The organism is Providencia sp. PROV255, from assembly GCF_028478065.1.
Taxonomy (GTDB): domain Bacteria; phylum Pseudomonadota; class Gammaproteobacteria; order Enterobacterales; family Enterobacteriaceae; genus Providencia; species Providencia rettgeri.
In genome coordinates this window covers 288356-403698 of sequence record NZ_JAMPMI010000009.1, presented here as the reverse complement: position 1 = coordinate 403698, position 115343 = coordinate 288356, and the positions used below count along the sequence as shown (strand labels likewise).

Below are 115343 nucleotides of genomic sequence, written 5' to 3'. Positions count from 1 at the left end.
CTGAAGCTATCCATGTCACTATTACTGCACTTTGTATTCCTATCTTAGCGGTTGGGCTTGGATTAATGAATACTGGGGAAGCGCTTAAATCATTCGCAAACCCAATTATTTTCCTATTCTTCGGTGGCTTTGCTTTAGCGACGGCTTTGCATATTCAAGGCTTAGACCGTCTAATTGCTAACCGCTTACTAATGGCTGCACGTGGTCGTTTATCAGTCGCAGTATTACTGTTGTTTGGTGTTACCGCGCTGCTATCAATGTGGATTAGTAACACAGCAACTGCTGCAATGATGTTACCCCTTGTATTAGGTATTTTATCTAATCTCGATGTACGTCATGAACGTAATACGTTTGTGTTTGTTTTATTAGGTGTTGCTTATAGTGCCAGTATTGGTGGTCTAGGAACTATTGTGGGTAGCCCACCAAACGCAATTGCCGCTGCTGCATTAGGTTTAGATTTCTTATCGTGGATGAAATACGGCATTCCAATCATGGTAGTTTTACTACCGATGATGTTTGTATTGATGTACATGATGTTACGCCCAAATCTGAAACACCGCTTTGAAATTGAATTAGAGCATGTTAAATGGAATGGCAAACGTATTACAGCAATGGGGATCTTCCTATTTGCGGTAGTTTGTTGGATCACCAGTACATTTATTAGTGAAGCACTTGGTGGTGTGAAGGATCTCGACACCATTATTGCTATGATTGCTGCAATTTTGATTGGTATAACAGGGGTTGCTAGTTGGTCACAAATCCAAAAAAATACCGAGTGGGGCGTATTGATGCTGTTCGGTGGGGGGTTGACTCTCAGTGCAATTTTAAGTTCTTCAGGCGCTAGTAAAATTATGGCTGACTGGATGCAGATGACATTTGGGACAAGTCATTGGTTTGTGATTATCTTAGCGGTGACAACCTTTATTATCATCCTGACTGAATTTACGAGTAATACTGCAAGTGCCGCCCTGTTAGTTCCTATTTTTGCTACTGTTGCGGAAGCATTAGGTATGCCAGTTATTGTATTAACTATGATTATTGGTATTGGTGCCTCTTGTGCGTTTATGTTGCCTGTTGCGACTCCGCCAAATGCGATTGTATTTGGTTCTGGTTATATCAGGCAAATTGAAATGGTACGGGTCGGTGCAGTTCTGAACGTAGCATGTATTATTGTTATCTCTCTATTTGCTTGGTTCTTTTGGCTATAAAGCAAACAAGAAAAATCACTAAATTGATTTTAGCTAAAAGTATAAAGTGAGAGAAACACATTTTTATTTCACTTTCCCAACGACCTACGGGCTCATTAAAAATGAGCCCGTTTTTCATTACTGTGCGACAAGCACTTGCTGATTTTTCCCTATTTGTATTTTACCTGTGCCGTGCATTACAAAATCACTGTCGCCACGTAATGAAAAATTCATTGTTTGTATCAAACCTTTGATATCAATTGTATTTTGAGGACAAAGGAAGCTGTCTTTACACTGATATTGATGGCTTTCAAATGAAATAAGCCGGCCTAATAGCTTGGTATTTTCTCCCAGTTCTAGGTGGCTGCCTTGGCTATAAGGTGTATCCGTTTTAAATTTAGAGCCTGAGTGAATGACTGCTTCTCGTGGGGAAATTGAAGCACTTCCGGATGTACTCAGATAATTTTGAACCGCAGCCGTAATATTTAGTGCATTTTGTAGTTTTATTCGATCGGCGAACACATTCAGTTTAGAAAGCTGTAACGGGCTGGCATGCTGTTGGCTGATGTTGATTTGGCTTGCGGGGCTAACTGAGAATTTCAATTGACTGTATTCATCTAGTGCTTTTGCTTCAAGCTGCTTCGTTTCTTTATTTTTAACATATTGTTTTTCTAACTTACCTGCAATTAAAGATAAGCTATTAATATTACTTATGGAGCCATCAGCCCATGAGATCCCATTGGGATTAGCAATAATTAGGTTCGCGGCTTGTCCTTTAATACCGAGGACACCTTTAATTTTACTTTCTTCTGTTCCTGTCACTTCAGCCAATATTAGTTTTGCAGCTTTGTTTGCAAGTTGATTATTATCATTAATATCATTATTAAAAATGAGGCCATGATCATTAGAAGATAAACTCTCAAAAGAGTTAAATGAAATATGATTTTTTAGAGGAGCTTCGATATTAATTAATTTTGCTTTAGATACATCGGCTTGAGAAAAGGAAGAAAAACTCAAACATGATAAAAAAGAGTTTGTTAGAAAGATAAATTGCATTTTTTTATTCATTACGTTTCCTTGTAATAATAACCCTAATAGGTGTAATTAAATATAATCTATTTTATTTTTCATTAGTATATTAAAATTTAACATGGATGCTATAAAAATAATTATTTTAAATTTTAATGATGCAAAATTAAAATCAACAACGATTAGTTGGGTAAGTGTAACAAATAGAGTTGCAAGTGTAGATATTAAATCATTTAAGTCACATTCCTACAATTTATAATAAAGTTGATGTTCAATTCGTTTTACTAGGATATAACGGCAATCATCAGGTAAAAAATCGCTCGTTTATATCGATATACCCAAGTACTCATCTAAAGCAAAATTTTTATTTACACGTACACTTTCTGATAGTTTTGTGATCGTTACTGAACTAAATGAAACAACTTATCGGGTCTATCATGATGGGAGAATTAATAGTTCGATTCCTTTTGATAATGTAGTGATGGCGTAGATTACAAAGATTACCAAATAAAAAATGCTAGTCTAATGACCGGTATCAGACTGATACCTAACATATTATGTTTGGTAGTAAATCTAATAGGCTATTGAGAATAAACTAGAAATATCACTAAATTGATTTTCCCCTATCTGTATTTTATCTGTGCTACATATTACAAAATAACCGTCGCCACGTAATGAAAAATTCATTGTTTGTACCAGCACCTTGATATCAATGGTATTTTGAAGCTAAAGAAAACTGTCTTGACACTGATATTGATAGCTCTCAAATGAAATGAACCGGCCTAATAGCTTGGTATTTTCCCCCAGTTCTATCGGCTAAGATATTAAGTTTAGAAAGTTGTATTCTTATTGCTTATATAATCCCTGTAAAAGATAATGATAGCTATTATATTTATTTTATTATTTGTTTAATGATTGTTAATGGAATTATTTTTTATAAAATGTAATTCTTGATATGTGGAGATGCTCTTATATAACATAGGTAAATAAAAGGATTTAATTATATGTTTAATAATAGTTGTTTATTAAAAAATTCCATTTATAAAATGGATGAAATTAAAAAAAATAATAATTTTCTAATTATTAATACAGAATCATTATTAATAATTCGCCAAATAAAACAAATTTTACTGAGAACAGTGCAAGAGATGGGCTATGATACAGTTAACTCTAATTTAGTTGCACAAGTACTGCGTGATAGTCGTTTAAAATCTGGATTATTTGGCAGTATGCCACTTAAAAATAGTCCAGCAAGTCCTGATGTTAAGAACTTTCTTGCAGACACATTATCGTTTACCCGCTTGCATGCGATTAGTGGGGATAGCATGACAACAATGGGTAAAATACCACCTTATGGACGTGCACACTTAGTTAAAATTGGTCCGAATAGTTATGCGGTTGAATATAGATATGAGCCTTCAAGCATCTCGCCTTCATTAGCATTCCATGCTTATTTTTTAGGTTATAACGGGGCTAATCAGTCCAGTGCAACGCCTGCTTATGTTGATATACCTATTCAGGCTGCTGAGGATAGTTTTTTATTCACGGGCTCTTTAACAGGGTGCTCCGTTATTGTTACTAAGCTGAATGAAACAACCTATCGTGTTTATCATGATGGCCGTGTGAATAGTTCTATATTGTATGATAATGTTGTAATGGCATTTGATTATATGGACTACCAAGTTCCAGGCTCTGATAAAGGCCTTGCGATGGCGTATATGTATTTTAAGGATGGCCATTGGCGGTTATTATTACAAAAGCAAGAATATGAATTGATCAATGGAACACCTATTCCTAAGCTACGTAACAACGAAAGTTCTATGATAGGTTATTATGTTGATAATCAATTTTCCGAGAAACAATTAGAAAAATTCAATCGATATCGCCATGCATCACAAAATAAATTAAAAGAAATAGCAAAGGAATTTGGTATAAATACGGACCAGGTTTCAGAAGGTGAATATATTGATGGGGGGTTTTCGCTGGAGAACTCAGCAATAAAATCATGGGTTGATTTAAATGGCAAGGTTAAAAAGAAAATTTATGATAAAATCAATCAATTAATTAAACAAATTGATGATTTTAAAGTTGAATTAAACAATCTAAAGAGTAAGTCAATACGAAGTAATGACGAAAATATAAGGATCGATAAATTAATATCAATTCTGGAAATAAAAAAAATTATTAAAAATTACTATTCTCAAAAACATTTATCGATATTAACTGAGTCATTATCTGTAGAAAGAAGCTGGTTATGGCTACAAATAAAAAATAAGACTGGAATTGACTCTGTTGTTCAAGTCGTAAATGAAGAACTTGGTAACGGTGTTACGAATATAGCGCTAAATAAAGAATATAAATTGGCGGTGATGCGAGATCGTAATATTGCTAATGATAAATTTAATGAAGGTTATGATAACTATAATAAAACTGATATTCGAGGCTTTAATCAAGAAATGACTTCATCAGAGATGATGGCTCTATATTTAAATCCTGAATTGAGTGTGACAGAACGTGGCGCATTGTATAGGCATATTCAAAATACGATAGATAACGAAGGTCGTCATCAAATTTTAGAAAATACGAGGGAAATAAATGAATTATTTAAGAGAGAGGGCAGTATAAATTCTAGGCTATCCCCCCAAGATTTTTATTTACCTTTAATGGGAGATATGTCAGATGGTCGCTGTTATCCGCTTGTTAGAGCTATGGCTGTTGCATTAGAGGAGAATGGGCCAAATGGTAGTAATGTACTACTCGACAAACTCTTTTTAGCTGCCGCATCACCAACAGATAACAGCTCAATTCTATTAAAAAAATCATTAATAAGGCTTCATTCAAATATTGAAGCGGTACAGTCTTCGAGTTCTCAAGGTAACCTAGATTTAAATGCTATTGAGGCTAGATTAACTGAGGGGAATGCAACGAAAATGTATGCCTTAAATAGCCAGAAGCATGCGATGATGTTGGGGAAAATTGTATATGAAGATAGTGTAACCTATTATTTTTACGATCCTAATTTCGGTATATTCACATTTGAAAGTAGTCATAAACTTTTTTCAGCTCTAAATAAGTTTATGATAAATAAAAAAATGGCTAAATTATATGTTGCTTTAGGCTCTGATTCGAAACCTATTTTTGAATTAATTTCTATTGATGTTGACGGGATGAGAAATGTGGCAGTGGGCGGGGGATTAGTCGTATCAGATTTATCTAATACAGATGATTTGAATCTTGTTGCTGAAAGGCGTAAAAATACGATTAAATTTATTGAAAATCAAATACGAATCACTAAAGAGTTAAATATAAAAGCATCGTTAACAATTTTGACCGCTGAACGATGGGGGGACAAAATTGAGAGAGTATTTAATGAGATATCTGAACAGTATCAATTAGATGAAACATGGTTACCTAATTTTTCTAGTATAGAAATGACTGAGGAGGGAAAATACCGCATTCAATTTATTAATAAAGACATCGCATTTCGAGAGCGCTGGATTGAAACAACAGATAGTACTTTGATGGAATTTAAAGAGTACTTTAATGAAAATATAAATACATTTGAACAAAGCTACGAATTTCACCATTCTGAATTACGGCGCCGAGGTGGCATAGGTAATGCGGAACATGTTGATGGAATGAACATGGGAATGGCCGTTCACGCATTAATTCAGTGGGCTGCGAATAAAAATAGACAAAACATAAGCAGTGGCATGTCATCAAATTTAGCGGAAGCATTAAAAATTCATGCTTATGTCACTTATAGTATGATGGCGCATGGTGCAGTAAATGATGTGACAAAGGTTGTAAAGTTAGTTAAAACGCTTTGGTGTGAGGAGGCGGGAATTACCCACTCTGCGATGAAGACTTTTTCATCATCATTTGCCCGGGTAGCTAATGAAGGGATCGGTACTGTTTTTCAAGGCGCAATGGTTGGGTTTGATATTTATGAATTAACACATGCAGAAAATGATCCACAAAAGGCTGTATTTGGAACTCAGCTGGCATTCGATTCAGCAAGTTTACTATTAAGTGGTGCAACAATTGGTGCAGGTATTGTCGGAGCTACAGAGGCAGCTGCTGTATTTGGTGGTGTGGGTGTGATTGTTGGTGGCCTCGGAATTGGAATTGTGGGACTAGCACGTGCATATGCTGAAATTGGCGAGCATGCGAAAGAAGTTGGGGTCTACTTCCAACATTTAGATGATGCGTATAGTGGGAATGGATTTGATTATCAAATAGATAATAAAAGTGGTAAACGGATCTTAGTTCCACGTCCTTTGGCTGTATTTGATCGTATTGACTTACGCTCAAAAAAAATTAACTTTGATAGCCAGTATCTCTACCGTACACAGCCCCATCGCAGTGGAAATGGTAGTGGGCGCAAAGATTATATTGCTTGGGCAGCGTATCTTCCCTATTCGGTGGTTGATAAAAAACAAGCCATTAATATTCGAGAAGGACTTGGTTATCAGAGCAAGCATGACATTCCATTTCAAGAGACAGATACCGTTATTTTACCAGGGGTGCCAAAGTCATATATTAATTATTCTTTTAATCTATTTCCAGGTGCATTGACTCGTTATGATTATGGTTTTAATGTTTTGCGGAGATTAGAAGAAACAGATAAATTTGATTATGATTTTTATTCTTTTCCTGGTGAGTATATTATAACTAGAATTTATCATGAATATGTCAGTACCAAAACAAATATTATTTTACCCATAAATAAAGCACATATTGCCGTGCCTAAAATATCCAGTGAATGGTATGGGAAACTATCTTATAACCTTAGCGGAGCGGGTGGTGAATATATTATTAGTATTAACCATGGTGTTAATATTACATTAATAAATGATTCAAATTTTAAGCATAATTCAAAATGGGTTATTGATACAAGTTTGATTGATGGCGGTGATCCTACAGTAGAAGTTAATGATGGTTATCTAAGAATTGGCAGTTTAAATATAAATATTGATCCAAGTGCCTTATCTGATCAAGTTATTTTAGTTAATTCAGAGCATGAAGTTCGTGAGGTAGATTTTAAAAATAAACTCATTCAAGTTATCAGAGAGGATGGTCGACAGTGGAGTAATAAAGGCCAGTCAATTGAACAGCACCTAAATGAATTGGCTGATAAACACCAATTGCACGGTAACTTTATTGTAGTTGATGATTATATATATGGTAAGAAAAATGTTGGGAGAGCTTTTTATGAGGTCGCAACAAAAAGAATGCTTTTTACTAATTCAATAAATAAAATCTATCATTCGCCTACACTCGGAACTATTGATGCAGAGTATGCCTATTTCTTTTCTCAGGAAGAAAATATTATTTGGCGGAGCAATATTAATAATGGTGGTCAACTCGATAATAATTATTATTTAGCTGATGAGAAATCATCACCGTTTAAAGTACATAAGCTATGGAGGGAGCATGAAAATATTTATTTTAGTTTAACTCATCATGATAATAATGACGAAATTTTCACTAAATATAAAATAGATGGAAAAAAATCTGAACTCGTTAATATTTTTAATAGTAGTAAGCTGTTAGAATATTTAGCGAATTCACCAACAAAAATAAATAGTTCGGGATACCATATTTTAAAAATGTATTATAATGTACCTAATGATCGTTACAGTCAAAATCTTAGCGAAGTAGAATCTGATAAGTTAGATTTTTCTACGTTAAATCTTGCAAAGATAGTAACTATTGATGGTAAAGATGAAAATGGTATCAATCGTCGTTATTGGCTACGTCGTGACACAAATACTTTAATTAAGGTTAACCTTGGTGTAAATAAATATACAAAGGTTGTTGAAAACCCTGCTGATTTAACACTTGTTGGTAGTTTAATTGACGACAGTGAAACGGAAGTGTTCTTTTTCTATAGTAAAGAAAAAGATAGATTATATCGTCAAGAAGGCTTGGGGCAAGATGTATTTGATATCAACAATCCAACAACAAAGGTTATCACACAAGAAATATACGGACACTCAATCCCGATTACACAAATAAACACTGTTTTTAATTGGAATGGAAATATTATTGTTATAAGAAAGTCAGGAAAGATACAGCAAGTTAATGCGGATGGTAGTATAGATATAGTCGCATTTAATGAGCATTGGTTAAAAACATTAGATTCATCTAATTGGTTATCAAAGCTTGACGACAACTATAATGGAACAAAACAGGCAATTGCTTTATTGGGATTAAGGCGCTCAGATGAGAGTATCATTCCTGCATGGTACTTTGATCGCAAATTTATTATTGCTCACTCTTTGTTATCAGAACATGAGCTACAATTTTTAGGATTTGATTCAGATAATCAAAACGGGTTTATATTTGATAGAAATACCGGTAAATTATATAGTCAGCAAGTTGTTAATATTGATACTATGCGACATTCATTCGGTGTTATTAATACCTATATGAGTTCAAATAATAATATAGCTGATAGCATTAAAATATACCCAGAGTTAGTATTTAAAAATATTAAGAAAATTGATAATGGCTTCATGATGCTAACGGATAAGAACGAAATACTTTATCAGCCTGACAATGGAACAAAAGAATCGAACAAGATAGGCGCTTCATTTGTAATTAAAGGAACGCATGAGGCAGATATCATTAATCCATCTAAAATAGCTCATGTTGATACATTAATATTAAGTGGTGGAGAAGGGGGGGATACATATGAATTTAGTGTAGATGCTTGGAAAGCTTATCGTGCCATTATTATTGATAATAACGCAAAAGATAATGCTGTAGATGATATTATTATACCGTCAGTTGACAATTGGAGAAAGATGTTCATTAACCGGCAAGGTAATGATCTCATTATTACAGATATCCATAATGACACATCGTTAATATTACGTGAAGTCTATGGTTCAAAATCTGAGTCTTATCGCCACTTGATGATTAAAATAGCGCAGGAGCATGATTATATAGTACTCGATAATCTAGTTAACAAGCTAAAGGAAAATTACGGATTAATGTATTTATCGACATATTTTAATGAAAGAGCAAAACGACAGTCAGACTCTACCGATATTATAGATTTATTAACGGACAGAATAAATTTTATGCGTCACATAGAACAATTAAATGTAGATATTATGCTAGACGGAAAAAATGAACGAACTGAACTTATGCCAATTGGCTTATCAAGCCAAATTAATTTGGCTTGATTTTTTATTTTTGTCCACTGGGATGATGTATTAGAGCGCATTATAGGAATCAGCATTTAGATAAAAAAAGAGCCACATTTAGTGGCTCTTTTTGTCATTCATCAGCGTTTATTGAGCTGTTGGTGGGTGACTGTGTTCAATGTCCTCTGATTTCTTCGAGAAACGGCGACGGATCACCACGAAGAATACAGGAACGAAGAAGATAGCCAGCGAGGTTGCTGCGAACATACCCCCAAGAACACCAGTACCTACTGAGTTCTGGGATGCAGAACCTGCACCATTACTAAATACCAGTGGGATAACACCTAACATAAATGCTAGAGATGTCATCAGAATTGGTCGTAAACGCATTTTAACTGCATTCAGTGTTGCTTCGACTAACCCTTTGCCTTCTTTTTCCATCAAGTCTTTGGCGAATTCAACAATCAATATTGCGTTTTTCGCCGATAGCCCAATGGTGGTTAAGAGGCCCACTTTAAAGTAAACGTCGTTGTCTAAACCACGAACACTGGTGAACAATAACGCACCAATAATACCTAATGGAACCACTAACATAACTGAGAATGGAACAGACCAGCTTTCATATAGAGCAGCCAGACACAGGAATACCACTATCAAAGAAATCGCATACAGTGCAGGGGCTTGGTTACCTGCTAAACGTTCTTGATAAGACATACCCGTCCACTCGTAACCAATTCCTTCAGGCAGGTTTTCAGTGGTGAGTTTTTCCATTAACAGCATCGCATCACCCGTACTTTGTCCCGGAGCTGCTTGGCCTTGAATATTCATCGCAGGGACACCGTTATAACGTTCTAAACGTGGTGAACCATACTTCCAAGGATCTTTGGATTCGTCCATAAATGCAGAGAACGGAACCATTTTACCTTGGTTATTACGAACATACAGGTTACTGATGTCAGAAGGTAACATACGGCTTTCTGCGTCACCTTGTACGTAAACTTTCTTCACACGACCACGGTCGATAAAGTCATTCACGTAGCTTCCACCAAACATAGAACTCAATGTTGCGTTGATATCACTGATAGCGACACCTTGAGCCTGTGCTTTTTGTTGGTCAATATAAATACGGTATTGCGAGGTATCATCCTGACCATTTGGGCGAACACCTTGAAGCATTTCTGGGTGCTGAGCCGCCAATCCAAGCAACTGGTTACGGGCTTGCATTAGTTTATCATGCCCCAAGTTACCTTTATCAACTAACTCAAAGTCAAACCCGTCTGCGGTACCTAACTCAACAATTGCGGGTAGGTTAAAGGCGTAAATCAATGCTTCTTGTTTTTTTGATAGTGCGATATTCGCACGCTGTACAATCGCATCAACGTGGTTTTCATCGCCTTTACGTTCGCTCCAATTTTTCAGAACGACGAAGGCAAGACCCATATTTTGTCCTTGACCTGCGAAGCTAAAGCCCCCAACGGTAAAGACCGATTCAACGTTTTTAGCTTCTTCGGTATGGTAGTAGTTATTCACTTCATCTAGTACCGCTTGGGTTTGTTCTTGCGTTGATCCCGGTGGTAATTGGATCATTGACAAGAATACCCCCTGGTCTTCCGCCGGTAAGAAGGAAGACGGTAAGCGAACGAACATGAACGCCATACCAACCACTAACAGCAGGTAAATGACGAGATAACGACCAGTACCGTTAAGCATACGGCTTACACTGTCGGTGTAGTGGTGTGCTTGTTTTTCAAATGTACGGTTAAACCACCCAAAGAACCCTTTCTGGCTACCATGGCTGCCTTTTTCAATTGGCTTCAACATGGTGGCGCACAGTGCTGGCGTTAAGATCATCGCAACCAGTACTGATAAGATCATGGAGGATACAATGGTAATTGAGAACTGACGGTAAATTGCCCCTGTAGAACCCCCAAAGAAGGCCATAGGGATAAATACCGCAGACAGCACCATTGCAATACCGACTAACGCACCTTGGATTTGACCCATTGATTTTTTGGTCGCTTCTTTTGGTGATAAGCCTTCTTCTTGCATAACACGCTCAACGTTCTCAACAACAACGATGGCGTCATCGACGAGAAGCCCGATGGCGAGTACCATCGCAAACATGGTCAACGTGTTTATGGAATAACCAAATGCCGACAAGATAGCAAAGGTACCTAACAATACGACAGGTACTGCAATCGTTGGTATCAGTGTTGCACGGATGTTTTGTAGGAACAAATACATTACAACAACAACCAGCATGATTGCTTCTACTAACGTTTTAACCACTTCGTTAATTGAAATTTTAACGAATGGGGTTGTATCGTATGGATAAACAATCTCTAACCCTTGAGGGAAGAAAGGTTTCATTTCCTCAAGCGCGGCACGAACGTTATTAGACGTATCTAATGCGTTCGCTCCCGTTGCCAGTTTAATACCGATACCTGCTGCTGGCTTACCATTAAAGCGGGCAATCGTACTATAGTTTTCAGCACCTAATTGGACCTCAGCAACATCCTTAATACGTACTTGTGAACCATCTTGGTTTACACGTAATAAAATATTGCTAAATTCTTCAGGGCTATTTAACCGTGTCTGCGCAATGATAGAAACGTTTAAACGCTGATTTGCTACAGATGGTGAACCACCGAGTTGTCCTGCTGCGACTTGGTTATTTTGAACCTTGATCGCATTAATGACATCTGTGGTGGTCATGTTGTACTTAACAAGTTGCTCTGGTTTTAGCCAAATACGCATTGCATATTGGGTACCGAACAGTTGAGTTTCACCTACACCGTTAACTCGGCTAAGTGGGTCTTTAATATTTGACCCTACATAGTCGGCAATATCATATTGCCCCATTGAGCCATCGTTAGAAACGAAACCCGCAACCATTAAGAATGAACTAGTTGATTTATCGACACTAATACCTTGTTGCTGAACTTCTTGTGGCAACAATGGCATCGCCAGTTGCAATTTGTTTTGCACTTGTACTTGCGCGATATCACCATCAGTTCCTGCTTCAAATGTCAGCGTAATGCTAGCAGAACCTGATGAATCACTGCTCGATGACATATATACCAAGTTATCGATACCGTTCATGTTCTGTTCGATAACCTGCGTTACTGTATTTTGTACCGTCTCAGCATCCGCTCCCGGATAGTTAGCTGAAATAGAAACAGCCGGTGGCGCGATGGTCGGGTACTGCGAAACAGGTAACTGGATAATTGCCAACAGACCAGCAAGCATGGTGATAATAGCAATTACCCACGCAAAAATTGGTCTTTCTATAAAAAACTTAGGCATTAATCAGCCGCTCCCTTATTTAGACTTTTCTTCAGGTTTTGCCTGATTGTCTATGGATTGCGTTTCTAAGTTTGCTTCCTTAGGATTCACAACAATTCCTGGTTTGATTTTTTGTAAGCCGATGACAATGACACGATCACCTGCTTTTAGACCTTCAGTTACCAGCCATTTGTTGCCAACTGCTTGTCCTGCTTTAACTTTTCTGACTTCAACTTTATTCTCAGCGTCAACAACCATGACTTGAGAAGTTCCTTGAGCCGTACGAGATAAACCTTGTTGCGGAACTAGAATCGCATTATCAATAACACCATCTTCTAATACAGCACGAACAAACATACCTGGAAGTAATTCTTTGTTCGGGTTAGGGAACATGGCTCTCATCGTGATAGACCCTGTTGTTTCATCAACAGTGACATCAGAGAATTCCAGAACACCTTTTTGTGCGTATTCTTGACCGTTGTTGTTGATCAAGCTGACAGGTGCTTTTCCTGATTCCCGCTGTACAGCGCCTTTCGCTATCTCATTTTTGAGGCGTAAGAAATCGTCACTTGATTGTGTTACGTCAACATAGATAGGATCAAGTTGCTGAACACGCATTAATTCAGTGGTTTGCCCTGTTGATACTAAAGCCCCTTCAGTCACATTCGATTTGCCAGTACGGCCGCTAATCGGTGCAGTCACTTTGGTATAATTCAGGTTGATACGTGCAGTTTCAACCGCCGCTTCAGCCGCTTTGACGGCAGCGAGTGCTTGCGCATAGGTTGACGTTGCTTGGTCGTATTCCTGACGACTAATGTAATTAGTCCCTAACAATGGTTTATAACGCTTCACCGTTAATGCAGCCAGATTCGCATTAGCTTGTGCTTTTGCTAGCTCCGCTTTTGCGCTGTCATAGGTTGCTTGGAATGGTGCCGGGTCAATTTGGTATAAAGATGTCCCTGCTTCTACGTCGCTACCTTCTTTATAGTTGCGCTTCAATATGATGCCACTAACCTGAGGGCGAACCTCGGCAACACGAAATGCGGATGTTCGGCCTGGTAACTCGGTTTTGAGCGTCAGAGGTTCGGCTTTAAGCGTAACAATTCCTACTTCAGGCGCCGGGCGTTCTCCGCCACCTTGTTGTTCATCGTTACAACCGGATAGAGCCAAGCCACCTGAAAGAACTAACAGAGCCAGAGGTAACACCCCTCTGTTTTTTCGCATAAGTTAACCTCAATTAATCAATATGAGTTCAAAACAAAAATAAGAAAAATGGTAAACAATATGATTTATCACTGTGCTATAGTACAAACATACACGAATGTATGTAAATCAGCTTTCGATAGAAACGGGTCACAATGGCACGAAAAACTAAACAACAGGCTGAAGAAACCCGTCAGGAAATATTAGATGCTGCCATCAAAACATTCTCTGAACGAGGAGTTTCTGCCACATCATTAGCCGATATTGCAAAAGCAGCGGGGGTTACCCGAGGTGCAATATATTGGCATTTCAAAAACAAAGTTGATCTCTTTTATCAAGCTTGTGAATTTGGTGATAACCAAATAGTACAAGCCGAAGAATATTATCGTTCTAAATATACCAACGATCCACTTTCAATACTAAGAGAATTATTAGTTTATATTTTGACTGATTTTATTGAAAGCCCTAAAAACCGCGCTTTGATGGAAATTTTCTTTTTGAAGTGCGAATTAGTTGGCGAAATGGCAGAGTTAGTTGATTTTAAACGCGCTAATTACGTCGCAAGCCAATGCCGAATTGTGGATAACTTGACTGCCTGTATTGATGCGGGGCAGCTTCCAGCAGACCTTGATGTGGAGTGTGCCGCGATTATGATCCGTTCATTAATGTCTGGTTTGTTAGAAAACTGGCTACTCCAATCAGAAAATTTTAATATTAATCAACATACAATTACATTGGTTGATACACTATTAGAAACACTAAAATGTAATACCGCGATCCGGTTAAAATCCATTCAAACTGAATAAGTGGAGTCCGACATGACCTCTATCTTGATTATTGCCAATGGAGCACCTTACGGCAGTGAAACATTGTTCAACTCATTGCGATTAGCGATAACGTTAAAAGAGCAAGAGCCACAGTTAGATTTAAAAATTTTTCTGATGTCAGATGCAGTGACAGCAGGTTTAGCGGCTCAAAAGCCTAAAGAAGGCTACAACCTTCAACAAATGTTAGAGATTTTAACGGCACAAAATGTTCCCGTTAAATTATGCAAAACTTGTACAGATGCCCGTGGTGTGAGTGAATTAACCCTTGCTGATGGTGTTGAAGTTGGTACATTGGTCGAGCTTGCAAGCTGGACATTAACGGCTGATAAAGTATTAACTTTCTAATATTCTACGTAAAATGTGTTTGGTTAGGTAAAATTAGGTGCTGATAGGCTGTTATCGGCACTTTGTTTAATTAAGCAACGTATTATTCGTATAAAGGAATGCCATTATGATGAAACAACAATGGAAGTGGCAGCAGTTAGTATCAATCATACTGTTCTTTTTCATCGCATCTTTTTCCAGCTCAATTACGGCACTAACGTCAAATAACTTACCTGATAAGAATGAAATTAAAAGTGCACTCAATGCATTGAATAAAAAAAACTCACTCAGTGAGGAAGATAAACTTGTTCTCGCCGATCTGGAAAAAACCTCAGATTTTTATGACGAACTGGATAAACTCGAACAACGAACGGCTGATCTGCAAAAAAAACTCAGTAGCGCGAGTGAAGAATCAAAACAAGCTGCACAAGGTTTGTTGCAAATAAAAAATGAAAATGAACAACTCACCGAAAATTTCCTACGAAAAATACAATATAGCTCTCTTTCACAATTAGAAGCATTACAAACCTCTTACTTAGAAAATCTGCAAACAGAACAAAATGACCTCGCAACCTATAGTAGCCAATTAATTGGCTTACAAACGCAGCCTGAAAGGGCACAAGCGATGATGTTGGAAAATGCGAGACGATTGCAGGAAATTCGTAATGAGCTAAATAGTTCATTAAATGAATCTGTGAATTTAAGGCCGACTCAAATCACAATGCTGCAAGTTGAACAGTACTTATTACAGCAGCAAAATGAATATCAAAAACGTATTCTAGAGGCTAACACTCAATTACAAGATGTACTGCAAAAACAGCGTGATTATACCGCAGCATATATTGAACAATTGGAACATCATATTCAGCAAGTACAAAATGCTATTAGTCATCGCCGCCTAAATGACTCCCAATCAACGGTGCGTGAAGCATTAAGTACTTCTGAAACCGATATCAAAGCTCAACAAAATCCCCTTATTCAAAAAGAAATTGCGATTAATAATGCGCTGAGCGACCGGTTAATTACAGTGACAGAAAATAGCAATAAATTGGTTCAAAATGGTATCCGTGTAAAAACCTGGCTTGAAAGAGCGACACAGTCAGAACGAAATTTAAAAGAACAAATTAATGTATTACGCGGTAGCTTATTGCTTTCACGAATTTTGTTTCAACAACAAATTGACTTACCACCTGATATTCTAACGAAAAATTTACCCACAACGATCGCCGATTTGCGGCTTGAACAATTTGATGTTAACCAACAACGTGATGAACTTTACCAACCTAATGATTATATTACGAAGTTGGAACAGCAATTTGAGATAAAAACTGGGGATGAGCTTACCAATAGCACATTATTATCAACGGAAGATAAATCCACGTTATTGAAACTATTGGAAGTTCGTCGTGGGTTATTAGATGAACTTAACCAGCAGCTTGGCGGGCAAATTTCGCAAGCAATCAACCTACAACTGGATCAAAACCAATTATTGAGTGTAGTGGGGTCGCTTGAAAATACCTTGGCACAGCAAATATTTTGGGTGAATAGTAATAAACCGATTGATTTGGAATGGGTGAAAGCTTTTCCTGAAGCCGCAGCGACACAAATTAATAGCTTTGATTTTAGTTTATCAAACCGCAGCATTAAACGGGGCGTGAGTAATTCACTGTTAGTGGTTATTCCACTTGTTTTGGTCGCGCTACTGTTTATTTGGTTTAATCGTAAAATTAATAGCCGATTGCAAGATATTGACCAACGGCTTTCAAGTTTGCGCAATGATAGCGTACTAAGTACGCCATTTGCGATTCTGCTGACATTAATGCAAACATTGCCTATTTCACTGTTTTTACTCGCATTTGGTTACTGGTTTTTGAAAACAGGGAATGTACAAGGCCCATTTTTCTGGCAGTTCAGCCAACAGTTAGCGATATTTTGGGCGTTATTTGAGCTGACGTTTCGTGTGTTGAAACCCCAAGGTATTGCACAAAAACATTTTGGTATTGAAAAAGAGAAAATATCTCAAACACGACGTGGAATGATTAGGCTATCGATTCCTCTGGTGCCACTTATTTTCTTTTCCACTTATGGCGTTAGCAACCCACTGAAAGTGTCTGAGGACGTGATTGGCCAATTAATTGTGCTAGTTTCTCTTATACTGTTGTGTATTTTTACAATCCCATTTTGTAAACAGGTTTGGCAAGAGAAAGGTAGTCACTTAACGCGCAGTATTGTCATGACATTACTGACATTTTCGCCATTAATTTTAGTGGGCTTAATGATGGCGGGGTATTACTACACCACATTGCGTTTGGCCAATCGTTGGTTAGATAGCCTCTATCTTCTACTCCTGTGGTATATCACTTACAATGCTTGCTTAAGGGGACTAACACTGGTGGCTCGTAAGTTGGCATATCAACGTGCTATAGAACGTCGTGCGATGTTGAAGCAAGAAGATGTTGAAAACGAACCCATTAAAGAGCCACCCATGACCATCGAGTTGATTAGCCAGCAATCGCTACGCCTGACAACGATGGTGTTGTTTATTATCTTTGCGTTAGCGTTTTATGCAATTTGGTCTGACTTCATCACCATTTTCTCTTTCTTAGATAGCGTGAACTTGTGGAGCTACACCGCCACATCGGCAGAAGGGGGAAATATTTTACAATTCGTAACCTTAGCGAATTTAATATTGGCTCTTGTGATCATCATTGTGTCTTGGGTGATGACGCGAAATCTCCCTGGGTTACTGGAAGTATTGGTGTTATCACGGTTAAAACTCCGTCAGGGTTCTACTTATGCTATTACGACAATATTAACTTATATTATCGTGGGGATTGGCGCGATTGCCTCGTTAGGGATGATTGGCGTGACATGGAACAAATTGCAATGGTTAGCCGCTGCTTTAACCGTCGGGTTAGGGTTTGGCTTACAGGAAATTTTTGCTAACTTTGTCTCAGGGATCATTTTACTATTCGAACGGCCGATCCGTATTGGAGACACTGTTACGATTGGCACCTACTCAGGAACGGTAAGTAAAATTCGTATCCGGGCAACCACTATTGTCGATTTTGATCGTAAAGAAGTGATCATTCCGAATAAAGCTTTTGTGACTGAGCGGTTGATCAACTGGTCGCTATCAGACACCGTCACGCGCATCACGATTGCGATCGGCGTGGCTTATGGTTCAGATCTGGATAAAGTGAAGCGGGTTTTATTATCGGCAGCAACCAGCAATAACAAGGTGATGACCGAACCCGCTCCTAATGTCTATTTCACCAGTTTTGGCGCCAGTACGTTAGATCATGAATTACGTTTTTATGTGCGGCAAATTGGTGACCGTGGCGTGACAAGTGATGAAGTGAACCGCGCGATAGACAAATTATGTCGAGAAAATGACATTGATATTGCATTCAACCAGTTAGAGGTTCATTTGCATAATAATAAAGGTGATGAAGTGCAAGAAGTGAAGCGAAGACCTAAAGATAGTGATGGTGAAACGCACTAGACCCGTTAAGTTTCTTTGGTGCAGGTAGCTTGTGCTGCTTGCACTTGTTTTGACATATAATCATTTTTCACAATTTCAAGTGCTTTGAGAACCACATCGGTGTCTATCTCAGAGGTTTCTAATAAGTAGATTAAATCAACAGCAAGTTGGATTTCTTGTGGAGCATCTTTGAGTGAACTCATACTGATTCCTTCCAATATTTAATCAAAATATTGATTTTCTTGATGTTCAATGGCTTTCTCAATACGCAAAAGTGCTTGGCGGCAACGGTACAAACGCCCTGCAAGTACAGCGAGTTCTTTTTGGCACTGGTGTTGAAGACGGTGGTCAGTTAGCTCACTTAAATGAAGCTCTTTTTCACTCACCATCGCTTGTAAGCGTCGTTCATAGTCTTGGTGTTGTGATAAACGTTCATATAAATCAATCTGTTCCTTTTTCTTAGTAAAACTGGATTCTTTCTCACGTAAAGCTTGTGTAGAAATCTCCCGAGAAATGGCTTGTATTTGGTGGACTATTTTCTCCGTTAGGAAATTGACCTGCTCGCTGTGGTTTAACGTTACGCTGTGGCACAATTGCTGATACAAGGTCTGTAATTCATTTTGGCAATCCCCTAGACGGGTGGATTTGCGGCTAAACAATTGCATGTCGAAGCGTGAATGTGAAAACTCAAGGTCTTTTATGGGGTCCACTCGAGTTTTCAATTCATCAATCTGCTTTTTTAACGCATCTAAAAGAGCGGGGATTTTCATTTTTTGTTCTCATTAAGTGTCAAAAATAGCGGAATATTGATATTCAGCAACAAAACTGATGCCAAATTGACGGCTTCTTATTGCATTTTTATGGTACTTTACATAGATTCTACACTTTCGTGTTTACTACATGGCTTTTATTATGACCGCTAAAGAGCAACAACTGCAATTGATTAAAGAAAGTATCGCATCTATCCAAGATTATCCAATCGAAGGTGTGATTTTTCGTGACATTACCACTTTATTAAATAACCCTGCTGCATACCAAGCAACAATTGATATGTTAGTCGAACATTATCAAAATAAAGGCGTCACTAAAATTGTAGGAACTGAAGCACGTGGTTTTCTATTCGGTGCTCCAGTCGCATTACGTTTAGGCGTAGGTTTTGTCCCTGTACGTAAAAAAGGGAAATTACCACGTGAAGTATTAAGTATGACTTACGACCTTGAATATGGTACGGATACACTTGAAATCCATAAAGACAGCATCAACCCTGACGATAACGTCTTAGTTGTTGATGATCTACTCGCGACAGGTGGTACAGTGGAAGCAACGGTGAAAATGATCAAACAGCTTGGTGCTAATGTTGTTGAAGCTGCGTTTATCATCAGCTTACCTGATCTTGGCGGTGTTGAGCGTCTACAAAAAGAAGGTGTTTCTTCATATAGCCTTGTTGAGTTCCCAGGCCACTAATCTTTATTTTCCCTCTATTTTTATCACAGCCTCGCTGTATAGGTTGAGGCTGTGGTAGCATGGTACTATGATTATATATATTCACGTACCATGTTAAATGACAGTGGAATCCATGAGCTATCAGGTACTTGCCCGTAAGTGGCGCCCCAAAAAATTTTCAGACGTTGTTGGTCAACAGCACGTTTTGACTGCACTCGCTAATGGGCTAACGCATCAGCGGCTTCATCATGCCTATCTTTTCTCCGGTACACGTGGCGTAGGAAAAACGACGATTGCTCGCCTGTTTGCCAAAGGCCTTAATTGCGAAACAGGGATAACTGCATCGCCTTGTGGGCAATGTGCCAACTGCCTTGAAATAGAGCAAGGGCGATTTGTCGATTTAATTGAAATTGACGCAGCCTCTCGTACTAAAGTCGAAGACACTCGTGAATTATTAGACAATGTCCAATACGCGCCAGCACGTGGGCGCTTCAAAGTTTATTTAATTGACGAAGTACACATGTTGTCTCGTCATAGTTTTAATGCGTTATTAAAAACGCTTGAAGAACCACCTGAACATGTGAAGTTTTTGTTGGCGACGACTGATCCGCAAAAACTCCCTGTGACCATTTTGTCCCGCTGCTTGCAGTTCCATCTAAAAGCGTTAGATGTCACGCAAATCAGTGAGCAACTTGAACTCATCCTGAATGCAGAAAATATTGAACATGATCAACGTGCTCGTCAGTTGATAGCAAGAGCAGCGGATGGCAGTTTGCGTGATGCATTAAGCTTAACTGACCAAGCCATTGCGATGGGGCAAGGGAAAGTCACGGCTGATATCGTTAGCCAAATGCTAGGAACTCTTGATGACGAACAGCCATTAGCTATTATTGAAGCACTAGTACGTGCCGATAGCATGGCGGTAATGGAACAGGTAGAGCAAGCTGCTAGTCGCGGTGCAGATTGGGAAAACTTGCTGGTGGAAATTCTGTCGCAATTACACCGTATCGCAATGATCCAACTGCTTCCAGCTGAGCAAGAAACAGACCCATCTTCGACAGAGGGGCGGTTACGGCAGGTTGCAAGGGTAATTTCCCCTGCAGATCTCCAATTGTTTTACCAAACGTTATTAGTCGGAAGAAAAGAACTTCCCTATGCCCCTGAGCGGCGTATGGGGGTTGAAATGGCACTATTACGTGCATTAGCTTTTCATCCTAAAAATGTGATTGCTGAAATTGAAGCTCCGCCACAGGTTATCCCGCAAGCCGCTGTTCAATCAGCACCGTCTGCGGCATTAAATATGTCGCAAAGGGTGCCTCCGACACAAGTGCGAGCGGAAAATCTGCCAGACAATAGCCCAACATTACAGTTATTGAAGGCGAGGCAGGCGTTACAATCTCCCCAAAGTGAGGATCCTAGCCCAAAAAAGGCTAAACCGGTGATGCCTGAAAGGGCTAAGCCGGCGGCATCAGCACTGGAAAGGCTGGCCGCCGTGACCAGCAAACATCAACAAAATGTGGAAAATAGAGCGGCTCAGGCAGCAAAACCACAAAAACCAAAGCAGTACCAGTGGAAACCGCAAAATGAAGAGTCGATGGCTCCAAAAGAAGCGGTAACAACGCCAAGCGGAATCAAAGAGGCGTTGGAATATGAAAAAACGCCTGAATTAGCCGTTAAAATTATTGAAGAAGGGCGAATTCGGGATAGCTGGTCAGGGAAAATCGCAAAATTAAATATTCCCAAACTGGTTGAACAATTAGCTTTGAATTCATATATAGAAGAATTAAGTGATTCGCAAATTATTTTACATTTGCGCTCAGCTCAGAAGCACCTCGATAAACCATCGGCCCACAAAGTGTTGGAAGAAGCTCTGAGTGAACAATATGGTCGTACTGTTGAACTGAAAATCGTTCATGATGATAATAGCGAGGTGAAAACCCCGTTAGAATGGCGACAGGCGATTTATGAAGAAAAACTGGCACAAGCGCGCCAGTCTATTATTGCGGATAAAACGATTCAAAAACTGCGCTCAATGTTTGATGCGCAATTAGATGAAGAGAGTATTCGCCCCGTTTAACGCTACAGTCTCATTATTAAGCTGTAGCCTCAGTTGTGAGAGATAACTATGTTTGGTAAAGGTGGATTGGGTAACCTGATGAAACAGGCCCAACAAATGCAAGATAAAATGCAAAAAGTTCAGGAAGAAATCGCTCAACTAGAAGCTACAGGCGAATCTGGTGCAGGGTTAGTTAAAGTGACGATTAATGGCTCACATAACTGCCGCCGTGTTGAGATTGACCCTAGCTTGCTCGAAGACGACAAAGAAATGTTAGAAGATTTGATTGCAGCGGCATTTAATGATGCTGCACGTCGTATCGAAGAAACTCAAAAAGAAAAAATGGCGAGTGTTTCCAGTGGTATGCAATTACCACCAGGCTTTAAGATGCCATTCTAATGCAAACAAGTCCGCTTCTTGAATCGTTGATGGAAGCTCTGCGCTGTCTCCCGGGGGTTGGCCCCAAGTCAGCGCAGCGAATGGCTTTTCATCTTTTACAGCGTGACCGAAGTGGGGGAATGCGTTTAGCGCAATCGCTCACTCGAGCCATGTCTGAAATAGGTCATTGCCGTGATTGCAGAACATTTACAGAACAAGATATCTGTAATATTTGCGATAACCCACGTCGTCAACAAAATGGTTTGATTTGTATTGTTGAAAGTCCAGCAGATATCTATGCAATAGAACAAACCGGGCAATTTTCCGGGCGTTATTTTGTCCTTATGGGGCATTTGTCCCCACTTGATGGAATCGGCCCAATGGATATCGGCCTTGATAGACTCGAAGAGCGTTTGGCGTCCGAGACTATCACTGAAGTGATTTTAGCAACCAATCCAACGGTTGAAGGAGAAGCGACGGCAAACTATATTGGGCAAATGTGTGCTCAATATGGGGTGGCGGCGAGCCGAATTGCGCACGGTGTGCCAGTGGGTGGGGAGTTAGAGTTAGTCGATAGTACGACGTTGTCTCATTCGCTCTCCGGCCGCCTTAAACTTTGATATCCTCGTCATACTTTGCACTGTAGCGTTGTTGTCTTCATGCGTTAACCCTAGTCACATACTGGTGTATGCTCCTAGGGATTAACGTATTTGACGCCTAGCTACAGCACAAATTATTTAGAGGATGATATTGATTTCGTTTTTCTAAAATCCCCCTACAGAATTCAGTTACTAATTTGAGCCGTAGGGGGCTGGGCTCGGTGACTTGGTTCTCATACTAGTATGCTCCTAGGAATTAACGTATTTGACGCCTAGCTACAGCACAAATTATTTAGAGGATATGATTGGAGATGAGTAAAATTATTCCTTTCATTAACTACCTTTAAAATGATTGCGGTTGTTATTATTTTCTTTCTAATCATTGGCTTTTGAGTTTGGTCTGCTAAATTTTTTATCCCTTTCGCTTGAATTTCTGTTTTTCGCCCCCAACTAATCTGCATCGATAAGTCAAACCTATCCAATTAGATTGATGAAATAGAGGCGATTAATGAGTATGAAAGGACAGGAAACGCGTGGTTTCCAATCAGAAGTTAAACAACTCCTCCAATTAATGATCCACTCTCTTTATTCGAATAAAGAGATTTTCTTACGTGAATTGATCTCCAACGCATCAGATGCAGCAGATAAACTGCGTTTTCGAGCATTATCTAAACCAGAATTGTATGAAAACGATGGTGAGTTGCGTGTGCGTATTAGTGCCGATAAAGACCAAGGTACATTGACCATCAGTGATAACGGTATCGGTATGAGCCGTGAAGAGGTGATTGAAAACCTTGGAACTATCGCAAAATCAGGCACGAAAGCATTTTTAGAGTCATTAGGTAGCGACCAAGTCAAAGACAGCCAAATGATTGGTCAATTTGGTGTCGGCTTCTATTCCGCATTTATAGTGGCCGATAAAGTGACGGTACGTAGTCGTGCGGCGGGTGCTCCTGCCGATGAAGGTGTGTTCTGGGAATCTGCTGGTGAAGGTGAATATACCATCGCTGATATTGAAAAAGCGGAGCGCGGCACTGAAATTACCTTGCATTTACGTGATGATGAAAAAGAATATCTCGATAACTGGCGCCTACGCTCAGTGATTAGCAAATATTCTGATCATATTGCTTTACCCGTTGAAATCGAAGAAAAAAATGAAGAAGACGGTACGGTAACTTGGGAAAAAATTAACCAAGCGAAAGCATTATGGACTCGCAGTAAATCTGAAATTTCAGACGAAGAATACGCAGAATTCTATAAACATATCTCCCATGACTATGCAGACCCGCTGACATGGACACATAACCGCGTAGAAGGTAAGCAAGAATATACTAGCTTGCTGTATGTGCCGTCTAAAGCCCCGTTTGATCTATGGAATCGTGACCAACAGCATGGTTTGAAACTCTATGTTCAACGCGTATTTATTATGGATGACGCGGAACAGTTCATGCCGAATTACCTGCGCTTTATTCGTGGGGTGCTGGATTCCAATGATTTACCGTTGAACGTTTCGCGGGAAATACTGCAAGATAGCGCATTAACTCGTAGTTTACGCAGCGCATTAACCAAACGTGTTCTGCAAATGTTGGAAAAACTGGCCAAATCTGACGCAGAAAAATACCAAACTTTCTGGCAACAATTTGGTTTAGTGATGAAAGAAGGTCCTGCAGAGGATATGGCAAATAGCGAAACTATTGCTAAACTTCTGCGTTTTGCGACGACTCATACCGATAGCAGTGTACAGAACGTCTCTCTAGAAGAGTATGTTAGCCGCATGGTTGAAGGCCAAGATAAAATTTACTATATCACTGCAGACAGCTATGCAGCGGCAAAAGGTAGCCCACACCTTGAGTTATTCCGTAAAAAAGGTATTGAAGTCTTGCTGTTATCTGACCGTATTGACGAATGGATGATGAACTATCTGTCTGAATTCGACGGTAAACAATTCCAATCCGTAAGTAAAGCAGACGAGTCATTAGATAAGCTAGCGGATGAAAACAAAGCAGAACAAGAGGAAGCGGATAAGCAATTAGAGCCATTTGTTGAACGCGTTAAGTCATTCCTTGGTGAGCGCGTTAAAGACGTTAAACTCACGCATCGCTTAACGGATACGCCTGCCATTGTCACAACAGACGTGGATGAAATGAGTACACAAATGGCGAAACTGTTTGCAGCAGCTGGGCAAGCCGCACCAGAAGTAAAATATAACTTCGAATTGAACCCAACGCATCCATTGGTGAAAAAAGCTGCAGAAGTGTCAGATGAATCCGTGTTTGCTGATTGGGTGGATGTCTTGTTGGATCAAGCACTGTTAGCCGAACGTGGCACATTGGAAGATCCAAACCTATTTATACGTAAAATCAATGAATTACTTTTAAAGTAATTTAATTTGATATTTTCGATATTGAGCATAAACCACGCTTTTGCTTGTGCTTTAGCGTGGTTTTTTTCTTTTGCGAAAAAAGATAAATGCGAAATCGTTTACGTGTGTTCTTGAGTAAAGCAGCATGCTAATGGTATGGTAGCTTGTTTTCTTTTCAAATTATAAAAATCTAAATAGCAAGGGGTTTACGCAATGCGTATCATTCTGCTTGGCGCTCCAGGCGCTGGTAAGGGCACTCAAGCTCAATTTATTATGGAAAAGTTTGGGATCCCTCAAATTTCAACAGGTGACATGTTACGTGCCGCTGTTAAATCAGGGAGCGAACTCGGCTTACAAGCTAAAGAGCTGATGGATAACGGTAAATTAGTTACTGATGAATTAGTTATCGCATTAGTTAAAGAGCGTATCAAACAAGATGACTGCCGCAATGGCTTCTTGTTGGATGGGTTCCCTCGTACAATCCCACAAGCGGATGCGATGAAAGAAGCGGGCATCACTGTTGATAATGTACTGGAGTTTGATGTACCAGACGAAATCATTGTTGAGCGTATTATTGGCCGTCGTGTACATGCACCATCAGGCCGTGTTTATCACATCAACTTTAACCCACCAAAGGTTGAAGGCAAAGACGATGTAACAGGTGAAGAACTAACCATCCGTAAAGATGACCAAGAAGACACCGTGCGTAAGCGTCTGGTTGAATATCATGCATTAACTGCACCTTTAATTGCGTATTACCAAAATGAAGCTAAACAAGGGAACACCAAGTACTTCAAATTAGATGGTACACGTAAAGTGTCTGAAGTTAGTGAAGAACTGGCGAAAATTTTAGGTTAATATTTGTACTAACTATGCTTTGTGTTGCAGTAATTGTAACTGCAATTCGAATTATTTTAAGTATAAGGTATTATATGGAGGCAGCGATGATCGCTGCCTTTCTTTTTTATACCACTTGGTGACAAAAATCGTTAATTAACTGTGCTAAAGTTGGGAATAATTATCAATTAGGAGTTGTTTCATGTCAGAAAAAAAATACGGCATTTTGTTAGCAAACTTAGGAACCCCTGATGCCCCAACAACCTCAGCAGTGAAACGCTATTTAGCCGAATTTCTTAGTGATAAACGCGTTATTGATGTACCGCGCTTGATTTGGAAGCCGATTTTACATGGGGCGATTTTGCCTCTTCGCTCTTCTAAAGTGGCGAAGTTATATAAGTCTATTTGGTTAGAAGGTGGCTCACCATTACTGGTTTATTCTTTGCGTCAAAAACAAAAGTTAGCAGAGTTATTGCCTAATATTGCTGTAGAGATAGGCATGAGCTATGGTTCGCCTTCAATTAAAAGTGCGGTAGATAGTTTGCTAGACCAAGGTGTTACCGACGTAGTGGTTCTTCCACTGTATCCACAGTATTCCTGCACGACAACTGCAGCGGTTTATGATGCATTAACCCGAGCGTTTGAAAGTAGACGTACCATTCCAAGCGTGCAATTCATTCGTAGCTATGCGACACATCCTGCTTATATTCAAGCTTTAGTGGCCTCGATAGAAGCAAGCTTTGCCCTGCATGGTGAACCCGATAGGCTAATATTGTCGTTCCATGGCATTCCACAGCGTTATTGCGATACAGGTGATATTTACCAGCAAGAGTGCGAAAAAACGGCAGAGGCACTCCGTGAGGCGTTGAATTACCCAAGCGATAAAGTCATGCTCACCTATCAGTCACGTTTTGGACGTGAGCCTTGGTTGATGCCTTACATGGATAAAACTATGCATGAATTACCCTCCCAAGGCGTAAAATCCGTTCAGGTCATTTGTCCAGGGTTTTCAGTTGATTGCCTAGAAACATTAGAAGAAATTAGCGAACAAAATAAAGAATTTTTTATGAGTAGTGGCGGTGATAAATATAATTACATACCGGCTTTAAATGATAATCCAAATAGCATTCATATGATTAATTCAATAATTCAAGATGTACTAAAATAACTAATTCAGCAAATTAATGAAGAAAAGTTTGCTTATCGATATATCAATAGGCTCATTATGGACTATAATCACTTATCTGAAATTATAAATGATTGAATAAATGTTATGTCTTTTGGAATTAATATGAGCAATAAGCAGCCCCCACAAGGTAATATAGAGCAGAAGCCGTCTTCTGCTCATCAATTTCATATACAACAAAACGATGAGATTGATTTAATGGCCTTGTTTTCCATTTTGTTAAAACATAAATTTTTGATTCTTATATTTACGATTGTTTGTATTGCGGTGAGTGTTGGTGTTGTTAAACTATTACCTCAAAAATGGAGCAGTACTGCTATTGTTATTCCCCCCGCATCTGAAGAGCTCAAAGAAGTTAATGCATTTAAAGCGCAATTGGATGTATTAGATGTTCCTGTTGATCTAAGTGCTCAACGTGTTTTTACTGCGTTTATTGACCAATATCGTTCGAAAGTTAATCAAGAAAGTTATGTGAGAAGTACTGAGTATTATCATAACCTTGCAGAGAAAATTGACCCAAAAGATGATGTTATCGCTCAGCAAAGGCTAGTGAATTCAATCATTTCAAATGATATTAAAATTCAAGATCTGTCAAAAGAAAAAAACAGTACTTCAAATGATATTGTTTTAAGCTTCACTGCTCCGTTGCCAACTGAAGCCCAAGATTTACTAGAAGGCTATATTCGTTATAGTGCATCGAAAGTAAGGCAACAGCTAAAAGTTGAAATCGATAATATGATTTCAGAGAAACTTATTTATGCCAGTGAGTCACTAAAACGCGAAGTCAGCAAAATTCAAACTGAATACGATGTTAAGGTTGAAAGGCTTAAACGAGCTGTTGATATTGCAAAAGCCGCTGGAATTGAAAAACCGATCGCCAGCGAATCTGTTGCCATCAATGATGACCCTGATTACCCTATTGCGTTAGGGACTGAAGCTTTAGAGAAAAAATTACTGATTGAAACTCAAAATCGTGATTTAGCATTGATGAGCGAAAACCTACAAAACCGTAAGATTTATATTGATGATTTACAAGAGTTAACCAGTAAAGAGTTAGATTTTACGCCAGTTAAATTTATTTTAACGCCAGACTTACCATTGCATAAAGATTCGCCTAAATCAGCGTTAATTGTTGCGTTGAGCGCCATATTAGGTTTAATTTTGAGCTGTGCATTTGTGTTAAGTCGGGAGCTTTATCGCGATTATAAATATCAAAATCAGTAAAATTACCGCCAAATGACAAACAATGAAGCCAGTGCCTTCTTTGCAGGTGCTGGCTTTATTTTATCGTGTTAGAATAGGGCGATGTTCCATTGTTAATCTTCTAATTATGAAATTCCCCGGTCAGCGCAAATCAAAACACTATTTTCCTGTTAGTCTCAGAGATCCTTTATTACAGCCTTTAAAAGAAACCTTGGCAGATGATGAGAATTGTAAGTCCTATATCGTTGGTATCGACCAAACATTAGTCGATATTGAAGCGAAAGTGGATGACGACTTTATTCAGCGCTACCAGTTGAGTAAGGGGCATTCACTGGTTATTGAAGATGATGCCGCCGAAGCTTTGTATAAAGAGCTCACAGATAATGCATTGATTACTCATGAATTTGCAGGTGGAACGATTGGCAATACCTTGCACAATTATTCGGTATTAGCGGATGACAGGTCTGTTTTATTGGGCACAATGTGTAATAACATCCAAATTGGTAGCTATGCATATCGCTACCTGTGCCATACCTCAAGCCGCATGGATTTAAATTTTCTACAAGGTGTGGATGGGCCTATTGGGCGCTGTTTTACCTTGATCACTGAAAATGGCGAGCGAACTTTTGCTATCAGCCCTGGCCATATGAATCGCTTGCACCCAAATAGTATTCCAGAGGATATCATTGCGGGTGCTTCTGCGTTGGTTTTAACGGCTTATTTAGTCCGTTGTAAACCCGGAGAAACCATGCCTGATGCGACTATGCAGGCTATTGCGTATGCGAAAAAGCACAATGTTCCCGTTGTGTTGACGCTTGGAACAAAATTTGTCATCGCTCAAGACCCTCAATTCTGGCGTGATTTCTTAGCGGAACATATTTCAGTCGTTGCAATGAATGAGGACGAAGCGCAGGAACTGACAGGGCTGAGCGACCCATTACTCGCCTCTAATATGGCATTAGACTGGGTCGATTTAGTTTTATGTACAGCGGGCCCATCAGGCCTATATATGGCCGGCTACACTGAAGACGCTTATAAACGTACGACGCAGCACCCACTATTACCGGGTGCGATTGCAGAATTTAACTTATATGAATTTAGCCGAGCAATGCGCCAACAAGATTGCCAAGTTCCATTACGTATTTTCTCTCATATTGAGCCTTATATGGGCGGGCCTGAAAAAATAATGAACACGAATGGGGCGGGAGATGGGGCGTTATCGGCATTACTTCACGATATTACTGCCAATTCTTACCATCGTTCAAATGTACCGAATTCCAGTAAACATGAACGCCAATACTTAACATATTCCTCTTTAGCTCAAGTATGCAAATATGCTAACCGTGTGAGTTATCAAGTATTAACTCAGCATTCACCTCGTTTGAGTCGTGGCTTACCTGAAAAAGAAGATAGTTTAGAAGAGTCTTATTGGGAACGTTAAAGCGAAATAATTCTCATTTGAATTAATGATGTCAATTTTAAGGCACTTCAATATAATTGTTATTGAGGTGCTTTTTTTCGAACAATTATTCTGATGAATTGTTGTCACTAAATTTTATTAATTGAGGTGATTTTTTTACCTTCAAATTATATATCTATAAATAATGTAATGCTTAATGATGACTAATATAGATATCCATATGGTGAGTGTAATATTAATAATGGATGAGAGTTTGAGTTAATTTCAGACTAATAAATAAAAGCTGTATGCTACTTTAGGAGTATTCATATTTGGCATACAGCTAATTATTTTTAAATAAATAAGTATGGTTAATGCTAATTAATGTTGTTTAGCAACAGTGAGCTCACTTTCTTCTTTAACTATTTCAGCTGCTTTTGCATCTTCAGCTTCATAACGCATCGCCTGTGGTACTGAGATTTTAATCGCAATAAATACCGCTAAGAAGCCGCCTACTAGTTTGCCCAGTAAAATAGGTAAAACGAGAGTAGGTTGAAAGTTGGCCGTGAAGGCAAGATGATCACCGATGGTCGCTTGTGCGCAAACACCAAATGCCACACATAATACCTTATCCCTCGCTCGCATTTCTTTGAATAAATGATAAGTAGCGATAATGTTTGCCATAACCATAATAAAACCTAAAGAACCTGTATCACTCAGTTTTAAACGGTTACTTAATGCACGGACTAAAGGCTTGCAGTAGCGTTGGAACAGATAACAAATGGGGAATGTGCCCGCTAACATGATACCGATATAACCCGCAATTTCGATGGCACGGAATAGTTCATTTTGGTCAGCAAACAGTGGGTCAAAGCCCCATGCGCCGAAAACTTTGGTGAATACACCAGTAAAGTGTTCAACAATGGAAAATGCTAAGACTAATTTGACGAATGCATCCATAATTTTACCAAAAATCAGGAAGCCCGTTACCATTAACATCGGGCGATATTTTAGCCCTGCGGCTAATAAAAAACAGAATACAAACAACGGCATCAGGTATTGCAACATGGTAAAGAAATCTAAGGTTAATTGATGTGCCGCTGGTGAGTTCGTAGAAATAATGTCCCTTACAGGAATATTATTGAAGGTAATTAATAGCAGCGAAGCCAATACACCAAATGGTATGGAGATCAACCCTGCCATCGCACCAAGTGCAAGGTATTTATGATCTTTACGATTTAACATTGTTAACCCTACAGGGATCAGGTAAACAATAGTGGCTCCAGAGGTATAACCGATCAACATTGCGGTGATCCACATATCTCGATTAGTCGTTAGTGCATCGGCAAGTTGGTAGCCGCCCATATCAACGGCAATAATCGATAAGGCTGCAATAGAAACGTCTGAGCCGACAGAGGAAAAGACGGGGCCAAGAATGTAAGAGATTAATTGCGAGAGTAGCGGAACAGCAGCCATGATCCCGGCTTGAGCGAGAAATACGGGACCAATAGAAAAGATCCCATTAACAAACTCTTTTCCAAGCTCGCTGGCGGGTCTAACAATGGATGCGACAGCACCAATAATGGCGCCACACATAATTAAATAAATAATGTAATTTCCGAATTCAGCCATGGTAGGGTTTCCTTTTATTATTTTAGTGTCTTAATTGGCGAGAACGGGCAATGATGTCGCGATATTGTTCCATCACACCTTGCATATTCGTTCCATCAGGATGTGTCACAGTTGCATTGCGTCTTACCGCCATTTCATGAGTGATCCCGAGACCTTTGCGAGCTAACAAGGCGGCGCCTAGTGCAGTTACTTCACGGTTTGCTGGTGCTTCAATGTTTTTTTGTAATAAATTGGCTAAAAATTGCTTAAAATATTGATTTGAAGAGAGCCCTCCATCGACTGAGATTGACTGGCCTAGTGGTGAAATTTTTTCCATTGCAAAAATAACTTCAGCGGAACGTGCGGCTATGCCTTCCAAAACCGATTGCATCATGTCTTTTTTGTCGGTATCTAATGAAAGACCCGCCCAAAGGCCTGCAGCACTGCGATCCCAATATGGACATCCTAAACCGGATAATGCAGGGACAAAGGCTAGGCCGCGTTTAATAGCGGATTCAGCTCTGAAATCCCCGAGTTCATCGAATGAGTCAAATAAACCGATTTTGCGAGCCCAATTGATGGCAGATGCTGCGTTGTAGACGCCGCCATCTAAACCAAATACAGGAGGTTGATTGGGAAACTTCCAACAGAGTGTGGGCAATAAACCGCTGTCATGAGTTTGTGGAATATCAGTGCCAGTTAGTGCTTGCAAGAACGCGCCGGTACCGAAGGTGATTTTGGCATCACCTTTCTCACGGCAGCCATGGCCGAATGTGCCAGCAAATTGGTCAACGATAATGGCGGTGACTGGGGTGAGGTGCCCATCGAGGTTGATAGCGCCAAAGTCACCAATGTTATCTTTAATAGGCGGCAAGCAATGGATGGGAACACCAAAAATGTCACATAGTTCTTGATCCCACTCTAGCGTATGAATATTGAGTAATGAAGTTCGAGATGCCGAGTTATAGTCGGTGACGAATACGCCACATAACCGGTCGAGAAAAAAAGCATCCATCGTACCGATGCGTAATTTATTTTTATCCGCTAATGTTTTCGCACCGACAACATTGTTAATAATCCAGCCCATTTTGCTGGCGGAAAAATAAGGGTCGAGAGGTAAGCCTGATTTAGACTGTACCAGCGGCTCTAACCCTGCTTCCTTGAGCATTGAGATGGTTTTTTCTGTCCGTAAGTCTTGCCAAACAATTGCGTTGTATAAAGGGCGCTTGCTATCCGCATCCCATGCGACAATGCTTTCACCTTGGTGACAAAGCCCAATAGCATCAACGACTTCGCAGCTATGTAAGCATTTAATGATGTTTGCCAGTATTTCCTCTGGGTCATGTTCAACCCAACCACTATTCAGCGTGATTTGTTTATGAGGAATACTCATAGGGGAGTGGTAATGGCCGCCTTCTTCAAAGACAACGACCCGGGTTCCCGTTGTTCCCTGATCGATAGCCGCATAACGTTGATTGAGCATCACAGTATTCCCAGTGTTATAAATGTTGTAAATAGGTCTGTTTTTTTGCTTACTATCGTTTAATCGGAAATAAAATCCACAAAAAACTCACAGTAAGTTTCACTAATGTGACAAAAATCACAATAAAGTAACAATGTGAGTAAGTTTTTGGTTGTTGCTGTGCTTTGTGTTGTTTTAATTATTGTGATTGTGGGAATTATGTGGTTTTATGTGTGCAAGTTTTAAGTTAAGGATCTCAGCCATGGATATTAATAATAAAAAAATTTGGGATGTCATTGTCATCGGCGGTGGTGTCATTGGCTGTGCTGTGACACGTAAATTCACACTGATGGGTGCCAACACGTTGTTACTTGAACGTGGAGGTGACATCCTTTCGGGAGCAAGTAAGGCAAATAGTGCGCTATTACACACAGGTTTTGACGCCACACCAGGGAGTCTAGAACTTGAGTGCATGCAAGAAGGGTATCGTGAATTCATTGCAATCAGAGAAAAAATGAATTTACCTCTTCTTGAAACGGGGGCATTAGTGGTTGCATGGAATGATGAGCAACTCAGTAAATTACCGGCGATAGTAGAACAAGCACATACTAACAACGTATTAGATGTGGCAATTATTGATAAAGAAGAGCTATATCGCAGAGAACCCCATTTAGCACCCGGGGCACTTGCAGCTGTTTCTGTGCCAGGTGAAGCGGTTATTGACCCATGGAGTACGCCACTTTCGTATTTAACCCAAGCAGTGAAGCATGGGGCTGAGTACCGCTTTCATTGTGAGGTTAATGGTGGAACACTCCATGATGGACTATGGCATTTAACCACATCAAAAGGTGAGTTTTCTGCCCGTTTAGTCATTAACTGTGCAGGAATTAATGGGGATATTGTCGAATCAATTTGCCACCCATCACCGTTCCAAATAAAGCCACGTAAAGGGCAATTTCTTGTTTATGACAAAGCGGCAGCAGCGGATATCAATGCGATTATCCTACCAGTGCCGACTGCTATCACAAAAGGTGTATTGCTATCGAAAACCATCTTCGGCAACCTCTTGCTTGGCCCTACAGCGGAAGAACAAGATGACCGCTGGAAAGCAGAGGTAAAACAAGAAGTGCTTGAGGACTTAATTGCCCAAGGTTCTCGCATGTTACCTTCATTGCACAATTACAGTGTGACCGCAACCTATGCGGGGTTACGCCCTGCTACAGAAGAAAAATATTACCGCATTAATGACTATCCAGAAAAACAGTGGATATGTGCAGGGGGAATTCGTTCCACAGGTTTAACTTCGGCCTTAGGGGTGGCAAGCTATCTTGGTAAATTGTACCAAGAGAATTTCACACCGCTTTTTGAGCTATCACCACCAGAAGTACTGATTTGGCCAACTATGCCAATGATTTCTGAATATCATCAACGGGATTACCAATGTAAAAGTAATGGCGGTATTGTTTGCCATTGTGAATTAGTGACCCAGCGGGAGATTGAAGCCGCATTTGATTCGGATATTCCTCCTGAGTGTTTAGGGGCTTTACGCCGCAGAACGCGAGTGATGATGGGGCGTTGTAATGGGTTTTATTGTAGTAGTCAGGTGGCTGAAATTATTAATGGTCGCTTCGACCACACATTGGCAGTGGAGGCCGTAAAATGAGTGTAAATTATGATGTTATTATCATTGGCTCGGGCCCTACAGGTGTCGCTGCGGCACAGGCACTACGTCGTCGTGGTATACAAAATATCGCCATCATTGAGCGTGAAGCCCATGCTGGTGGCGTTCCACGTCACTGCCAGCACCCAACTTTTGGCATTTTAGCTTTTAAACGGCCGATGAAAGGCAACCAATTTGCTGAAAAAATTGTTAATCAATTGGGAGATACCCCGATTTTTACCCGTAGCACGGTGACTGCGTTACAACCTAATGGGAAATTAACCGTTTCAACACCAGAAGGTCTTGTTGAAATGCAAGCTAAACGGGTTTTGATAGCGACAGGGGTAAGAGAAACACCTCGCCATCCGCGCTTAGTTTCAGGCTTGCGGCCACAAGGAATTTTAACCGCAGGGGCATTACAGCAATTTGTTTATTTAAATGGCAAGAAGCCTTGCCGTAATCCCGTGATTGTAGGCAGTGAATTAGTGAGTTTTTCTGCGCTATGGACACTAAAAAACGCAGGCGTTAAAGCCCAAGCGATGATTGAAAGTGGTGAGCGGATTTTAGCTTTTAAACCCGCGACTTTATTTGCTAAAGCGATGGGAACCCCCGTTTATTTAAATAGTAAAATTACTGAAATTGGTGGCTTAGATCGTGTGGAATATGTGGTTGTTGAAACGAAAGGTAAAAGCCACAAAATCATGTGTGATTCGGTCATTTTTACGGGGCAATTTGTGGGTGAAAATACGCTAATCCGTAAAAGCCATTTGAGCTTTGATGCGGCGACAGGAAAACCGGTAACAGACCAATATGGGCGTTGCTCTGATACTCGCTACTATGCCGCTGGCAATATGTTGCATCCAGCCGATATGGGTGACCAATGTTACCAAGAAGGTCTTATAACTGGCGGATATATTGCAGACGATTTATTAGCAAATCATCACCAACAACATGTCAAAGTTACCCAGCGTATTCCTGTACAAGTTAATGAGAAAATTTGTTTTAGTGTTCCAGCGTGTATTGATATGGATAATTTATCAGTGCGACAAATTGATTTTAATATCAAAGTTGAACAGCCAGTGAACGGAACTATTCGTGTTATGGCAGGGGATACCCTGTTATATGAAAAACGCCATCGCTGTTTACCAACACGACGTATTTTACTGAAAAATATTGATTTAACAAAAATACAGCAGGAAGCTACTGAAATTAGTATCACTGTTGTATAGTGCTGGAAAGTTAAATGGTTAAGAAGGATTAAACTATGTGTGAGGGACGTTCCTCAAAAGTACGTCATCAAACCATCATTGAGCTGCTTTCTACTCAAGGGCAGGTTTACGTACAGGAGCTTGCTAAACATTTTAATGTCGCGCAAGAAACCATCCGTCGTGACCTTAGTAAGCTTGAAACACAGAAGTTACTGAAAAAAGTCCATGGTGGGGCTGTCAATATTCAATCAAAATTTGAGCGTAATTTTACGGAAAGAGCACAAGCCGCGGTTGATGAGAAAAAAGCGATTGCGGCGAAAGCGGCTGAGCTGATTAAACCTGGAGACACATTGTTTATTGATTTTGGCACAACCACCTTTGAATTTAGCCAAAGAATCAAATTGATTGATAACTTAACCGTTATTACAAATTCGCCGTTATTGGCAAATACGTTACAAGAAAACTCAACTATCGAAACGATTTTGATTGGAGGGCAATTTAACGCAGCGCAAAATGCGTGCTTAGGGGCTATTGCACTAAAAAATATTGCTGAGTTTTTTGCTGATTATGCAGTCATTGGGGCAGGGGCGATACACGCATTGCATGGCGTGATGGATCAGCACGTCGACGAAGCGGCAATCGCACAAAAGATGATGGAAAACAGCGATAAATTAATGGTGTTAGCGGATGGCACGAAAGCGAATAAACATGCGATTAATTTTGTGACAAGTTGGGACAATATTGATTATTTAGTGACAACCAGCAAAGAATTTAAATTACCTGAAAGTAAAAAACATCCTAAAACGAAAATTATTGTTGCGGACGTTGAATAAGTTTTAATTCTATAAATTAAACTTTAATTCTCCCTGTGAAAAATAATTAATTATTTTTCATGGGGTTGCTTTAACTAAAAAATGTTCATCGAAAATTAACAACACCTAGGAAAGATTATGAGCCTTTATTTTATTGCTTGCCCTTATTCAGACCCCGATAGCAATGTTGTAGAAATGCGCTTTGCTGAATGCACTAAATTTGCAGCAGAACTGGCGCTTAAAGGTATCGCTACCTATAGCCAAATCACAATGACTCATCCAATTAACCAATACTTAGCCTCACAAGGACAAAAAGTCGCATGGTCTTCTATTGATATGGAATTTCTAAAGCGGTGTGATGGTTTAATTGTGCTGACATTACCTGGCTGGGAAAAAAGCGGTGGTGTTGCAGCTGAAATTCAGTTTTTTAAAGACCAAGGGCTGCCAGTTTGGACTGGGGATGAGTTTATCGCTCACTATTTAGAGTGAACGATGAGGGAAAGTAAAAACCGAAGATAAACTATCTAGAGTGGATAGAAATAATAAGCGTATAAATTTCAATGTAATAAAAAAGGAAGCAATGGCTTCCTTTTTTTATTAATGGAAATAGAGGTTAATGAGCGGGTTTTAGATAATCATCTAAACTTTTGCCTTCACCTTTTTTATCATTGTCACTATCAATCATATCATCGATAGAACAACCGAACTCTTCCACATCATTGCACATGAGTGTCGCCATGGATTTTGCAATTTCATGTTCACCTATAATGATATGGTCTGCTCCTCGTTCTTTAATAAAGCTGACTTCATCATCATAATGTGCACGAACAATCACAGTGACATCTGGGTTCATTTCTTTCGCGGTTGCGACAATTTCACCGGCTTCATAACCATTAGGGATAGTTAAGAGCAATGTTTTGGCGCATTCAATACGGGCAAGGCTAATAATTTCTCTATTGGCACCATTACCTAAGATTGCGCTAAAGCCATTTTCAGCAAGTTCTTCAAACCGAGAGCGGGTATCTTCAACAACGACAACCGGAATTTCCCTTCTACGCAGTTTGTCTGCAAGCATGCCTCCTACTCGGCCGTAACCAACGATGATGGCGTGGCCGCAGATATCGACAGGAACTTGGGTTTCCTCTTCCAGAGTCTCTTCCAGCAGTTGCTCTTCGATAGTTTCGGTTTTCTCAAGATACTTATCTAATAAGCTAAATAACACAGGGTTCAGCATAATAGAGACAATTGCACCCGCTAACACCAAGTTTTGCGCGTCTTTATCCATGACACCTAGGGTTAACCCCATTCCGGCTAAGATAAAGGCAAATTCACCAATTTGCGCAAGACTAACTGAAATAGTTAATGCGGTTCGTCGTGAATGGCCAAACATCCGAACAAGTACCAAGGCAGCTGCGGATTTACCAATAATGATAATGGCGAGAACGGCTAAAATTCCCAGAGGCTGCTCAATTAATACGACTGGGTCGAACAGCATCCCAACTGATACAAAGAACAGTACGGCAAAGGCATCACGTAGTGGCAGAGTGTCTTGTGCGGCGCGATGGCTGAGTTCAGACTCATTTAATACCATTCCTGCGAAGAACGCACCAAGGGCAAATGAAGCATCAAAAATAGCCACAGCAGCATAGGCAATGCCTAATGCGAGTGCGAGAACAGCAAGAGTGAATAGCTCACGAGAACCTGTTGATGCGGTACGCGATAAAATCCATGGGATTACTTTACGGCCCACGACAATCATAATAAATATGAATAGAACAACTTTACCAATTGTCCATGCAAGGCCTAATGCGAGCTCACTGAAGCTGGCATCATCCGTGTTCATGATAGCTGCCGCCGCAGGCAGTAGAACGAGTGTTAAGACCATCGCTAAGTCTTCAACAATCAGCCAGCCTATAGCAATTTGCCCACGCTGACTTTCAATCAATTGACGTTCTTCTAATGCACGAAGTAATACGACGGTACTGGCAGTTGATAAACATAGGCCAAATACAACGCCTGTAAATATTCCCCAGCCAAATAACATCGACAGGCCAAGGCCCAGTAAGGTTGCTACTGCGATTTGAGCAATAGCTCCGGGAATGGCGATGGCTTTAACAGCAAGTAAATCTTTTAATGAGAAATGTAGGCCTACCCCAAACATCAGTAAGATAACACCGATTTCAGCAAGTTCAGGTGCCAGTGCTGCATCAGCAACAAACCCAGGGGTAAATGGGCCTGCTAGGACACCGGCTGCAAGATAGCCAACTAAAGGGGAAATTTTTAATCGCTGTGCGATCATACCTAACAAATATGCAAGGGCGAGACCACCAACAATGGTTGTGATTAAGGGCGTTGAATGCTCCATTTAGTCTCCTCTGGTTAGTATAAAAATAGAAAGGTGGGTACATGCCGTTGACTTTTAAAATGAGGCCTTCATTTTAAAATGCAAATTGCATGTTTTTATATTCTAACTTTTTTTGAGATAAATTTCCTTAAAAAAATGAAATGTTTTTAAAAAAAATGCAGGTTAAAGGAGCTAAATCGTTACAAGCTTTGTGTTTGTGAGATTTTTATCTGAAATTTATCGAAATTATGGAAGGAAAGACCCATACTTATTTTTAGGTAAGTATGGGTAAAATAAGAAAATAAATCTATTTGTTACCAATATTTGGTAGCAATACTGTAAAAATCCCAAGTAATGGTAAGAAAGCACAATAATGATAAACTTGTTCAATACTGGTCTGGTCTGCGATATGGCCTAAAACTGCCGCACCAACACCTCCCATACCGAATGCTAATCCAAAGAACAACCCTGATACCATGCCGGTTTTACCGGGGATCAGCTCTTGTGCGTAGACTAAAATAGCCGAAAATGCGGAGGCTAAAATCATACCAATGATGACGGTAAGTACCCCAGTCCAATAGAGGGATGCATAGGGTAAAATTAAGGTAAATGGTGCAACTCCAAGGATTGAGAACCAAATAACGTATTTACGCCCTATTTTGTCGCCTATTGGCCCGCCAATCATAGTACCAGCGGCTACGGCAAATAAGAAAACAAACAAATGAATTTGCGCATTTTGCACAGAAACACCGAACTTATCGATCAAATAAAAGGTGTAATAGCTGCTGATGCTCGCCAAATAAAAGTATTTTGAAAAAATCAGAATTAACAGTACCGCCAAAGAGCCAATAATTGTCTTTCGTGGTAAGACTTTAACATTCCCTGAATTGAGTGGTTTCTTACTTGCAGCGCGGTGTTGTTGTTTGTACCAGCTGCTAACTTGCAATAAAATAACAATCGCAAGCAGGGCTGCAAGCGAGAACCAACCAATGTTGCCTTTTCCGTATGGTTCAATAATCAGTGCTGCAAGTAGTGGCCCAAGGGAGGCACCTAAGTTACCACCGACTTGGAAAAAGGATTGCGCCAGACCATGACGACCGCCTGAAGCCATACGCGCCACACGAGAAGATTCAGGATGGAAGACAGAAGAACCGGTTCCAACCAATGCGGCTGCAAGTAATATGGTCGGGAAAGTTTCTGCCATCGCTAACAAGATTAGCCCCGTTAGCGTGAAGCTCATTCCTATTGGCAAGGAATAAGGTTGTGGATGTTTGTCCGTATAGTAGCCAATAATCGGTTGTAACAGTGATGCAGTAATCTGATAAGTAAGGGTTATCATCCCGATTTGGGCAAAACTCAGTGAAAAATCAGATTGTAATAAAGGATAAATCGCTAAGATTAGTGACTGGATCATATCATTAAGTAAATGAGAGACACTGATCGCGGTTAGGATACTAAAGACCGTTTTCCCTGTTTTATTTAATGGCTTTGACGGGCTTGGGTTGTTGGGTGTTGTGGTTTGCTCACTCATGTCATTATCAACTTTATGTGTTACATAATTGTTATCAATATAACTGAAATACAATTTATTTAAATAAATAAATAAATCACGTGAATAACTAGTGTTCGTAAATTATTTGATGGCGATCTCATTTTTATGAAACGAATTTCTTATTCTGCAATAGGTATCAAATCCTGCTCATATTTTTATGCTATAAGACAGCAGGTAGTGACAAACTATAATCTAATATGACTGTATAAAAATTCCTATACCAGCAGGGAGAAATGTATGAAGTTTGCATTTAAGGCATGCGCATTAACGGTATCGTTAGCGTTAATACCCGCAACTATGGCAAATGCGTGGGAAAAAGACAAAACATACAATATTACCATTTTGCATACCAATGACCATCACGGCCACTTCTGGCATAACGACCATGGTGAATATGGTTTAGCGGCGCAAAAAACGGTAGTTGATGAAATTCGTGACGAAGTCGCTAAACAAGGCGGCAGTGTTTTACTGCTCTCTGGTGGTGATATTAATACCGGTGTACCAGAGTCTGATTTACAAGATGCAGAACCCGATTTTAAAGGAATGAACTTAGTCGGTTACGATGCAATGGCATTAGGGAACCACGAGTTTGATAACCCACTTGAGACGTTGCGTCAGCAAGAAAAATGGGCAACTTTTCCGTTTTTATCTGCCAATATTTATCAAAGCAGCACAGGTAAACGCCTTTTCAAACCTTACCAAATCTTTGATAAACAAGGTGTGAAAATTGCTGTTATGGGGCTGACAACCGACGACACAGTGCGTATCGGTAACCCTGCCAATTTCCCTGATGTCGAATTCCGTGTGCCTGCGGACGAAGCCAAAAAAGTGGTTGAAGAGCTTCGCGCAACAGAAAAACCAGACATTATCATCGCAGCAACTCATATGGGGCACTATGATGATGGTAATCATGGTTCAAATGCTCCGGGCGATGTAGAAATGGCGCGCAGCTTATCTGCTGGCTATTTAGATATGATAGTGGGTGGTCACTCACAAGACCCTGTTTGTATGTCTCAAGAAAAGAAAAACTACAAACAAGAGGATTATGTACCAGGTACACCGTGTGCGCCAGATAACCAAAATGGAACTTGGATTGTGCAAGCCCATGAATGGGGTAAATATGTTGGTCGTGCAGATTTTGAATTTAAAAATGGCAAGTTTACGCTGAAACACTACCAGTTAATCCCAATTAACTTGAAGAAAAAAGTGACAAAAGAAGATGGGACTAGCGAGCGTGTTTATTATACGCAAGAAATTGCTCATAACCCTGACATGATGAAATTATTGACACCTTATCAAGAAAAAGGTGACAAGCAATTGAGTGTTAAAGTGGGCTCAGTTGAAGGTAAACTTGAAGGTGATCGCAGTAAAGTGCGTTTTGTGCAAACAAATATGGGGCACCTTCTGTTAGCCGCACAAAAAGAACGCGCAGGGGCTGATTTTGCGATTATGAGCGGCGGCGGTGTTCGTGACTCTATCGAAAGTGGCGATATCACTTATAAAGATGTGCTCAAGGTTCAGCCGTTTGCTAATGAGTTAGTTTATGTCGATTTCAAAGGGGATGAAGTTATCCCATACCTGACCGCAGTTGCGAATATGAAACCGGATGCAGGTGCGTATGGCCAGTTCTACAACGTGAACTTAACGCTGAATAAAGATGGCACGATTAGTGATGTCAAAATTGATGGTAAGCCTGTTGACCCAGCCAAAACTTATCGTATGGCAACGTTGAATTTCAATGCGATTGGTGGTGACGGTTACCCGAAAATTGACAACCATCCTAACTACGTTAATACCGGCTTTGTCGATGCGGAAGTGCTCAAAGGGTATATTGAAAAACATTCCCCGCTGAAAGCGGCAGATTATGAACCAAAAGGTGAGATTATTTATAATAATAAATAATTAAATCATTATTACCTTGAAAGCCTCACCGCTCGCGGTGGGGCTTTTTATCGTCATTATTTAGAGCAAAAAAGCATGAGCGACTAAATGAGGGCCTTCATAAATATCAAATGAATGATAATGTAATAAATATTTATGAGGCGCATGATCAACAAGAAAACGCACAGTTCCTCGGCTTACTTGTCGATTATGGCTATTGCGTAAATGAAACGCTAGCTGGAATATCACACTCCAAGATTCATCGGGTTTGAGGCTGAAACGAGCAACAGCATAATAAGTCCCAATTGCTGGCGGCTGTTGCCTACCACCTTCTTGAGACGATAACCATTCAATCGTCGCTGCGACTGTCACGGGTTTAATATCATTTACGTATTTCAGCGAAGGTTGCATTCAGTACTTTGGCGAGATCGTTAGGAGCAAGTTCAATATCTAAACCACGTTTTCCACCTGAAACGAACATACTGGCATATTGCTGAGCTTGGTCGTCAATGACTGTTGGTAAGCGCTTTTTTTGACCTAATGGGCTAATGCCCCCAAGCAAATACCCCGTTGTTTTTTGAGCGATTTGTGGGTCTGCCATTTCAACTTTTTTGACTTTAAACACTTTAGCAACCAGTTTTAAATCTAGTTGCCCTGAAACAGGTGTTACGGCCACGGCTAATGTTTTTTGATCGCCATTGAGTGCGACTAATAAGGTTTTAAACACTTGCTTGGCATCTAACCCAAGTTTTCGTACTGCTTCATCACCAAAGTTACTTTCATTTGGGTCGTGATCGTAGGGGTGTAATGTGAAGGAAATTTTTTGTTTTTCGAGTAATTTTACGGCTGGGGTCATTTTGAGCCTTCTATTTATAACTTAGTTTCGCAAATATTCTACCAGACTATTTTCACCAAACAGGTGTAACGCACCAACGGCGACCACATAGTTACCATCAGGGAGTGATCTAAGCTGCTCGTTCCAATTCGCATTTCGTTGCTTCATCAATACCTGATAAATGTCTTCGCTAAAGGTATTGGGTAAAGCGGTACGATTATTGGGTTGGTAGTCTAACCACCAGCCTATCATCGTTTGTAGCGAGCGCGCGTTTGCACGCCAGTGGTTCAGCGAGTCTTGTAATAACGCTAACCCATTATTAGGCAAAGAAAGCAGCAATTCAACTTGAGAGGCAGTGCCCTCTAGTTCAATAATTGGTTTGAGTTGTGATTGCGCATTACGGATAAGTTGGTAGTCAATGCCATAGTGGCCTCTTAGCCCGAGTTCTTGGGCTTGGGTCGCTTGCAAAATCAGGGCAATTTGCCATGAGGGTAAGGTATCAAAACGCTCGGGGGATTGGCGGAGCTCTAAACAATATTGTTGAAAAAGGTGATATTCATCGCGAGTTAGCCGTTGTTCAACAGGAAGAAGCTCAGCGATATCATCGCTAGGAAATGGAGAGTGGGTTTCAGTGATATCCGCCTCAACAATCAAGGCATCTGCGAGATTAAGTTTGTCTAATAATGTGGCAGACAAAGGAAACATCGTTTCTGTTCCCATGTGAATGCTACCCACAATGTGCAATTTCAGTTTTTTTGATAGCCGAATATCAACAGCAGGGTAAGGGTAAACCGGAGCAGTTTCTGTATGAAGCCAATTCTTTAAATTTTCAAACAAGTTACCCACGATTTCGTTCCTGCGTTATTTCTCATTTTCTTAGGGTAAACAATCTTACCGCAATTTGCGAATGCTCATCGTCGATTACGCATTTTTTAGCCGATTGGTGTCATCGTGGAGGTGAAATAATGTAAAAAAATGCCCCTATTAAGGGGCATGATAGGATTAATTATTTTTACTAATACCTTTAAATACACTGAGCAACGTGAATAAACTAAAGGAACTAAACACCATTTCGATGCCAATTAGGGTTGTCAGTAAAGTAATTGATGTAATTGGGCCATTACCGATGAGTAAATAAGCAATGAAGAAATCTAACAGCCCGATGATGATTTGTAACCAGCCGCCGGCTGAGCTAATTTGTTGGAAGCCGACATATAACCGAATAACCCCACCGATGATAAATAAAGCCGCCACTAAAATAGCCAACGCGACTAGGCTCTGCAACGGGTCTTTAATGAAAGAGTAGCCGACAATAATATAAATAAGACCAATGATAAAACCAAACAGTCGAGACCAACCGGTATAGATCACGGTACTTAGAATGCTCACAATCGCGCCAACGCCACCAATAATCAGGAGCACACCCAGTACGGTACTGACAGCGATACCCGATATCATTGGGTTGATGATACAAAAAATTCCGCCCGCTAATAATAAAATGGATAATATCACCAAAAATGTACGTTGTTTTTTAAACTCTTCACCCGCAAGTTTGGCAAGTTTTTCACGATCAATATTAAGCATTTTGCTCTCCAAATATGAAATAACTAACTATTTACTAGTATAGACTTAGCTTGATATTAATGACATATAAGATAATACAATTTTTACTTAGTATTAGTATGAAAATGAAGTGTTGTAGAGAGAAGGTTTAGAGATGAACAATATCAATCATTAAAAAGTGGGAAGAACATCAGTTCCTCCCACTTTAAGCTATTATTTTTCAGGTTTAAAGCGTAGTAAACGGTTTGCGTTACTGACTACTGTAATCGATGATAATGCCATTGCTGCACCTGCAACGACAGGGTTTAGTAATGTTCCCGTTATTGGGTACAAAATACCAGCGGCAATCGGGATACCTAACGTATTATAAATAAAGGCACCAAATAGGTTTTGCTTCATATTACGCAGTGTTCCTTTTGAAATAGACACCGCATCGGCAACACCATGTAAGCTTTGGCGCATTAGGGTAATGGATGCAGTTTCAATCGCGATATCACTGCCGCCACCCATCGCAATACCAACGTCAGCTCGGGCTAGAGCAGGGGCATCATTGATGCCATCACCCACCATTGCAACTTTGTGCCCTTTGGCTTGCAAGGCTTCAATTGCGGCGGATTTACCGTCTGGCATAACGCCTGCAATCACTTCATCAATACCCGCTTCTTTGGCTATCGCGTTAGCTGTTACTGGGTTATCCCCGGTTAACATGACTAAACGGAAACCTTGTTTGTGCAACCGCGCCAGCGCACTTATGCTGTCTTCTCGTAATGGGTCACGGATAGATAACAGCGCGGCAACTTTACCATCAACAGCCAGTAAGACGGGAGTGACACCTTGAGTGGCTTGTTGGTGTAGTGTTTCTTCAATATCACGGGTATCAACATTATTTTGTGCTAACAGTTTTTGGTTACCTAATAAAATAGTTTTTCCATCAATTATTGCACTAATACCTAACCCTGCTAAGGTTCTAAACTGCTGATTAGCGGGCAGTGTTAAGCCTTTTGCGCGATTTAAAACAGCGCGAGCCAGTGGGTGATTAGAACCATTTTCTAATGAAGCGGCAAACTGTAAGGCGGTGTCTTGTTCGAACCCATTAAATACATGGATATCCGTAACTTGTGGCATACCTTCAGTCAATGTACCTGTTTTATCAAAGACAATGGTGTCTAACTCACTTGCTTGCTGTAATGCATCCGCATCGCGCACTAATACGCCAAACTCAGCCGCTCGGCCCACGCCAGAAATAATCGACATTGGCGTTGCAAGGCCTAGCGCACAAGGACACGCAATGATTAATACCGTTGTGGTAATAACGAGTGCGTAAGTAATTTGTGGTGCAGGCCCAATAAAGTACCAAATTGCACCTGAAATTAAGGCAATAGCCACAACGACCGGTACAAACACGGCAGAAATACGGTCAGCAAGCTGGCCAATTTGTGGTTTACTACTTTGTGCTTGGCGAACAAGGTGAATAATGCGCGCTAAAGTCGTTTGGCTGCCGACAGCAGCGGCACGAAATAGTACGGTACCATCTTGTACAACAGTTCCCGCATGGACTTGATCCCCTTTGCTTTTTTGCTGAGGGATCGGTTCACCCGTTAGCATGGCTTCGTCTAACCAAACCTCGCCTTCGATAATTTCACCATCAACAGGGACACGGTCACCCGTTGCTAAGCGTAAAACCATTCCTTTTTTGACTTGCTCCAGCGGCATATCCACTTCGCCTTGTTCTGTGACAACACGGGCCGTTGGCGGCGTCAGGTCTAGCAAGCGTTCAAGGGCTTTGGATGAGCGTTGGCGAGCTCGTTGTTCTAAGGCATGACCTAGGTTAATAAGACCGATGATCATGGCACTGGCTTCATAATAAAGGTGTCTGGCTTGGTCTGGGAACCATTCAGGCCAAATATTGACTACAATAGAATAGAGCCAAGCCGCCCCTGTTCCTAGCGCGACTAAGGTGTCCATGGTCGCACTGCCATTTTTTAGGCTTTGCCATGCATTTCGATAAAAGTGCCCACCTGCAAATACCATGACCGCAAGGGTTAATACACCAATGGTGAGCCAAATGGTATGGTTTTGCTCAGTCAGCACCATGTTATCGCCCATCATCCCCCACACCATCACAGGGATACCAAGGGCAAGTGCTAATGCTGATTGCCAGCGGAAGCGGCGCATATTGGCTTGCGCGACCTCCTGTTGGCGCTCTCGGCGTTTAGCTTCATCTTGAATGATTTCCGCGCCATAACCTGCTTTAACAACCGCGGCGATTAAATCATTCGGCTCAGCAGTTCCGGTGACTAAAGCACTGCGCTCAGCTAAGTTGACACGTGCATTTTCAACGCCTGGTACGCTATTTAAGGCTTTTTGGACTTTGTTGACACAACTGGCACAGGTCATGCCATCAAGCAGTAACTGCACACTGTCATCCATTGGGCTAATTTCAGGTTGTTCACCTAAATCAGACTCTTGTGCCGGGATCTCACAGATTGCCGCTGAATCAGCTTCCGGCTGTTCAGTTGTGGTACTCAGCGGCTCAGTTTTTGGGTGAGATTCACCCACAGTTGCTTGGTAGCCAGCGGCTTGAACCGCAGCAATTAGGGATTCTGCGGATGCCGTACCTTGGACAACAGCGATTTGGGTATCGACAGTTGCACTTTCAACACCATCGACTGCTTCTAGTGCTTGCTGTGTTTTAGCGGCACATTTCATGCAACTTAGACCCGAAAGGGCTAAAGTGATCGCTTTTGTTTGAGCTAGTTCTGCGTTGTAACCCGCTTGTTGAACAGCGGCGATTAACGCTTGTGCATCAGCAGAACCGTATACTTTGGCGCTGGTGGTATCGACAACGGCAGCAGCAACGCCATCAACCTCTTCGAGTGCTTTTTGTGTTTTACCTGCACATTTCATACAATTGAGGCCAGAAAGCTGTAACTCGATATCAGGGGTTGTAGCCACTTCAGCTTCATAACCTGCGTCAACGATGGTTTTTATTAAGTCAGCCACATTGGCATCACTTTCCATTACGGCATAATCGATAGTGACTTTTAAGTTAGTGACATCACCGTGCCCTTCGAGCGCTTTAGTGACTGAGCCGACACAGTGCATGCAGCTTAGCCCCTGTAATTTTAAAATAATCATGTTACTCATTTTGCAGCCTCCAAAACCCGTTTGATGTATTGGGTCTATAACTTTATCTACAATTAGGTCTATAATTCGACAATGAACAAAGGTTACACCTTCCAGCAAGGTTAAGGTCAAGAGGAATTATGAATATTAGTGAAATTGCCAAAAAAACGGGGCTAACTGCAAAAGCTATTCGTTTTTATGAAGACAAAGGGCTAATTACACCACCTGAAAGAGGGGAAAATAGCTACCGTTATTATCAGGAGTGCCATCTAAACGAACTCGTATTGCTAAAACAGGCAAAAGATGTGGGTTTTACCTTGGATGAATGTGGCGAACTATTAGGTTTATTTCGCAACCCAACCCGACATAGTGCTGATGTAAAGACGACAACGATAGCTAAGATAAATGAAATAGAGCAGACAATCGTTAAATTGTCTGCCATTCGAGATACATTACAAGAGCTCGTGGACGTATGCCCTGGGGATGATGGCGCAGATTGCCCGATTATTGACCACTTGGCACGTGGGTGTTGTCATCATGAGAAGGTTTAACCTGCAAGGTGATACCGTCTACTGCGATGACGACCACTTCTGTATTGGCGCTTAATGGCGTGTCGCTATACACGCGCCAACTACCATCTGCAAGGCGTACTCGGCTAAAGCCTTCTTCGGTATCTGACAACAAACGGCCTTTCACACCAATCAGTTGATGACTGATTTGATTGACGTTATCTGCCTTATTTTTTTGCTTGTTCCTCAACCAGTTGCGCCATAACACAGCAGAGACAACGGTAAAAATGGCAAACAAGATCCCTTGCCACTCCCAACCGATGAATGGCAGAGCCCAAACGATAACCCCAACAAGCACCGCAGCAATACCCGACCATAAAAGATAGCCTGCGGTACCAAGAAGTTCACCAATCAGCAATAGCCCACCAAGACACAGCCAAAACCATGCGGGTTGAGCACTGATAAGCTCTATCATTCTTTTACCTGTTTTTTTATGACACCGGTTTTCTTGCTTTCACCGATTAGCTCAGTAATCCCACCAATTGCGCCCATTAAGTTACTGGCTTCTAATGGCATCATGATGACTTTGCTGTTTTCGGCAGAACCAATACTGGTCAGTGCATCGGTGTATTTTTGCGCCACAAAGTAGTTAATCGCCTGCATATCACCAGCGGCAATCGCTTCAGATACCATTTGTGTTGCTTTTGCTTCCGCTTCCGCAGCTCTTTCGCGTGCTTCGGCTTGTAAAAATGCGGATTGGCGTTCACCTTCAGCTTTGAGAATTTGTGACTGTTTTTCACCTTCAGCTTTTAAAATTGCTGCTTGGCGGATACCTTCAGCCTCAAGAATATCAGCCCGTTTGGTACGTTCAGCTTTCATCTGCGCATTCATCGCACTAATTAATTCTTTTGGTGGCTTCACATCACGAATTTCGATACGGGTAATTTTGACACCCCAAGGGTTAGTTGCCTCATCCACCACGTGTAATAAACGGCTATTAATGGAATCACGTTGCGACAACATTTCGTCTAGTTCCATGGAACCTAATACGGTACGAATATTCGTCATGGTTAAATTTAGTACGGAAAGCTCAAGGTTGCTGACTTCATAGGCCGCACGTACTGGGTCAACGACTTGAATAAAGCAGACCGCATCAATAGTGACGTTGGCATTATCGCGAGAAATAACTTCTTGGGATGGGATATCAAGGACTTGTTCCATCATATTGATACGACGGCCAATTTTGTCCATAAATGGCACAATAATATGCAAGCCTGGTTGTAACGTACGGGTATAGCGACCGAAGCGCTCAACTGTCCATTGAAAGCCTTGCGGTACTGTTTTAACACAGGTAAAAACAATAACGACAGCGACAAAAATGATAATCGGTATTGCACCAAAGGCGAACAAGTCCATATTTAACCCTTAATTAGTAAAGTAATGAATATACTTGGCGACGGTATTTACTGGCAATGGCATCACCGGTTCCCATGGCAGACATAATGTCCATCATAGTTTTTCTCACTGCGCCGTCACCTGCACCCAAGTCGGTACGTAAAAAGCCGAATAACATTTCCAGCGCTTCTTCGTTGCGGTTCACTTCATGCAGTTTTAGGGCTAATTGAACAGCTAACGTTGTATTTTGCGGATCTTGATTGAATTCATCTTGCAATTGCTGAATTTCAGGGGTGTCCGCAGCTTGTTTTAATAATTCAATTTGTGCGATTAAACCTTGGTAGCGGCTGTCTTTATCCTGTAATGGGACTGCTTCTAAGGTAGCTTGTGCGTCATCAACAAGATTTAAACCGATTTGGGTTTCTGCCAACAATAATGTGATTTCGCTATTTTTTGGGTTCAGCTGATGCGCTTCTTTTAACAATGGTAGCGCTTCTTGTGTTTTACCTTCTGCTATTAATTCAGCGGCTTGTGCTGCTTTCATTTCTTCTGGGCTTGGCAGCACGCGAGATAAAATTTCCAGTACGACCTCTTCGGGTTGTGGCCCTTCAAAGCCATCAACAGGACGACCATTTTGCAACACATACAGGGTAGGGATCGCTTTTAAGCCAAATTGACTGGCGATCATTTGTTCTTCATCACAATTAACTTTAGCTAAAATAAATGACCCTGCGTAGTCGTTGGCAATTTTTTCCAACATAGTACCGAAATCTTGGCAATGAGGGCTACGCGGTGACCAAAAGTAAAACATGACAGGTAAGTTCATTGATTGTTCAATGACTTGGTGTAGGTTGGTTTCGTTAATATCAATTATCTGAGCGTTAGCAAACATAAGAAGTCTCTTTTGAATTTGTTATCAATAGAATTTTTGGGCGATGGTAATAAAATGGGGCTGATTTTGCTTTTTTCAAGCTTTTTCCCCCTGATTTGCCAGTATTTTATCCATTATTTTGTCAGGTAAAATACGCTTTAAGATACGCACAGCGACAGTTAATAACGTGACAGAATAGCGTACTTTTGGGCGCGGGCTTTCTAACGCATGGATCAATTTTTCTACCACATGTTCCGGTGTTAAGGTAAAACGTGAGGCAATACCTGGGTTTTTAACAGGCTTATCTTTTTGAGTTTGTTCAACATTTTGAGTAAATGCTGTATGAATAGGGCCGGGCTCAATTAAGCTTACTTTTACCCCCGTTCCTGCCAACTCTAGGCGTAAGGCATCAGACCATGCTTCCAGTGCGTATTTACTGGCTGCATAAGCGCCACGGCCGGGGGTTGAAATCACCCCCATTACCGAACTGGTTTGGATAATTCGGCCTTCATGGTGCGCGCTCATGGCGGGTAATAGCAAAAAAGTTAACTGGTGAACACCAAAAAAATTAGTGGAAAATTGTGCTTCGAGTTGCTCGCGGCTGACGCTATTTAATGGCCCATACACCCCAAAACCGGCGTTGTTGAATAACCCGTAAAGGCGATGATTACAGAGTGTTAGCACCGTTTGAGCCGCTGTTTCTATGCTATCTTTATCATCGAGGTCAAGGGAGACGGTGTCATAACCCTGTTCTTTCAGGCGCAAAATATCACTTTCTTTACGGCAGGCAACAATAACATGGTAGCCACGCTGGCGAAGTGTCTGTGCAGCACAAAAGCCAATACCGCTTGAAGCACCTGTGACTAGGACTGATTTTTTGTTTCGTGCTGATGTTTGCATAACTTTACCTTGGTTTCATGCAACTGAATCTATTTCGGGTATAAAAGAGCGTTTTAATCCCCTTGTTTAACGTCTGTTTTATTGACTAGACGGTAAAATATGTTCAGAAAGTTGTTTTTCCATAAAATCAGCAATGGATGGCTGGGCTTCAACCGTCGGGTGAATACCGTCTTGTTGTATCCATTCAGGCTTAGTTATCACGGTTTCCATATAAAATGGCAGTAATGGAATTTGATTACTTTGCGCCAATTTCGGATAGACTTTTTCGAAACTTGTCGTATAACGTTTTCCATAGTTAGGTGGAATACGAATTTGCATTAAGAGCGGTTTCGCACCGGATTGCACGATTTGCTTAATAATCTGTTGTAAATTAGCTTCAAGTTGTTCTACTGGGAGACCTTGTAAGCCGTCATTTGCACCTAACTCAATCAATACCCAGTTAGGTTTGTTTTGTTCGAGTAACATGGAAAGGCGTTCTAACCCCTGCGCAGAGGTATTCCCACTAATACTACCGTTAATAATAGCAACGGGTGGGGAAAGTTTCTGCCAACGTTCGGCAAGCAAAGAGGCCCAAGCCTGCTCAGCCGGTAGACGGTAGCCTGCACTTAGGCTATCACCTAAGATTAATAGCTTAGTTGACGCAAGTGCGTGCCCACTTGCAGTCAGTAACAGGAGAAATACCAATATATGTCGGCGAATAATATTCTTGAAGTTCATCATCTCATTAAACGTGTTGGCCAAGGTGAACATGAACTGACTATATTGCAAGGTGTTGAGCTAATTGTCGAGTCCGGGCAAACAATTGCTTTAATTGGGGAGTCTGGTTCGGGGAAATCAACCTTGTTAGGGATTATCGCGGGGTTGGATGACGGCTCCAGTGGAACGGTTAATTTATTAGGCCAAGACCTCACTAAAATGGATGAAGAGCAACGGGCACGTTTACGGGCACAAAGTGTCGGTTTTGTGTTCCAATCTTTTATGTTAATCCCAACCTTAAATGCCATTGAAAATGTGCAACTTCCTTCTTTGCTACGTGGCGAATCTGAGTCTGAAAGTTATCAACACGCGGCGAGTTTACTGACTGATTTAGGCTTAAAAGATCGCTTAAAACACATGCCACCACAGTTGTCAGGGGGGGAACAACAACGCGTTGCACTTGCTCGAGCTTTTAATGGCCGCCCTCAGATTTTATTTGCTGATGAACCAACGGGTAACCTCGATCGCCATACAGGGGATAAAATTGCAGATTTATTATTTGCGATGAACAAAGAGCATGGAACAACCTTGATTTTGGTTACTCACGATAACGAGCTAGCTGCGCGTTGCCAACGTCGTTTGCGTTTGGTTGATGGGCAGTTGAGGGAAGAAGCATGATTTGGCGTTGGTTTTGGCGTGAATGGAAAACACCCTCGTTATTGATTGTTTGGCTTGCGCTTACTCTTGCAGTTGCCTGTGTATTGGCTTTAGGGCGAATTAGCGATCGCATTGAAAATAGCATGAGCTACCAAAGCCGTGAGTTGTTAGCGGGGGATTTAGTTTTACGCTCTTCTCATCCAAGCGATCCTACATGGTTACAGGAAGCCCAAAAAGAGGGCTTAGCGCTCAGCCAACAAATATCATTTTCTACCATGGCTTATGCGACAGAAGATGAAGACGCTCGGCCACAATTGGTGTTAGTGAAAGCTGCAGATAAGGCATATCCATTATATGGCGAGCTTATCACTGAACCCGCTGGGTTAACCCCGACAAAAGGGGAAATATTAGTCGCTCCGCGGCTATTAGAATTATTGAACCTCAATGTAGGGGATAACATTGATATCGGAGATGCAACGCTAAAAGTCTCGGGTAAATTAATCCAAGAGCCCGACAGCGGATTTAACCCGTTCCAGATTGCTCCAAGAGTATTAATAGCGATTGAAGATGCGCCACTAACGGGGGCTATTCAAGTAGGCAGCCGATTAACGTATCGCGACATGTTTGCCGGTGATCGTCAGCTGATTGATGCATTTCAACAAAAATATGAGCAAGATCTGCGAAATGATCAACGTTGGTATACATTAAGCGAAGATAACGGCGCAGTAGGGAAAACGTTTCAACGTGCTCAACAATTTTTATTGCTATCAGTGTTATTAACACTGTTGCTAGCCATTGCTGCGGTCGTGGTTTCAATGACGCATTATTGCCGCAGCCGTCATCAACTAATCGCAGTATTAAAAACTCTAGGAGCAGGGCGTAGCGCATTACGTCAGTGGATTATTGGGCAGTGGTTAGTGATTTTAATCGCTGCGGCTTTACTCGGCTCATTATTAGGTTTGGCTTTTGAAGGCATTTTAATGCAAATCTTAGGGGCTATGTTGCCAAAGGAGTTGCCACAAGCGAGTTTAATGCCTTGGGTTTGGGCAATCGGTACATTATTCATTATTGCTGTTATTGTTGGCAGTCGCCCTTATTACCAACTGATGGCAACCCAGCCTTCAAGGGTATTACGTGAAGATGCCAAATCACCCGTTTGGCCACTGTATTATTATCTTCCAATTGTTATTTTAATTGTGGTTGGTGGGTTATTTATTTTTGCTGGCGTAAACCCTCTGTTATGGTCAATTTTAGCGGGTATTGTCGTGGTGGCCATTCTACTTGCGCTGATTGGTTGGGTAGGCTTATGGGGGCTACGTCATATTAAGTTTCGCCAATTAAGTTTGCGTTTATCCGTTAGTCGCCTATTGCGCCAGCCGTTACAAACCATCACACAAATGAGTGCATTTTCGCTATCATTTATGTTATTGGCGCTGCTAATTTTAGTACGTGGTGATTTGCTTGATCGCTGGCAGCAACAGTTACCCGCAGATAGCCCGAACTATTTCTTAATTAATATGAACCAGTCACAGCTTGAACCTGTTACCAAGTTATTGGCTGAGTTTGATGTCAAGCCAACAGAGTTCAACCCTGTGGTGTTAGCGCGCTTAACCGATATTAATGACCAGTCAGCGATTGAATGGGCAGATCAACGTGATCCAAATAATAATACGGTGCGACGTGAATTGAGCTTAACTTGGCAATCTGATTTAGCGCCAGCTAATGTGGTTGACGAAGGGACATGGCCACCGAAAGCGGGAGAAGTTTCGATCGAACAAACGGTTGTCAAAGAGCTCGGATTGAAATTAGGCGATAAACTAACATTTAACGCAGGGGCTCAGGTCTTTAGTGCAACAGTCAGTAGTATTCGTACGGTTGATTGGGAGAGCCTGCGACCGAACTTCTATTTTATTTTCTCTGAAGAAAGTCTTTCTCAAATGCCGGCCACCTGGCTGAGCAGCTTCCACTATGACGGTGATGGGCAGCTATTGACGCAACTTAGCCGTCATTACCCGACAATTAATGTGCTCGATACTGGCGCAATTATTACCCAAATTCAGCAAATTCTTCAGCAAGTTAGCCAAGCTCTTGAAGTTATGGTGGTACTGGTTATTTTCTGTGGGTTATTGCTATTATTGGCTCAAATTCAAGTGGGGATGAGCCAGAGAGAGCGGGAGCTTGTGGTATATCGAACATTAGGCGCTAGCAAAAAATTAATGCGTAGAACGCTATGGAGCGAATTTGCATTACTTGGCTTAATGGCTGGGCTTGCCGCAGCTTTTGGAGCAGAAATTGCATTGTGGCTGTTGCAAAGTAAAGTGTTTGATTTCCCATGGCAACCTGAATGGCGTATGTGGGTATTATTGCCTTTGTGCGCGGCAATTTTATTGTCTATTTGCGGTGGGTGGTTAGGACTGCGTTTATTAGGGACGGGTAATCAGCACCGTCGTTTACCTAATAGTTAAATACTCGTCATACTTCGAGTTGCAGCGTTGTTGACTGCGTTCAGATAGCCGGATCATAGACTTATGTATGCTCATCGGTCTATCTTCGCTTGTCGCCTAGCTGTAACTCGAATTATTTAGAGTATATACTCGTTATATTTCAAGCCGTATGGGTGTTGACTGCACTAAGATAGCCGGGTCATAGACTTTTGTATGCTCATCGGTCTATCTTCACTTGTCGCCTAGCTGCAACTCGAATTATTTAGAGTATGTGGTATTAGGGGAATACCTTGATACCCCTATTTATTGAATATTCTAAAAACAACCTGTTTTTCAGTAAAATAACTGTCTCCAATCCTTCATAAAAGCTTCATTCATCAACGTTATGATTCCGCCATCAATTATTGATAGCCTTAAAATGGAAACATAATAATGCAGAATAACTATTCTATTAAACGTAAACTGGGCTCGTTATCTTTATTGGCTAGTTTAATTTCATTTAGCATCACTGGGTTTGCTCAACAAGAAGTGCCAGCTACATTAGCGGGTCACTCCATTCTTCCGGTTAATTCCACTGTCGCTACACCTGAAAATGCACCTTCAGACATGCAAGTGAGTGGTAAATTTACCACAGGCGCTCGTGTAGATAGTTTAGGGAAAGTGGAAGGTAAATCTGCAGATCGCCCAACGGGAATGCACATTCCAATTAAAGGCCAACCACGTCAAGGGCACTCGGGTATCAAACGCATGGCGGATGGTACTTACTGGGTTTTAACTGATAATGGATTTGGCAACAAAGTAAACTCTCCTGACTCTATGTTGTATGTCACTCAATATGACATTGATTTTCAAACGGGTAATACGACACCATTAAAAACGGTTTTCTTCCATGATCCCGATAAAATTATCCCTTTTCATATTACGAATGAAAGTACAAAAGAACGCTATTTAACAGGCAGTGATTTTGATCCTGAAAGCTTTCAATTTGCGGATGGTGCTTTATGGGTTGGTGATGAGTTTGGTCCTTACTTAATCAAAATGGATTTGGATGGCAAGGTATTAGCCTTGTTTGAAACGCAAGTAGATGGAAAGAAAGTCGTTTCTCCTGACCACTACCAAATCACCACACCGGGCAAACCCACAGATAAAGTGACTTTCCAAGTCAACCGTTCGAAAGGTTTTGAAGGTATGGCATCATCGCCAGACGGTTCTAAGCTCTATCCAATGCTAGAAGGGGCGATTTGGCTTGATGACAAACAAGATTATGAAAATGTTGATGGCAAACGTGCAGCACGTATTCTTGAATTTGATGTAAAAAAACAAGATTGGACTGGCAGAAGTTGGTTATATGTCTTTGAAGATAACCAAAACGCCATTGGTGATTTTAATCTTATTGATGATACTCACGGCCTAATCATTGAGCGTGATAATGGTGAAGGTACAGCAGATAAAGCCTGCACGGCGGGAAGCAGTAATACTGAAAATTGTTTTAGTAATTTAGCTAAATTCAAGCGTGTTTATCGTATTGAATTTTCAGATAACAATATAGGCAAACCAGTAAATAAGCAGGCTTATATTGATTTAATGAATATCAAAGACCCGAACAATATGGCAAGAAAACCCTTAAATGACGGGGTGTTTACTTTCCCATTCTTTACCATAGAGAACGTTGATGTGGTTGATAGCGAACACATTATTGTTGGCAATGATAATAACTACCCGTTCTCATCCAGTCGTGAACCAAATAAAGCGGATGATAACGAATTTATCTTATTAAAAGTTCCTGAGCTGTTAAAACCGTAATTGATTTTGCGCCACATTTTGATTTTTCCGGTGGCACAAATAAGCGGTATGTTTTGATCCAATATCTGGTCTTAAACTTGTTTTCCCTTTGGTTTTAATTTTTCCCGAGCTAAGCACTCGGGATTTTTTATTTGTGATTGAGTGCAGGGGGCTTCATCATCAAGGTAAGACCTAAAATCACGACAACAGGCGCAGCAATAATCAAAAATGCAGGGGTGAAACTCCCTGTGAAATCTTTTATTGCACCAGCAATAAAAGGCGCTAAACAAGCAACGGTTGAAATTAAATTCACCACAGAGAATAGTTCTAGGTATGGGCCTCGGCCAAAATAATTTGAAAGCAAAACACTTGATGCCAAAAAAGTCATGCCGTAGCCAATGCCAACGCATAACACAAACAAGATTAGCCATAGCCATGAGGTGGCAATACTGAGGAAGATAACACCTAATACCATGGTAATTAGGCTACCAATTAATAGTTTCTTTGGTTCTAGCCATTCCCCAGCGGCCCCACCAATAAGCCTTGAGAATGCATTAACAAATGCCATTGTGCTTAACAATGAAACCGCCACGGTCAAGCCAAAACCACGCTCTTCAATATGGGCAACAGCAAAGCTATTAACGGTAATACCACACCATAAAAATGAGGTATAAGTTGCAGCAATTAAGTAAAACTGCCATGTACGTAGTGCTCTGCCGACTGTCCATACTTCTGGAGTGCGATAAATGGGTTTACTCGCATCACTCACTTGTTTTTGCATCACTTTTTTTGCGTGTTCTTGTTCTTGTTTACCTTCACGCAGCATAAAAATAGTGATTAACGTGACAATGCTCAGATAAACGGCGCATAGAACCCAATGCATACGCCAAGAGCCTAACTGGTTTGAGGCGTAAAAGTAAATCCAAGGGCCTGCAACGCCTCCCAAACCCCCGATGGTGAAATATAACCCAAAGGCAAGGGATTGCTTTTCAAATAGCCGTGAAAGTACGTAAGTCCCAGGAACTGTGGCGAGTAAGGTGAAACCAATACCAATTAATGCGGTGCCTAAAAAATAGGTGCTGATGGCTTGCGTGGAATAAAGGCTATAAAAACCCGCAACAAAGACACTAGTACCTAGCAATAAAGTGGCCCGTACACCGACTTTACGGATCAGTAGAGAAGGGAGAAAACTCGCAAGCCCACAAGTTAAGCCCAGTAGCGTAAAACCAAATCCAGCCTCACTCCAACTCCATTTGAGCTCACTTATCATCTCAGGCAAAACCACACCAAGAGATGTAAAGGTGGTTGCAGTGGCTAAAAAATAAACCAGCCCTAATAGAACAAGAATGCACCACTGATAAAACGGACTAAAAGGCTGCGAGGACATATTGACTCCAGTAATGCCGCACACCTTAAATCAGGATATTTGTTTTCTGGATGACGGCGTAAATAGCATAATGCCCGAAAATAGGTTCGGGCATCGAATAGGGCTATTTTCCCTATTTATTGGTGAGAGTACCAGTCTAATTTTGCATTTGCCCACTCAATGCCACTTTTGTACTCATTTGGTAAAAGTGGAACTAAAGCAGCAAGTGTTGCAGACAATTGATTGCAGTCGCGATGAGAAAGGTTTAAATGGCCCACTTTCCGAGCAGGGCGCACCTCTTTTTCATACCAGTGAAGGTGAACTAGGGGGAAATTTAACCAGTTTATATTTACATCCGTACCAATTAAATTGACCATAACAGCAGGACTATACACTTCAGGTGATGGCATTGGCAGGTTTAAAATGGCACGTAGATGTAACTCAAATTGGCTAATGGATGCGCCATTTTGTGTCCAATGGCCGCTATTATGTACTCGAGGCGCAATTTCGTTAATCAGTAGGTTATTGCCCACGACAAAGCATTCCATTGCCATCACACCAATATAACCTAACTCATCCATGACCGCGCTGAGCATGGCTTGAGCTTGTTCCTGTTGCGGGTTAGTTGACTTAGGGAAGGCTACACTCGTTCGCAAAATACCTTCTTGGTGCAAATTATGAGTAATTGGGTAAAAAACGGATTTCCCCTCTGCATTTCGGGCCCCAATGACAGACACTTCCGCGTCAAAAGGGATGCCTTGTTCAACGATACATTCACCGTAAATTTCAGCGGGTAAGTCTTTTTCATCACCAGGGCGAACACGCCATTGACCACGCCCGTCGTAGCCGCCAGTTCTGCGTTTTACAATGAGGAAATCGCCTAAAGTTGCAAATAATTCAGGCCATTGTTCAGGGGATTCTAATAATGCCCAAGGTGCAGTGGAAAGTTGCAAACTATCAAATAAACTTTTTTGTGGGAACCTATCCGCTAAACGTGGAAAAATATCACGGTTAATAAAGGCATTATGGCGAGCTAATTCTTTTGTCAAAGGTGTTTCTGGCCAGCGTTCAATTTCAGCGGTGATGACGCTTTGCTGATAAGGAACGGCTTCCGGCTCTGCATCAAGCCCAACAGGAAAAACGGCGATACCTAATGGCTCACCCGCTTGACGCAGCATGCGACCTAGTTGGCCATTACCAAGCACACAAACGGGTTTCATTATGCTTCCCTCGGGTCTGGGTTGTTTAGCACATCATTGGTTTGTGCTTCACGCCACGCGGCAAGGCGGTTGAAAATAGCAGTATCACTTATTGCTAATACCTGAGCGGCTAACAGTGCTGCGTTTGCTGCACCTGCTTTACCGATTGCTAGTGTGCCGACAGGGATACCTTTAGGCATTTGAACGATGGAGTATAGGCTGTCGACACCACTGAGAGCAGCGCTTTGTACTGGTACACCAAAGACAGGTACTAAGGTTTTTGCAGCTAACATACCCGGTAGATGAGCGGCACCACCAGCGCCTGCAATAATCACATCAACCCCATTTTTTTTCGCATTTTCAGCAAAGGAAAATAATTTATCCGGGGTACGGTGCGCAGAGACGATTTCGACATGAAAAGGAATTTGGAGTTCATTTAATACATCAGCAGCGTGCTGCATTGTCGTCCAATCACTTTTCGAACCCATAACGATGGCGATTTTTGCCGCAGATTGAGCAGAAACTTGGGCAGTCATTTGGTGCTTTCCTGTAGTGAAAAAAAACATGACCCTAAGATGGGGAAATTGAATTAAGGTGATCATATCACGGTAATGCAGTCAGGAAAACGTTTGCGTGATTAATAATTAAGCAAACGAGTCGTGTATGCGATGAGAAATTCTGGGGCTAATTAAAATTACTCGAATGGAAAGAAAATCAGTTCAATGCCTTGCTCGCTAATGACAAAAGCAGAACCTTCATAGTGCCATGCACCTAATACACCTCGATAATGCAATTCACCACCGATATTCACCTCATGAATAGCAGGGCGGTGAGTATGACCATGGATCATCCATTGCGCTTGGTGCCTTTGTAATGCATCAATAACGGCTTGCGAATTGACGTCCATAATCGACTCGGCTTTCATGCTGCTTGCATATTGGCTATTTTGTCGCATTTTTTGCGCGATACGGCGACGCACAAAGAGGGGGAGTAGCAGAAACAGCCGTTGGACCCAAGGTGTGTGAACTTTTTTACGGTAGTTTTGATAGGCGGCATCGTCTATACATAATGTATCACCATGCAAAATTAAAATACGTTTACCATAAAGTTCGAGCAATGTTTCTTGCGGTAATAGGGTCATGCCACACTGTTTCGCATAGCGTTTACCGATTAAAAAATCCCGATTTCCATGAATGAAATAACAGGGTATTCCGCGATCTGTAAGCTGTTTTAGTTCGTTGGCAATTTGTTGATGTAGCGGGTTGTTGTCATCATCGCCCACCCAATAATTGAAAAAATCGCCGAGAATATACAGGCTTTCGGCATGGATGGCTTGCTGTTGAATAAAGTTGATAAAACCGGCGGTGATCGCCGGTTCATCTTCACTTAAATGCAAATCTGCAATGATGTAAGTGGACATGCGTCAGGTTTACTCGCTGACAGTCACTTTTTCAATGATAACGTCTTCACGTGGAACGTCTTGGTGGAAACCGCTACGGCCAGTTGAGACACCTTTGATTTTGTCAACAACGTCCATACCTTCAACCACTTCAGCAAATACACAGTAACCCCAGCCATCTGGACGTTCTGAACGGAAGTTTAAGAAGTCGTTGTCAGCAACGTTGATAAAGAACTGTGCTGTTGCTGAATGAGGGTCGTTAGTACGAGCCATTGCTAAGGTACCACGGCTGTTTTTTAAACCGTTGTTAGCTTCGTTTTTGATAGGTGCTTTAGTGTTTTTTTGTTCCATGCCTGGCTCAAAACCACCGCCTTGGATCATGAAACCATTAATAACACGATGGAAAATGGTATTATTGTAAAAACCTTCACGGCAGTAAGTTAAAAAGTTTTCGACTGTAACGGGGGCTTTATCGTCAAACGTTTTGATAACAATATCACCGTGATTGGTATGAAATGTAACCATAATAGCTATCCTGAATAATTGTTTTTTGTGCGCTAACTTGCGAAAGCGTTGAGATCAGCACGTTTATATCACAGATAAAACCTGACTTGAAGCGGAAGGAAGCTTAGCGGGTAGTTTATAGCATAATAGGTGTGTATTAAACCTAATGAATAAACTGAAAAGGAAGCGGGGTAAACCCTTGCATTCTTAAGGTGATCGGGGTTCAATAACATGATATTTTATCGGTAGAAATCGATAATCATTTTTCAAATAAATGGAAAAGTTCAGATGCTACAAATTTTTAATACACTAAGTCGTCAAAAAGAAGAGTTTAAGCCCATCCACGCAGGGAAGATTGGGATGTATGTGTGTGGCATCACTATCTACGACTTGTGTCATATCGGCCACGGCCGTACATTTGTGGCATTTGATGCAATTAGCCGCTATTTACGTTATTTGGGTTACGACTTAAATTATGTGCGCAACGTCACCGATATTGACGATAAAATCATTAAACGTGCAGCAGAAAATAATGAAAGTGTCGAAGAGCTAACAACACGTATGTTGGCTGAAATGCATAAAGATTTCGATGCATTGAATATTTTACGCCCTGATAGCGAACCACGTGCAACGCGTCATATTGGTGAAATCATTGAATTAACCCAAAGCTTGATTGAGCGTGGACATGCTTATGTTGCTGCGAATGGCGATGTCATGTTTGAGGTGAAAACTGACCCAAATTATGGCCTGTTATCCCGTCAAGATCTAGAGCAGTTGCAAGCAGGTGCTCGCGTCGAAGTGGCTGATGTAAAACGTAATCCAATGGACTTCGTCTTGTGGAAAATGTCTAAAGAAGGCGAACCAAGCTGGGAATCCCCATGGGGCTTAGGCCGTCCAGGTTGGCACATTGAATGTTCGGCAATGAACAGTAAAACATTAGGCAACCATTTTGATATTCACGGTGGCGGCTCAGATTTAATGTTTCCACACCATGAAAATGAAATCGCACAATCTACCTGTGCTCATGATGGCCCTTATGTGAATTACTGGATGCACTCCGGTATGGTCATGGTTGATAGAGAGAAAATGTCTAAGTCTCTCAATAATTTCTTCACTATTCGTGACGTACTTGAGTATTACGATGCAGAAACAGTGCGTTATTTTCTGTTATCAGGCCATTATCGTAGCCAACTTAACTACACAGAAGAAAACTTGAAACAGGCGCGCACTGCGCTTGAGCGTATGTATACGGCATTGCGCGGTACCGATAAATCGGCAGTTCCTGCTGGTGGTGATGAATTTAAAGCACGTTTCATTGAGGCGATGAATGACGACTTTAACACACCAGAAGCTTATTCCGTGTTGTTTGACATGGTACGTGAAGTTAACCGTCTGAAATCAGAAGATATATCAGCGGCCAATGCGATGGCGGCACAACTTCGTGAACTGGCTAGCGTTCTTGGTTTGTTAGAACAAGACCCAGAAAGTTTCTTAAAAGGCGGCGCACAGACTGAAGATGATGCGGAAGTGGCAAAAATCGAGGCATTAATTCAACAACGCCTAGATGCGCGTCAAAATAAAGATTGGGCGCAAGCAGATGCGGCTCGTGATGAGCTGACAGCTATGGGGGTTGTGCTTGAGGATGGGGCTACTGGTACTACGTGGCGTCGCAAATAATACGCGTCATATTTCGTGCTGTGGCGGTGTTGCCATCACTTGGCTACTTGGGTCACATACTTTTGTATGCTCCCCAAGTTATCCGCGTTCGGCGCCTAGCCACAACACGAACTATTTAGCGTATTAATAAGAGTCATATTCATACTGTGGCGGTGTTGCCATCACTTGGCTACTTGGGTCACATACTTTTGTATGCTCCCCAAGTTATCCTTTCGAGTACTGATGGACTTAAAAAATCCTGCATATTTAAACGGTTAGGTATTGATATTTAACCGTTTTTTATTTTTAGTGTGAAATAAAAGCCCCCCAGTTAAGGGGGGAATAAGACTACCAACAGGGACTAGGAATGGAACTTAAATCTGAGCGATTAAGCGATACTTGCCATTTCTTGTTGAGCTTCTTTGGGCGTTGCTTTTTTGACAATGGCATAAAGCACACCAGAAACCACCGTACCAGCTACTATCGCGAATAAATACATCAATACATGATTAATAGCTCCGGGTATTAACAGCACAAATAAACCACCGTGAGGTGCCATCAACTGAATACCAAAGTACATGGATAGCGCCCCAGTTATTGCACCACCAATGATACAAACAGGAAGAACACGGATAGGGTCTTTGGCGGCAAACGGAATAGCACCTTCTGAAATAAAACATAAACCGAGAACAAAAGAGGCTTTACCTGCTTCGCGTTCAGCGGGAACAAATTTATGTCTCGCTATTAATGTGGCAATCCCCATTGCCAGTGGCGGCACCATACCTGCAGCCATAATCGCTGCCATTGGTGCGTAGGTTTGTGAACTTAATAGGCCGACACCAAAGGCGTAAGCAGCTTTGTTGACCGGGCCTCCCATATCCGTACACATCATGGCACCCAATATTGCACCTAAGATCACTGCATTGGTGGTTCCCATGGTATTTAGCCAGTTGGTTAACCAGTCCATCAACCACGCTACAGGGTGACCAATCACATAGATCATGGCTAAACCGGTAAATAAAGTCGAAATCAATGGCACGATTAAAATCGGTTTTAACGCTTCCATTGTTTGCGGTAATTTTAATCGAGTGCTAATAAAGTGAGCACTGTAGCCCGCAAGGAAACCGGAAATGATCCCGCCTAAAAAACCTGCACCTAAGGTGGTCGCAAGTACCCCACCGACTAAACCCGGGGTTAGCCCTGTTCTGTCAGCAATGGAATAGGCGATATAACCCGATAGTACAGGCACCATTAATGCAAGGGCTGTTTGCCCACCAATTAGGCTAAGCGCCCAGGCCAGAGAGCCTTCTACATTGGATGCATCTAAACCAAAAGCAAATGAAAGTGCAGTACACAATCCTCCTGCCACAACCATCGGGAGCATATAAGACACACCTGTGAGTAAGTGCTTATAGACTCCGCGTTTTTCGTTGGATTGGCTTGATTGTGATGAGTTTTTGCTATTTTGTGGCGAAAATGTACTCGCCTCCTTTATCGCTCTATCTAATTCCTGTGCTGTTTTCTTCAATGCTGCACTGGTAGAGGTGCGGTACATTGGCTTTCCCGCAAATTTATCCACATTGACTTCGATATCAGCAGCGACAATGACTAAATCAGCTTGTGCAATTTCTTCTGGTGTAATTTCATTTCCAACCCCTACAGAACCACGGGTTTCTACTTTGATATTCCAGCCTCGTTTTTTTGCTTCAGCTTCAAGTGCTTCTGCGGACATATAAGTGTGAGCAACCCCTGTAGGGCAAGCTGTAACGGCTAATATAGAGAAAGTTTTTGTGTGCTGCGGTTCGGCAATTTGTTGTTCACAAAGTGTGGCTTCATTAATTGCTGATGTCAGGAATTCAGCAGGTTGCCTAACAGCGACATCGGGGTGGCCGAAATAGATTTTTTTGTCTGCACAATTGAAATCTTCAGGCAACTGAGTGTCAAAACAAATCACAATATCAGCATCAGTAAGCTGTTCAGTGAAGGTGATATTTTGTAAGGCAGATACATTCTTTAAGGCATCGATGGCTAGCCAGCAAATAGCAGGGCCTTGCTGGTGGCTTGGAGCGATTAATATTTTCATGTTTTTCATCCTCATTGAGCCGTAAACGGTTGTAAGTCAACCTTTGTCATCATATGTGCAAGTTGCGCTCGGTCTGTGATACCGACATTGGGTTGGGAGACTGCAAGTGCAGAAATGGCAGTAGCTAAGCGTAGTGTGTGCTCACTTGTCTGCCTCATCATTAGCCCGTAAATTAACCCACCTACCATTGAGTCCCCTGCGCCAACGGTGCTGATAACGTCACATTCAGGTGGTTTAGCAAACCAAGCGCCTGATGAATTGACCCACATGGCACCTTTTTCGCCTAAAGAAACCACCACATGGGCAATACCTTGTTGGCGAAGTTGATTTGCGGCATCAACAATATCTTGATGAGTGGGAAGAGGTTTTCCTGCCCAAATTTCAAGTTCACGATGATTCGGTTTTACTAACCAAGGAGAAGCTTTGAGTCCAGCAACAAAAGCTTCACGGCTACTATCAAAAATGACACACATGCATTGTTCTCTAAGGCGTAACATCCATTGAGTAAAATCTTTTAAATCAACGCCTTGAGGTAAACTTCCACTGACGCAAATCATATCAAACTGACCCGCCCAGCTGAGTGAGTCGGTGACGAAACGTTGCCAATCCGCTTTAGTGACACTGAAGCCTGAAAAATTAAAATCGGTAACTGCACCGGTGTGCTCTGTCAGTTTTACATTGATACGGGTGCGGCCTTCGACAACCTGAAAGCGGTTAGCAATTCCTGTTTCGCTGAACGCTTTTTGGAAACCATCTTGGTTTTCTTTACCTAAAAAACCACCAACAGTGACATCAATTCCTAAGTTTTTAAGTACTTTGGCCACATTTATGCCTTTTCCAGCGGCATGAAGCCCAGCAGTTTTGACTAAATTCACATCACCTCTATGAATATCAGGTAAAAGCCCAACTAAATCATAGGCGGGGTTTAACGTGATAGTTGCGACTCTTCTGCTCATGCGATTTCTTCTCCAAGTCCTGAGTTAATTGCCTCGCCAATGGTAACGATAGCTTCTTGTGCATCTGTACCTTCTGCGTGAATTCGTAAACGGTGCCCACATTTAGCGCCTAAACTGACGATTTTCATTAAGCTGCGACCATTTACGGGAGTCGCAGTACCATCAAGATTACTCACAGTAATAGTGCTTTCGAACTGCTTAATGGTGGTGACTAGCTGGGTGCTCGGGCGCGTATGTAGCCCATGTGGATTAAGAACGGTGAAGTCCTGAGTGATTCCGGATGTACTTGATGATTTACTTTCCGTGTGTGAATCTTCACTACGCAATAAATTAATTAGATTGTTAACGTTATCAGTGTTGTTAATTAGATTTAATTCTTTATTTTTCAATAGATTATTTATTTTAAGTAAAAAAGTTTCTATCTGATAATTAGCGTAAGAGAGAGTGATTAGGGCATTGACTGGGTTACCTTGAAAGCTAAATGTTTTTTTTACGGTCGTTATCGCAATCGCATTCTGAATATTTCCAATAGGGCTATCACTTAACCAAATACCTTGACCTAAATACGAAGGTGTTTGGGTGAGAACTTGGGTAATAAAGTCAGTACTAACAGCTTGGGCGTTTTGTAAGTTAATAATATTCTGTATTTTTAATGTGTTTATATTATCAACTTGAGCACTAACAGTGACCATTGAGTCATCAAGTTTCACTGGTTGAGTTTGGCGTTCACCCATTAGAAGTTGCTTTAAGGCTTCAGGGGTGTCAGCTTTGGCCATCGCGTCAGCTGTGTGCTCATCACTGATAATGTGGGTTAACTGGCGAAGTAATTCGAGATGTTCATTGGATTGAGCCGCAATGCCAATAACAATATAAGCAGTTTGGTTATCACCCCAGTCAATACCATTAGGGAATTGGAAAACAGCAAAACCTGTTTTCAACACTTGGTTCCGTGTCTGCGTTGTCCCGTGTGGGATTGCGATACCATTTCCCAAAAAGGTGGGAGCTTGGGTTTCTCGGTTAAGCATTCCTTGTGCGTAACCGCTTTTTGCATAACCTGCATTTTCGAGAGCCTTAGCGACTTGTTCTATTGCATTTTTTTTATCAGATGCAGCAGCTGCAAGGTGGATATCGCTTATTGGTAAGTTAAACATAATTTCTCCTGATTATTATTTATTGCCGGATCAGCCAGAAGACTTGCAAGCGGATCTGATTGTTTGTTAATCATGTTATCGTTAACAAGGTTAGCTGAATCGTTTAGTCTTGTCTATGTCGCTAAGGTACGAAATACAAAAAATGAGAGCTAAGTTAAATTTTTTAAGGGGAGGAACTGAGTGTTTTTTATCTGTCTTATGACAAAGCTGAAGTAATTGCTGAAGCTTTTTGTTTTTGTAAACCAATAAGTTAAATTATCAATATGCTTGGTTATTTGAATGTTTAATACACTAAATATGGCTAAAGAAAAAATCTTCTAAAACCTCAAAAGAGCTTTGGTCGTTTTACAATAAATCGGATTATTTTGAACAAAGGGGGAAAGGGAGGTGGTTATTTATTATGCAAAGAGAGGTAAGCTGAAATTTTTCAGCTTACCTAAATGTATTATTCTACAACTTTAATTTTTTGGCTGCCCATTGAAACGATTTTACCCGCGACAATTTTACAGCGTTTACGTGTTTCGACCACACCATCAACTTCAACTAAGCCATCTGCAATCATGGCTTTTGCCATTGCACCGCTTTCCGCCCAGCCTTCAATTTTTAGCAAATCACACAGTTCGACGTGTGGGTGCCCATTTAAATTGAATATATCCATGATTACTCCAAAATTACATTAAATATCGTGGTACTCTTCACATGCTTGAAGGGTGTTTTGAATTAAAGTCGCAACGGTCATTGGGCCAACACCACCAGGCACTGGGGTGATCCAAGCTGCGTTTTTCGCGGCTTCGTCAAAATCGACATCTCCTGTGACTTTGCCGCTATCTAAGCGGTTGATACCGACATCGACCACAATCGCGCCAGGTTTAATCCATTCACCAGGAATAAAATTGGGTTTCCCCACTGCGACAACAACTAAATCAGCATGGCGAACGTGGTGTTCTAAATCTTTGGTAAAGCGATGCGTTACTGTTGTAGTGCAACCCGCTAGCAGAAGCTCTAAGCTCATTGGACGACCAACAATATTGGATGCGCCAATAATTACAGCGTTTAAACCATAAGTGTTGATACCGCAGCGCTCAAGTAGAGTAACAATTCCTTTAGGGGTGCATGGGCGAAGGCGCGGCGCACGTTGGCACAAGCGGCCGACATTATACGGATGAAAACCATCAACATCTTTGTCTGGATGAATACGCTCAATAACTTTGACGTTATCAATCCCCGCAGGTAATGGTAGTTGAACTAAAATTCCGTCAATTTCAGTATCTTGATTTAAATCATCAATCAGTTTGAGTAATTCAGCTTCTGTTGTTGTATCTGGCAAATCATAAGAACGTGAAATAAAACCGACTTCTTCACAAGCACGGCGTTTGCTGCCGACATAGATTTGTGACGCGGGGTTAGCGCCAACTAAAATCACAGCAAGCCCAGGGGCGCGTTTTCCTTGTTCTAAACGTAATTGTACTTTTTGAGCAACTTCTTGCCTAATTGTCTGCGCAATCGTTTTCCCATCAATAATTTTTGCTAACATCTGTAACTTAATCCATATATGAGACACGGTAATGACTCTATTTTGTCAGAAGTTAAGGTCATTGTCAGTTCAAACTATTACATAAAATGAGCATATAGTTATTTTAGTAGCGAAAAGCCATTGACTCAGCGCGCAGCAACCGTATAATTCAACGCCATCAGCCAGATAGGCTGCCCGCATTATCAATGCGCCCTTAGCTCAGTTGGATAGAGCAACGGCCTTCTAAGCCGTAGGTCACAGGTTCGAATCCTGTAGGGCGTACCATTAATTTTCAATCACTTACCATCATTTAAAATTCTCCACTTTTGCTAACTGGGACGTATTTGGGACGCAAGTACCGAAAATAGTGTCTATTTGCTTCGCATGTTCAGTTAAATGATTAGGTGCTAAGTGAGCATATCTTCTCACCATATCAACGGACTCCCAGCCGCCCATTTCTTGTAAAACTGAAAGTGGGACGCCAGACTGAATTAACCAACTCGCCCATGTATGCCGTAAATCGTGAAAGCGGAAGTTTTCTATTCCTGCTCTTTTCAGTGCGGCTCTCCATGCTGTGTTAGAATCAACTCGCATTTTTCTAACGCTTGGCGTCAATGTTCCGTCTGGCCTCTTTTTGGATTCAGTGTGAACAAATACCCATTTATGATGGTTTCCAATTTGTTCCTTGAGAACCTGACAGGATGTATCATTCAATGCCACGCCAATAGCTTGGCCTGATTTGCTTTCTTCTGGATTTATCCATGCGACTTTTCTTTGCATATCAATCTGATTCCACTCTAAATTGATTATATTGGAACGTCGCAGCCCAGTAGCCAGAGCAAATATAACTACGGATTTCAGTGGCTCAGGGCATTCGCGGATCAGCCTTTGTGCTTCGTGATGTTCTAGCCACCGAACCCGTTTTTCTCTCACTGTTGGCACTTTAATAACAGGTGACTTTTCCAGCCATTTCCACTCGCGCTCAGCAGTTCGTAGTAATGACTTCATAATTGCCAAATGCTTTGCTTTTGTGGCTGTGGTTACTTGGGCTTCTGAATAAGCAGGGATTTCCTTTCCCTTACGCTTAGCTGCTTCAGCTTGCTTTTCCCATCGTTCTCTAACCTTCCTATTTCTCATCTTGCTTACAGCTGCATAAATTTTTGCCTCTGTAATATCTTTCAGTTTCACACCTTCGAAGTGATCTAACCAAAAGGAAAGCCGACCTTTATCATCATCCAGTGATTTTTTATCAGCTTTTTCCTCTATCCATCGAACAATCGCCTCCTCAAATGTGACATCAGGGAAGTCACCAAGCTTTTCTATGCGCCACAATTCAGACTTTCGTTTGTCGTGTAGCTCCTGTGCTTGCTTCTTGTTCGCTGTGCCAAGAGACTCCTTGATACGCTTGCCGCTTGGCGTCGTGTAGTCCCCGTACCAGATTTTTCCTCTTTGGAATATTGACATGGTTTCCTTTCTCCTGTCTCACCAGTGTTCACTGGCATAGTGTGAATTGATTTGTTGGCCGCTGCAATACATGCTGCTCTAGTGAATAAGTAAGGGGAGTTTTTCTTTAGAGGGTTTTTCTTTGTGAATGCGATCATTCCTTGCTTGCACCACTGTGATAGTGTGTTTTCAGTTATACCAATTATTTCTGCTGCTTCTTTTCTAGATATGGTTATTCCTGTCACCATTAATCTCCTTATCTATCGTCATGACATAGTGATTGAGCCACATGTTAGGTGTGTACTTTAGTTTCTTATCGGATGGTAAATATTTAGTGAATTCTGGTAGGTGCTTGAGTAGAGTTTTGGTTGATATTTCGTTGGTTATTTTGTCGCAATTCTTCAGTTCTTTGTGGCATTTCCTTGCCACTGCTCGCAATCCGTTTTCATGCTCCTGTGGTGTCATAGGCCACCTATGCTATTTTCCATTCATTTAATATTTGATTTCCGATATTAATTAACTCGTCTCTATCGACAGTGCTAATTATCTTTCTTGGTTTAATGTATGGTCGCCATATTAAAAGCATTGAGCCTTTATTATTTCCGTTAACTGGCTTATTTGTTCCAGCGTTAATAAATGAAATTCTTCCACCTGTAATTAATCTCACCTCATCAACTGTTTCCAGTGCGGAATTAAACCAGCCTACTGATGTGTCATTAGGAATTAACATCACGACAGGCTGTAATTGCTTTTTGCATTGTTCAGCGGCTTTATCGATCCATGGCTGAATATCTGAATAGGGCGGGTTAATCCAAATAGCGCCGTAACTTTCCCAATCACAATTTAGCGAGTTTTCTTTTTCGGTGAGGTAATGAGTACAAAGGTGATTATTTTTATCTGCGGCGGCATCTAAATAGAAACCGAATTCAGCGTCCAATGCTGTAAATAAAGGTAGTGGAGTTTGCCACCTATCACGCAATTCCTTTGGTGTGTGGCTACCTCCGTAATCAGCCTTCATCCTCGCTATCCCTTATCATAATTAGGTAGCTGATCATCAGGTATGCATGAAATACCTCCCGCATATCCTGACTTATACACGTAGCATGTCACATTTCTTTGGTCATCATGATACATGTCGATAGCTGAGCCTTCTTTTAGTTCAGTACAACCAGATAAAAATAATATTGCAACAGCAGTAATTACTAATTTATTCATTGATTAACTCCAATTCACCTTGCGCGAAATACGTTTCAATGCCATCAGGAAAATTAACTCCAATATTTAAAGTTTCACTATTATCAATCGATATTACTTCGCATTCATAACCAACAAGATTAGAGCCGAGAATATCTTTAACTACTCTAACCTTATCGCCGACTTTAAATTTCATCATCAGCCTCTACATATTTAATAACCCTGTAGTTTAATATTGTTCCCTCATCACAATATTGTACTGATGATTGACTACCTAAATAAGCATCAAGAATATAACCATCTTCTTGTTTGTTGTTTATTAACCAATCTCTGAGAACTCTCTTTTCATATGACTTAATAGGACAAATGACGCTTCTCTGCTCTGTTATTCTTTTCTTACCTACATTCTCAAGCCCGTTAACTTCCAAATCACAATCAACTTCAGAAAGTCCAGTTATACATTTAGCAAAATCAGCATAGTCAATTTCAAGACTTAAAAATCTTAATTTAGAAATGTCACATTTAACGACAATATTTATTTTCTCTCTATCATCACTGTAACTAGGTCTTGATATTGTTAGCTTACCTTTCATTTTATTTTCTCCATCTTATCCCAACCTAATAAATCAGCCCCCGCATTAAAACTATCAACGTAATCGTTGTAATCTCGATTCCAACGTGAGCCTACTATGTCGTAATAACCTTTATAGGCTTCCATAACGTGCAATTCCAGCTTGTGATTGAGCTAAACAAAGTTTGTATTTATCAATATCCGACAATCGTCTCTAGCATTCTCATGCCAGCGCCGCTTCCATGTTGACTAATAGAACAGCATTGAATATCGAACTTATTGATGATGTAGTCTCTAAAAGATAGTAAATCTTTGATCTTCTTATTGAGTTCATCTTTCGCTGCGTCTAGTGCGGCGTTAAACTCTTTACCTTTCTTCGAGTTAGCTTTGGCTCGAATAACTTTTAACTCGCTAGTTCGCTGAGATTCTTTAACTGCAAAATCGAATTCTTTATCTACTGCAAAAGCAAATGCGCGAATTGTTGTTCCATTTTCACCCCATGAATTACTAAAGCTAACTCCTTTAGCCCCAACGCTTTCAATGGCTTCATTGAGAAGCACCTGCCGTTTAGCTTGGATTTCGTCGGTTTCTTTTTTGATTTGCTCGGTAGCTTCTTTGCTAATTTTATAAAATCGATAATCCCTTGGTTCCATCTCTATCTCCTATCTATTAATCAACTCACCACAGCCCACCTTGATGGACTGTAATTAGTTAACTGTGCCTGCTTTTAACCACGTCAGGCGAGGTGGTTTCCTTCCTTTCCACAGTCAAGGAAAATTGATATATTGGTTATTCCACAGTCAAAATAAGGAATGTTTTTAATGACACAATATGCAGTTAGAGTTGAGCTATATAATGCAGATTATGACGACTATGATGATTTGCATAAAAAAATGAGTGGGATATTAATGAATAGGTATGTCACGTATGGAGATGGCAGTAAACGCGACCTACCTAACGGAACTTATGTTGGCAACAGTCACTTAACTACAGAGCAATTAAGAGATGAAGTCAGGAGAATATCCAAACCTTTATCTTTAACAAAGGATGCGTCTGTCATTGTGTTTGCTATCAGTGACTGGGCTGCATTTTTATATCAATCTAAATAGTCGTTCCTGAGCCTAATTCAGGCTCACCTGTAGGTAAGCTGGCTTGTCTGTTATTGATTAACTTCACAACCAGCTTTATTGCTTCCTGTCGTGAAATACCTTCATTTTCTGCTACTGTATTGATTAAACTTTCTAACTCTTCCATTGTAAATCTCCTATTTAACGTGCCGTAACACTTCCATCACTCATAATCGGCTTGCGTAGCCGTGGTTGCTTGCGTTGTACATCGGGTATGTCTTTTAAGGCAGCAATGCTTATTAAGATAAAATTCATTCAAGCATTTAACTGGATGGCAGAGCAAATTAATCGCTGGAAAGATTTAGGCGAAGAAGCTCAGCATCGGCATGCGTTAAAAGCGGCAAAGTCAGAATTAAAAGGTCGGCTAGGCAGCCAGTTAATGAATGGGCGAAAGAAAGAGAAGAAAGCATTGCAATTGGAATATGAGCAAATACTTTCACTCACTCAGCCCAAGTTATTATTTGTAGATGAATAGGTCGCTCAGCGGCCTTTTTTAAGCATAAGTCAAATATGTGTTATTTATTACATTTAGTTAGTGTTAGCATTCCTCCAATAGGAGGTAACTAATGATTTCATGGTTCGATGTTATGGCTCTACTTGCCATACCAATAGTGATATTGATTGTAGTTGTGAAGATGGCAATAGGGAGCCATAAGATGTTAGAAAAAAGTGAGCAAGTAAAAAATGAAGCATTAGAAGCTCACAAAAATGAAATTAAAGAGTCTAGTGATGGAGCGCAAGCAAAGAAGATAAAGAAAGAAATAACAGCAAAGATAATCTGGTACAGGATATGTTCCGTTGCATTATTGATACCAGTTCTATATTTCCTGTTTAGATAACGACCCGCCTAGCGCGGGTTTTTTATTACCTAAAGAAAGGCAATTTATGACTACTGAACTAACAGCAAAAGAGAAAATCCGCTTAGGCTTACTTAAGCTAACAGGGAATAACACAGCAGCAACCGCAAAGGCTATCAAGCTCATCAATGACGACCAACTTGAATATGAGTTATTTGTTCAACTGTGGTCTGGTAACAATGGCAACTTTGATAATGGCTCAGTCGATTTACTGACCAAGGTAGATACTATCTATCAACGAGTGCAAGAAACAAAGAAAACGTTATTCAACAATGAAGTAGCAGAATAACCAATCACAAAGCTCATCATGGTGGGCTTTTTAATTTGTTATGAGGATATGAATATGGCTAAGAGACCAGATTGGGAGGCCATCGAGTCGGCTTACCGAGCTGGCGTGATGTCACTTCGAGAAATAGCTTCACAGCATGGCATATCTGAAGGAGCTATACGCAAAAGAGCAAAGAAGGATGATTGGTCGCGAGATCTTAACGCAAAGATAAAATCCCGTGCAGATGATTTGGTACGCAAAGAGGAAGTACGCAAGCAGGTACGCAGCGAAACAGTACTTTCAGAGCGCGTACTTATTGAGGCAACCGCCGAAGTCATCGCTAGTGTTCGCATGGAACACAGGGGAGATATTCGCAGGGCAAGAGAGTTAACCAATAACTTGTTTGATGAGCTATCGGCTGAATGTGCTGATGTACCAGCGTTAAGTAAATTGGGTGAATTAATGTTTAGTCCCGACGATAACGGACGTGACAAGCTAAATGAGATTTACAACTCAATCATTTCTCTCCCTGAGCGCGTTAAGTCAGTCAAAGCATTAAGCGAAACACTTAAAAATCTAGTTGGTCTTGAACGCCAAGCATATGGGCTAGATGATGTGCAGCAAAACAAAACATCCGATTCTATCTCGTCACTGATGGACGACTTATCTAAGGAATAATCATGAAGCCAGAACATCTTGCATTATTGAGAGATAAGCTCTGGCGATTGAATCATCTCTACTGGATCACCAACAAAGAAGGTAAGCCAGTTCGATTTAAAATGACGCCTGAGCAGCTTGAATACTTTGAAGGGATGCACACGCGAAACATTATCCTTAAAGCCCGACAGCTTGGCTTCACTACTGAGGTCTGCATTATCCAGCTAGACGCAGCGTTATTTGAGGCGGCTAAATGTGCATTGATAGCCCACACACTTAACGATGCTAAGCGACTATTCAGGGAAAAGATAAAGTATGCCTATGACAAGCTACCCGATGAAATCAAAGCGGCTAACCCAGCGAGTAATGATGCGGCTGGTGAGTTGGTGTTTAGCAAAGGCGGCTCGCTTTATATCAGCACGTCATTTCGTGGCGGTACACTCCGATATTTACATGTATCTGAGTTCGGTAAGATATGCGCCAAGTATCCAGAAAAGGCTCGTGAGATTGTTACTGGTGCGTTTGAGGCAGTATCAAGCGATTGTTTCACGACAATTGAAAGCACAGCGGAAGGTCGAGCAGGTTATTTTTATGATTACTGCCAGTCTGCTGAGAAAGCGCAAATTCAGAGTAAGGCTCTCTCTAACCTAGATTGGAAATTCTTTTTCTTCTCATGGTGGAAGAATCCCGAATACGCCATTGACCCTGTTGAGCAATTACCACAGCGGCTAGTTGATTACTTCGATGAGATAGCCAGTAAGCACGGCGTTAAATTAAACGAGCGCCAGAAAGCATGGTACTACGCCAAAGAGAAAACACTTGGCGACGATATGAAGCGGGAATACCCGTCAATACCGTCTGAAGCATTTCAGCAATCTGTTGAAGGTGCTTATTACGCCAAACAATTCCGCTTTCTGTACGAAAATAAACGCATTGGAACACTCCCTGATAACTCACACTTACCTGTGCATACGTATTGGGATATCGGCGTGGGCGACTCAACGTCAATCTGGTTTATTCGTGAAGTGGGTGAGGAATTTCACGTCATCGACCACTATTCAAACAGTGGTGAAGGTCTTCGTCACTATATGAAAGTGTTGAAAGATAAAGGTTATACCTACGATAGTCACAATGGCCCGCATGATATTGAGAATAGGGAATTCGGCTCTGATGCTAAATCACGGAAAGAATTAGCCCGTGAGGGGTATGAAATTGACGGAGAGGTTTATTCAATTCGATTTAATGTCGTGCCAAGAGTGTCTGTCGATGAGGGCATCGAGGCTGTGCGTGAAATTCTTCCTCATTGTGCTTTTGATGAACATAAATGCGGCGAAGGCATTGTAACTCCCATGAGTTAGGGCTGTTTGATTCATACTGTAAGCATGTAACATGTTGATTTGTCTTATAACCCAAATCTGGGTTACGGATATAATCAGCATCCTTACCGCCTAATAATGCAACCAATATTGTACGGATATCACGGCAAACATGGTCGTGACGCTTACCTGTCAGCTTAGCAATCTCACGACTAGACATGGTGACAACTTGGTTAGTAGTTGTTAAAGTATTCATGACGTTATTTCCTATGGATGATTTGACGTTATCAGAAGCCCCGATGGTTGCAGCCGTTGGGGTTTCGTCCTTATACTGCTGCGTTACTATCATTTTTTTCATCTCCTTGTAGTGATTGTACTAGTCGCTGAATAATCGCGGCATTTATTGATAATCCTTCCTTATCTGCTTTTGACTTGATCGCCAATTTAATGTTTTCAGGCATTCTTAAAGGGAATACGTTTGGCTTTGCTTCTTTCATTTTATCTCTCCGTTAGCATCAAAATGATGTTATGACATCAATATAACATCATTGAGCGTGCTGTCAATATGATGTTATTCTCTTTTTCAAATTAATTTTGAGAATGAGTTTATGAGCGAGCAAGACGGAAAGGAATTTATTGAAAGATTCACCGTTCGAATGCCAATGGGGATGCGAGAGCGTATAGCCGATAGAGCTGAGCGAAATGGTAGATCAATGAACTCTGAAATTGTTCAGATACTTCAAGATATTCTTGATGGTAGAGTTCAATATGACCTTCCTGATGGTGTAAGAGATTCAGGTATAAGCGGAACGGTTGATATTCTTAGTGCGAACAAAGAGCTTTTGCATGAGCAAGCAAGTAACTATCAAAAGCAAATTGCTGAGCAAAGATTAATGCTAGAGCAGCTAGAGCAAATGAAGAAAATTGCACTAGAGCAGAAGCAGCTACAAGAAGAAATAAATAAATACAAAGACACTTTTGATTTGCAAAAAGAATTGATAGAGCAAAATAAAAAACTTATTGAAGAAATCACTAAGAATAAATAACGATTTGCTCCCAATTGCGGCACTAAGAAACTAGACTGATAAAAACTGAGGTGAGGGTTTGAAATGAAAGCGGCAGGAAGCATATTATTGATATTAGGCGTAGTACTTATTGTTTTTGGAGTTTTAACTTTGGCAACGACATCAAGTTATCGAATGTCGGATCACATAACTAATATCGTAGCTTTAATCTCTTGCGGCGGGTTTTCTCTAATTGTTGGGTCAATTTTATTTGGTTGTGGCTCTATAGTGGATGCAATTAAAGGTAATGAGACAAAACTTTCTCTGAAAGGAAAAGATGAGAAATCTGGCAAAACTAATCATGAAAAAATAAAAGATATCTTAAAAAGATAATCTAACTATCTGGATGATGAGATGAAAAGAATATTAGCTGTGACTGCGGTGGTTGCTTTGCTGGTTGGGTGTGGTGAAAGCGATCCTAAATATGATGGTGAATATACCTGCTATGTAAATCAAGTATATAACGATGACTCCATAGAAAGGGGGAGTGATTATGCTTTTCCATTAGGAACTAAAATAGCGGATATATTAGTTAAAAATAGAGAGATCACAGTCATAGGGATGAAGTCTGGAAGCTATACAACGCCAAAATTAAATGAAAAAAAGGATAGTGACGGCAATGACGTTTTGTTTCTCGATGATAAATCGTTAGGAATATTATTTTCCAAACATGCAGGTATTTTTAATGTGGTTTATTCTGACAAGTCAGGGCAATTATTAATGAATTGTAAATTAAAATAGCATAAATATAGAACTAATTATGGCCCTGCCAACTGGCGGGGTTTTTTATTTTAGCTAAAGGCTCACACATTTGTGTGGGCTTTCTTTTTTTAAAGAGGTCAGATATGGCAGAAAGTCAAAATGTTGGCGGCATTCATTATGATGTTGCCATGGATGTTAAACCAATGCTATCAGGCGAGCGTCAGGTTGGCTCAAGCTTGGATAGAATGGAAGGAAACTTTAATAAAGCGTCTAAATCGATTGATGGTGCTGAAAAGTCCATGTTGTCCTTCTCAAAGGCTGCTCTACAGTATCAATAATCTCGTTATTGATGGCTGCGGTGCTATCATCGTTTATCGTGGCGGCAAGGTTCCATCTGAGGGGATTAGACGAATTTCAGGAATATTCCAGCCTCAAGGTACTTTTGACAGGTTTGATACACAAGCAAAAGTGGTCAGTGATGCAAAGTTATTTGATACCTTTATTGATGTTGAAGCGTCCTCTAATAAATTAGGCAAGGGGGATTGGTTCACTCTTTATGGTCATAACGGCGTTGCTGATGCAGATTTTGAAAGCAAAGTGGTTAAGCAAGCTTACTACCTTGTGCAGGTTAGAAAAGTTGAAGTTATTAGCTCTACTGTAACAAGATTGCACACGTCATATAAATTTGGGTTTGATTACAAAGCTAATGAATTACAGATTGGTAGTGCAAATCCGATTTACAATCCTGTAGTGAAGAATTTCACACTGATTGATGAGATGCCAGCTACACCGACTCCAGATACATTGCCAACTCCAGAAGCACCTGCATCAGAGAAAGCTGAGGCAGTTAATTTATTTCGTACTATTTGTGCTGTTAGTCCACAAGTAGAAAATCTCACTGGGTATAACATTAAATGGCCTTTAGCGCACTTTATGTTTACTCAAGATTTCTCAGCTAAAACTCTCCGTAATTATTATCCTACGTGGTTCGGTGGTGGGGAAGGATATTGCCTGTGCGTTAACTGGTCTCATAATTTTTATGCAGCTGACTTGCGCATGTATGGTGGGCGACATGTTTTTGATGCAACTATTGCTGGTTGGGGGTTGATTGAGTCAGCTATTACAGATGAAGACCAAGTAGGATTAACCCTTCACACATCCAATGAGCATGATTTAACTTTTGAAAAATGCTCATCGAGAAGAATGCAATTAGCTAATGGGCCGTACGGAAAAGTCACCGCAAGAATACAGTTTGAGCAATGTAATTTTGGGAAGTTGATTATTGAAGGATGCTTAGATTTAGTTCTAAGGGATACGAATGCAGATAACGTCACAATTTCTGCTGGAAGATTGATTGTTGAAGGTTCTAGTAACTTACGCAATGTTACTCATGTACAGAAAGATAACCGACAAGGTGTTGATGAATATTTAGGTCTTTATACCACAACAGGAAGTTGTTATATCGGGAAAATGTCATCAATTCATCGCAATCCAAATTCGACAGCAGGTAATGAATTTAATAGTTGGTACAGACTTTTAATTGACGGCGCAGTTATTTCAGATAACTCAGACCTCAAACCTGCATTTGATATTACCAATGTAGTGAGATTTGATTTTCGGGGTGAAGCAATAGGGGCTAAATTTGCAATAAGAGGACGAACATTAAATATCGCCTTGATTGGCTCTGTAATAACATTTAAGCGAAGCGGATTTGGAAGCGGAATTTCAACAGGGGATGTTATTGGAATAAGGGAGTCAGATGTACAAACATGGAAAATCATTGACAATACGTTTGATGTTCATGAATCAATCAGGCCATATCAAGTATCGCAACCATCTCAAGGGTTAACATCTAGTTTAAACGTAGCGGTCACGGCAGGAGGCAACGTGTTGTTAAGTGGCTTGCCAGCAGCGATATCAGATAACGTTGAATTAATGAATATTATTGCTTGTTCAATATATAAGGACGCTACAAGAAAAGGGAATGACACTGTTGTCGCGGTTAAAAATGACGCAATACGATTCATTGCTGGTGACACAATGCCAAATAGAAGTAGCGGGTCATCTCCAGCAATTAGGGATATAACGAATACTCAATGGATTAGTATCTAGATAATCGATAGCTGCTACATGAAAGCCCACAAATTATGAGGTGGGCTTTCATGAATTAGAGTTGCTTTTGATTTTTTCTTTGCTTGAAAAAATTAGCAATTGGTTTTTCTATACTCTTATTTAGAAATAATGATAGTAGCACTGAAAGTATTAACATAAGCAGTGATATGAAGTACTTACTTTCTTCTGATGAACCATTCACTCGATAAACATCAGCCGCTAGAATTACGATGTAAATATGTGATATATACAGACTATATGATGCATCGCCAATCTTGTGCAGAGTTTTATAAAAAACGCCACAGCCAGCATGAGATATACATGCAACAAGCACAATAAAAAATGCCGGTATGCCAAACTTGACTATCCTTGGCGTATCTTGTTGCAAACTAAGAGATATAAATAATAAAGTGATAGTTATAAAAATAAAGAAAGGAAAATTAATTTTTAGCTGTATTTTGTTTACGATTAAAGCTATGACACCTCCAGCAATAAAATTAATCAGTAGAAAATCGGATAAAATGTAGTCAATATTTACCCAGCTATCAAATCTAATTGCATGGTGATAGCTTTTAAAAATGCATAAAGTAATAATTATTGCTATTGAACTCAATATAAATGAGGTGGCTTTTTTTGTTGAAAACATTAGAGATAGAGTAAATATAACATAAAAAATCATCTCATATACCAATGACCACGCAGGTGGATTGGCTAATTTATATTGCTCATTTCCAATATCTGGTGTGAGTAAGAAATTACCAATAAAGACATGAAGGTCAGTATATTGTATTCTTGATAAAACTAGAGGTAGTGATATTAATATGTAGGTTGGATATATCCTATTTATTCTTCCAAAAATGAACTCTATCGGCCCTCGACGTTCCTTTTGAGTATAAACCATCAGAAAGCCGCTAATTATAAAAAATATATCAACTCCAAGACCGCCATTGAATTTAAAAATACCACCATAAATACTGCCAAGTAGATGATTAGAGACCACTAATAATGCAGCTATGGCTCTAAGTATTTGAATGTTTCCAATTTCATTTTTATTGTTTATCGTGTTAGTAGGCATGTTTATGTTGCTGTTTGTTTTATAGGACAAAAATTATAGCAAATAAATCATATGAATAACGAACAAATTAACTCTATTTGCTGAGCCATCACCTTCACCTTCTTTCGGAAGTTCTGCATGATGGTTTTCTGTGTCTCTTAAGTGAGAGGGGTGCTGCATGGAGTAAGCCACTGTGACGAGCTGTGCCGAAATTGTGACACAAAAATGAGAGGGGAATGATGGGACGTGGTTGGGACGTTCAAGTTTAAATGTGATTGAACGACTTTAAACAACTTTTAATTACTTTATCTTCTTTGTAGCTTGTGAACACTGGAAGAGACTGTAATTAACTGATTATAAAGTATTAATTCTACGCTCTTCTAAGCCGTAGGTCACAGGTTCGAATCCTGTAGGGGTACCATTTCGAAGTCAATGGACATCAACTGATGTCTTTTTTTATACCTGAAATTCAGTGGATTAGCTGGTTTTTACCTTATAGTCTTCCCAAGTAGCCCTCATGAATACCTACAAACTATTTTTCTATCAGATTAACTTTCTTATAAATGTACTAAGCTCGACCAGTTTGATAGAAATCGATTCTGATAATACGATATGGGCGTTTCATTTAAATAGGAATTGATAGATGAAATTAAGTACTCAGACTGCGGATCAAAAATACGTACCTCTCATGTAGTTTCTTTAAAATCGAAAAATCATTGTGATAGTAAAGCAGACTTATCCATTTGGCGGTAATAATGAACCGATCTTTATCGGGAGCCATAGATCCAGAAACTAATAAGTGAAAACATAAGGTTATGTTTACATTCGATAACAGTTTATTGATAACCAATCCTATTTTTATAAGCCAGAGAGTTAAAATACCTGAAAATTGCCTTCTCTTACAAAACAGTAATCTTAGATGAAGTAGCTTTGGTGTATTCAATGTCACATTTCGCACATTTATTCGATGAACTCTTGAAAATATTGCCAATAACAAGTGATTGCTTGGCAGTAATTTCAAGGTGATTTTGGATAAGATCACTAGAATGAAAGGGTAGGGGGATTTACGGTAAATGGAATATCGCGACATAAACCCAACAGTGAATATACAGGTGAGGAGTACTTATTGGGAGATCTTTCATGAAACTCTATAGCGAAGATTTTTTTATCACACCACAGCAGCACATTGCGGTTGAACCAAGGGTACCTCAGCCTATTTTTCCTGAGCATACACATGATTTTAGTGAGATTTTTTTGGTGACTCAAGGCGTTGGCCTGCATGTACTTAATGGGCGGCCTTATACATTATGCCCAGGTATGGTGTGTTACATTAAATCCAGCGATTATCACTTATTTGATAATGTCTCTAACCTCAATTTAACTAATGTGTTATATCGTTCAGACTCTGCCTTTACTTATTTAAACAATATCAGTCATTTTTTTCCTGCCGACACTGAAAAAAACATTTCCCATTGGCTATTAAATAAAGAGCATTGCAATAAAGCGCAACAGCTTATTGATAAACTTAACGAAAGTGATGGTTCTGACCCTGCTTATACTGAAAGTTTGTTCTTACAGTTAATTATGAACTTGCAAGAGGGACGTTATAACCACGTAGGTGAGGGGAATAATGAACAGCGTATTATTCAGATGTTACGATGGTTGAATGCAAACTTTATGGAAGAAATTGATTGGGAAAGTTTAACCACTCAGTTTTCGGTTTCGCTGCGTACTTTTCATCGATATATGAAAAATAATTTAGGCATATCGCCACAAAATTATTTAATAAAATTAAGGCTATCTGAAGCATATTATCAAATCCGTTTTTCAGAGAAAACTATTACAGATATTGCGCTGGAAAGTGGTTTTAATGATAGTGCGTATTTTTCAACGCGTTTTAAGAGCGAGTATAATTTCACACCTCGTGACCTGCGTCATTGCAGTAATTAACAAAGATCGCCATGATCATCTTTACACTTTTTTGAGGTGACCATGATACAAAAAATTATCACTCTCAACAGCAGCGATTATTTTATTCGAACTGAAAATACCGTGACGGTAGAAAAACGGAATTCTCAGGAAGATTTTATTATTCATAGCCATGATTTTAATGAGTTTGTGATTGTTTTTTCCGGGAATGGCTTACACCATTGGAATGGTGATGATTACCCGATTACGTGTGGTGATCTGTTTTATATTAACGCAGAGGATCGTCATGGCTATCACTCTGTAAATAATTTAAAACTGGTAAATATATTATATAAGCCTAATGAGTTTTTGATTCAACAATCTATTGAAAAGTATGTGCCATTAGGCCATCAGCCAGCAATATCTAGGCATTGGAAGCTACCGCCTTCGAGTTTACCAACATTAACGCCAATTATTGAAAAAATAGCATCAGAATGCCAAAAGCCTGATATTCCATCGATTCATCTTTGTGAAGGGTTATTCTTACAACTGGCAATTTATATTTACCGTTTAAGGTATCAGCCTGACCAAGCGCCAATAAGCTTATTACATCAAATGGATCAGCTAATAAACTGTTTAAATTTAAGTATAAATACACCATTTTCATTAGATAATTTTGCTCAGGAACACCAGTTGTCCGCGCGTTCATTACAGCGTTTGTTCAAGTCGAAAACAGGAATGACGGTAATGGAATATCTGCAACAATTACGTCTGTGCCAAGCGACATTATTATTACGTAGTACTTCATTGTCTATCAGTGAAATCGCGGGGCAATGTGGCTATGAGGATAGTAATTATTTTTCGAGTGTTTTCCATAGAAAAATGAATATGACCGCAAGCGCATATCGACGCTGTTTTTTACAGAAAAATAAATTGAGGTAAGTGCTAGCCAAAGACTAGCACTGTCTGGGGGATATTAGTCTAAATAAAATACCGATCTTAACTCATCACTGATAGGGCTGTTGTCAGGGTTTGATGGCATAATATCCGACATATACCTCCACCATTTTTGGCATACTTCTGTTTGTGCAACGCTATCCCAGCGTTCTTGTGATTCAATTTCCACATAGGCGAACAATAAATTTCGATTGTTATCTAAGAAAATAGAATAGTGATGTGCACCGTGTTCTTTGAGTGTAAGCACTAATTCAGGCCAAATTTCATCGTGTCGGCGCTGGTATTCTTGGTGAGCGTTAGGAGCAACTTGCATCACAAATGCTTTTTTTATCATGATACTGTCCTCTAATAAATCGCTTGATATAATTCAGCGATATCCTCTAATGTTGCATCACGTGGATTACCCCCAGTACACACATCATCAAAGGCGGCTTGAGCAAGGGATGGAATATCCTCTGGTTTCATGCCGATTTCACGCAGTTTTTCAGGAATACCAACGTTTTTGTTTAGCGCAAAGACAGCTGCAATGGCGGTATCTCTGGCTTCTTGAAGTGGTAGGGAGTCTATATTTTTTACGCCCATTGCACGGGCGATATCGCGGTATTTTTTCCCTGTATAATTTGCGTTATACGCCATGATATGAGGCAATAAAATGGCATTGGCGACGCCATGAGGTGTATTGTAAAACGCCCCAAGTGGGTGAGCCATACCATGCACCAACCCTAAACCAACGTTAGAGAAGCCCATTCCAGCCATATATTGTGCAAGAGCCATTGTTTCAACGCCTTGCGGGTCGCCCTTAACGGATTGCTGTAACGAATTGCTGATCAACTCTATGGATTTAAGGTGCAGAGCATCGGTAAGTGCCCAAGCTCCTTTCGTGATATAGCCTTCAATGGCATGAGTGAGGGCATCAACGCCAGTAGCAGCCTTTAAGCTTGCAGGCATGGATGCCATCATTAATGGGTCAATAATGGCTACTAAAGGGATACTATGGGGGTCAACACACACAAATTTACGGAACAGTTTGTTGTCCGTGATGACATAGTTAATCGTGACTTCAGCCGCGGTTCCTGCGGTCGTTGGGATGGCGATAATTGGAACCGCTGGGTTTTGGGTTGGAGCGACACCTTCTAAGCTCACCACATCTTCGTACTGTGGGTTATTGATAATAATCCCAATCGCTTTAGCGGTGTCTTGTGGGGAACCACCACCGATAGCGATAAGATAATCTGCATTAAATTGTTTGAAGTGTTTTAGTCCTTGTTGGACGGTATCAATGGTTGGGTTAGGAATAACGGCATCATAAATGGCGTAGTCCAATTTAGCGTTATCTAATAATTGGGTGACTTTACTGACAACATTAAATTTAACCAGATCCGCATCCGTAACAATCAGTGCTTTGTTAAATTGGCGTTTTTGAATTTCCTCTACAAGGTGGTTAATAGCCCCTTCGCCAAAGTATGAGGTTTCATTGAGTATCATTCTATGGGTCATCGCTGACCTCCCGATCGATTAAAATAAAAAGTCGTTACGTTATGCTGCCATTCCCAAGCCAACAATGTTTGCAGCTAAGATAATCACTAAGCAGCCTAAACATAAAATTCGGACAGGTTTTCTGCCAGTGCCTTTCCATTCTTTTAGGGCTAACCCCACAATACCGCCACACAGAACATAAAAACTCATATGTAGCATCCAGCTCATAAAGCCGTATTGTGATGGGATATTGGCGTGTCCCCATGCGTAGAAGAAGAATTGGAAGTACCACATACCGCCACCCAAAATGGCAAATAAAATATTGCTGAACAGTAGGGCTTTGGGGACAGAGATATCTGATTTGAAAGAGATATCTTGGCGATAAATAAGCCTAATAAAACAATAACCTAAGTTGATTAATGCGCCGCCACCCATGATGATGACGTAACTTGGTAATGCGACATAAAGAGAAGAAACGCCGAGGGCAGCGGAAGCTTCGTGCATAGGGACGGCTGCACTCATGGCGAATGACATACCGGCTGAGAAAATACCGCACATGACTGCCAGTAATAAGCCTTTTTTCAGGTTAAACTCTTCAGCTTGCACTCCGGTCGCCTTTTCTTTCAGTAACCCGGCATAGGAAACGATAGCAACCCCTAGAACAGCCACTAAGACACCAAGAATCGTTAGTTTTCCGCCAGTCGAGGCAATCAACTCGCCAAATGTGCCTTGAATAATAGGGGTCATCAAGGTACCAACAATGAGTGTAATACCAATGGCAATCCCAATCCCCATTGACATACCTAAATAGCGCATGGTCAAGCCATAACCAATATTACCAACCCCCCACATGGCGCCAAATAAAAATACAGGGATCAGAATACTTGCACTGAAAGAGTTGTAATAGGCCCAAAAGTCAGGAAGTAAAATATAACTGATGGTCCAAGGTAAAATAATCCACGAAAAAATACCGGCAATGGACCACATCGTTTCCCATGACCAGTTTTTAACTTTTTTTAATGGTGCGTAAAAGCAGGCAGCTGAAGCTGCGCCGACAAAATGCCAAAAAATACCGAGTAAAATTCCACTGCCCATGAACTATTCCTCACTGTTTATTATCGTTTTAATTTCTCTGTGGAAGGAAAGGGGTATCCACAGAGAAACAGGTTTTATTTCAATGCATCAGACATTGGTGTGACATTAAATCGCTTGGCAAGCGCAATCAGATTTTCTGTTGAAATAGTTTGTTTTTTACCACCCATGGAGAGAACTTTTACCAATATCTCCGCAGATTTTTCTGCGGTATCAATTAAACCAAAAGCATCATCTAAAGTTGGGCCAGAGCCAAAAATACCGTGGAATGGCCAAAGTACTAAGCCATGTTGTTTCATTTGTTCCGCTGTTTCTAAACCGATACCATCTGTGCCGGGGACCATCCATGGCAGCACACCAATACCATCAGGGAAAACCACCAAACATTCAGTACTCATTTCCCATAAATGACGAGTGATGGATGCACTATCGAGCGGTAAAACATAACTTAATGCAATGATGTTAGTTGCATGACAGTGCATGATGACTCGGTTAGTGCCATTAGTGGCTTGCATACGTGTGATATGCGATTGAAAGTGTGCAGCAAATTCAGAGGTTGGTATTGCACCATTCACAAAGCCCCAAACAATGTGGTAACCCTGACCTTCGTTATCGATACGAACCAGACCCAAGTTATCTGCGGGGTCTAAGGCAACGTTACGGAAAAACTTACCGGAGCCTGTAACAATAAAATATTGGTTTGCGAGCTCTTTAACTGGCTCTGTCGCTTCGATATAACGTGGGTCAGCGTGAAAAGTGTGTTTAAATGGCGAAACATCATCTTCAGTGAGTCGTAAGCTCACATTACCGCCATTACGTTCATCCCAGCCTTTGAGCCACATATCGCTGGTGGCTTTTATCATTCCTTGAACAAACCAAGATGTCAGAATATCTTGCATACAATTCACCTTAACGTGTTAATAATGTTGATTTTTCGTATTTTTTAACTTCATCTAACCATTTTTCGCCGACAGGAACATTGTTGCGTTCACAGTATTCATCCCAAACAGCTTGCCATGGCAGGCATTTTTGTTCTTCTAACAGCGCGAGGCGAGCTGTGAAGTCTCCTTCAATTTCGAGTTGGCGTAGTCTTGTGGTTGGTTCAAGTAAGGCGCGAAGTAACGCTTTTTTCATATTACGAGTCCCAATGACCCAAGCGGCAATACGGTTAATTGATGCGTCAAAGAAATCGAGGCCAATATGCACACGGTTCTTTAAGTTATGGCGAATGATTTCATTGGCAATGGCTTGAGTTTCATCATCGAGTAAAATGACGTGGTCACTGTCCCAACGCACAGGACGGCTGACGTGCAGTAATAGACGTTCAACATAAGGAATGACCGCTGAAATTTTATCCGAAATGACTTCAGTTGGATGGAAATGCCCTGCATCTAAACATAAAGCGGTTTTACGTGTGATGGCATAGCTCAAATAAAACTCACTGGAGCCTGCGGTGTAAGATTCTGCACCAATACCGAATAATTTACTTTCGACGGCATCGATATGATATTTAATATCAATTTTTTCACTGATAATTTCATCCAATGACTCGACTAAGCGTTGACGAGGGGCATAGCGGTCAATAGGGAGATCTTTCATGCCGTCAGGGATCCAAATATTCATCACGGAAGCGCTGTTTAATGACTCACCAAAATACGCAGAAATACGGCGGCAAGCTTGTCCATGACCAATCCAATAGTCTCTAATTTCCTTATTACTGTGAGTTAGCGTCGCTTCGCTACTTAGCGGATGGGAAAAGTAAGATGGGTTAAAATCGAGCGCGATATGGTTTTTTTTCGCCCAATCAACCCAATTGGCAAAATGGCGAGGTTCAATTTCATTACGTTCGACGGCGGTATCAGCTTCGAGGTAAAGAGCGTGCAGATTAACGCGTTTAGGGCCCGGAATTAAGCTCATTGCTTTATCCATATCTGCACGTAATTCAATCGCATTAGTCGCTTTGCCGGGGTAATTACCTGTAGCTTGAATACCGCCGCTTAAAGCGGTTGCTGATTTTTCAAAGCCGGCTACGTCATCTCCCTGCCAGCAATGCATTGATACAGGCAAGTCAGCCATAGCTTGCATCGCTAGTTCAGTATCGATACCAAGGTCAGCAAAACGTTGTTTGGCAATAAGATAACTTTCTTTGTAATTAGACATGAAATTTTCCTTATAACTTATCGATATACGGTTAATAACTTGAGTTAGCCCGTAATGGTTTTAAATCGTTTCCAAGGTTCATCCAGTGCGATGCTTTGAGGTTGAAACCAACAAAGTTCGGTATTTTCTGCAATAATGGTGCGCAGGGTTGGTACATCTGGAATGGTGTTGAGGGCAATCAACTGATACCCAATGTTTCCTAAGGTGGAGGCTTCAATCGGACCTGTGCTCACAGGAACCCCGCAAGTGTTGGCGCAGAGTTGGTTAAGTAGGGCATTTTGGCTGCCGCCACCGACGATATGCAGTTGTTGTAATGGGGCATGATTTATCTGCTGTAATTCAAGGAACACTTGACGATAAAGCAGTGCTAAGCTGTCGAAAACACAACGAGCTAGCTCAGCGGCAGTATTTGGAACGGATTGTTGATTTTCCTGACAAGCTTCTTTAATGGCTTGGCTCATCGACTCCGGGTTCAAGAACCGGTTATCGTTCGGGTTGATCAGATACGTGAATGCTGGGATAGCTTCTGCTGAGGTAATGAGGCTGCAAATATCTTGCACATCGTGTTCAAGACAAATGCGTTGGAATAACCATAACCCCATAATATTCTTTAGGACTCGGTAGTGGCCATTAATTCCTCCTTCATTGGTAATGTTGGCAACAAATGCATTTTCACATGTACAAGGGGATGTGCGCTCGAGGCCCATTAATGACCAAGTTCCTGAGCTTAAGTAAGCACTATGGCTATCGGCTATTGGAGCCGCAATGACAGCGCTGGCCGTATCATGGCTTGCTACGGCGATCACGGGGGTTTTTTGGCCTTTCGGTGTGATCCAATAGCCAATGACATTACCCGGTTGCTTGATTTCACCTAATAAACGGCGTGGCAATTGTAAATATTCGACTAACTCCTCATCCCAATCACCTGTTTGCAGGTTAACCATTTGGCTGGTGGTAATATTGGTATATTCATGGTTGACTTGCCCGGTCAAACGGTATGCTAAATAATCAGGAATCAATAATAAATGGTGTGCTTGTTCCAACCATTGGGGGTGTGATTGTTGCAATGCCTTCAATTGATATAAGGTATTGAAAGGGAGAAATTGGATCCCTGTTTTTTGGTAGATATTTTGAACACCGAGATCGGTTTGAACTTGTTCCATGACACCTTGCGTGCGGTTATCTCGGTAGGAGAAATTGCGACCAACGGTATGACCCTCACGGTCAAGTAGGACATAATCAACACCCCAAGTGTCGATCCCGATGCTGTCAATGTTGATGCCAGATTGTTCTACACGGTGTAAGCCAATCAGGATTTGGTTCTCAATGTCGTCAAGATCCCAATAGCAATGGTTGCCTTCAGTGATCAAATGGTTTGTAAAACGATGAATTTCATCTAATGATAATTTTTTATTATGCACATCATAGCAAGCCAACATGACTCGACCGCTAGATGCGCCTAAATCAATAGCAACAACATGGCGAATATTCATGACTTTTTTATCTCTATTACTTAACTTATAGTCATATACTAGAGAGAGTGAATAGTGAGCGCGTTCAATGGAGCGCCACTAAAAGGGAAAAATGGCAATATATTTAAAGTCGTAGTGATCTTATTCACAGACTTGAAATCTCTCAGTATTTTTACCAGAACCATTTAATCAGGAGCGAATAATGAAAGAGCCTCACGATATAGCTGAATGGGCTAAAGTTAGAGAAACCTCAATTGAAATTGCTCAAGCTATTTTTGAGTTAGCGAATAATGATGAAGTGTTAGCAGAACAAATTTGGGAGGAAGGTTCTGATGAAGTTTTACCTCTGGCCTTTTCGAAGACCACTGCGGATAGGCTATATTGGGGGGAAGAAACTATCGAAAGGAAAAATGTATAATTCGTTTTGAGCTTTTCTGAAGAGATAAAAACCTCGCAATGGCGAGGTTTTTTATTGGCGATTATAAGGTGTTAATTTCTCTTATTTACCATTAAAAGACTGGATGTTTTTGACACTGAATTTTTCATTTTTATATTGCAGGGTAATCAGTTGTAAGTCTTTTTTAGGGATGAATTGGTACTCTGGCTGAACTTTATTTAAAAACGCACTGAAAATAATCGGGTGAGTAACCACCATGATTTTTCCAGTATGGAATTCATTTTTGATACCAATATCTCTAAGTAAGCTTTCTAATCGGTAGGCTGCAATAGCTCCTGTTTCACCATCGACTGGGGATTCAAAGCTCAACACATTTTTTCCTGAATGTAATTTGGTAAACTGGCCTTTAGGGTCTTTTTCTAATGTGCTGATTTTCTCCGCTTCCCAAAGGCCAAGGAAAATTTCATCTAAATTACGATTAATTTGGATTGGTAGGGTGCTATTTTCAAATAAGTGGTTTGCAGTATATTTGGCTCTATTTAATGTGCTGCTATAAACCGCCAAATAGTCAGTAGGGTTAATGTGTTGTTTCAATTGATTAACCGCCGCAACACCTGATTTACTGAGATCGGAGTCTGAGGTGCCTTCCATTACATTGGCATCATTTAAAATAGTCATTGGGTTGATGACAATCGAGATTTTAAGAGGCGGAAGTTTCTCTTGTTTTGCATAACCTGATTTTAAATAATCCGTATTATTAAAGTCGATAAGCGTAAATTGACCATCTTTATATTTTAATACCGAAACGGCAGTATTGCTTAACCCTGATAATGGCTTATCTTGACGATATTTCTGCAAGTAAAATGCCATTGATGAGTGGCCAACGGCTAAAATATTACCAGTTTCATTTTTATGACGGTTAGCAATATCTAATAATGCAGACTCGAAGCGTTGGGAAAAGTCATACATGCTTTCAGTGTTGACGACAGATTTGAAGTTTTTATCTTTATAGTTCCCAAAGTAGTATTCAAATTCATTACCAGAATGGCCGTATTGGCTCGTTAAGTCATCAATTCTACCGCCTTCAGCGTTACCCCAAGAAATATTTTTTAAGTTCTCAATCTCAATAATATCCATGTTACGGCCAGTTAAAATATTACTGGCGGTTTCATGAGCTCGACCTAATGTACTGCTGTATCCGGCGATAAAATCGACATCTTCTAAACCTAAACCAAGGCTGCGTGCATCATAGCGCCCTTTGGTTGTAAGCTGAGCATTACCGCCTCCACCAATGGTCATTTCTTTAATATTAGAATAAGTTTGTCCATGTCTAACAAGGTAAAAATAAAGGGCATCGCTATCTGATGTAGCTAAAGCACTGGTGGAGGTTATTGAAATAATTATATAAAATAACAAAAGAAACTTGGTTTTAATTCTTTTCATGTTTGCACCTATAATTTATTTATAATGCCATTCTTAGTGGCATAATTAACCTGTCTACCAATTGATTAATAAGAAATTGGCGCCCCCAATCTAAGTAAAATGAATTAGGATTAATTGTATTGTTTAGCCAGATATTTTTGAAAATGGCGTAAAAACCAAAGTAAGTAAGATGGCTATCACAAAATGACTATTTATTTTGTGATTAATTTAATTTTAGTGATCTTGAGTGAATAATTTGCTTTTCATTTACTAATGTTAGGTTGCTTTATTATAAAAGAGGGGTGATTTGCTTGGGAATAAGCAACAGTGTAGTTCTTGCTAATCCATTCGTTATGGTATAATTGCTGTACATAACAACCAAGGTGTCGCATCTTACTCTGGATTTATATCTCTATTTTTTAATCCATTTTGCATTGGATAAATCAGCAATGAACATTAGTCAGCTTAAAAGTTTTGTTGAAGTGGTTAGAAGTGATTTCAATATCACCAACGCGGCTGAAAAATTATATACCTCTCAGCCGACTGTCAGTAAGCAACTTAAAATATTGGAAGATGAACTGAACGTTTCATTATTCAATAGAAAAAATAATAACTTATTGTCTCTTAGCCCGATTGGGGAGAAAGTTCATCATGTCGCGTGTGATATTCTGGCGCAGTTCGATAAAATTAAAAGTATCGTTTCACATGAAGATACCACGATAAAACAAAATCTTCATATCGCAACCACACACACACAAATCCGCTATAAATTACCCCAAGTGATTGAACGTTTTAACGCACGTTACCCCAATATCTCACTGCATTTTCACCAAGGGGCTCCCGCCCAAATAGCAGAAATGGTGAATAATGGGGATGTGGATTTTGCTATTGCGACCGAATCTATGCACCTTTATGATGACTTATTGGTGATGCCTTGCTACCAATGGTCGCGCAGTATTATTGTGCCCCATGACCACCCGCTAGCTCAATGTGAACAGCTCTCTATTGAAGACCTTGCTGGTTACCCATTAATTACCTATGTATTTGGTTTTACCGGGCATTCAAAACTTGACCAAGTTTTTTACCAACATAAATTAACGCCAAATGTTGTTTTAACTGCGGTAGATACCGAAATTATTAAATACTATGTAAAACGTGGTGCTGGGGTAGGTATTATTTCAACGGTGGCTTTTGACCCAGAGGAAGATAGCGAGACATTACGCTGTATTGATATTAGCCATTTAGTGAAGCCAAGTTATACACATGTATGCATTAACCGGCATATGCATTTAAAAGATTATATGTATGATTTTATCTCTAATTATGCACCTCACCTTGATTTGAACTATATTCATCAACCGAATCAATGGGTGCCTACAGAACAAAATGAGCGAGATAGGTTATATAGAGAATTACCTGAGCTATAAGAAAAAAGCCGAGTAATATGATTTACTCGGCTTTGAAATTACTGTGTGTGTTATTTTTATTCTAACGAGTGGCAATATTAATAAAAATTTGAGCGCCAATCAGCAAACAATCGTCATCAACAAAGTAAGGGTTAGCGTGTAAATAATTATTAATCCCTTTTGCTTGATTACCACTTCCTAAAAAGTACATGGCACCGAGTTTATCTTTAGTGGCATTGATCATATAACTGAAGTCTTCACTACCCGTCATTGGCTTACCATTCGCATCTATCTGTTCAGCAGGTAAGAATGCCGCAGCAGCATCATAAATCACTTTAGCAGCCTGCGGGTGATTGACGACAGCGGGATAACCGCTTGCTTCTAGTGTGGTTTTAAACCCGCCGGCTTCACTACGAGCGACAATTTCATGAAAGCTGGCTTTTAAAATTTTGTCGGTTTCTTCATCCATTGAACGGATGGTACCGCGTGCCTGAACATGATCAGCCAACGCATTTGGAATAGTTCCGCCATTAATCATGCCACAACCAAATACGGCAGGGCTGAAAGGATCGGTTTTTTTGGCAACAATGTAGTCCATATAATCAATGATACGTGTTGCTTCGCGGATAGCATCTAACCCTTTATGAGGGGTTGAGCCGTGGGCTGAAACGCCATGAACATCTAGCGTCCACGCTGAGCCATAAGAGGACATAACCCCGGAATTGAATTTAATATAACCCGTTTCAAAAGCGGCATCATTATGTAAGCCGTATACTTCATCAACACCTTCCATACAGCCCATTTCTACCATTTTGTTAGCGCCCGGTACTCGCATGTCTTCTTCGGCCATTTGGAAGATAAAACGGACGTTATGAGTGAGTTCAGAACGGTTTTCGCTAAGGTATTTTGCTGCCGTTAAGGCGATGGTCATGTGGGTATCATGGCCACAGTTATGAGCGCAACCTTCATGGACAGAGCTGTGCTCATTGCATGTTAAATCAGGCATTTCAAGGCCGTCAATATCGGTACGATAGGCAATCAAGCGCTTTGCTGGGTCGATAATCAATTCAGCGGTAAAACCGGTGTAACCTTCAAATAAACGGATGTTATAGCCAAAGCTTTCCATCAATTCACGGCAATATTGTGAGGTTTTGAATTCTTGCCCAGATAATTCAGGGATCTTATGTAAATCCTGACGTGTTTTTTTGCTAAACGTTTCTAAAGCAAAGAGCTTTTCACTGATATTGTATTTATTGGTCATTACGTTTTATCCCGTATACAAAAAGCGTTTTTAATGCTGTTAAGGAGCCCCTGGTGTGAGCATGAATAAGAAACAGCGTACTCATTTAATTTATGTATATTTTAAGCGCTAGATTCAGAAATAAGTCACTTCTGCTAGATGTTATTTTATCTAACAATTCATAGAGTGAATTTTAACGTGGATATTAAAAAAGTGAGCGTGATGGAGATCGTATTTATATCATATCAGTATTGCATGGCTCATGAATAATAAGGATGGTAATTTAATAAAATAATCATCAGGAAATGTAAAGATAATTAAATCCCTTTAATATCAGCATATTAAATTTGTATTTTCTGGTTTTTATATTAAAAACTTTTATATTTAAGAGAGGCGGTTATTGAGTTTACGCTAAATTTTATTATTTGAAATAGGATGTAGATAGCATGGCTTTACAAATTATTTTACATGAGATGACGAATATAAAATATATTGAATTAATGAGAGGGGAAACTATAAAGATAGGATTAAAGCTGGAAAGATTATATGCCCCTTATTGCGATTAACGCATTAATAAGGGGCATGTTTCTATAATTAGTTCTTAAAAGAGCCAATAAATGAGAGATATTCCTCTTTGCTCATCAATGGGGTGTAATCAGCTAACATTTCGTCAGCTTGGGATGCATCATCAAATAATAGGTCAATAATTGCCATTGCCATCATTTGCGCAGGGCGGATGTAGGCCATATCATCATCAAAAACAACGTAATCTTTACCGTGCAAGCCACCGCGAATTGCGCCAATCCACGGGTGACTCACTGGCATGATATGTGATAAGTCACCTGTATCTGTGCTTCCAGTCATATGGCCAGCAACCCAAACATTTTCTTCGCCAATCAAGTCGTGGGCATTGTGCTGCAATAAGTCGTTTAACGTATCGTTGTTATATAGCGGCAGGTAACCCGGTAAATCTTTGACTTCTACTTCTGCACCGACTGACATTGCGCCAGCAACCAATGCGCGAGTAATACGCTCATTCGTATCAATCATTGCGGGAACATTTGACGCTCGGACATAACTTTCCATACGGACATCACTTGGGGTGACATTCACTAAATCACCGCCTTGTGTGATGATAGGATGGAAACGAATATAATCTTTTTCTTGGAAGGTTTCGCGAATTGCATTCACCCCCATGATCCCCATCATTGCCGCATTGAGTGCATTAACGCCCAGATGAGGGGCCGCCGCCGCATGGGATGCTTTGCCTTTGTAGTTAATCAGCTTGCCAATAAACCCATTGGTGGTGGTCGACATTTCAATAAAACCAGTCTCACGTTCAGGTTTGACACTGGTTAAATGAATTTGCATTGCCATATCGATATCATCAAACTCACCAAGAGATATCAGCTCAGGTTTACCGCCGATATAACTGATTTTTCCTTGCTCAATCAGTTTATTACGATAAGCTAGTTCAACATATTCCTCTGCGGGAACAGCGAAAGGAACGACGTCTCCCGCGAGGTATTGCATAGCACCTGACTTAACCAGACCAATAGTGACTGCCATCATGTTAGCTATTTGTGCATTGTGCCCACAGCAATGGGCAGCGCCCGTTAAATCATCAGCTTCTGGGTGCTCCGCACAAATAATCGCATCGAGCTCACCAATCACAGCAATACTATGTTTACTCCCTTTTCCACCCTTAAGGCGAGCCTTAACCCCCGTCAATGCGAGTTGGTTACGGTAATTAACGCCTAAGGCAGAAAATGCAGCTTCCACTTTTTTTGCTGTTTTAACTTCCTTATAGCCGAGCTCAGGTTCTGCCCAAATATCTTCAGCCAATTTTTTGATATCCCCTTTATGGGATGCAATTGTCTCGCAGACGATGGCTTTCAATTGGTCTTTGGTCATTGTCATGGTAAATATTTCCTATTGTTAGATAACGCCGCTCCATGAAAGTGTCACTTGACCAATAAGTGCAGCGAATAAGAATGTTCCCGTAAAGACCGCCAGTGAAACTGGGATGATCCGCCATGAAATGGCTTTAAATTTGTCGATATCTTTACCGAGTGAAAGACCAGCAAAGGCAAGTACTGTCGTACTGATGACGGCAAGTGAGATTTTACCTGTCATTGCGATCATTTCTTTATCGTAAGGGAATAACGGTGAACACAGACCCGCCGCAATTAAAGATACCCAAAAAATCACGGGTAACTTACCTAATGGTGGGATTTGTGCAATTAAGTATGCCACAAATGACATACCCCCTAATAATGCCATGGCGATAAGTGAGTCACTAAAGACTGCGCCAAAGCTACCACGGCCATAAATTGAACCGCCGAGTGCATCACCCAGTGAAGTGAAGATGATGACTAACACGATGATTATTGCAATTTCTGCCATCTTTTTCATGATCTTATATCCTTATTCTGTATCTGCTGATGCGGTTGCACGTTTTCTTTTCAATTTGTTGTACAAGAAAGAGGCAAACGGTAAGGAGAAGAAGATGTAGATGTACAGACCTAATACCGAAGACATCAAGTTTGCAGAGGATGAGAATGCTTGAATATCTGCGGCGTGTTCAGGATAAAGTTCCAATAATGGGGCAACAGATGCTGCTAACATCGAACCACTACCCACACCAGCACCCATGGCTAAAGCAAGTGGGCTCATAATATCGAGTCCTGCGATAACACTGGCGATAACACCCATCCAAACTGCACCGTATAACGTCCCGCAAATATACATTGCCATAACGCCGCGGCCTTCTGGTGAACTTAAACCATATTTGGCTTCGATAATGGCAATATTAGGTTCACGACCGATAGAGTAGGTGGCACCAACGGCTTCACGGCCCATGCCTAACATGATAGCAAGCGGTAAACCGAGCAAAATAGTACCGATAAAGTGGCCGACTTCTTGCAAGATTAATGCGCCACCGGCTTGAATTATTTTTTCCCAAGATGCACCAACGGAGGTGCTTAATTTTGCAATTAAGATAACTAACGCAACACTCATTATCGAGCTCGCGTGTGCCATATTTTTTTCGCTGAGGATTTTGAATTTTGGAAAACTGATAATACCACCCATCAACATGGAATAAAGCATTGGAAAAACCATGACTAAACTGATTTTAATTTGCCCTATAGCTTCCGAAAGAAGAATGATAAGTAAGCTAACCAAAAGCAACTTACTATCTTTTAATATACCCATAGTGTTACCTTTCATTGGAAATGTTTTTAAGAGTTTTTCGTATATATTTATAATAAAAATGCATCATTTTCGTATTCATACTATCCATGAAACTATTTTCCTGACAATATTCCGAAAGTCTCTTAGCCATGCCGAAAAGGCATGGTTAAAATCAATAAATTAATATTTATTAATAAAGATGTAGTTATTGAAATATTTTTGCATTTTTATATTAAAAATATTTTTATTTTTCAGATTGATACAAATTATTATTAATTATTTAACATGCTGTTTCATAAGTAATTTTGATTTTTTGGTGTGTTAATGCGAGGAATTATCAAATACCCAGTAAATGTGAGGTTGTTCAGGTTTTATTTATTTTTTTATAGCAAGGTTTTATTTTTATTGAATTTATATAATGATAAAAATTGAATTTTAATTGGATATTATTGTGGTTTTTTTGAGTTTTCGTTTTTATTTTAGCCTATCTTGAGTTTGATTATCAGTTTAATGTACTGATGTGTTTTTGCGAATTTTCTTCAAAAAAATTTGATATTTTACAATAATATTGTATTCGGCAGTGATATTTGACATGGATCTCAATTCTGAATATTTCTTAATTTGAAAGCAATAAATGAGTCGAAATTTTATTTTAGTCTATTTGCTGAAATTCATGTTATCCGTAACATGTTTACCTGTTATTTGTTTATTGAATATCGAAAAATATAAAGGCACGAATTGCGCGAACAAAAAAGTGTTTGTTGTTAATTTACACTAAGTCGTCTTTTTATCGCAGCGGCATTGTGAACGGCAAACTAAAAGAAAGGTGTTTATGACTATTACGTTAAAAGATATCACCAAAGATAATTGGGTGAATATCATCTGTCTTGAAATAACTAAAGAACAGGAAGACTTTGTGGCTCTTAACTCAGAGTCAATCGCAGCCTCAAAATTTTTTGATTACTATATTAATCGTGGTATCTATGTTGATAATGAGCCCGTTGGTTTTGTTCAATATTATTCAAACCATGAAAATGGTCGGCCCGAAGAGGTTTTTATTGGCCAATTGATGATTGATATTAAACACCAAAGAAAAGGCTTTGGTTCTCTGGCTATTCCACTTGTTCTCGATGAAATAAAAAGCTTAGGTAAATATCAATCAGTATCAATTTGTTATATCGAAGGCAATGACATGATGAAACCATTTTTTGAACAGTTTGGTTTTTCCGTTGTTGACCAAGATGAATTTGATGAAACCATTATGCGGCTAGTTTTTTAGTGCTGAAATGACGAATATCCGCTCCAACTTATAGTTAGCAGCGGATATTTGTAGAGCGATAAACCTACAATATTTATCTAAAATTGCGCATTTAATCCTAAGCGTAGTGTGCGCCCGGGGGCTGGCATCATACTGCGCGTCAGTGGGTCGATATAATAACGGTCAGTTAAGTTGGTCACTAAGAATTCGACATTAATATTTTTGTCAATTTGGTAACTTGCGTAGGCATCTGCAGTAAAGGTAGGCGTCCAGTGCATTGGGCTATTATTCGCCATCGAATAACTCCCCGGGAACTGCTGCATCAGTTTGCGTTCATCTTTATTTTGTACGCTACTGGTATAACGTAAGCGTGTTCCCACTTCGAGGGCCTCATCCATAAAGCGCATGCCTAGGTTGGAATTTATGGCATATTTAGGCTGTAATTGTGTACGTAAAAAACCGCCAGGGAAACCTGCAGTTGTACATTGGGAGATATTATAGCGATTAGCCGGGTCAAGATTGGCTGGAGCCGAATCATCACAGACTTCATTTTTGAGGCGGTAATCGACACCAATATCCATAAATACACCACCATTATCATAGCGTGCCAAAGCTTCAATTCCTGCTGTTTTATGTTCTTTTACTTGAACAAAATTAAGACGTCCATCACGGTCAAAAGCATTTTCAATGACAGTATGGTAATAGCCTATTTTCACGTCAGCGTGGCGTTCAGCGCCGAGTAAACCTTGTAAATTACGTGAATAACCAAATTCAAAGGTTTTTGCACGTTCGGGTTTAAATAACATTTTCTCTTTACGGGCTTCACTTTCCCCTGCAAACCCAATGCTGTTTTCAAAAATACTCGGTAAGCGAACCGTCTCTATATAGCGTGCATAAACCCGGTCGTTATCAGATAACCAAATATTGGCACCAAAAGCGGGAGCCCAGCCATGGCTTTTTTGTTTGCCTGAGAATTTCCATTTTTCTTCTTCAGTGAGTTCGCGCTTGATGTCATCGGCTGGGTGTGAATAACTTGAACCATAGACATAAACTTCCTTGCCAGTAACAGGGTCAACAGCACGAGCTTGAGAGTCAAAAGTACCGTTATGGAAAGGGTTTGTTTTGGTGGTATAGCGTCCATCGCTATCTGATTTCCATTCGGCGCGGAAATTAACGTCTAAAACACCATTTTCTTCTGGGCGCTGAGCGTTGTTTCTTTTAGTAATAAAAACGGTATAGTCGGTATCTTCCAATCCTAATGTTTTAAGTAATATTTGGCTGTTTTTATAACCACCATTAAACGCTTGGTAGCCATTGGCAACAGCCTCGTTATACTCTTCTTTGGTTAAAATTCGGTTGTAATTTATTTGTTTAGCAAGGCGCTCGTCAGGGTTTTGGAAGCCCTTGGTGCGATTGCGCATTTGTTCTTTTAAATAATCATCTTCTGTCCAGCCATCAATATATTTTGCTCCCGCATCCAGTTCTAACCAGCTCGTTGGGCGATAGTTAAAGTTAAAGGCAATACTGGTTTCTTGGCGATGACCTTTACGAGGAAGGGCAATAAAAGGGCTGGCGGTTTGAGATGGCGGTACGTCGTTAGAGTCCAATTTTTCTTTGAGCATTGAACCGCGGATCGTTAAATCAAGATCGGGCGTGAGTGCCATGGTATTGCGCAAATTAAAGCCAATACGGTCATTCTCAGAGTTAGTTGCTGCGGTATTAATTAATGAACCATCAATGTTAGGGTCTTTTCCACCACCATAACCATACTCGAAGCCCCAATCGCGTTCTTTGGGTTCTCGTGGGTAGCCACCTGAGGTATTGGTATCCCCTACGGAATGGGTCATCCACACATTTGCGTTTAGGTCAATCCATTGATTATCTTCAGGTTTCCACTTATATTCGGCATTATAAGCATTGACCGTAAAGTGAGCTAATGGCCATTGGGGTAATACTTGTTTTCCTTCAAGCTCAGCAAATCCTAAACGTGATGGCATGATTTCACCATAGGTGCTTTCACTTCGGCGAAAACCAAGATGTAATGTTTGGTTTTCAGTGAGATATAAATTAGTTTTAACTAAATAGGATTCCAACTCATTGGAGGTATTCGTAACTTCTTTTCCGGGGCGAAATACATTGGCAGCAAAAGGTAAGTAAGGGTCTGGACCAAGCTGTTGCTGTACTGTTTGTTGTTCATTTAATTGAACCGATTCTTTATAACGGTGAGCGCCATTTTTCCCCGCAAAATAATTACCTTGCCGGCGATAAGCATAGGCGGCCATTAAATCAAACTTTTCCTGTCGAGTCCCAACCGCTATTCTTCCGCCATTATCTTTAAAATTAAAGAATTGAGCGCTTCCTCGGGATTTTGGTGTGATGTTGACGACTGGATCAGAGAAAACATAGTTATTATTTTTATAAATCTCAGGGTGATCTCGGTAATCTTCGCCATAACCAAAGTGGGGAACACGCTCACGAGTAGAATTACTGCTGGTTTCCAATTTTAAGCTGACACCAAATTTTTCACCCGGTGCAACAACGTCATCTATTCCTATGGTTCTGATGGCTATCCCACCACCTACAGAGGTTTTTATATCACCAGCAAGAGAACCACTTTTTTCAATCTCAATGCTACTAATGAGGTTTGGGTCCACATAGTTACGGTTGTTTGCCCCATTGTAACCCCGATAAACGGTTAACGACTGTTCTGTGCCGTCAACCGTGACAGGAACACGTTCTTGCCCTTGAATGCCTCGAATATTCGGGTCTAACGCGCCACTGTTTCTTGCATCACCACTATAGACACCAACTGCACTATTAAGCACATCCGCGGTACTGGTACCTTTATAGCGCTCAACAAGGTCTTTTCCTAAATAAATTTTAGAACCTTTAGCATCATATTGATCATCGTAACCTTGTTGATCCCGTTCTTTGATAGTTTTTGCTGAATCTTGAACAGTAATGGTGCCGATGTGTTCTTCTTTTTCCCCTAAAGCGGTTGTTGGAATAAAAAGAGCAGTAATAATTGCAGTAGTAATAGGTGTTAATTTGTATTTATACATTGTGTTTTTCTCTATGCCATAACGCTTAAAAACGGGTTTCTAACCCAATAGAAATTTCGTGCTGGTGGTAGGAGTAAATTCCATCTGCAGAACTGCGGTTATCACGAAAGCGGTAACTGGTATAAGGCGTAAATGTGAGCAATGAATAATTTGGAAAACTAAGACGCGCAAAATACATCGCTTCTCTATCATGGCGTTTAACATTCAACATTTGGTTGAAGGCCTTGAATTGGCTTTCTCGGTAAGTTGCAAGTGCCAGTAAATGAATATCGGGTGTTAGCACGTGATAAAAGCCGCCTCGGATACCCAATTGGTCATAATCATCGCTACGAACTTCTGTGGTGAGACGAGTCGCATCAGCCCCCAAAAAGAGGGAGGTATCTGGGGTAATACCATAGACACCGGTTAGATGTAGGCTACTTCGATTACCATTGGCACTGTCATACGGTTTTTGATAATGAAGTTGTTGGTAGTCAGCGGAGGTACTTAGGAGCACACGAGGTGAAAATTGGTAGTCAGCTTCAATTTTTCCCCCTATGCCTAAATAACGGCGCTTTTCATTGACCGTTTTTAACTCAACTAATGGGCCGAATGCGATAGTGGTGTTCGCATCATTAAAACGATATAAAGTTGCTAAAGAAGACGTGTTTTCACTGAATTCAGCATAGTGCGGATAGCGGTCACCATAAGATGTCCCCTTGATTTGCAGGGAATGATTGCCCGAGATAGGAATAATTTTACTCAGACTTGCATCATAGGTGAGTCCCGGTGATGATTTGGGGTTAGCCATTTTCCAGGTTCCCCCTGGCGTTTCCCAAACTTTATTTTTATCTGGAACTTGGTTGATATTACTGTTGTATTTATAGCCAAAGGAGAGACTGCCAGTCCAAGCGGTGCGGTTTTCGATAGCACTAATAAATTGCTGGATGGTTTGCTTCACATTCGTAGGTAATGCGAGTGTTTCATCGTTGATTAAATTTTGGAATAAAGCCAAAGACTCTTTATTTTGGTTATCTTCAAAATAAGCCCGGGCCAGTTCTAATTTTATGCGAAGAAACTTTGGCGACCGTGCCAATATTTGTTGGTAGTGGGCAATCGCTTCAGGGTAATGATTTTGCGATTTAGCAATTTCTGCTTTTGCAAATAAAATGAGTAGTGGATCCGCATCAGCGAGTTGTTGGTAGCGGGGTAATAAGCGCTGTACGTCTTCAAATTGCCTGTGGTTAATTGCCAGATAAATGGCTTGCCCGAGGTCTTGGGCATTATTCTCAAGGGCATAATTTTCCCCATTTAAGTTAATTGATAGGTCATCTGGGAGAAGCAATTGGTCTTTATTGGGGACTACTGCACTTTTATCACGATAGTTTTGTTTGTCTTTTTGCCATAACAATTGTTCTCGGTCAGTGTCCAAGCTGGCTGGAAATGCAGAGAATGCGGCTATAAGCATCATTATAGCAGGAGTTAATAACAGATATCGCATAGGATTAGCTTCGGTAATAAAAGGCAGTGGCCAACTGCCTGTCACGCTTTATGGTTGGCCACCAAGGTTGATTTACGGGTTACTGGGAAATATTCCCACGGCTTCCACCAAAGGCCATATCTTTGCTGTGATCTTCAAATTGAGTGACACCAGCAATATGCTTAGCTTGATCGCCAAAGAAGTGTCCATTTGTTGAGCCTGATTCACCATTAAGAGTGGCCGCCCCGGCGAAAGTGGCATTGTTTTTAATGGTGGCATCAATATTGGTTGCACCAATATTCCCTGCTAAGGATTTAGTACCAAAGTTGGCTGTCAGAGTCCCTGCGGTTAGTGCGCCTCCATTGTATTGGCTTATTCCTTTAACGGAGTATTCCGCTGTGCCAGCTGTAGGCATATTGGTGGTGACATCCTTGCCAGAATAGTAAGCGGTATGTGTGGTGTCACTAACTTGTCCTGTCGATGACCATTCACCAAAATAGACTTCTGCATCTGCAATTTTGGCAAAGTTAAAAACGCCCACTTTGTCATGCGAACCAGGTCCATTAGGCATGGAAATAACATGTGCTTCATTTCCTGCCTGTATTGGTGCCATTCGAGTTAAGCCTGAGAAAGAAATGGTTTTTCCACCATAAACAGATTGCACACCAATACCTGGGTCACCCGCAGCACCGCCATGACCACCACCGGTTCCTTCTGTTGCACCAACACGACGGAAGGCTGATTAGCATCGAAAGGTTGGCTTTGGCCAGAACCGATTGCTGCAGAAGCACCAAAAGTTACTGTGCAGGTTGCGAGTGCTAGAGCGATAATATTTAACTTTTTCATCGAAATACTCCATTTTTATTAAAGATATTAACGATACTATTGATTAAGAAATTATTATTTCGCATATATATGACGAGTTGTATTAAATCAAATAATAATATAAATGCAAATGATAATTCTTCGCATTAACATTAAAATAATTATGGGTATCAATGAGATAGTGATATTGATCTTGCTGTTAGTGGTTGATATTACGATTTATTTTTGTAGTTAATTTGTTGGATTATCAATTTTAATGGTAATTATTTTTTGATAAAAAAGTTAAATTAGTCACATTTTAATGCGTTTGATTGAATGGATTACATTAAAAACATTAAAGTTGATGTTGTTTATTATTTCATCATCGTTCGTAGACAATGGTGGGGTAAATAAATCAAAAAAAAACAAATGCAAACAATGCGCATTATCATTACTGTTGTGGTAATTTTGTCTTTACGGTACACAGCTAGGTTTATAATCACTCAAAATATAAAGGAATAAAGATATGGCTCCATGGTTAATTTTTGGCGCGGGTGGAAAAGGTGTTGGTCGTCAAATTGCTCAGTTGGCAATTGCAAAGAAACGCCCTGTCATCGTTGTTGTGCGTAATAAGCAGTCTGCAGAGGCATTGGAGGCGGTAGGTGCGCAAATCTTCATTGGTGATGCTTGTGATAGTGAAGTGGTTAAGGCTGCTTGTCATGCAGCAGGAACAACTGCCACGGTTATTTCAACCATGGGAGGGAGTCAAGATTATTTAGCTCACCGTACGGTGATTGATTGTGCAGAACAAGCTGGGATATCTCGTATGGTGTTAGTCACATCATTAGGTTGTGGGGATTCATGGCCTTATTTGTCTGCCCGGTCACGCGCTGCATTTGGTCAGGCTGTGAGAGAAAAATCCCTTGCGGAGTCATGGTTACAAACTAGCTCATTAGATTATGTGATTGTTCGCCCTGGTGGGTTATTACATGGTGAGCCAACGGGAAAAGCAGTTCTTCAACAAGAGGTTGAAGTTCATGGCTTAGTGATGCGTGCGGATGTTGCTGCGCATGTTTATCAGTTGGCTAAGCAAGGTGAATTGAAAAAACAAATTTATAGCGTAGTACAGCCGGGGTTGGTACCCGCTTAATAAAAACGAGGTTATTTGTGTAGCTTATCTGTTTTTTATTACAAATAGGGCTACCATTGGTCTCCACTGCGAAAGTCACAATATAGGGGTTGTGAAAAATCAATTAAATTGTTTTTTGACCACCCCATGACGCCACCTTCTTCATCGACAGAGTGGATATAATGGCTTTGATTGAGCTCATATAATGGCCCGTTCCATACCTGCCAGCCGACAGATTGATATACAGGGAAGCCCTGATCTGATGCAGAAAGCAGACCCAGTTGATAACAATCGGCAATAATTTGGTTGGTAGCCAGCATAAGCTGTTTGCCGATCCCTTGGCGACGGTAGTTTTCCCGTACCGCCATCGCTTCAACATAGCCAACCGTTATTGGAGTATTACCGATTGCCATATGACGTTGAATAATAGCAACGTGGCCAATAATTTGTTGTTGGTCATAAGCCAAGACGTGCATTCCCCCCAAAGCATGTTCAAAATCATCATGGGTAAAATCTTGCTCAAAGCTTTGATATAACATGGAATACAATGACTCTCTATTCTCTGCTGAAAGTTGAGATGTGTGTTTGTTTTTATATTCTATTGTCATTTAGCACCATGGAATAATTGTAAAGAGGGCTGAAATAAAAAATCGTTAAGCTTGTAGGAGCAAAGTATATAGCATATCAAAATTGACTATGATGGTTTGAATGCGTTAGTGCTAAAAGCTATTTTGGTGTTTTTTAATAAAGCCATCGATATATTTTGTGGTATTACTCAAACGTTATTTTCATTAATGTAATATTAAGGTTATGAATATCGATTCTTTCAAAAATTTCGATTTTTATCACATGGTTATACTGAACAGACAAACTGAATTTTTTGCTTTATTGTGTGGTCGTTGCTCTTTTCAATAAGGATTGTTGAATGAAGAAAAAAACGACATCAACGATACATGATGCGGCTTTTAAAGGATTTATGACAAACATTGCAAATGCACGAGACTTCTTTGAAATTCATTTACCGGAACATATAAAATCATTATGTGATTTCAATACGTTATCGCTGACAAATTCCTCGTTTATTGATAAACAACTTCGCTCACGGTTATCGGATGTATTGTATTCAGTACGAACCTCTCAAGGGGAAGGTTATATTTATCTTTTAGTTGAACACCAATCAACCCCCGATAAACTTATGGCGTGGCGTTTAATGCATTATGCGTTTTTAGCGATGAATCAGCATATGCAGCAAGGAAATACAACATTACCCATTGTTGTGCCTATATTATTTTACCATGGGGGGCGTTCGCCTTATCCATATACACAACTTTGGACGGAGTGTTTTCCATTACCAGAGATTGCACATGAGTTATACACACAACCGTTTCCACTCGTAGATATTACCGTTATTGATGATAATGAACTCGTTAACCATCGAAAAATAGCAGTAATGGAATTAGCGATGAAACATAAATATCTTCGGGATGAATTCCAACAAGTACTCCCTCTCTTGGCGAAGGCACTCAATAAACATTATAATAGTGATAACGACATCATAACTATCCTAAATTATTTGTTTATTGCCTTGGACTCCCATAATTTTGAACAAGTTATTCAAGTTTTAGGTGAACAAACAGAAAAGCATAAGGAGACAATCATGAATATTGCGCAACGATTGCAAGATAAAGGACGGCAAGAAGGGCGGCAAGAAGGGCGGCAAGAAGGGTTGCAAGAGGGATTTAAAAAAGGCAAAGAAGAGGCAAATATAGCAACTGCACGGAATCTTTTGGAGCAAGGAGTTAGTATCGAGATAATAATGAAAAGCACTGGGCTGAGCCGTGAAAAACTTATTTCTTTACAGTAACTCAGGTGTTATGACTCAGATTTAAAAGGGATATTATTTATCAATATCCCTTTATTTAATAATAGTTGAATAATATATAAATTATTTAAATGGCATCTACTAGGTTTGCTTATCCCATTGAACTAGTGCTAACGACAGTTGACTCAAAGCGGCATAAAAACCAAACTCATCATACCGTTGGCAATTTTGGCTAAATATTGGTAGCCATTGCAGTAAAAGTGACAAGGTTTTTAGGCGCAATTGCCTTACTTTTTCTTGGTCCAAATGGGCTTCATTTAATGAAAAATGTAAGTGACTTAATAGCTCTAAAAAAATTGAAATATGATCAGAAGGCTCTCTAAATGCCTCATTAGTTTCCATTCCAGCCTCGGCTAATAAGTACTTAATTTGTTCATTACCTTGCTCACAGTTTGGATAAACTGAGGCGTAAGGTAAAGCTGATTGCTTATCAGACATTAAAAATAAGCTACAGAAGTCGGCGGCTAATTCGAGTTGTGCATCATTTCGCATTATTAGCGCTTGGACTTTTGTTTTAACTGCTTGAATTGGCAAAGTTAGAACGGGTTCCTGCTCGACAGTCGTAAACCAATCCATCATCTCGCTAGATTGAAGTTGCACTAATGTTGCACTATCTAGTTCACGTGAGAACAATTGTGCTAGCCATGCATAAATACACGCTATTTGTTCTGGTGCAAAAGTGCTTTGTTTTGTCATTTATTCACCTGTGATGCAGGAACATATTCACACTGAGCAACCATTTCAATTGGCCCATCGAATGCATTCACGTTATCCACTTGTCCTGTATATTTTTCTATCTCTACTAAGGTTGTATGTGCGCTGGTGGCTTGCGCTAATTGAGAGGTTCCAATATCAAGCGTCAATACGTTTGGGTTTCCGTATTTGCACAGCGCATTGATTTCTCCGCCCTTAGTCGGGTCATACCAAGCTCCCTCATGGATACGGGCAACGCCTTTTGTGTATAGGTCTGAAACCACGGCTCCCGCTAACACTTGCCCTCGGTCGTTGAAAACGCGAACGATATCACCATTTTGTATACCCCTAGCTTTCGCATCTTGAGGACTAATAAAGACCGGTTCTTTGCCACTAACGGAATAATATTGACGTAATACAGGGGACTCGCACAGTTGTGAGTGTAAGCGAAAATCGGGATGTGCAGATTGCAAATGTAATGGCCATTTTTTTGAACCTGGACCACCATGAGAGCGTTCTGCTTTTTCGAACCACATTGGGTGGCCTTGGCAATCATCATATTGCATGTCGGCAATAGTTTTTGAGTAAATTTCAATTAAACCACTCGGTGTTCCTAATGGTTCTAAGTCGGGATCTTCTCTAAATGCTTGATGACGAACAAACATTTGTGGATGCTCAAATTCTACATAACCGTCTTTTTCCCAGAAGACATCGAAGGAGGGTAGATGAATACCACGGCCTTTCCCCTGCTGGCTGCCTTCTTGCCAAATACGTTTTAGCCAGCCCATTTCGTCCAAACCTTCAGTAAAGGCTTCTTCACGACCAAAACGGCGGCATAGGTCGCGTAAAATATCGAAGTCATTGCGTGACTCAAATTGCGGTTCAACGAGTTGTTTCATTGCAATAATGCCACGATTTGAATGGTTACCGTATTGGTCAAGGTCATTACGTTCAAATTGCGTGGTTGCCGGTAATACGATATCGGCAAAGCGGCAAGTGGATGTCCATTGATTATCGATAGAAACAACCGTTTCAAGCTTGCGCCAACCTTCAATAATACGGTTAATTTGTTGGTGGCGGTGGAATGGATTGGTTCCGGCAAATACGCACATTTTTAGTGGCGGTAATTTAACCGCTTTACCGTTCCAGTTGATTGTTTTTCCGGGCTCTAAAATCGCATCAATAAAACGAGCAATAGGAATGGTGCTGCTGTAGCCTTTGTAGTCATTGTTATCATGAATGGGGGGCACTTTAGTTGAGCCAGAAAAACCACTTAAAATAATTCCCTGACGGCTAGGGGTTCCTGCTCCATTGTAGTGCCAACCGAAGCCAAATCCTCCACCCGGTAAGCCAATTTGACCTAACATCGCAGCTAAAACAACAATCATCCATGACCATTGTTCACCATGTTGCATGCGTTGAACGCACCAACCTGCAATGATTTGGGTGCGATCTGCTGCCATTTGGCGAGCTAAAGCTTGGATTGTATCGGCATCAATACCACAAATTTCAGCTGCCCATTGTGCATCTTTGGGTTGCCCATCCGTTTTTCCCATTAAGTAGGGAACAAATTGCTCGAAACCGACACAATATTCTTTTAAGAAGGTTTTATCATGTAAGTCTTCAATGTAAAGCGTGTGGGCGATGGCTAATTGTAATGGTACATCCGCTTGCGGGTTAATCGCAATATGTTGAACATTGGCACGCCCAAGGTAATCATGCGTTGAGGTGATTATAGGGTCAATACTGATGACTTTTATCTCACCGTTAGCGGCTTTTTCTTTCAATTGTTCATAATATTCATAAACGTCATGATCAGGGCACCACCAGTTAGCTTGTTGATTTTTAATCAGGTCAGAGCCCCACAACACAATGGTTTTACTATTTTTGAGGACTAACGGCCAAGAGGTTTGTTGTTCATAAACCTCCATCGACCCAACAACTCGAGGTAAAATTACTTGTGCAGCCCCTGTTGAGTAATCTCCGCCAGTACTGACACTATTGCCATGCAGCGCAATGGCGCGAGCTAACATACCTGAAGCGTTGTGAAGCATCCCTGTCGATTGCCAACCATTTGCAGTGAGTAATCCACTTGGTCCATAGGTTGTTTGAACACGTTCTAATTCTTGATAGAACAAATCAAGGGCTTCATCCCAAGAAACACGTACGAAGCGGTTATCACCTCGTTGTGAGGTATCACTTAAATGGCGTTTACGTAGCCAATCAACACGTACCATTGGATAACGAATACGGGCAGTACCATGAACATGGTCAGGTAACCCTGCAATCATTTTGGATGGAAATTTATCGTGTTCAAAGGGCTTGGCTTCGATAAAGCGACCATCAACCACAGTAGCGCGGATTGCACCCCAGTGCGACCCAGTCAGAATGCCTTCTTGTACCACCGCAGTTTGTTCACCAGCCGTTGCAGCGCTAGCCTTACGTGGTGTTAAGAGGGAAGGGCCTAACATACCCGCAACAGTGAGCCCGCCAAGCTGGAACAAAAAGCGTCGACGAGAAGCTTGAAAAGTTGGATTATTTTTCATTCTGTACTCCGTTATCACCGTGTGAAGATCCTGCGGTATCAGATGCATTCATTTGTAAGTATTTCAGTAAGGTACGCTCTTCTCGCTTATCTAAACTGGTAAAGCCAATCATACCGTTTAATGTGCCTATCCAACCGTTAGCATCAAAGTGAGCAATATCTGGCGCGCCATGGCATTGATTACAGGAGCCGTTATATAAAGAGTCTGCATAAGCCCATATCGGTTTGATATCATTGACCATATCGCCTTGCTGCATCCAGGCGGTCGCTTGCAATTTGCTCCATGAGGTATCTGTTGCAGCGACGACGGTACTCTCTAAATTTTTCACATTTTCTTGAACATCACCGCGTATAGAAGCAACGAAAATTCGTTTACCAGGGAATTCGGATAGGACTCGTTGGCGGCCATCAGTTTCTGTCCACCCAGTGATTTCAACTTGTAGCCAATCGCCATCACGTTTTAGGACTTTCACCTCTGAGGCAGGAAGTAACGAACCAGCAGGGTCTTTATCCCCTTTATTTGCATAAATAGGTTTAATATCAAGTGAATACAGAATATCTGAATCACTATTTGCCTTCGCGCGCAGCTCATCGAATTGTTTACGAAAACCGCTGCTCATATCAGGTAATTGGTGGGCAATTCCTTTGTGGCAGTCAATGCAGGATTGATTCTCTTTCGCAGCGATTTGCATCTGGCGAGCCGCTTCTGGATTTTGCTTGGCGTGATCCATCGAGTCGTAATCATGACAAGAGCGGCAAGTGGCCGAATTGTTCTCTTTCATGCGAGCCCATTCACGTTCTGCAAGTTCGGCGCGTTTGGCTTCAAATTTTTCAGGGGTATCTATCGAATGAGCAATAAATGTTTGATAAATATCATTGCTTGCTTCGAGTTTCCGTTTAATCATGCCTGGAAGGTCGGAGGGAATATGGCAGTCATGGCATTCTGCACGTACCCCAGAGGCATTTTGGAAATGCACGGATTGCTTATATTCTTCGTAAACGGGTTCCATGCTATGGCAACTGACACAAAACTCGGTGGTGCTAGTCACTTTCATCCCAACATGGGGTACAACGATTAACGCAACACCCACTGCAATCCCGACAACGATTAACGTAAGCATTGACCAACGAGCACTTGGTTTTCGCAACGCTCTCCAGAGTTTCCGCATAATAGCCCCTGTAATTATATGGTTTAATACAGGCGATCTTATTGAGTTAATATGAATAGCGGTACTAGTCAGGATGAACAGCTTACGGCAAGATATGGGTAAATATGAACAGATATGAACAGAAGAGAGTATATCAATGACATCACATCATATTGTGGTTGTTGAAGACGAACCCGTTACTCAGGCGCGTTTACAGGCTTACTTTGAGCAAGAAGGATATCGTGTTTCTGTTACGGGGAATGGTGCAGGTTTACGCGAAATTATGGATCAGCAAGTAGTTGACTTGATTCTGTTGGATATTAATTTACCGGATGAAAATGGGTTAATGTTAACAAGGGCGCTACGTGAGCGTTTTACAGTAGGAATTATTTTAGTCACAGGCCGTTGTGACCAAATTGACCGTATTGTGGGTTTAGAAATGGGAGCAGATGATTACGTTACTAAACCTTTGGAACTCAGGGAGCTCGTTGTTCGTGTCAAAAATTTACTTTGGCGAATTGATCTTGCTAAACCATCACAAACCCAGGTTGTTTCTCAAGATAATTGCTATCAGTTCGCTGGCTATTGCCTAAATGTTTCGATGCATACGCTCGAATTTAAGCATCAAGCAATCAAACTCACTCGTGCTGAATATGAAATGCTAGTGGCTTTTGTGACAAACCCACGGGAGATTCTAACCCGAGAACGTCTTTTACGTATGTTATCAGCCCGTCGAGTTGATCACCCTGATTTACGCACGGTAGATGTACTTATTCGCCGTTTACGCCACAAGATTAATGCTGATTTATTAGTGACTCAGCATGGTGAAGGTTATTTTTTAGCCGCCGATGTATACTGATATACGGGCCTAAATCCTCCTGGAGATAATGAATTACGTAAGTGTTCACTATCTGCATTTTGTTGAGTAAGCACTAAAATTGGCGGGCTTATATTGTTTGGAACTGGCTGCTTTTGTAATACTTTGATGGCTTGTTCAATGACTAGCTCACCTTGCCAAACCATTTGGTCGCTAGCTGCCATAATTATTCGGCCTCTTTTTAAGCCGCGATAGACTTGATGTGATAAGTAAAAAGAAACAATATTCAATGGTTTTGTTAAGTTACGGCCTTCACCCATTGCGGCTTCAGCGGCGATAGCTGTGCCAACGACGACATCAATATCTGGGTTACGCTCTAGCATTTCATGTAATAAATTGCGTTGAACTTCAATGTCGTTATCCCCTTGTGCAACATCCACAATTTGTACATGGCTACCCGCAATAGCCTCTCTGAATCCTTGTTCCATTTCAAGGCTACCGCCAGCATTTAATGGCCCAGGCATAAGTAACACTTTCAATGGCTTACCTTGGCTCCATTGCACTAAATAGCGTCCCGGCTGATAGCCCATTTGAAACCAAGGTACACCCACGCGGGTTTTAACTGTTTTATCGTGTGTCGCGTTGATGACTTCAATGACAGGCGTATTTCCTACCAGTTGGCTCAGGTTTGGAAAGGCTGTAGTGCTACTGCCCAGTAAAATGGCATCTGCTCCCCACTGTTGGCATTGCGTAATTTGCTTTTGCTGAGTGGCTAGCTGGTTATATCCGCCAGCTTCTAATACATTTAGGTCAATACTATAGCTTTTGGCTGCTTTTTGCATACCATAATTAATTGATAACCAATAAGAATCTTTTAAGCTAGGATAAAGCGCACACAATTTCCATGTTTTTGTAGCGGTAATGGGATTATGTGGTTGGGAGGTAAAGTGTAGTGTATCACGCCACTGAATGAGTGAACTATTCTGCGCCATTGCTAGGCTCAGTAATGAGTAAAATGTGAACAGTAGTAAAATCAATACACGCATGATAGCCTCACAAACCAGAAACCTTTATCCTAAATGCTTTCTTGCAGTTAACTCAACCATTTTAATTTTTAGGCTAACTAAACCGTGAATTTATCACTAACTAGACGATTGTGGATGGGCTTTGCGCTGATGGCAGTATTGACCTTTATCAGCACCCTTGTGGGGTGGTACAACTTACGTTTTGTTAGCCAAGTTGAACAGGCCAATACCGAGGCTTTGATTCCAACCATGAATATGGCAAGGCAATTGAGTGAAGCAAGTGCTTGGGAGCTATTTTCTGCGCAGAATCTCACCAATGCAGATAGCGAAAGTATTTGGTTAGCGCAAGGACGGATGTTAACGGCACAAAGCCTTAAAATCACTAATTTGCTGAAAACATTACGGGAACAAGGCTTCAACACACAAGATATAGAACAACAAGAAAAAGAAATCGCTCAATCATTAAGCCAACAAGGTGAATTAGTTGGCCAGCGGTTAAAACTGCGCACTGAGCAACAACAGTTAAGGCAACATATCATCGCTGCGGCGGGTGATATCGCCCAAAAAGCGCATGGCCAAGCCAATAATGCAGCGACCTCCGCTGGTGCAACGCAGGTGAGTATTTATGACCTAATCGAGCGAAAACAAGGGGAACAAGCACAGCAAGCCCTTGATCAACTTATTGATATTGATCTTGAATATGCTAGCCAAATGAATGAGCTGCGATTAAGCGCTATGCGCGTACAGCAAATGGTACTTAATTTAGGTTCAAACCAACCCAATCGTAATATGGCAGAATTAGAAAATCAGCTGAATTCTGCAGTCAAAATCTTACAACGTCGGCAAAAATATATTGAAGACCCTGCCGTGAGAAGCCAGGTAGAAAATGCCTTAAATAGCGTTAAGCGTTATACCGAGTTAATTACGTTGTATCGCCAAGATAACGACATCACAACTCGTTTACAGATTTTATCGCAAAATAATATTGACCAATTTGCACGTTTTAGTAGTGAAGTAGCTCAATTAGTTGACATCATTGAACTTCGTAACCAAACCGCATTGGGGCAACTTAAACAAGCCAGTGAACGGGGGCAAAATTGGTTGTTAGCATTAAGTATTGTTTCATTACTCTCATTGATTTTGATCCTTTGGCGAGTGGTTTACCGCTTAGTGACAAAGCCATTGGCGCAGCAAACCCAAGCGCTTCAGCGCTTGCTTGAGGGCGATATTGACTCTGCATTTCCTGAAACCGCAGGCGTGAAAGAGCTTGATACGATTGGCCGTTTAATGGATGCATTTCGTGCGAGTGTTCATGCTTTAAATAATCAGCGTGAACA

104 protein-coding genes, 1 tRNA gene and 1 pseudogene (2 of these 106 running past the window's edge) are annotated in these 115343 nt (G+C 40.7%); 45 read left to right on the top strand and 61 right to left on the bottom strand.

The genetic code is table 11. The annotated features are described in order from the left end of the window. Positions 1–1208, top strand: the 3' portion of a protein-coding gene (locus PR725_RS11100) for a DASS family sodium-coupled anion symporter (RefSeq protein ID WP_004913667.1). The gene continues 178 nt to the left of window position 1, outside the view; the window shows 1208 of its 1386 coding nt (coding positions 179–1386); its start codon lies off the left edge, out of view; it ends in the stop codon at positions 1206–1208. A 117-nt stretch (positions 1209–1325) separates the two neighbouring features. Here PR725_RS11100 and PR725_RS11095 read toward each other — a convergent pair whose 3' ends face one another. Next, complete coding sequence (locus PR725_RS11095) at positions 1326–2255, bottom strand: two-partner secretion domain-containing protein (protein ID WP_231136892.1); 930 nt, start codon at positions 2253–2255, stop codon at positions 1326–1328. Positions 2256–3220: 965 nt separating this feature from the next. Between PR725_RS11095 and PR725_RS11090 the strand changes: the two genes are divergently transcribed. Then, positions 3221–9412 carry a TcdA/TcdB pore-forming domain-containing protein gene (locus PR725_RS11090; RefSeq protein ID WP_272569016.1) on the top strand — a complete coding sequence of 2064 codons (6192 nt, stop codon included), beginning with the start codon at positions 3221–3223 and terminating at the stop codon, positions 9410–9412. A 108-nt stretch (positions 9413–9520) separates the two neighbouring features. On the opposite strand, the gene PR725_RS11085 is transcribed toward PR725_RS11090, so the two are convergent. Next, on the bottom strand, positions 9521–12679 hold the full coding sequence (locus tag PR725_RS11085; RefSeq protein WP_109912056.1) for an efflux RND transporter permease subunit: 3159 nt from the start codon (positions 12677–12679) through the stop codon (positions 9521–9523). Positions 12680–12694: 15 nt separating this feature from the next. Then, the gene (locus PR725_RS11080; protein WP_004913654.1) at positions 12695–13882 is read right to left on the bottom strand and encodes an efflux RND transporter periplasmic adaptor subunit; all 1188 of its coding nucleotides are present in this window, start codon (positions 13880–13882) and stop codon (positions 12695–12697) included. Between the two features lie 134 nt (positions 13883–14016). Between PR725_RS11080 and acrR the strand changes: the two genes are divergently transcribed. From acrR to mscK, 3 genes are all read left to right on the top strand, one after another. After that, positions 14017–14667 (top strand): multidrug efflux transporter transcriptional repressor AcrR, encoded by a 651-nt coding sequence (gene acrR / locus PR725_RS11075; RefSeq protein WP_272569013.1) that lies wholly within the window; start codon positions 14017–14019, stop codon positions 14665–14667. Positions 14668–14679: 12 nt separating this feature from the next. After that, positions 14680–15033 carry a DsrE/DsrF/TusD sulfur relay family protein gene (locus PR725_RS11070; protein WP_004913652.1) on the top strand — a complete coding sequence of 118 codons (354 nt, stop codon included), beginning with the start codon at positions 14680–14682 and terminating at the stop codon, positions 15031–15033. A gap of 106 nt (positions 15034–15139) precedes the next feature. Continuing rightward, a complete protein-coding gene (mscK, locus tag PR725_RS11065; protein WP_272569010.1) occupies positions 15140–18517 on the top strand; it encodes a mechanosensitive channel MscK in 3378 nt (1125 codons plus the stop codon). Between the two features lie 5 nt (positions 18518–18522). Here the strand turns inward: mscK and rsmS are convergent, their stop codons facing one another. Beyond that, positions 18523–18699, bottom strand: a complete 177-nt coding sequence (gene rsmS, locus PR725_RS11060; protein WP_004913648.1) for a pleiotropic regulatory protein RsmS — start codon at positions 18697–18699, stop codon at positions 18523–18525. Positions 18700–18717: 18 nt separating this feature from the next. Continuing rightward, positions 18718–19266 carry a primosomal replication protein PriC gene (gene priC / locus PR725_RS11055; protein ID WP_109912058.1) on the bottom strand — a complete coding sequence of 183 codons (549 nt, stop codon included), beginning with the start codon at positions 19264–19266 and terminating at the stop codon, positions 18718–18720. A gap of 142 nt (positions 19267–19408) precedes the next feature. Here priC and apt point away from each other — a divergent pair, with 142 nt between their 5' ends. From apt to PR725_RS11010, 9 genes are all read left to right on the top strand, one after another. Then, positions 19409–19960, top strand: a complete 552-nt coding sequence (apt, locus tag PR725_RS11050) for an adenine phosphoribosyltransferase (protein WP_004913642.1) — start codon at positions 19409–19411, stop codon at positions 19958–19960. Between the two features lie 112 nt (positions 19961–20072). Beyond that, positions 20073–22016: a DNA polymerase III subunit gamma/tau gene (dnaX, locus tag PR725_RS11045; protein ID WP_109912059.1), complete on the top strand. Its 1944-nt coding sequence runs from the start codon at positions 20073–20075 to the stop codon at positions 22014–22016. Positions 22017–22064: 48 nt separating this feature from the next. After that, entirely contained in the window at positions 22065–22394 is a 330-nt protein-coding gene (locus tag PR725_RS11040; RefSeq protein WP_004260403.1) for a YbaB/EbfC family nucleoid-associated protein, read from the top strand. Beyond that, positions 22394–22993 (top strand): recombination mediator RecR, encoded by a 600-nt coding sequence (gene recR, locus PR725_RS11035; protein ID WP_004913633.1) that lies wholly within the window; start codon positions 22394–22396, stop codon positions 22991–22993. Before PR725_RS11040 ends, recR begins: the two co-directional genes overlap by 1 nt. 493 nt (positions 22994–23486) lie before the next feature. Then, entirely contained in the window at positions 23487–25355 is a 1869-nt protein-coding gene (gene htpG, locus PR725_RS11030) for a molecular chaperone HtpG (protein WP_004913627.1), read from the top strand. Between the two features lie 192 nt (positions 25356–25547). Then, positions 25548–26192, top strand: coding sequence for an adenylate kinase (gene adk, locus PR725_RS11025; RefSeq protein ID WP_004913624.1), 645 nt, complete (start codon positions 25548–25550; stop codon positions 26190–26192). Positions 26193–26373: 181 nt separating this feature from the next. Continuing rightward, a complete protein-coding gene (hemH, locus tag PR725_RS11020) occupies positions 26374–27339 on the top strand; it encodes a ferrochelatase (RefSeq protein WP_123382363.1) in 966 nt (321 codons plus the stop codon). A 123-nt stretch (positions 27340–27462) separates the two neighbouring features. Beyond that, on the top strand, positions 27463–28581 hold the full coding sequence (gene wzz(fepE), locus PR725_RS11015) for an LPS O-antigen length regulator Wzz(fepE) (protein ID WP_004913617.1): 1119 nt from the start codon (positions 27463–27465) through the stop codon (positions 28579–28581). 106 nt (positions 28582–28687) lie between these two features. Next, on the top strand, positions 28688–30001 hold the full coding sequence (locus tag PR725_RS11010) for an inosine/guanosine kinase (RefSeq protein WP_004913614.1): 1314 nt from the start codon (positions 28688–28690) through the stop codon (positions 29999–30001). Between the two features lie 339 nt (positions 30002–30340). Here the strand turns inward: PR725_RS11010 and eutH are convergent, their stop codons facing one another. Further along, positions 30341–31591 (bottom strand): ethanolamine utilization protein EutH, encoded by a 1251-nt coding sequence (gene eutH / locus PR725_RS11005; protein ID WP_110732207.1) that lies wholly within the window; start codon positions 31589–31591, stop codon positions 30341–30343. Between the two features lie 22 nt (positions 31592–31613). Further along, on the bottom strand, positions 31614–33053 hold the full coding sequence (locus PR725_RS11000) for an FGGY family carbohydrate kinase (protein ID WP_110732206.1): 1440 nt from the start codon (positions 33051–33053) through the stop codon (positions 31614–31616). A 241-nt stretch (positions 33054–33294) separates the two neighbouring features. Here PR725_RS11000 and PR725_RS10995 point away from each other — a divergent pair, with 241 nt between their 5' ends. The 4 genes from PR725_RS10995 to PR725_RS10980 all read left to right on the top strand — a co-directional run bounded on the left by PR725_RS10995 (position 33295) and on the right by PR725_RS10980 (position 37201). Continuing rightward, entirely contained in the window at positions 33295–34695 is a 1401-nt protein-coding gene (locus PR725_RS10995) for an NAD(P)/FAD-dependent oxidoreductase (protein ID WP_164528510.1), read from the top strand. Further along, positions 34692–35921 carry an NAD(P)/FAD-dependent oxidoreductase gene (locus PR725_RS10990; RefSeq protein WP_109912067.1) on the top strand — a complete coding sequence of 410 codons (1230 nt, stop codon included), beginning with the start codon at positions 34692–34694 and terminating at the stop codon, positions 35919–35921. The genes PR725_RS10995 and PR725_RS10990 overlap by 4 nt, the downstream gene beginning before the upstream one ends. A gap of 35 nt (positions 35922–35956) precedes the next feature. Beyond that, a complete protein-coding gene (locus PR725_RS10985; protein WP_004913603.1) occupies positions 35957–36733 on the top strand; it encodes a DeoR/GlpR family DNA-binding transcription regulator in 777 nt (258 codons plus the stop codon). A 117-nt stretch (positions 36734–36850) separates the two neighbouring features. After that, positions 36851–37201: a DUF1937 family protein gene (locus PR725_RS10980; protein WP_004913600.1), complete on the top strand. Its 351-nt coding sequence runs from the start codon at positions 36851–36853 to the stop codon at positions 37199–37201. 124 nt (positions 37202–37325) lie between these two features. On the opposite strand, the gene ybaL is transcribed toward PR725_RS10980, so the two are convergent. Both ybaL and PR725_RS10970 read right to left on the bottom strand, forming a co-directional pair. Next, positions 37326–39077: a YbaL family putative K(+) efflux transporter gene (ybaL, locus tag PR725_RS10975; RefSeq protein WP_196719934.1), complete on the bottom strand. Its 1752-nt coding sequence runs from the start codon at positions 39075–39077 to the stop codon at positions 37326–37328. A gap of 286 nt (positions 39078–39363) precedes the next feature. Beyond that, complete coding sequence (locus PR725_RS10970) at positions 39364–40587, bottom strand: MFS transporter (protein WP_004913594.1); 1224 nt, start codon at positions 40585–40587, stop codon at positions 39364–39366. 258 nt (positions 40588–40845) lie between these two features. Here PR725_RS10970 and ushA point away from each other — a divergent pair, with 258 nt between their 5' ends. Further along, positions 40846–42510 (top strand): bifunctional UDP-sugar hydrolase/5'-nucleotidase UshA, encoded by a 1665-nt coding sequence (gene ushA, locus PR725_RS10965; protein ID WP_272568997.1) that lies wholly within the window; start codon positions 40846–40848, stop codon positions 42508–42510. Positions 42511–42570: 60 nt separating this feature from the next. Here the strand turns inward: ushA and PR725_RS10960 are convergent, their stop codons facing one another. The 5 genes from PR725_RS10960 to copA all read right to left on the bottom strand — a co-directional run bounded on the left by PR725_RS10960 (position 42571) and on the right by copA (position 48034). Further along, positions 42571–42900: a hypothetical protein gene (locus PR725_RS10960; RefSeq protein WP_196718811.1), complete on the bottom strand. Its 330-nt coding sequence runs from the start codon at positions 42898–42900 to the stop codon at positions 42571–42573. Further along, a complete protein-coding gene (ybaK, locus tag PR725_RS10955; protein ID WP_004913586.1) occupies positions 42872–43345 on the bottom strand; it encodes a Cys-tRNA(Pro)/Cys-tRNA(Cys) deacylase YbaK in 474 nt (157 codons plus the stop codon). Before ybaK ends, PR725_RS10960 begins: the two co-directional genes overlap by 29 nt. Positions 43346–43366: 21 nt before the next feature. Continuing rightward, entirely contained in the window at positions 43367–44170 is an 804-nt protein-coding gene (locus PR725_RS10950) for a TraB/GumN family protein (RefSeq protein WP_004913582.1), read from the bottom strand. A gap of 156 nt (positions 44171–44326) precedes the next feature. Beyond that, on the bottom strand, positions 44327–44908 hold the full coding sequence (locus tag PR725_RS10945) for an HdeD family acid-resistance protein (protein ID WP_004913580.1): 582 nt from the start codon (positions 44906–44908) through the stop codon (positions 44327–44329). Between the two features lie 192 nt (positions 44909–45100). Further along, the gene (gene copA, locus PR725_RS10940; RefSeq protein ID WP_272568992.1) at positions 45101–48034 is read right to left on the bottom strand and encodes a copper-exporting P-type ATPase CopA; all 2934 of its coding nucleotides are present in this window, start codon (positions 48032–48034) and stop codon (positions 45101–45103) included. A gap of 119 nt (positions 48035–48153) precedes the next feature. Here copA and cueR point away from each other — a divergent pair, with 119 nt between their 5' ends. Further along, positions 48154–48564: a Cu(I)-responsive transcriptional regulator gene (gene cueR / locus PR725_RS10935; protein WP_004913575.1), complete on the top strand. Its 411-nt coding sequence runs from the start codon at positions 48154–48156 to the stop codon at positions 48562–48564. Here the strand turns inward: cueR and PR725_RS10930 are convergent. The 5 genes from PR725_RS10930 to tesA form a co-directional block, all read right to left on the bottom strand. After that, on the bottom strand, positions 48518–48997 hold the full coding sequence (locus tag PR725_RS10930) for an NfeD family protein (protein ID WP_004913573.1): 480 nt from the start codon (positions 48995–48997) through the stop codon (positions 48518–48520). The genes cueR and PR725_RS10930 overlap by 47 nt on opposite strands. Continuing rightward, positions 48994–49938 (bottom strand): SPFH domain-containing protein, encoded by a 945-nt coding sequence (locus tag PR725_RS10925; protein ID WP_004913570.1) that lies wholly within the window; start codon positions 49936–49938, stop codon positions 48994–48996. The genes PR725_RS10930 and PR725_RS10925 overlap by 4 nt, the downstream gene beginning before the upstream one ends. A gap of 13 nt (positions 49939–49951) precedes the next feature. Then, positions 49952–50809 (bottom strand): co-chaperone YbbN, encoded by an 858-nt coding sequence (locus PR725_RS10920; protein WP_004913567.1) that lies wholly within the window; start codon positions 50807–50809, stop codon positions 49952–49954. 75 nt (positions 50810–50884) lie between these two features. Next, complete coding sequence (locus PR725_RS10915) at positions 50885–51688, bottom strand: SDR family oxidoreductase (protein WP_109912072.1); 804 nt, start codon at positions 51686–51688, stop codon at positions 50885–50887. Between the two features lie 78 nt (positions 51689–51766). Continuing rightward, the gene (gene tesA, locus PR725_RS10910; protein WP_042851644.1) at positions 51767–52408 is read right to left on the bottom strand and encodes a multifunctional acyl-CoA thioesterase I/protease I/lysophospholipase L1; all 642 of its coding nucleotides are present in this window, start codon (positions 52406–52408) and stop codon (positions 51767–51769) included. On the opposite strand from tesA, the gene ybbA reads away from it, so the two are divergent. From ybbA to PR725_RS10895, 3 genes are all read left to right on the top strand, one after another. Then, positions 52376–53062 carry a putative ABC transporter ATP-binding protein YbbA gene (gene ybbA / locus PR725_RS10905; RefSeq protein ID WP_004913560.1) on the top strand — a complete coding sequence of 229 codons (687 nt, stop codon included), beginning with the start codon at positions 52376–52378 and terminating at the stop codon, positions 53060–53062. The two genes, tesA and ybbA, sit on opposite strands and share 33 nt — an antisense overlap. Next, on the top strand, positions 53059–55506 hold the full coding sequence (ybbP, locus tag PR725_RS10900; RefSeq protein WP_272568987.1) for a putative ABC transporter permease subunit YbbP: 2448 nt from the start codon (positions 53059–53061) through the stop codon (positions 55504–55506). Before ybbA ends, ybbP begins: the two co-directional genes overlap by 4 nt. 411 nt (positions 55507–55917) lie before the next feature. Next, positions 55918–57288: an esterase-like activity of phytase family protein gene (locus PR725_RS10895; RefSeq protein WP_109912075.1), complete on the top strand. Its 1371-nt coding sequence runs from the start codon at positions 55918–55920 to the stop codon at positions 57286–57288. A gap of 127 nt (positions 57289–57415) precedes the next feature. Here PR725_RS10895 and PR725_RS10890 read toward each other — a convergent pair whose 3' ends face one another. From PR725_RS10890 to ppiB, 5 genes are all read right to left on the bottom strand, one after another. Further along, the gene (locus PR725_RS10890; RefSeq protein WP_004913552.1) at positions 57416–58654 is read right to left on the bottom strand and encodes an MFS transporter; all 1239 of its coding nucleotides are present in this window, start codon (positions 58652–58654) and stop codon (positions 57416–57418) included. A gap of 116 nt (positions 58655–58770) precedes the next feature. Then, on the bottom strand, positions 58771–59853 hold the full coding sequence (gene purK, locus PR725_RS10885; RefSeq protein ID WP_109912076.1) for a 5-(carboxyamino)imidazole ribonucleotide synthase: 1083 nt from the start codon (positions 59851–59853) through the stop codon (positions 58771–58773). Beyond that, positions 59853–60368 (bottom strand): 5-(carboxyamino)imidazole ribonucleotide mutase, encoded by a 516-nt coding sequence (gene purE, locus PR725_RS10880; RefSeq protein ID WP_004913545.1) that lies wholly within the window; start codon positions 60366–60368, stop codon positions 59853–59855. The genes purK and purE overlap by 1 nt, the downstream gene beginning before the upstream one ends. A 158-nt stretch (positions 60369–60526) precedes the next feature. Beyond that, positions 60527–61252 (bottom strand): UDP-2,3-diacylglucosamine diphosphatase, encoded by a 726-nt coding sequence (gene lpxH / locus PR725_RS10875; protein WP_109912077.1) that lies wholly within the window; start codon positions 61250–61252, stop codon positions 60527–60529. Between the two features lie 9 nt (positions 61253–61261). Further along, on the bottom strand, positions 61262–61756 hold the full coding sequence (gene ppiB / locus PR725_RS10870; protein WP_004913539.1) for a peptidylprolyl isomerase B: 495 nt from the start codon (positions 61754–61756) through the stop codon (positions 61262–61264). Positions 61757–62023: 267 nt separating this feature from the next. Here ppiB and cysS point away from each other — a divergent pair, with 267 nt between their 5' ends. Next, positions 62024–63412, top strand: coding sequence for a cysteine--tRNA ligase (gene cysS / locus PR725_RS10865; protein WP_109912078.1), 1389 nt, complete (start codon positions 62024–62026; stop codon positions 63410–63412). Positions 63413–63779: 367 nt separating this feature from the next. Here the strand turns inward: cysS and fruA are convergent, their stop codons facing one another. The 5 genes from fruA to folD all read right to left on the bottom strand — a co-directional run bounded on the left by fruA (position 63780) and on the right by folD (position 69115). Then, on the bottom strand, positions 63780–65474 hold the full coding sequence (fruA, locus tag PR725_RS10860) for a PTS fructose transporter subunit IIBC (protein ID WP_272568981.1): 1695 nt from the start codon (positions 65472–65474) through the stop codon (positions 63780–63782). An 11-nt stretch (positions 65475–65485) separates the two neighbouring features. Then, a complete protein-coding gene (gene fruK, locus PR725_RS10855) occupies positions 65486–66430 on the bottom strand; it encodes a 1-phosphofructokinase (RefSeq protein WP_109912080.1) in 945 nt (314 codons plus the stop codon). After that, entirely contained in the window at positions 66427–67581 is a 1155-nt protein-coding gene (fruB, locus tag PR725_RS10850) for a fused PTS fructose transporter subunit IIA/HPr protein (RefSeq protein ID WP_272568978.1), read from the bottom strand. The genes fruK and fruB overlap by 4 nt, the downstream gene beginning before the upstream one ends. A 445-nt stretch (positions 67582–68026) precedes the next feature. After that, positions 68027–68239: a ribosome-associated protein YbcJ gene (gene ybcJ / locus PR725_RS10845; RefSeq protein WP_004913522.1), complete on the bottom strand. Its 213-nt coding sequence runs from the start codon at positions 68237–68239 to the stop codon at positions 68027–68029. An 18-nt stretch (positions 68240–68257) separates the two neighbouring features. Next, complete coding sequence (gene folD / locus PR725_RS10840; protein ID WP_004913518.1) at positions 68258–69115, bottom strand: bifunctional methylenetetrahydrofolate dehydrogenase/methenyltetrahydrofolate cyclohydrolase FolD; 858 nt, start codon at positions 69113–69115, stop codon at positions 68258–68260. 187 nt (positions 69116–69302) lie between these two features. On the opposite strand from folD, the gene PR725_RS10835 reads away from it, so the two are divergent. Beyond that, a tRNA-Arg gene (locus PR725_RS10835) sits at positions 69303–69379 on the top strand. Positions 69380–69400: 21 nt separating this feature from the next. Here the strand turns inward: PR725_RS10835 and PR725_RS10830 are convergent. The 7 genes from PR725_RS10830 to PR725_RS10800 all read right to left on the bottom strand — a co-directional run bounded on the left by PR725_RS10830 (position 69401) and on the right by PR725_RS10800 (position 72955). Next, positions 69401–70558, bottom strand: a complete 1158-nt coding sequence (locus tag PR725_RS10830) for a tyrosine-type recombinase/integrase (RefSeq protein WP_180312422.1) — start codon at positions 70556–70558, stop codon at positions 69401–69403. Between the two features lie 451 nt (positions 70559–71009). Beyond that, positions 71010–71555 carry a phage N-6-adenine-methyltransferase gene (locus PR725_RS10825; RefSeq protein WP_272568975.1) on the bottom strand — a complete coding sequence of 182 codons (546 nt, stop codon included), beginning with the start codon at positions 71553–71555 and terminating at the stop codon, positions 71010–71012. Between the two features lie 5 nt (positions 71556–71560). Beyond that, on the bottom strand, positions 71561–71752 hold the full coding sequence (locus PR725_RS10820; protein ID WP_272568973.1) for a lipoprotein: 192 nt from the start codon (positions 71750–71752) through the stop codon (positions 71561–71563). Then, entirely contained in the window at positions 71745–71927 is a 183-nt protein-coding gene (locus PR725_RS10815) for a hypothetical protein (RefSeq protein ID WP_272568971.1), read from the bottom strand. The genes PR725_RS10820 and PR725_RS10815 overlap by 8 nt, the downstream gene beginning before the upstream one ends. Then, complete coding sequence (locus PR725_RS10810; RefSeq protein ID WP_272568969.1) at positions 71917–72324, bottom strand: hypothetical protein; 408 nt, start codon at positions 72322–72324, stop codon at positions 71917–71919. The genes PR725_RS10815 and PR725_RS10810 overlap by 11 nt, the downstream gene beginning before the upstream one ends. After that, positions 72321–72449, bottom strand: a complete 129-nt coding sequence (locus PR725_RS10805; protein ID WP_272568966.1) for a hypothetical protein — start codon at positions 72447–72449, stop codon at positions 72321–72323. The genes PR725_RS10810 and PR725_RS10805 overlap by 4 nt, the downstream gene beginning before the upstream one ends. A 47-nt stretch (positions 72450–72496) precedes the next feature. After that, positions 72497–72955, bottom strand: coding sequence for a DUF5420 family protein (locus PR725_RS10800; RefSeq protein ID WP_272568964.1), 459 nt, complete (start codon positions 72953–72955; stop codon positions 72497–72499). A 168-nt stretch (positions 72956–73123) separates the two neighbouring features. On the opposite strand from PR725_RS10800, the gene PR725_RS10795 reads away from it, so the two are divergent. Further along, positions 73124–73411, top strand: coding sequence for a DUF2622 domain-containing protein (locus PR725_RS10795; protein ID WP_210789250.1), 288 nt, complete (start codon positions 73124–73126; stop codon positions 73409–73411). Here PR725_RS10795 and PR725_RS10790 read toward each other — a convergent pair. Beyond that, complete coding sequence (locus PR725_RS10790) at positions 73404–73556, bottom strand: hypothetical protein (protein ID WP_154611333.1); 153 nt, start codon at positions 73554–73556, stop codon at positions 73404–73406. The genes PR725_RS10795 and PR725_RS10790 overlap by 8 nt on opposite strands. Before the next feature lie 105 nt (positions 73557–73661). On the opposite strand from PR725_RS10790, the gene PR725_RS10785 reads away from it, so the two are divergent. The 5 genes and pseudogenes from PR725_RS10785 to PR725_RS10765 all read left to right on the top strand — a co-directional run. Continuing rightward, positions 73662–73904: a hypothetical protein gene (locus tag PR725_RS10785; protein ID WP_272568961.1), complete on the top strand. Its 243-nt coding sequence runs from the start codon at positions 73662–73664 to the stop codon at positions 73902–73904. Between the two features lie 91 nt (positions 73905–73995). After that, on the top strand, positions 73996–74268 hold the full coding sequence (locus PR725_RS10780; protein ID WP_006659518.1) for a hypothetical protein: 273 nt from the start codon (positions 73996–73998) through the stop codon (positions 74266–74268). Positions 74269–74314: 46 nt separating this feature from the next. Next, complete coding sequence (locus PR725_RS10775; RefSeq protein ID WP_272568959.1) at positions 74315–74575, top strand: DUF2560 family protein; 261 nt, start codon at positions 74315–74317, stop codon at positions 74573–74575. A gap of 54 nt (positions 74576–74629) precedes the next feature. Then, positions 74630–75232: a hypothetical protein gene (locus tag PR725_RS10770; protein ID WP_272568957.1), complete on the top strand. Its 603-nt coding sequence runs from the start codon at positions 74630–74632 to the stop codon at positions 75230–75232. Positions 75233–75234: 2 nt separating this feature from the next. After that, positions 75235–76551 (top strand): annotated as a pseudogene (locus PR725_RS10765) (terminase); the annotation flags it as partial. Here PR725_RS10765 and PR725_RS21835 read toward each other — a convergent pair. Continuing rightward, positions 76451–76747, bottom strand: coding sequence for a Rha family transcriptional regulator (locus PR725_RS21835; protein ID WP_336297988.1), 297 nt, complete (start codon positions 76745–76747; stop codon positions 76451–76453). The pseudogene PR725_RS10765 and the gene PR725_RS21835 sit on opposite strands and share 101 nt — an antisense overlap. 106 nt (positions 76748–76853) lie before the next feature. Next, positions 76854–77024 carry an Arc family DNA-binding protein gene (locus tag PR725_RS10755; RefSeq protein WP_006661955.1) on the bottom strand — a complete coding sequence of 57 codons (171 nt, stop codon included), beginning with the start codon at positions 77022–77024 and terminating at the stop codon, positions 76854–76856. A gap of 111 nt (positions 77025–77135) precedes the next feature. Here PR725_RS10755 and PR725_RS10750 point away from each other — a divergent pair, with 111 nt between their 5' ends. From PR725_RS10750 to PR725_RS10730, 5 genes are all read left to right on the top strand, one after another. After that, positions 77136–77573: an Arc family DNA-binding protein gene (locus PR725_RS10750; protein WP_272519546.1), complete on the top strand. Its 438-nt coding sequence runs from the start codon at positions 77136–77138 to the stop codon at positions 77571–77573. 63 nt (positions 77574–77636) lie between these two features. After that, positions 77637–77924, top strand: a complete 288-nt coding sequence (locus PR725_RS10745) for a hypothetical protein (RefSeq protein ID WP_272568955.1) — start codon at positions 77637–77639, stop codon at positions 77922–77924. Between the two features lie 21 nt (positions 77925–77945). Next, positions 77946–78332, top strand: coding sequence for a hypothetical protein (locus PR725_RS10740; protein ID WP_272568953.1), 387 nt, complete (start codon positions 77946–77948; stop codon positions 78330–78332). 104 nt (positions 78333–78436) lie between these two features. Continuing rightward, positions 78437–78631 carry a hypothetical protein gene (locus PR725_RS10735; protein ID WP_272568951.1) on the top strand — a complete coding sequence of 65 codons (195 nt, stop codon included), beginning with the start codon at positions 78437–78439 and terminating at the stop codon, positions 78629–78631. Beyond that, positions 78573–80405 carry a hypothetical protein gene (locus PR725_RS10730; RefSeq protein ID WP_272568948.1) on the top strand — a complete coding sequence of 611 codons (1833 nt, stop codon included), beginning with the start codon at positions 78573–78575 and terminating at the stop codon, positions 80403–80405. The genes PR725_RS10735 and PR725_RS10730 overlap by 59 nt, the downstream gene beginning before the upstream one ends. A 55-nt stretch (positions 80406–80460) precedes the next feature. Here the strand turns inward: PR725_RS10730 and PR725_RS10725 are convergent, their stop codons facing one another. Continuing rightward, positions 80461–81480, bottom strand: a complete 1020-nt coding sequence (locus PR725_RS10725; protein WP_272568946.1) for an acyltransferase family protein — start codon at positions 81478–81480, stop codon at positions 80461–80463. Positions 81481–81513: 33 nt separating this feature from the next. Next, a complete protein-coding gene (locus PR725_RS10720) occupies positions 81514–81639 on the bottom strand; it encodes a hypothetical protein (RefSeq protein ID WP_272568944.1) in 126 nt (41 codons plus the stop codon). Between the two features lie 960 nt (positions 81640–82599). Here PR725_RS10720 and rhaS point away from each other — a divergent pair. Continuing rightward, the gene (gene rhaS / locus PR725_RS10715; RefSeq protein WP_109912082.1) at positions 82600–83409 is read left to right on the top strand and encodes an HTH-type transcriptional activator RhaS; all 810 of its coding nucleotides are present in this window, start codon (positions 82600–82602) and stop codon (positions 83407–83409) included. Between the two features lie 42 nt (positions 83410–83451). After that, positions 83452–84309 (top strand): helix-turn-helix domain-containing protein, encoded by an 858-nt coding sequence (locus PR725_RS10710; RefSeq protein ID WP_004913509.1) that lies wholly within the window; start codon positions 83452–83454, stop codon positions 84307–84309. A gap of 34 nt (positions 84310–84343) precedes the next feature. On the opposite strand, the gene rhaM is transcribed toward PR725_RS10710, so the two are convergent. From rhaM to rhaB, 6 genes are all read right to left on the bottom strand, one after another. Then, positions 84344–84658 carry an L-rhamnose mutarotase gene (rhaM, locus tag PR725_RS10705; RefSeq protein ID WP_117162772.1) on the bottom strand — a complete coding sequence of 105 codons (315 nt, stop codon included), beginning with the start codon at positions 84656–84658 and terminating at the stop codon, positions 84344–84346. 11 nt (positions 84659–84669) lie between these two features. Then, positions 84670–85821 carry a lactaldehyde reductase gene (fucO, locus tag PR725_RS10700; protein ID WP_117162773.1) on the bottom strand — a complete coding sequence of 384 codons (1152 nt, stop codon included), beginning with the start codon at positions 85819–85821 and terminating at the stop codon, positions 84670–84672. A 39-nt stretch (positions 85822–85860) separates the two neighbouring features. Next, on the bottom strand, positions 85861–86895 hold the full coding sequence (gene rhaT / locus PR725_RS10695; RefSeq protein WP_117162774.1) for an L-rhamnose/proton symporter RhaT: 1035 nt from the start codon (positions 86893–86895) through the stop codon (positions 85861–85863). Between the two features lie 74 nt (positions 86896–86969). Next, on the bottom strand, positions 86970–87791 hold the full coding sequence (rhaD, locus tag PR725_RS10690; RefSeq protein WP_004913496.1) for a rhamnulose-1-phosphate aldolase: 822 nt from the start codon (positions 87789–87791) through the stop codon (positions 86970–86972). Positions 87792–87801: 10 nt separating this feature from the next. Next, complete coding sequence (locus tag PR725_RS10685; protein WP_117162775.1) at positions 87802–89052, bottom strand: L-rhamnose isomerase; 1251 nt, start codon at positions 89050–89052, stop codon at positions 87802–87804. 44 nt (positions 89053–89096) lie between these two features. Further along, on the bottom strand, positions 89097–90545 hold the full coding sequence (rhaB, locus tag PR725_RS10680) for a rhamnulokinase (RefSeq protein ID WP_117162776.1): 1449 nt from the start codon (positions 90543–90545) through the stop codon (positions 89097–89099). Positions 90546–90726: 181 nt separating this feature from the next. On the opposite strand from rhaB, the gene PR725_RS10675 reads away from it, so the two are divergent. Further along, on the top strand, positions 90727–90942 hold the full coding sequence (locus PR725_RS10675; protein ID WP_004913488.1) for a YccJ family protein: 216 nt from the start codon (positions 90727–90729) through the stop codon (positions 90940–90942). An 81-nt stretch (positions 90943–91023) separates the two neighbouring features. On the opposite strand, the gene PR725_RS10670 is transcribed toward PR725_RS10675, so the two are convergent. Then, complete coding sequence (locus tag PR725_RS10670) at positions 91024–92364, bottom strand: 2-carboxy-D-arabinitol-1-phosphatase (RefSeq protein WP_272568937.1); 1341 nt, start codon at positions 92362–92364, stop codon at positions 91024–91026. Between the two features lie 428 nt (positions 92365–92792). Between PR725_RS10670 and PR725_RS10665 the strand changes: the two genes are divergently transcribed. Then, a complete protein-coding gene (locus PR725_RS10665; RefSeq protein ID WP_109912087.1) occupies positions 92793–93770 on the top strand; it encodes a LysR substrate-binding domain-containing protein in 978 nt (325 codons plus the stop codon). 61 nt (positions 93771–93831) lie between these two features. On the opposite strand, the gene PR725_RS10660 is transcribed toward PR725_RS10665, so the two are convergent. The 4 genes from PR725_RS10660 to PR725_RS10645 form a co-directional block, all read right to left on the bottom strand. Next, the gene (locus PR725_RS10660) at positions 93832–95010 is read right to left on the bottom strand and encodes a M20 metallopeptidase family protein (RefSeq protein ID WP_117162778.1); all 1179 of its coding nucleotides are present in this window, start codon (positions 95008–95010) and stop codon (positions 93832–93834) included. 573 nt (positions 95011–95583) lie between these two features. Continuing rightward, the gene (locus PR725_RS10655) at positions 95584–96909 is read right to left on the bottom strand and encodes an amidohydrolase (RefSeq protein ID WP_196718815.1); all 1326 of its coding nucleotides are present in this window, start codon (positions 96907–96909) and stop codon (positions 95584–95586) included. 18 nt (positions 96910–96927) lie between these two features. After that, complete coding sequence (locus PR725_RS10650; protein ID WP_004262394.1) at positions 96928–97404, bottom strand: hypothetical protein; 477 nt, start codon at positions 97402–97404, stop codon at positions 96928–96930. Positions 97405–97416: 12 nt separating this feature from the next. Then, positions 97417–98205, bottom strand: a complete 789-nt coding sequence (locus tag PR725_RS10645) for a DUF3100 domain-containing protein (protein WP_004913472.1) — start codon at positions 98203–98205, stop codon at positions 97417–97419. 811 nt (positions 98206–99016) lie between these two features. Between PR725_RS10645 and PR725_RS10640 the strand changes: the two genes are divergently transcribed. Further along, positions 99017–99463: a GNAT family N-acetyltransferase gene (locus PR725_RS10640; protein WP_272568931.1), complete on the top strand. Its 447-nt coding sequence runs from the start codon at positions 99017–99019 to the stop codon at positions 99461–99463. 77 nt (positions 99464–99540) lie between these two features. Here PR725_RS10640 and PR725_RS10635 read toward each other — a convergent pair whose 3' ends face one another. From PR725_RS10635 to PR725_RS10620, 4 genes are all read right to left on the bottom strand, one after another. After that, the gene (locus PR725_RS10635) at positions 99541–102504 is read right to left on the bottom strand and encodes a TonB-dependent receptor domain-containing protein (protein WP_198641404.1); all 2964 of its coding nucleotides are present in this window, start codon (positions 102502–102504) and stop codon (positions 99541–99543) included. A gap of 25 nt (positions 102505–102529) precedes the next feature. After that, positions 102530–103984, bottom strand: coding sequence for a porin family protein (locus PR725_RS10630; protein WP_238563236.1), 1455 nt, complete (start codon positions 103982–103984; stop codon positions 102530–102532). Positions 103985–104063: 79 nt separating this feature from the next. Beyond that, on the bottom strand, positions 104064–104633 hold the full coding sequence (locus PR725_RS10625; RefSeq protein WP_442959433.1) for a Slam-dependent surface lipoprotein: 570 nt from the start codon (positions 104631–104633) through the stop codon (positions 104064–104066). Next, a complete protein-coding gene (locus tag PR725_RS10620; protein WP_272568926.1) occupies positions 104582–104809 on the bottom strand; it encodes a hypothetical protein in 228 nt (75 codons plus the stop codon). The genes PR725_RS10625 and PR725_RS10620 overlap by 52 nt, the downstream gene beginning before the upstream one ends. Before the next feature lie 484 nt (positions 104810–105293). Here PR725_RS10620 and PR725_RS10615 point away from each other — a divergent pair, with 484 nt between their 5' ends. Then, entirely contained in the window at positions 105294–105917 is a 624-nt protein-coding gene (locus tag PR725_RS10615) for an SDR family oxidoreductase (RefSeq protein ID WP_238562787.1), read from the top strand. Positions 105918–105967: 50 nt separating this feature from the next. Here PR725_RS10615 and PR725_RS10610 read toward each other — a convergent pair whose 3' ends face one another. Then, positions 105968–106504 carry a GNAT family N-acetyltransferase gene (locus tag PR725_RS10610; protein ID WP_272520008.1) on the bottom strand — a complete coding sequence of 179 codons (537 nt, stop codon included), beginning with the start codon at positions 106502–106504 and terminating at the stop codon, positions 105968–105970. Positions 106505–106821: 317 nt separating this feature from the next. On the opposite strand from PR725_RS10610, the gene PR725_RS10605 reads away from it, so the two are divergent. Further along, positions 106822–107760, top strand: a complete 939-nt coding sequence (locus PR725_RS10605) for an Rpn family recombination-promoting nuclease/putative transposase (RefSeq protein WP_110732122.1) — start codon at positions 106822–106824, stop codon at positions 107758–107760. A 99-nt stretch (positions 107761–107859) separates the two neighbouring features. Here PR725_RS10605 and torD read toward each other — a convergent pair whose 3' ends face one another. From torD to torC, 3 genes are read right to left on the bottom strand one after another with little or no spacing between them, the layout of a single operon-like run. After that, the gene (gene torD, locus PR725_RS10600; RefSeq protein WP_109912736.1) at positions 107860–108474 is read right to left on the bottom strand and encodes a molecular chaperone TorD; all 615 of its coding nucleotides are present in this window, start codon (positions 108472–108474) and stop codon (positions 107860–107862) included. Continuing rightward, complete coding sequence (torA, locus tag PR725_RS10595; RefSeq protein ID WP_109912735.1) at positions 108471–111017, bottom strand: trimethylamine-N-oxide reductase TorA; 2547 nt, start codon at positions 111015–111017, stop codon at positions 108471–108473. Before torA ends, torD begins: the two co-directional genes overlap by 4 nt. Further along, positions 111007–112185 (bottom strand): pentaheme c-type cytochrome TorC, encoded by a 1179-nt coding sequence (gene torC, locus PR725_RS10590; protein WP_036958495.1) that lies wholly within the window; start codon positions 112183–112185, stop codon positions 111007–111009. The genes torA and torC overlap by 11 nt, the downstream gene beginning before the upstream one ends. A 136-nt stretch (positions 112186–112321) precedes the next feature. On the opposite strand from torC, the gene torR reads away from it, so the two are divergent. After that, complete coding sequence (gene torR / locus PR725_RS10585; protein WP_004913440.1) at positions 112322–113023, top strand: two-component system response regulator TorR; 702 nt, start codon at positions 112322–112324, stop codon at positions 113021–113023. On the opposite strand, the gene torT is transcribed toward torR, so the two are convergent. Beyond that, positions 112996–114018 carry a TMAO reductase system periplasmic protein TorT gene (gene torT, locus PR725_RS10580; protein WP_371021352.1) on the bottom strand — a complete coding sequence of 341 codons (1023 nt, stop codon included), beginning with the start codon at positions 114016–114018 and terminating at the stop codon, positions 112996–112998. The two genes, torR and torT, sit on opposite strands and share 28 nt — an antisense overlap. A gap of 93 nt (positions 114019–114111) precedes the next feature. On the opposite strand from torT, the gene torS reads away from it, so the two are divergent. Continuing rightward, positions 114112–115343, top strand: partial view of a TMAO reductase system sensor histidine kinase/response regulator TorS gene (gene torS / locus PR725_RS10575; protein ID WP_196718820.1) — the beginning only. It continues 1522 nt past the right edge of the window; 1232 of the gene's 2754 nt are visible here — the first part of the coding sequence; it begins with the start codon at positions 114112–114114; its stop codon lies beyond the right edge, outside the window.

Excerpts from the sequence above, each read along its gene's own strand:
- priC (WP_109912058.1), bottom strand. The coding sequence starts at position 19,266 with ATGAAAATCCCCGCTCTTTTAGATGCGTTAAAAAAGCAGATTGATGAA.
- tesA (WP_042851644.1), bottom strand. The coding sequence starts at position 52,408 with ATGATGAACTTCAAGAATATTATTCGCCGACATATATTGGTATTTCTC.
- PR725_RS11085 (WP_109912056.1), bottom strand. The coding sequence starts at position 12,679 with ATGCCTAAGTTTTTTATAGAAAGACCAATTTTTGCGTGGGTAATTGCT.
- purK (WP_109912076.1), bottom strand. The coding sequence starts at position 59,853 with ATGAAACCCGTTTGTGTGCTTGGTAATGGCCAACTAGGTCGCATGCTG.
- PR725_RS10790 (WP_154611333.1), bottom strand. The coding sequence starts at position 73,556 with ATGGAAGAGTTAGAAAGTTTAATCAATACAGTAGCAGAAAATGAAGGT.
- PR725_RS10995 (WP_164528510.1), top strand. The coding sequence starts at position 33,295 with ATGGATATTAATAATAAAAAAATTTGGGATGTCATTGTCATCGGCGGT.
- torC (WP_036958495.1), bottom strand. The coding sequence starts at position 112,185 with ATGCGGAAACTCTGGAGAGCGTTGCGAAAACCAAGTGCTCGTTGGTCA.
- PR725_RS10925 (WP_004913570.1), bottom strand. The coding sequence starts at position 49,938 with ATGGACTTGTTCGCCTTTGGTGCAATACCGATTATCATTTTTGTCGCT.
- PR725_RS10810 (WP_272568969.1), bottom strand. The coding sequence starts at position 72,324 with ATGAAAGGTAAGCTAACAATATCAAGACCTAGTTACAGTGATGATAGA.
- PR725_RS10610 (WP_272520008.1), bottom strand. The coding sequence starts at position 106,504 with ATGACAATAGAATATAAAAACAAACACACATCTCAACTTTCAGCAGAG.
- recR (WP_004913633.1), top strand. The coding sequence starts at position 22,394 with ATGCAAACAAGTCCGCTTCTTGAATCGTTGATGGAAGCTCTGCGCTGT.
- ybaL (WP_196719934.1), bottom strand. The coding sequence starts at position 39,077 with ATGGAGCATTCAACGCCCTTAATCACAACCATTGTTGGTGGTCTCGCC.
- PR725_RS11095 (WP_231136892.1), bottom strand. The coding sequence starts at position 2,255 with ATGAATAAAAAAATGCAATTTATCTTTCTAACAAACTCTTTTTTATCA.
- PR725_RS10915 (WP_109912072.1), bottom strand. The coding sequence starts at position 51,688 with ATGCAAACATCAGCACGAAACAAAAAATCAGTCCTAGTCACAGGTGCT.
- PR725_RS10645 (WP_004913472.1), bottom strand. The coding sequence starts at position 98,205 with ATGGGTATATTAAAAGATAGTAAGTTGCTTTTGGTTAGCTTACTTATC.
- torA (WP_109912735.1), bottom strand. The coding sequence starts at position 111,017 with ATGAAAAATAATCCAACTTTTCAAGCTTCTCGTCGACGCTTTTTGTTC.
- purE (WP_004913545.1), bottom strand. The coding sequence starts at position 60,368 with ATGACTGCCCAAGTTTCTGCTCAATCTGCGGCAAAAATCGCCATCGTT.
- ybbA (WP_004913560.1), top strand. The coding sequence starts at position 52,376 with ATGTCGGCGAATAATATTCTTGAAGTTCATCATCTCATTAAACGTGTT.
- PR725_RS10815 (WP_272568971.1), bottom strand. The coding sequence starts at position 71,927 with ATGAAATTTAAAGTCGGCGATAAGGTTAGAGTAGTTAAAGATATTCTC.
- PR725_RS21835 (WP_336297988.1), bottom strand. The coding sequence starts at position 76,747 with ATGTCTAGTCGTGAGATTGCTAAGCTGACAGGTAAGCGTCACGACCAT.
- PR725_RS10615 (WP_238562787.1), top strand. The coding sequence starts at position 105,294 with ATGGCTCCATGGTTAATTTTTGGCGCGGGTGGAAAAGGTGTTGGTCGT.
- PR725_RS10650 (WP_004262394.1), bottom strand. The coding sequence starts at position 97,404 with ATGAAAAAGATGGCAGAAATTGCAATAATCATCGTGTTAGTCATCATC.
- PR725_RS10890 (WP_004913552.1), bottom strand. The coding sequence starts at position 58,654 with ATGTCCTCGCAGCCTTTTAGTCCGTTTTATCAGTGGTGCATTCTTGTT.
- torR (WP_004913440.1), top strand. The coding sequence starts at position 112,322 with ATGACATCACATCATATTGTGGTTGTTGAAGACGAACCCGTTACTCAG.
- copA (WP_272568992.1), bottom strand. The coding sequence starts at position 48,034 with ATGAGTAACATGATTATTTTAAAATTACAGGGGCTAAGCTGCATGCAC.
- PR725_RS10710 (WP_004913509.1), top strand. The coding sequence starts at position 83,452 with ATGATACAAAAAATTATCACTCTCAACAGCAGCGATTATTTTATTCGA.
- PR725_RS10670 (WP_272568937.1), bottom strand. The coding sequence starts at position 92,364 with ATGAAAAGAATTAAAACCAAGTTTCTTTTGTTATTTTATATAATTATT.
- ybaK (WP_004913586.1), bottom strand. The coding sequence starts at position 43,345 with ATGACCCCAGCCGTAAAATTACTCGAAAAACAAAAAATTTCCTTCACA.
- PR725_RS10745 (WP_272568955.1), top strand. The coding sequence starts at position 77,637 with ATGAAAGCGGCAGGAAGCATATTATTGATATTAGGCGTAGTACTTATT.
- fucO (WP_117162773.1), bottom strand. The coding sequence starts at position 85,821 with ATGACCCATAGAATGATACTCAATGAAACCTCATACTTTGGCGAAGGG.
- PR725_RS11090 (WP_272569016.1), top strand. The coding sequence starts at position 3,221 with ATGTTTAATAATAGTTGTTTATTAAAAAATTCCATTTATAAAATGGAT.
- hemH (WP_123382363.1), top strand. The coding sequence starts at position 26,374 with ATGTCAGAAAAAAAATACGGCATTTTGTTAGCAAACTTAGGAACCCCT.
- ybcJ (WP_004913522.1), bottom strand. The coding sequence starts at position 68,239 with ATGGATATATTCAATTTAAATGGGCACCCACACGTCGAACTGTGTGAT.
- PR725_RS11070 (WP_004913652.1), top strand. The coding sequence starts at position 14,680 with ATGACCTCTATCTTGATTATTGCCAATGGAGCACCTTACGGCAGTGAA.
- PR725_RS10740 (WP_272568953.1), top strand. The coding sequence starts at position 77,946 with ATGAAAAGAATATTAGCTGTGACTGCGGTGGTTGCTTTGCTGGTTGGG.
- PR725_RS11040 (WP_004260403.1), top strand. The coding sequence starts at position 22,065 with ATGTTTGGTAAAGGTGGATTGGGTAACCTGATGAAACAGGCCCAACAA.
- adk (WP_004913624.1), top strand. The coding sequence starts at position 25,548 with ATGCGTATCATTCTGCTTGGCGCTCCAGGCGCTGGTAAGGGCACTCAA.
- PR725_RS10725 (WP_272568946.1), bottom strand. The coding sequence starts at position 81,480 with ATGCCTACTAACACGATAAACAATAAAAATGAAATTGGAAACATTCAA.
- PR725_RS10795 (WP_210789250.1), top strand. The coding sequence starts at position 73,124 with ATGACACAATATGCAGTTAGAGTTGAGCTATATAATGCAGATTATGAC.
- PR725_RS10820 (WP_272568973.1), bottom strand. The coding sequence starts at position 71,752 with ATGAATAAATTAGTAATTACTGCTGTTGCAATATTATTTTTATCTGGT.
- PR725_RS10830 (WP_180312422.1), bottom strand. The coding sequence starts at position 70,558 with ATGTCAATATTCCAAAGAGGAAAAATCTGGTACGGGGACTACACGACG.
- PR725_RS10655 (WP_196718815.1), bottom strand. The coding sequence starts at position 96,909 with ATGACAATGACCAAAGACCAATTGAAAGCCATCGTCTGCGAGACAATT.
- cysS (WP_109912078.1), top strand. The coding sequence starts at position 62,024 with ATGCTACAAATTTTTAATACACTAAGTCGTCAAAAAGAAGAGTTTAAG.
- PR725_RS10770 (WP_272568957.1), top strand. The coding sequence starts at position 74,630 with ATGGCTAAGAGACCAGATTGGGAGGCCATCGAGTCGGCTTACCGAGCT.
- PR725_RS10635 (WP_198641404.1), bottom strand. The coding sequence starts at position 102,504 with ATGTATAAATACAAATTAACACCTATTACTACTGCAATTATTACTGCT.
- PR725_RS10990 (WP_109912067.1), top strand. The coding sequence starts at position 34,692 with ATGAGTGTAAATTATGATGTTATTATCATTGGCTCGGGCCCTACAGGT.
- PR725_RS11000 (WP_110732206.1), bottom strand. The coding sequence starts at position 33,053 with ATGCTCAATCAACGTTATGCGGCTATCGATCAGGGAACAACGGGAACC.
- PR725_RS10825 (WP_272568975.1), bottom strand. The coding sequence starts at position 71,555 with ATGAAGGCTGATTACGGAGGTAGCCACACACCAAAGGAATTGCGTGAT.
- rhaD (WP_004913496.1), bottom strand. The coding sequence starts at position 87,791 with ATGCAAGATATTCTGACATCTTGGTTTGTTCAAGGAATGATAAAAGCC.
- lpxH (WP_109912077.1), bottom strand. The coding sequence starts at position 61,252 with ATGTCCACTTACATCATTGCAGATTTGCATTTAAGTGAAGATGAACCG.
- rhaB (WP_117162776.1), bottom strand. The coding sequence starts at position 90,545 with ATGAATATTCGCCATGTTGTTGCTATTGATTTAGGCGCATCTAGCGGT.
- PR725_RS10970 (WP_004913594.1), bottom strand. The coding sequence starts at position 40,587 with ATGAGTGAGCAAACCACAACACCCAACAACCCAAGCCCGTCAAAGCCA.
- PR725_RS10780 (WP_006659518.1), top strand. The coding sequence starts at position 73,996 with ATGATTTCATGGTTCGATGTTATGGCTCTACTTGCCATACCAATAGTG.
- ppiB (WP_004913539.1), bottom strand. The coding sequence starts at position 61,756 with ATGGTTACATTTCATACCAATCACGGTGATATTGTTATCAAAACGTTT.
- PR725_RS10720 (WP_272568944.1), bottom strand. The coding sequence starts at position 81,639 with ATGCAGCACCCCTCTCACTTAAGAGACACAGAAAACCATCATGCAGAA.
- apt (WP_004913642.1), top strand. The coding sequence starts at position 19,409 with ATGACCGCTAAAGAGCAACAACTGCAATTGATTAAAGAAAGTATCGCA.
- PR725_RS10675 (WP_004913488.1), top strand. The coding sequence starts at position 90,727 with ATGAAAGAGCCTCACGATATAGCTGAATGGGCTAAAGTTAGAGAAACC.
- rhaT (WP_117162774.1), bottom strand. The coding sequence starts at position 86,895 with ATGGGCAGTGGAATTTTACTCGGTATTTTTTGGCATTTTGTCGGCGCA.
- PR725_RS10930 (WP_004913573.1), bottom strand. The coding sequence starts at position 48,997 with ATGATAGAGCTTATCAGTGCTCAACCCGCATGGTTTTGGCTGTGTCTT.
- PR725_RS10750 (WP_272519546.1), top strand. The coding sequence starts at position 77,136 with ATGAGCGAGCAAGACGGAAAGGAATTTATTGAAAGATTCACCGTTCGA.
- htpG (WP_004913627.1), top strand. The coding sequence starts at position 23,487 with ATGAAAGGACAGGAAACGCGTGGTTTCCAATCAGAAGTTAAACAACTC.
- PR725_RS10960 (WP_196718811.1), bottom strand. The coding sequence starts at position 42,900 with ATGCAACCTTCGCTGAAATACGTAAATGATATTAAACCCGTGACAGTC.
- PR725_RS10920 (WP_004913567.1), bottom strand. The coding sequence starts at position 50,809 with ATGTTTGCTAACGCTCAGATAATTGATATTAACGAAACCAACCTACAC.
- PR725_RS10605 (WP_110732122.1), top strand. The coding sequence starts at position 106,822 with ATGAAGAAAAAAACGACATCAACGATACATGATGCGGCTTTTAAAGGA.
- cueR (WP_004913575.1), top strand. The coding sequence starts at position 48,154 with ATGAATATTAGTGAAATTGCCAAAAAAACGGGGCTAACTGCAAAAGCT.
- fruA (WP_272568981.1), bottom strand. The coding sequence starts at position 65,474 with ATGAAAATATTAATCGCTCCAAGCCACCAGCAAGGCCCTGCTATTTGC.
- PR725_RS10805 (WP_272568966.1), bottom strand. The coding sequence starts at position 72,449 with ATGGAAGCCTATAAAGGTTATTACGACATAGTAGGCTCACGTTGGAAT.
- fruB (WP_272568978.1), bottom strand. The coding sequence starts at position 67,581 with ATGTTTAACTTACCAATAAGCGATATCCACCTTGCAGCTGCTGCATCT.
- PR725_RS10895 (WP_109912075.1), top strand. The coding sequence starts at position 55,918 with ATGCAGAATAACTATTCTATTAAACGTAAACTGGGCTCGTTATCTTTA.
- PR725_RS10980 (WP_004913600.1), top strand. The coding sequence starts at position 36,851 with ATGAGCCTTTATTTTATTGCTTGCCCTTATTCAGACCCCGATAGCAAT.
- PR725_RS10660 (WP_117162778.1), bottom strand. The coding sequence starts at position 95,010 with ATGACCAATAAATACAATATCAGTGAAAAGCTCTTTGCTTTAGAAACG.
- ushA (WP_272568997.1), top strand. The coding sequence starts at position 40,846 with ATGAAGTTTGCATTTAAGGCATGCGCATTAACGGTATCGTTAGCGTTA.
- rhaM (WP_117162772.1), bottom strand. The coding sequence starts at position 84,658 with ATGATAAAAAAAGCATTTGTGATGCAAGTTGCTCCTAACGCTCACCAA.
- PR725_RS10665 (WP_109912087.1), top strand. The coding sequence starts at position 92,793 with ATGAACATTAGTCAGCTTAAAAGTTTTGTTGAAGTGGTTAGAAGTGAT.
- rsmS (WP_004913648.1), bottom strand. The coding sequence starts at position 18,699 with ATGAGTTCACTCAAAGATGCTCCACAAGAAATCCAACTTGCTGTTGAT.
- PR725_RS11010 (WP_004913614.1), top strand. The coding sequence starts at position 28,688 with ATGAAATTCCCCGGTCAGCGCAAATCAAAACACTATTTTCCTGTTAGT.
- folD (WP_004913518.1), bottom strand. The coding sequence starts at position 69,115 with ATGTTAGCAAAAATTATTGATGGGAAAACGATTGCGCAGACAATTAGG.
- PR725_RS10775 (WP_272568959.1), top strand. The coding sequence starts at position 74,315 with ATGACTACTGAACTAACAGCAAAAGAGAAAATCCGCTTAGGCTTACTT.
- mscK (WP_272569010.1), top strand. The coding sequence starts at position 15,140 with ATGATGAAACAACAATGGAAGTGGCAGCAGTTAGTATCAATCATACTG.
- acrR (WP_272569013.1), top strand. The coding sequence starts at position 14,017 with ATGGCACGAAAAACTAAACAACAGGCTGAAGAAACCCGTCAGGAAATA.
- rhaS (WP_109912082.1), top strand. The coding sequence starts at position 82,600 with ATGAAACTCTATAGCGAAGATTTTTTTATCACACCACAGCAGCACATT.
- torD (WP_109912736.1), bottom strand. The coding sequence starts at position 108,474 with ATGACAAAACAAAGCACTTTTGCACCAGAACAAATAGCGTGTATTTAT.
- dnaX (WP_109912059.1), top strand. The coding sequence starts at position 20,073 with ATGAGCTATCAGGTACTTGCCCGTAAGTGGCGCCCCAAAAAATTTTCA.
- eutH (WP_110732207.1), bottom strand. The coding sequence starts at position 31,591 with ATGGCTGAATTCGGAAATTACATTATTTATTTAATTATGTGTGGCGCC.
- PR725_RS10620 (WP_272568926.1), bottom strand. The coding sequence starts at position 104,809 with ATGAAAAAGTTAAATATTATCGCTCTAGCACTCGCAACCTGCACAGTA.
- PR725_RS10985 (WP_004913603.1), top strand. The coding sequence starts at position 35,957 with ATGTGTGAGGGACGTTCCTCAAAAGTACGTCATCAAACCATCATTGAG.
- PR725_RS10785 (WP_272568961.1), top strand. The coding sequence starts at position 73,662 with ATGCTTATTAAGATAAAATTCATTCAAGCATTTAACTGGATGGCAGAG.
- PR725_RS10800 (WP_272568964.1), bottom strand. The coding sequence starts at position 72,955 with ATGGAACCAAGGGATTATCGATTTTATAAAATTAGCAAAGAAGCTACC.
- fruK (WP_109912080.1), bottom strand. The coding sequence starts at position 66,430 with ATGAGCAGAAGAGTCGCAACTATCACGTTAAACCCCGCCTATGATTTA.
- PR725_RS10735 (WP_272568951.1), top strand. The coding sequence starts at position 78,437 with ATGGCAGAAAGTCAAAATGTTGGCGGCATTCATTATGATGTTGCCATG.
- PR725_RS10945 (WP_004913580.1), bottom strand. The coding sequence starts at position 44,908 with ATGCTTAATATTGATCGTGAAAAACTTGCCAAACTTGCGGGTGAAGAG.
- PR725_RS10640 (WP_272568931.1), top strand. The coding sequence starts at position 99,017 with ATGACTATTACGTTAAAAGATATCACCAAAGATAATTGGGTGAATATC.
- PR725_RS10755 (WP_006661955.1), bottom strand. The coding sequence starts at position 77,024 with ATGAAAGAAGCAAAGCCAAACGTATTCCCTTTAAGAATGCCTGAAAAC.
- ybbP (WP_272568987.1), top strand. The coding sequence starts at position 53,059 with ATGATTTGGCGTTGGTTTTGGCGTGAATGGAAAACACCCTCGTTATTG.
- PR725_RS11080 (WP_004913654.1), bottom strand. The coding sequence starts at position 13,882 with ATGCGAAAAAACAGAGGGGTGTTACCTCTGGCTCTGTTAGTTCTTTCA.
- PR725_RS10685 (WP_117162775.1), bottom strand. The coding sequence starts at position 89,052 with ATGTCTAATTACAAAGAAAGTTATCTTATTGCCAAACAACGTTTTGCT.
- PR725_RS10630 (WP_238563236.1), bottom strand. The coding sequence starts at position 103,984 with ATGCGATATCTGTTATTAACTCCTGCTATAATGATGCTTATAGCCGCA.